This is a genomic window from Actinoplanes sp. NPDC049118 (assembly GCF_040648555.1).
Classification (GTDB): Bacteria; Actinomycetota; Actinomycetes; order Mycobacteriales; family Micromonosporaceae; genus Actinoplanes.
Genome location: NZ_JBEZDY010000021.1, coordinates 1 through 112,405, shown reverse-complemented (window position 1 = coordinate 112,405; position 112,405 = coordinate 1). Strand labels below are relative to the sequence as shown.

Genomic DNA, 112,405 nt, shown 5'->3' with positions numbered 1-112,405 from the left:
GGTCATGGAGCACTACACGATCGCCACCGTTGCCGAGAAGAGCCCGGACTTCCGCCGCGTGCTGTGGACGGGAAAGCACACCCAGCTCGTCGTCATGACGATCCCGCCCGGCGGCGAGATCGGCGAGGAGGTCCACGAGGTGGACCAGATTCTGACGTTCGTGAGCGGCGTCGGCGAGGCCAGGGTAAGCGGCGAGACCCGCAAGGTCGTCGCCGGTGACCTGGTCGTGGTCCCGGCCGGCCGCACGCACAACTTCACCAACGAAGGCCCGAACCCGCTCGTGCTGTACACGGTCTACGGCCCGCCCGAGCACGCGGACGGCGCGGTACACAAGACGAAAGACGAGGCCGACCGGCTCGAAGAGGCCGGCAAGGACGAGCCGCCGACGTCCTGACCCGGGCGCCTGACGACACAGCGCCGGGGTCGGCCGAGGCCCCCCAGCCAGCCGGCCCCGGCGCTGTATCGGGGTGGAAAGTCCGTGCGAACCCTACTCTTGAGGGTTCAAGGGCGTCGATCGACGTGCCCGATTGTTTGGCACCCGTTTCCCGAAGATTGTCGTTGTCGCATCGCCTGTGCAAGATCTGTCCACCCGGCCGCCGGGGCGTGCGGCCCGGGAAACTAACCTGCTGGCATGGGCGAGCCGCGGTGGTTGACCGACGATGAACAGCAGGCCTGGCGCCGCTTCGTCGAGGTGCTCGTCAGGCTACCGGCGGGGCTCGAGGGCCAGCTCCAGCGCGAGGCGGGCCTGACGCATATGGGCTACCAGGTGATGTCGACCCTCTCGGAGCGCGAGGACCGCCGGCTGCCGATGAGCAGCCTGGCGAAACAGGCGAGCGCCTCGCTGTCCCGGCTGTCCCACGTGGTGGCGCGCCTGCAGGCGCAGGGCTGGATCCGCCGCGAGCGCGACCCGGAGGACGGCCGGGTGCAGATCGCGGTCCTGACGGACGAGGGCCTCCGGAAGGTGGCCGACGCGGCGCCGGGGCACGTGGAGGCGGTGCGGCAGCTGGTGTTCGACCGGCTGAGCCCGTCGCAGGTCCGCCAGCTGGCCCGGCTCTGCGAGGCACTGCTCGAAGCGCCGTCACCCGAGACCGGCTCCACTTAGGCCGCCGAATCCGATGAACCTCGAGTCCGGTGGATACGCGCGCGTGGTCTCAGGTGAGAAGGTGTTGTCATGAGCGAGCCTGCGAGCGAATCATCAACTCCGTTCAGAACTCATGTCGTCGCCGGAGCGACAGCGGAGGCGATGGCATGAGTCAGCTTGTCAATGGAGTCATCGCCCGGGCCAAAGGTGCCCCTGTCGAGGTGGCCACCATCGTCGTGCCGGACCCCGGACCCGGCGAGGCGGTCGTCAAGATCCAGGCGTGCGGGGTCTGCCACACCGACCTGCACTATCGCGAAGGCGGCATCAACGACGACTTCCCGTTCCTGCTCGGCCACGAGGCCGCCGGGATCGTCGAGTCGGTCGGCGCCGGGGTCACCGACGTCGCGCCCGGCGACTTCGTGGTCCTGAACTGGCGTGCGGTCTGCGGCAACTGCCGGGCCTGCCGCAGGGGCAAGCCGTGGTACTGCTTCAGCACCCACAACGCGACGCAGAAGATGACGCTCGAGGACGGCACCGAGCTCTCACCGGCGCTGGGCATCGGCGCGTTCGTGGAGAAGACCCTGGTGCACGCGGGCCAGTGCACCAAGCTCGACCCGCGGGCCCGGCCCGCCGCCGTCGGCCTGCTCGGCTGCGGCGTGATGGCCGGCATCGGCGCGGCGATCAACACCGGCGGCGTCACCCGGGGCGACTCGGTGGCCGTGATCGGCTGCGGCGGGGTCGGCGACGGCGCGGTGGTCGGCGCCGCCCTGGCCGGCGCGACGACGATCATCGCGATCGACACCGACGACCAGAAGCTGGAGTGGGCGCGCGGCTTCGGCGCCACCCACACGATCAACGCGCGCGAGGCGGACGTGGTCGCCGCCGTACAGGAGCTCACCGGCGGGAACGGCGCCGACGTGGTGGTCGAGGCGGTGGGCCGGCCCGAGACGTACAAGCAGGCCTTCTACGCCCGTGACTTGGCCGGGACCGTGGTCCTGGTCGGGGTGCCGACCCCCGAGATGACCATCGAGCTGCCGCTGCTCGACGTCTTCGGCCGCGGCGGGGCGCTCAAGAGCAGCTGGTACGGCGACTGCCTGCCGTCCCGCGACTTCCCGATGCTGACCGAGCTCTACCTGCAGGGCCGGATCGACCTGGACGCGTTCGTCTCCGAGGAGATCCGCCTCGACCAGGTCGAGGAGGCGTTCGCGAAGATGCACACCGGCGGCGTCCTGCGTTCGGTGGTGCTCCTCTGATGCGGGTCGACCACGGCGTGACGCACGGAACGTTCTCGCTGGACGGCGAGACGTTCGACGTCGACAACAACGTCTGGGTGGTCGGTGACGACGACGAGTGCGTGGTGATCGACGCCCCGCACGACGTACGCGCGATCCTGGAGCTCGTGGGGTCGCGCCGGGTCGTCGCGATCGCGCTCACCCACGCGCACGACGACCACGTCCGGGTTGCCCCCGAGCTGGCGCGGCGCACCGGCGCGCCGCTGCTGCTGCACCCGGCGGACGAGGTGCTCTGGAAGCTGGTGCACGGAGGCGAGCCGATGCCGGCGCCGCTCGCCGACGGCCAGGAGATCACCGTGGCCGGCGGCGTGCTCCGGGTGCTGCACACCCCGGGACACAGCCCGGGCGCCGTCTGTCTGTACGCGCCCCTGCTGGACTGCGTCTTCACCGGCGACACCCTGTTTCAGGGCGGGCCGGGCGCGACGGGCCGTTCCTTCAGCGACCGCCCGACGATCGAGCGGTCGATCAAGGACCGGCTGCTCACCCTCCCACCCGACACGGTCGTGCACACCGGGCACGGCGCGGACACGACCGTGGGTGCGGAGATGTTCTGATCCTCAGGCGGCCCGTGCGTAGGCGGGCACGCTGCGGTCGGCGAGCAGGTCGAGGGAGAGGGCGGCGGTCCAGCTGAACGCCGGGGCGCCGATGCCCTCGCCGGTGACCGGGTGGAAGTACTCGAAGTGCCCGGACCGGTGCACCAGGCGGACCATGGCCGTCCGCAGGTCCTCGGCCTCGCCGCGGTAGCCGTGCACGAGCATGCCGCGGCGCAGCAGCCAGTTGACGTTGATCCAGATCGGCCCGCGCCAGTACCGCAGCGTGTCGAAGTCCGGGGCGGTCCGGTCGTAGCTCGGCACCGGCAGGCCGGTCCGATCCGGCAGGCCGAAGCGCGGCGACGCCGCCTCGGTCATGATCGCGGCCGCCTGCGCGGCGGGCAGTCCGGGCAGCAGCAGCGGCACCAGGCCGTTGACGCACCGGGCCGGGCTGAGCCTGCCGGTACGCACGTCGCGGGCCCGGAACGTCTGCGTGGAAGCGTCGAACAGGTGCTCGGAGATCGCCTTGGTGATCCGCGCGGCGCGCCGGCGGTGGATCTCCGGGTCCGCGCCGACGACCCCGGCGATGTGCACCAGGGCGTGCTCGGCCGCCGCGAGGATCGAGTTGAACGACGGGCACTCGACGACGAACGCGTGCCGGCTCGCCAGGTCGGCGTCCGCGTACCCGCCGCTGCGGTAGTCGAGGACCAGCCCCAGGTAGCGCGCGTAGTCGACGTCGGTCGGGCGGTGCGCCGCGTCCGCGTTCTCGATGTCCCGGCGGGTGAAACGGGTGAGCAGCTCCATGTCGGCGGGCACGGCCGACATCGCCGCGTCCCAGGAGGGGCTGTTGTCCAGCCCCGATTCCCACGGGTGCACGATGCTGGCGAGCCCGTCGCCGCCGGCGTCGCGGCGGGTGGTCAGGTACTCCTGCTGCGCGACGAGGCGCGGGTACAGCCAGGCCAGCTCGTCGCCGGCGGCGCGGGCGCACTCGGCGCCGTGCGAGGCGGCGCGGCGGTACACCTCCCACGCGGCGACCGCGTGCAGCGGCGGCTGCACCAGCCCGGTGCTGCCACGCGCGGGGCGCCCGGAGTACGCCGGGACGTCCCAGAAGCCCGGCCCCGGAAAGTAGTCGTTCTCGGCGGTGCCGGGGTCGAAGACGATGTGCGGCACCCGGCCGTCCGGCCATTGGGCCTCGAAGAGGCTGCGCAGGTCGCGCCAGGCGCGGGTGGGGTTCACGTAGGCGAGCCCGATGGCGATGAACGCGGCGTCCCAGCTCCACTGATGGGGGTAGAGGCGCCGGGAGGGGACCATGTGATCGTGTGACCAGTTGGAGTCGAGGACGTTAACGGCAGATTTCCAGAGATCAGCAGACATATCCGTGTTCACCGCGGCGTTCGGATCCGGCATCGGGCAGTGCATCATGTATAGCCCTTCCGCCGCTCGATCGGTAAACCATCTAGATCGGGTGACAAGGGCCGGGCTGAAGGATTCTTGAGGTTCTTCGTCGACCGTGCTAAGCCGCGTCGATCGAGCGCCAGAGCCGGCTGCGGCGGCCCGGCAGGTAGGGGGAGTCCAGGCGTTTCGCGACGATGCCGTGCAGGCCCTGCGCCTGGGCCGCCTCGAGCGCGAAGGCGCCGCCGCCGGGGAAGTAGGGCGGCGTCTGCCAGTTGCCGCCGGCCACCTCGAGCCCCTCCAGCAGTTCCCGCCGTTCGGCATAGCGGACCAGCTCCACCGTGGAGTGTCCCTCCAGCCAGAGCAGGTCGTAGGCCAGGAACTGCACCGGCGTGCGCTCGGCGGCCCGGCGCGCGGCCGCCGCGTCCCGCGGCGCCTTGCGGCGACTCAGCAGCTCAGGACTGACCCGCGCGCCGTCGAAGGCCACGATCTCGCCATCCAGTACGGCCTCGAGCGGCGCGAGCGCCTCACCCAGCGGCCGCAGCTCCGGGTACCACGAGGTGACGTCCGCGCCCTCGGCGTCGGCGATCCTGACCCGCCCGCCGGAGACGAACACACACGCGCGGCGCCCGGCCCAGCTCAGCTCGTACCCCCAGTCCTGATCGTCGGGCGGCAGAGCGGCGGCCGGGGCCGCGAGCATGGGCTCGACCGCCTCGGGCATGCTCTGCCAGCCCGGCTCGGGCGGGTCCATCCGGCGGACCATCCAGTCGTTGCCGCCGGTCCGGAAGAAGACGTACCGCCCGCCGGTGCGGTCGCCGTGGAAGGTGACGCCGATTTCGTCATCGCGCCATTTATCGGTCTCGAATGTCCCCCGATCGTGGATGATCATCTGGCCGCCGCCGTACTCGCCGGCCGGGATCTCGCCCGCGAAGTCCAGATATTCGAGCGGGTGGTCCTCGGTGTGGCGGGCCAGGTGGTTTCGGGCGCGGTCGCGGGGCAGCCCGCGCGGGACCGCGAACGAGACGAGCACGCCGTCGCGCTCCAGCCGGACGTCCCAGTGCAGGCTGCGGGCGTGGTGCTGCTGGATGACGAACCTGTTGCCGGTGGTTCTGCGGGGCCGGGCGCGCGGCACGGGCTCCGGTGTGCGCCGGGCGTCCCGCCGTCGCCGGTACTCGTCCAGCTGGTCGGTCATATCGCGATTGTCCGCCGGAACTACACCGTCGTCATTCGCAGATTGTCGTACCCCCGTGCCAGGGTCGGCCCATGTACGTCGAATGGGCCGCGAACCTGCCGCACGTCGTCGCCTGGCGCAGCACGATGCCGCCCGGCGCCGTCACGCGCGTGCTTCCCGACGGCTGCCTCGACCTGATCTGGCAGGACGGCTCGGTCTTCATCGCCGGCCCGGACACCGCGGCGCAGGTCGGCACGTCGCCGGCGCGCAGCAGGCTCTTCGCGTTGCGTTTCGCGGTCGGCACCGGCCCCGGTGTGCTCGGCATCCCCGCCGACGAGTTCACCGACCGGCAGGTCCCGATCGACCAGGTCGCGGCGCCGGCCGAGGTGAGGCCGCTGGCCGAGGCCGACGATCCGGTCGCGGCGCTGGAGGGGTTCGCTCGGCGCCGCTGGCGTGATCCGGACCGAGCCATGGTCGCCGTCGCCGCCGGGGCGCGGGCGGGCCGGCCGGTCGGCGCGATCGCCGACGAGTGCGGCCTGAGCGCACGGCAGCTGCAGCGCCGGTGCCGGACCGCCTTCGGCTACGGGCCGAAGACGCTCGCCCGGATCCTGCGGCTGCAGACGGCGGTGGGCCTGGCCCGGGCGGGGCGGCCGTTCGCCGACGTGTCCGCCGTCGCGGGCTACGCCGATCAGGCACACCTGTCCCGCGACGTGAGAGCGCTGGCCGGCGTGCCGCTCGGCGAGCTGGTCGGCTAGGCGGACGGCTGCTCGGGTGTCGGTGCGAAGAGGTCGACACCGTTGCCGTCCGGGTCGGACACGACGGCGTATCGCTGACCCCAGAAGGCGTCCCACGGCTCCTTTCGGGACCGGTACCCGGCGCCGACCAGGTCGGCGTGGGTGCTGTCCACTTCAGCCGGATCGGCACAACGGAAGGCGAGGGACGCGCTCCCGCTGCCCGGCGTGAAGCCGGGATCGAACGAGAGAATCGTCTCGTGCGTGTCGAGGAGCAGCCGGAGCCCGCCCGGCAGTTCGGACTCGGCGTGTGGTTCCCGCTCCGCCCCGGGCGGGAATACCAGCCCGAGCCGGCGATAGAACGCGAGTGACTTTTCCATGTCGGCCACCGCGAGGCCGATCGCATTGAAGGTAGGTGCCATGACGGTGACGCTACGACCATCTCGGACCGATCGTATTGAACAAATCGGACGCGGACATGATCGTGGGTTCCGTGCTCCGACGGCGGCGGGTAGTGTCTTGGCTCCGACGCGTATCGAACACCCCTCGGAGGCGTTGCTGCGATGACCTTGCGCATCCTCGTCGTGGGCGCCGGCATCAGCGGCCTCGCGACGGCCCGAGGGCTTCGCATAGCGGGTTTCCGTCCGGACGTCGTCGAGGAGCTTCCGGCCACGACGGTCCCCGGCGCCGGTATCTACCTGCCCGGCAACGCGTCCCGGGCGCTGCGGCTGCTCGGCCTCGACGCGCCGCTGCGGCCGCTCGGCCACCTGATCTTCCGACAGGTCTTCCAGGACGCCGGCGGCGGTGACCTGTTCGAGCTGGATGTCGCCGCGCTCTGGGCCGGCGTGGGGGAGAGCCGCGCGCTGTCCCGTGGTGACCTGCAGCAGGTGCTGCTGACCGGAGTCGGCGGCGAGGTGCGCTACGACACGGCCGTCCGGGACCTGGAGCTCATCGACGGCGGCGTCAAGGTCGAGTTCGACAGCGGCGCCGTCGCCGAGTACGACCTCGTCGTCGGCGCCGACGGCCGGCGCTCCACGATCCGGGCCAAGGCCGGGCTGGGCGGGCCGGCGACCCCGACGGGCCAGATCGTCTACCGCAGCGTGGTCACCGGCGGCCCGCCGGTCAGCGACTGGACGGCCCTGCTCGGGCTCCGGTCCCAGTTCGTCGTGATGCCGATGGGCGGGCGGCGGCTCTACTGCCACGCCGACGAGACGGCCGGGCCCGGTACGCCGAATCCGGCGGACCCGGTGGCCCGGGTTCGGGAGCTGTTCAAGGACTTCGGCGGTCCGGTGCCGGCGATCCTCGACGCACTGGAGAAGGTGCAGGTCGCGCGCACCGACGAGGTGGTGCTCGAGGGCTGGTCGAAGGGTTCGGTCCTGCTCGTCGGTGATGCCGCTCACGCGACCGCGCCGACGCTGGCGCAGGGCGCCGCCATGGCCTTCGAGGACGCCGTGGTGCTCGGCGAGGTGCTCAAGGCCGGTGCGGACGACGTGCCGGCGGCGCTGCGTGCGTACGAGAAAAGGCGTGCGGCGCGCTGTGACCAGGTCCGGGGGTGGACCCAGGAGCGCGACCGGACCCGAGATGTGTCCCCGGCGCAGCGCGACCCTATGCTGCGCAGGCGGGGCCAGACGATCTTCGCAGACCAGTTACGGGGACTCGTCGAACCGTTCTGAGATCTGGGTGAGCTTTGGTCACCCCGCGCCCGCCGGGGGTCGGCGGGGGACTATTCTGCCTGCGAGGTACGCCTTTCCACTCGGGTGTACGCAGTGGGACGAACGAGACACCGGAGGCTATCCGTGACGACCGTTGCGCCTAAGCCGATCGTGACCCGGCCCTGGCCGGTGCGACAGCAGGTGAAGGGCTCGGCCCTCGCGCGGATCCTGCGGACGACGGACGCGAAGCAGATCGGGATCATGTACATGATCACCGCCTTCGTGTTCTATATCCTGGGCGGATTCATGGCCCTGCTCATGCGCACCGAGCTGGCTCGGCCGGGCATGCAGGTCCTGTCGCCGGAGCAGTACAACCAGCTGTTCACGATGCACGGCACGATCATGCTGCTGTTCTTCGCGACGCCGATCGTGTTCGCGTTCGCGAACTTCGTGGTGCCGATCCAGATCGGCGCGCCCGACGTGTCGTTCCCGCGGCTCAACGCGTTCGCGTACTGGCTGTACCTGTTCGGCGGCACGATCGCCGTCGCCGGGTTCCTCACGCCGCAGGGCGCGGCCGACTTCGGCTGGTTCGCCTACACGCCGCTGAGCGACTCGCTGCACTCGCCGGGCGTCGGCGGCAACATGTGGGTCGTCGGCCTGGCGATCTCGGGTCTGGGCACCATCCTCGGTGGCGTCAACATGATCACGACGATCATCACGCTGCGCGCGCCCGGCATGACGATGTTCCGGATGCCGATCTTCACGTGGAACATCCTGGTCACCAGCCTCCTGGTGATCATGGTCTTCCCGTTCCTCGCCGCGGCGCTGTTCGCGCTGGCCGCCGACCGCGTCCTCGGCGCGCACGTCTTCGACGTGGAGACCGGCGGCCCGATGCTGTGGCAGCACCTCTTCTGGTTCTTCGGCCACCCCGAGGTCTACATCGTCGCGCTGCCCTTCTTCGGCATCATCACCGAGGTCATCCCGGTCTTCAGCCGCAAGCCGGTCTTCGGCTACAAGGGCCTGGTCGGCGCGACCCTGCTGATCGCGGCCCTGTCGATGAGCGTGTGGGCGCACCACATGTTCGTCACCGGTCAGGTGCTGCTGCCGTTCTTCAGCTTCCTGAGCTTCCTCATCGCGGTACCGACGGGCATGAAGTTCTTCGTCTGGATCGGCACGATGTGGCGCGGCCAGATCAGCTTCGAGACGCCGATGCTGTTCGCACTCGGCTTCCTCGTGACGTTCCTCTTCGGTGGCCTGTCCGGCGTGCTGCTCGCGGCCCCGCCGATCGACTTCCACGTCTCGGACTCGTACTTCGTCATCGCGCACTTCCACTACGTGCTCTTCGGCACGATCGTGTTCGCGGTGTTCTCGGGCATCTACTTCTGGTTCCCGAAGATGTTCGGCCGAATGCTCGACGACCGCCTCGGCAAGATTCACTTCTGGCTGACGTTCATCGGCTTCCACGCCACGTTCCTGGTCCAGCACTGGGTGGGCGCGGAGGGCATGCCCCGCCGCTACGCGGACTACCTGCCGAGCGACGGCTTCACGTTCCTCAACACGTTCTCGACGGTCGGCTCCTTCGTCCTCGGCGCGTCGACCCTGCCGTTCATCTACAACGTGTGGAAGTCCTACAAGGTCGGCCAGCTCGTCACGGTCGACGACCCGTGGGGCGCCGGCAACTCGCTGGAGTGGGCGACCAGCTCGCCGCCTCCGCTGCGCAACTTCGACAAGATGCCCCGCATCCGCTCGGAGCGCCCGGCCTTCGACGCGAAGTTCCCGGAGCTGGCGGCCGGCTCCCAGTCGGTCGCGGGCCCGCCGGAGGGCGGCGCCCGCCCGCTGACGGCCGAGTCGGACGGCGGCGCGACCTACGTGGAAGACCTGAGCGACCACGGTAAGCACTGACCCGCAGGCACTGAAGCGACAGCGGCCCGCCCCCGGACTCAGAACCTTGAGTCCGGGGGCGGGCCCGTTTGCCGCTGCGGCCGCGCCGGCTGAGCGCGACCAAGGTCACCCGGCCCCCGGCCTGGCGGGAGGGTGTGCGGCCCGGCGGGAGGGTGTGCGGCCCGGTGGAGAGGCTGCGGCCTGGCGGAGGGGTGCGCTCAACCACTGACATGCGTTCCGCGGTCCCGGTCCTCGCTGAGTGCGCGGCCGAGTCGGCGCGGGCGCGACCTGCCAGGCAGGCTCGGGCGACCCTGGCGGGCCCGGAAGCGACAACGGCCCACCCCGAACCTCCTAGAACACCAGGAGCCCGGAGCCGGGCTGTTCCCAGCAGCGGTTTCGAAAGGGTCGAGGTCAGACGGGGTCCGGGTTTCGCCGGGGCCCGACGCAGCCCGGTCATCCTTCGAAACAGCCGAGGCCCGGGCTGGCCCGTGCGAGGTCCGGGCTGGTCTGTGCGTGGCGTGGGCTGGTCTGCGGTGAGGTCCGGGCTGGTCTGTGCGTGGCGTGGGCTGGTCTGCGGTGAGGTCCGGGCTGGCCCGCCCGAGGCCCGGGTTGATCCGCCGCGAGACCGATGTGCTCTGGCTGAGTGCGGTCGGTGCCCGGGCCAGTGGCGTCAGGGTGCCAGGAACTCGGTCGCCGGACCGGGCGCGGCGGCTGCCAGCGTGGGATCTGCCTGCGGATCACCGGCAGCCCGCCCGATCTCGCCGCCCGGGTCCCCCGGTTCGTCGGGCGCGGAAGGGACGGCCGCAACGGCTGCGCCGTTGGCGGCTGAGCCGGCCGTCGCGGCGGAGCGGGCCGCGGGAATGGAACCGGCCGCGGTGTCGGAGCCGGGCGCGGGGGCGGCGGCCGCCGCACGGCGGCGCTGGAACTCGGCCGGCAGCGTCAGAGCCGCCACCAGCAGCCCCACGCCGCCGACGGCCGCGAACCCCCAGGCCGGCGACCAGGTGTCCATCACCACGCCCGCGAGCGGCGCGCCCAGCGCCACCCCGACGGTCAGCGACGAGTTGTGCAGCCCCATCGCCTCACCTCGGGCCGACGCCGGGGTCAGCCTGCTGACCGCGTCCGCCGTCGCCGTGATCGTCGGGGCGCACAGCGCCCCCGCCGGGATCAGCAGCAGGCCCAGCAGCCACCAGTGCCCGCCCGCCAGCCCCACGGGGATCGTCAGCAGCGCCATCGGCGCGAACAGGGTCAGCGGCGACAGCCCCTGCCGCACGGTTCCGTATGCGAACCCGCCGATCAGCGAGTAGGCCGCCCACATGCCCAGCACCGCCCCGGTCCACTCGACCTCGCCGGCGTTCTGCAGCACCGCGACCACGGCCACGTCCGTGCCGCTCAGCACCAGGGTCGCCGCGCTGCTGATCGCCAGGACGGCCACCAGCCTGGGGCGCAGCCAGGTGCTGCGGTGCACCCGCTCGCCCGCCGAGATCGGGGCCTCGTCCTTGCCGCGGACCGGCGGGTTCAGCAGGTAGAGACCCACTCCGGAGACGAGGATGCCCGCGCCGACCGCCAGCATCGCCACCCGGGCGCCCGCGGTCGTGCAGACCAGGACGCCCAGCGCCGGCCCGGCCATGAACGACAGCTCGGTGGTGATCGAGTCCAGGGCGAAGGCCGGCAGGCGGTGGGACTCGGGCGCCAGCGCCGCGATCGACTGGCGGGCCACCGCGAAGGCCGGCAGGGTCAGGAAGCCGCCGACCATCGCCGCGAGCAGCAGCGCCCAGTAGGGCATGGCCTGCGCCGTCGTCCAGAACGTGACCTCGGCCACGGTGGTGAGCAGCAGCACCGGGCGCAGGCCCTTGCGGTCGGTGATCCGGCCCATCACCGGCGCGCCGATCGAGTTGCCGATGGTGAAGGCAGCGCCGACCAGGCCGGCGGCCGCATAGCCCAGGTGCAGATCCTGGGTGACGTGCAGCGTCAGGGTGACCGTGCCCGCCGTGATCGGGATACGGGCCAGCGTCGCCACGATGAGCAGCGAGCGGATGCCGCGCAGCGCGAGCGTCTCCCGGTAAGGCGTGAGTGTCATAGCGGACCTAACCTCCGCGGGACAGTCTGCGCCAGGGGTACGACAACCCCAACCCGATTAGATGTTGGTCACGTCCCGATGACCACCGGCGTGCCGGTCGTACGCACCTCGGCCTGGGTGAACTGGGCCAGCGCGGCCGTCGTCGTCGCCGCGGCGACGCCCGCCGTCAGGTCGAGCAGGACGGTCGTGGCGAAGCCGGCCGCCGCCGCGTCCAGCGCCGTCGCCCGTACGCAGTGGTCCGTCGCGATGCCCACCACGTCGACCTCGGTCACCTCGCGGGACCGCAGCCAGTCCGCCAGGGTCTCGCCGTCGGCCGTGTGGCCCTCGAAGCCCGAGTACGCCGCCGCGTGCGCGCCCTTGTGGAACACCGCCTCGACCTTCTCCGTGCCCAGCGCCGGGTGGAAATCGGCGCCTCCCGTGCCCGCGACGCAGTGGGCCGGCCACGAGTCGACGAAGTCCGGGTGGGCGCTGAAGTGGGCGCCCGGGTCCACGTGGTAGTCCTTGGTCGCCACGACGTGGTCCCAGGTGCCGGTGGTCAGCGCCGACGTGATTCCCGCGGCCACGCCGGCCCCGCCGGGTACGGCCAGCGAGCCGCCTTCGCAGAAGTCGTTCTGAACGTCGACGATGATGAGCGCGCGCGACATGACATGCCTCTCAGGAGGTCGGGACCACGGTGACCGGGATCGCCGGGTCGCCGGCGGACAGTTTCAGGCCTTCCCAGGGGATCGAGATCAGGCACTGGCGCAGGTGGCCGCGGGACTCGGCGAGCGTCGGCGCCTCCATGATCTCGCCGGCCACCACGAACGAGCGCTGCAGGAGGCGGTCGTTGGCGACGTGGTCGGGCACGCCCTGCGACACCACGATCTCCTCGGTGGCCGTACCGGTCGGCTTGTGCCGCCGGATCGCGGTCTTGCGGCCGCCGACCGTCGCCTTGTTCTCCGAGCGCTTGACCACCGCGCGGCCCTCGACCTCGACCAGCTTGTAGACCAGCCCGGCCGTCGGCGCGCCGGAGCCCGTCACGACCGCGGTGCCGGCGCCGTACATGTCGACCGGCTCGGCGGCCAGGGTGGCGATCGAGTACTCGTCCATGTCGCCGGAGACGATGATCTTCGTCTCCGTGGCGCCGAGCGAGTCGAGCAGCTCGCGGGAGTGCTGGGCCAGCACCGACAGGTCGCCCGAGTCGATCCGGACCGCGCGCAGGTCGGGCCCGGCCACCGCGATCGCGTTGCGGATGCCCTGCGCGATGTCGTAGGTGTCGACCAGCAGCGTCGTGTTCTTGCCGAGGGCCGCCACCTGCGAGGCGAACGCCGCCGGCTCGTCGTCGTGCAGCAGCGTGAACGCGTGCGCCGACGTGCCGGTGGTCGGTATGCCGTAGCGGCCGCCGGCCGCCAGGTTGGACGTCGAGGCGAAACCCGCGAGATAGGCGGCGCGGGCCGCGGCCACGGCGGCCTCCTCGTGCGTACGCCGGGAGCCCATCTCGATGATCGGCCGTCCCCGGGCGGCGGTGACCATCCGGGCCGCGCCCGCCGCGATCGCGCAGTCGTGGTTGAGCACCGACAGGATGAGCGTCTCCAGCACCACGCACTCGGCGAAGCCGCCGGACACCGTCATGATCGGGGAGCCGGGGAAGAACAGCTCGCCCTCGGCGTACCCGTCGATGTCGCCGGTGAAGCGGTAGTCCGCGAGCCAAGCCGCGGTGGTCTCGTCGACGATCCCCGATCCGCGCAGGAACTCGATGTCGACGGCGGTGAAGCGGAAGTCCCGGATGAGCTCCATGAGGCGCCCCTGGCCCGCGACCACGCCGTAGCGGCGCCCGGTGGGCAGCCGCCGGGCGAACACCTCGAAGACGCTGCGGCGGTTCGCCGTGCCGTCTTTGAGGGCGGCGCTGACCATGGTCAGCTCGTACTGGTCGGTCAGCAGCGCGGGCGCGAAAGGGGTCACTGATCCACCTTAGGCGTGCCGCGCCGGCCCGTCTCACTGCGGGAACAGGCGAAGCGCGGGCGCCAGCTCGATCCGCCCGTTCACGCCCAGCTTGGTGTAGACCCGCTGCAAATGGTTCTCCACCGTGCGTGGCGACAGGTAGAGCCGGTCGGCGATCTCCCGGCTCCGAACGCCCTCGGCGGCGAGCTCGGCCACCTGGCGCTCGCGCACGGTCAGCGCCGGCTGGACCGCCAGCAGCGCGGGCGTGCGCATCGTGCCGCAGCGGCTCAGGACGTCGGCCATCAGCGTGCTCGCGGCCAGCGCCCGCGGGTCCCGGGCCTGGCGGAAGATCCGGACCGCGCCGGCCGCGGCCTCCGCCGCGAAGAGCTGGTGGCCGAGCACCGCGAACTCGCGGGCGACCGCGAACAGGTCCTCGGCGGCCTCGTCCGCGCAGGCCCGGGCGTGCCTGATCAGCAGCGGTGCCGCGCACCCGCCGACCGTCCCGGCGAGGGCGGTCATCCGGTCCGCGGCCAGGTCCGGGCGCCCGAGCCGGACCAGATCGTAGAGGGCGAGCAGCTCATGGCCGTGGAAGCCGTCGGCCCGCGCCCGGGTCGCGGAGCCGCGCAGCACCTGTACGGCCGCGGCGAGTTCCCCCTGGCACACCAGCGTCCACGCGCGGGCCTGCTCCCACCACGGGTAGTAGAGCCCGACCGCGCCGCCAGAGGCCGACTCTGCGACGGCCAGCGCGTCGACGGCCAGCGTGACCTGACCGAGCAGCGCCGCCACGTTGGCGCGGGCGAAGTGTGCGCTGCCGTCGTAGACGCGGGCCGGGGCGAGCGCCGCGCAGGCCTGCTCGGTGGCGCGTAGCGCCTCGTCGGTGCGCCCGCGCAGCAGCGCGGCCCGGGCCTGCAGCAGCGACACCCAGCCGGAGCCGAATCCGAAGCCGCCGGCCTGGGCGAGGTGTGCGAACTCCGCCGCCAGGATCCGGTCGATGCCCGGCAGGTCCAGCGACACGCTGACCAGGGTGCCCTCGGCCATCTGCAGCGCGTACTGCACCGCCGGGGTGTCGCGCCGCCAGGCCGCCGTGTCCGCGACGACCGCGGCGATCAGCTCGGCGCTGGCGCCGGGGTCGCCGCCGGCCGCCGCGAGGAACGCCAGCACGCAACGGGCGAGCGCCTTGGTCGCGACGCCGGCCGAGGGTTCGTCGAGCACGCCACGGGCCAGGGCGCGGGCCGGTTCCAGCTCGTCGAGCTGGAGCCGGATGAACGCCTCGAGCGCGTGCACCCGGGCGGCCTCGGCCGGCACGCTCAGCTTGGCCGCGGCCAGCGTGTCGGCGGCCTCGGCCCGGCCGAGCCCGAAGAACTCGACGGCGGCGCGGGAGGTGAGCCCGCGGGCGCTGTCGTCCGGGGTGGCGTCCAGGACGGCGAGGGCCTCCTCCGGGCTGTCGGCGAAGAGCAGCACGGTGGCGAGCAGCTCGGCGGCCGGGTAGCCGCCGCCGGCGTCGTGCGCCGCCCCGGCCAGGCGCAACGCCAGGCCGATGTCGAAGCGGCCGAACGCCTGCCGGGCGGCGTCGAGCAGCAGCGCGGCGTCCTGGGCCGTACCGGAGTCCAGCCGCCAGACGGCGACCCGCAGCAGGTCGTCGCGGCGCCGGGCGCCGGTGCCCTCGACCAGGTCGGCGAGGCCGGCAAGCAGCCGCCGGGACCGGGTGACCGGGCAGCGACGGCGGACCACCTCGCCGTAGAGCGGGTGCGCGAGCCGGACGTCGCGGCGGCGCTCGTCGGCGACCACCCGGATCAGGCCGCGCTCCTCGGCGGCCTCCACGTCCCGGGGCTCCGCGCCGCGCAGCAGCAGCGCCAGCCCGAGCGGCTCGCCGAACGAGACCAGCTCGAGCACGTCGCGGACGCCGGCCGTCAGCCCGCCGATCCGGGCGTCGACCAGGTCGGCGAGGCTCGGCGCCAGCGTCAGGCGGCCGGTCCAGCGCCAGAACCCGTACGTCCGGATCAGCTCGCCGCCGCCGACCGCCGCCAGCACCAGTTCGCGCAGCAGCAGCGGGTTGCCGCCGCCCAGGCGGGCGAGCCGCTGCGCCGATCCGGCCTCGACCGGCCCGCCGACCAGCGCGGTGAGCAGTTCCCGCGACTCCTCGTCGGTGAGCGGCGCCAGCTCGGCGTGGCTCAGCAGGCCCTCGGTCCACAGTGCGCTGATCGGCGTGGGCACGGGCTCGGCGATCCGCAGCGCGCCCAGCAGCGTGGCGCCCTCCCGAACCAGCAGGTGGGCGAGCGCGGCGGAGGGCGGGTCGAGCAGGTGGGCGTCGTCGATCGCCAGCACTATCGGCCGGTCGCCCGCCGTGGCGTGCAGGCCGTCGACCGCCCAGCGCAGCAGCCCGGCCGGGGAGAGCCCGGCGGGCACGTCGGGCGGCAGGATCTGGGCGAGGCCGCCGAACGGCAGCCCGGAACTGGCGATGTTGGCCGAGGCGCAGTGCACCGAATACTGCTCGGCCGGCAGTTCGGAGACGGCCTGGTGCAGCAGGCGGCTCTTGCCGATGCCGGCGGCCCCACTGAGGATCAGGCCGCGGTCCGAGCCGATCGTCGCGGCGCTCGTGAGACGGGCCAACTCGTCGGCGCGACCGACGAATTCCCAGTGCTCCACCGAGCCAGCATATCGAGATCCGTCATCTTCAGGTCACGCTCAGACTACGTTCCAAAATGAGTATCCAAGGTCGAAACGGTGAGTAATCAGACATCTGTCTGGGCCCCCGGCGGTCCCATACGGTTCGGCGGTGCCGGCGTGGCTGCCCGGGCTCAGCCTGGCGGGGCGGGCCCGGGCGCCCGCCGGTCTCCCCGCCCGCGGTCGCCTGCCCCGCGCGGTCCCCGGCGGGCGTGGCGCGGGCTCGGGGCCGCGCCATCTCCCGCCTTCGCGACGCGCATGGGTCCAGCGGTTCGACCCCTGGCCGAATCGGCGTGGCACGATGGGGGCATGGCGTTGCCTCAGGTCGCTCCCGTCGAGACGCCGCAGATCGAGGAGGTACCCGCCGATGACCGGCCGTGGGTAACGATCGTCTGGGACGATCCGGTCAATCTGATGTCGTACGTGACCTGGGTCTTCCAGAAGCTGTTCGGCTACAGCCACGACAGGGCCGAGCAACTGATGATGGACGTGCATAACAAGGGCAAGGCGGTCGTCTCCAGCGGCGCGCGCGAGCGCATGGAGATGGACGCTTCGCAACTCCACGGCTACGGTCTGTGGGCGACGGTTGACCGGGCGTGAGTTGGCAGGTGGACTGACAGATGTTCCGACGCAACGGCAGCCAGTGCGTTGCCATGTTCGCCGTCGACGAGGTGCGCGTGCTGCGCAAGGTCGCCGGCGAGGTCGTGGGGCTGCTCATGGACGGCTTCGACCACACCGATCCGGTGGTCGGCCGGCTCTTCCCGGACATCTACCCGGACCGGCCGGAGGACTCCGCCGAGTTCCGCCTCTACACCGAGGGTGACCTCAAGACGGGCAAGATCGACCAGGCCGGCGCCATCCTCGCCGCGCTGCCCGACGACGGGCCGGGCGAGGTGAGCCTGGACGGCGAGGAGGCCGAGGCCTGGCTGCGCGCGATCAACGACGCGCGCCTGGCAATGGGGACCCGGCTCGACATCCAGGGCGACACCGACCTGAACGACGAACTGGACGAGGCCGTCGTCCACGACCCCGCGTCGAGCCGGGTCTTCCAGCTCTCCGTCTACGCGTACCTGGGCTATCTGCAGGAATCGCTGCTGAACGCGCTGCCGGAGATCGACGAACGCTAGGCCGCGTCGAGCCGGGCCTGCTCGGCGCCGGTCAGGATCAGCTCCGGCGCCCGGGCCGAGTCGATGATCGACTCGGGCCGGCTGGCGCCCGGGATCGGGACGACGTGCGGGCTCTTGGCCAGCATCCACGCCAGCGCCACCCGTTGCGGGCTGACCCCGTGCGCGGCGGCGACCCCGGCGAATTCGCCGAACCGGTCGCCCAGCTCGCCCGCCCGGGCGATGCCGCCGAGCGGCGAATACGGCAGGAAGGCGATCCCCAGCTCGTCGCAGAGCCGCAGCTCGGGCTCCGAGGAGCGGAACGCGGGCGAGAACTGGTTCTGCACCGCGGCGAGCCGGCCGCCGAGGATCTGCCGCGCCTGCCGGATCTGCTCGACATTCGCGTTCGAGATGCCGGCCAGCCGGATCTTGCCCTCGTCGAGCAGGTCGCGGACGGCGCCGACCGACTCCGCGTACGGGATCCGGGGGTCCGGGCGGTGGAACTGGTAGAGGCCGATCGCGTCGACGCCGAGCCGCTTCAGCGAGCCCTCGACGGCCTCGCGCAGGTGCGCGGGGGAGCCGTCGACGGTCCACGAGCCGTCGCCGGGGCGCAGGTGCCCGCCCTTGGTGGCGACCAGCACGCCGGAGGTGTCGCCGCCCCAGCTCGCCAGCGCCTGGGCGATCAGCGTCTCGTTGTGCCCGACCTCGTCGGCGTGGACGTGGTAGGCATCGGCCGTGTCGAACAGGGTCACGCCGGCGTCGAGCGCGGCGTGCACGGTCCGGACCGAGCGGTCGATCTCGGGGCGCCCCTCGATGGACATCGGCATGCCACCGAGCCCGACGGCGCCCACCTGGACGTTTCCTATGATTCGCTGCTTCATTCCCCAGGCATACCCCGGTCGTCGATCGGTACGCGCGTGAGCACTGCCACGCCCGGTGCGCCGCGGGGTCACGGTAATGTGAACACCGTGCTGACCATCGACAGCGCGATCGTCGACGCGATCGTCGCCCACGCCCGCCGGGACCACCCCGACGAGGCCTGCGGCGTGGTCGCCGGAGCGATCGGCAGTGACCTGCCCACCCGGCACATCGCGATGGACAACGCGGCCCGGTCGATGACCTTCTACGAGTTCGACTCGATGGAGCAGTTGCGGATCTGGCGCGAGATGGACGACAACGACGAGGAGCCGGTGGTCATCTACCACTCGCACACCGCGACGGAGGCGTACCCGTCCCGCACCGACATCTCCTTCGCCGGCGAACCGGGTGCCCATTACGTACTGGTATCGACCCGCGAGCCGGACTCCGAGGAGATCCGCTCGTTCCGTATCGTGGACGGTGTGGTGACCGAGGAAGAGGTCAACATCGTGGATGCGACGGTGGACGCGTGAGTGGGAGTGCGGACGGCTACGCCGTCCAGTCGTACATGTTCGGGCAGAGCCCGGCCTCGGTCTACTACGAGTGTCGCTGACGCGACCTCTGCCGGCCTGCCCCCGAACTCTCTCGACTTCTCTCTTTCTAGGAGCATCACAACCATGGCTATCGAAGTTCGCGTCCCGACCATCCTGCGCAGCTACACCGGCGGTTCGAAGGTCGTCGAGGGCTCCGGTGCGACCCTGTCCGGCCTGATCGACGACCTCGACGCCAAGCACTCCGGCCTCAAGGGCCGGCTGCTCACGCCCGAGGGCGGCCTGCACCGTTTCGTCAACATCTACGTCAACGACGAGGACGTCCGCTTCCTGGGCGCCCTCGACGCGAAGCTGGCCGACGGCGACGCCGTGACGATCCTGCCGGCCGTCGCCGGCGGTGCCCTGGGCTTCGCCGCCGCCGCGGCCCTGCTCGGCAGCTCGTCCAACCGGAACGCCACGGCCCCTGAGCTGACCGAAGGCCGGTAAGCGATGGCTCGCTACGAGAGCCTGCTGGACGCCTGTGGGGGCACGCCGCTGGTCGGCCTGCCCCGCCTGTCGCCGACGGTGCCCGAGGGGGCACCGCCGGTCCGGCTCTGGGCCAAGCTCGAGGACCGCAACCCGACCGGCAGCATCAAGGACCGCCCGGCGCTGTTCATGGTGCGCGAGGCGGAGGAGTCCGGGCGGCTCCGTCCGGGCGACACGATCCTGGAGCCGACCAGCGGCAACACCGGCATCTCCCTGGCCATGGTCGCGAAACTGCGCGGCTACCGGCTGGTCTGCGTGATGCCGGAGAACGTCTCCTCGGAGCGCGTGCAGATCCTCCGGATGTACGGCGCGGAGATCATCTTCTCGCCGGCCGCGGGCGGGTCGAACCAGGCGGTCGCGGTGGCGAAGCAGATCGCGGCCGAGCACCCCGACTGGGTCATGCTCTTCCAGTACGGCAACCCGGGCAACGCCCGCGCCCACTACGAGACCACCGGGCCGGAGTTGCTGCACGACCTGCCGACGATCACCCACTTCGTGGCGGGCCTGGGCACCACCGGCACGCTGATGGGCACCGGCCGGTTCCTGCGGGAGAAGGTCGACGGCATCCAGATCGTCGCCGCCGAGCCGCGCTACGGCGAGCTGGTGTACGGCCTGCGCAACATCGACGAGGGCTACGTTCCCGAGCTCTACGACGAGACCGTCCTGACCCGGCGCTTCTCGGTCGGCACCCGCGACGCGGTGCTGCGGACCCGGCAGCTGGTCGAGGTCGAGGGCATCTTCGCCGGCTTCTCCAGCGGCGCGATCCTGCACGCGGCGCTGGCGGTCGCCCATGAGGCGGTCAAGGCGGGCACGCGGGCGGACGTGGCGTTCGTGGTCTGCGACGGCGGCTGGAAATACCTGTCGACGGGCGCCTACGGCGGCACCCTCGGCGAGGCGGAGGAGGCCCTGGAGGGCCAGCTCTGGGCCTGAGCGTTCGTGCGGCGCGGCCCGGGCCGCGCCGCACCGGCTCAGTAGGCCACGGCGAGCATGACGTCGGCCGCCAGCGGCACGGCCGCGCCGAGCAGCAGCATCCAGGGCAGCATCCGCCGGTGGATGGAGAGGAACGCGCCCACCGAGAACGCGACGCTCACCATGCCGAGGATGGCGAGCACGGGCACGTACCAGTCCGGCACGCCGCCGCCGATCTGCGACACCATCCCGCGGATTCCGACGCCGACGCCGCCGAGGCCGAGGAACGACGCGTAGACGGACATGGCCAGCAGTCGCCGGGCGCCCGGTGCGGGATCGTCGGCGGCCGGGAAGCGGAAGAACGCCTCTTCCTCGCCGGCCGTCTCCGGCCGGCCGGCCGGATCCCTCTCCCATCCGAACGGGACCACGTCCGGGGCGGGGGACTCCTGGACCGGAACCCGGGTCCGCCGCGGTTCTTCCACGCCCGTCGTCGCCACACTGCCTCCGATTTGACCGGTGTTGTTACTTCACCCTGTGCAACGGAATTGACTCACTTGGCGTAACGGACGAGAAAATGACCCAGCTCACGCCGGGTGTGACTTACGTTGTCGATTTAGCGACAAATCGACCAGACGTTTATGTGACGTGCTGGTCCCGGCGTAGGCTGCGCAGCGTGATTGACTGGTCTGCCGTCTCGACCGAGGGCCGATTCTTGGGGGCAAGCGTCTTTCAAGGAGCAGGGAACTTGGGCGAGTGGACGACCGAGCGTGAACCAGAGGTACCCATATGCGACTGACCGTTCTCGGCTGTGCCGGCAGTTTTCCCGGCCCCGAGGCGGCTTGTTCCGCCTACCTCGTCGAGGCCGAGGGCTTCCGGCTGCTGATCGACTTCGGCTCCGGGTCGCTTTCGGCGCTGCAGCGCTACGCGGGCATCGGGGCCGTCGACGCCATCCTGCTGACCCACCTGCACTGCGACCACATGCTGGACGCGTGCACCTACGTCGTCGTGCGCCGTTACGCACCGGGCGGCCCGATGCCCCCGCTGCCGGTCTACGCGCCGATGGGCGCCGCGGAGCGCATCTCGGCGGCGTACAGCACGGAGAACGAGCCGGTCGACGACGTGTACACGTTCTACGCCCTGCAGCCCGGCACCTTCCCGATCGGCCCGCTCACGGTCACCGTCGACCGGGTCAACCATCCCATCGAGACGTACGGCGTCCGAGTCGAGCACAACGGCGGGGTCCTGGCGTATTCGTCGGACACCGCGCCGTGCGAGTCGCTGCTGCGCCTGGCGCAGGGCGCGGACCTCTTCCTCTGCGAGGCCAGCTATCTCGACGGCGTTGACAACCCGCCTGACCTGCACCTGACCGGCGGTGAGGCGGGCGAGGCGGCCACCAAGGCCGACGTGCGCAAGCTTCTGCTGACCCATCTCGTTCCCGCCTGGGTCAGCGAGGCGTCTACTGTGGAGGCCGCTTCGGCGGCTTACGCGGGTCCGGTGGAGGTCGTCCGCCCGGGCGCCCGCTACGATCTCTGAGCCTGCCGAGGGGACGGCACGACGGACCACCGACAAGTGACTCTGGAGTGGGCTTGCATGAGCGGTCGATCGGTGGGTGAGCGCGGACTGCGCATCGTCCGACTGGCGAACTTCGTCTCACCTCGGTCGGGCGGGTTGCGCACCGCGCTGCGTAACCTCGGCGAGGGCTATCTGCGGGCGGGTCACGAGCCCATCCTGATCGTCCCCGGGCGCGAGCGCTCCGACGAGATGACCTCGCAGGGCCGCGTCATCACGCTGCCGGGCCACCGCCTGCCCCGGACGGGCGGCTACCGCGTGCTGGCCTCGCGCCGCGAGTTGACCCGGCTGCTCGACCACCTGGAGCCCGACCGGCTCGAGGTCTCCGACCGGGCGACGCTGCGCTGGACCGGTCGCTGGGCCCGCGACCGCGGGGTCGGCTCGATGATGGTGTCCCACGAGAGCCTGGCGGGCCTGCTCGGCGTCTGGGGCATGCCGGCGCGCGACTCGCTCGCCGACCGGCTCAACCGGCGCACCGCCGAGGCCTTCGACCAGATCGTCTGCACGACGGCGTTCGCCGCGGCCGAGTTCCGCCGCCTCGGCGTGCCGAACCTGGTGGAGGTGCCGCTCGGCGTCGACCTGCGCCAGTTCCACCCGAGCCGCGCCGACGCCGCGGTCCGTTCGCGGTACGCCCGCCCCGACGAGCTGCTCGTCGTCTACTGCAGCCGGCTCTCCGCGGACAAGCGCCCCGAGCTGGCGGTCGACACGGTCGCCGCGCTGCGGGCCGCCAAGGCCCCGGCCGTGCTGGTCATGGCCGGGGACGGCTCCCGCCGCGCCGCCCTGGCCTACCGGTCCGCCCGGCTGCCCGTGCGCTTCGCCGGGCACATCTCCGACCGCGACGACGTGGCCGCGCTGCTGGCCAGCGCCGACGTCGCCGTGGCGCCGGGACCGGTGGAGACGTTCGGGCTCGCCGCGCTCGAGGCCCTGGCCTGCGGCACGCCGGTGGTGGTCAACGCGGCCAGTGCCCTGCCCGAGGTCGTCGGCGAGGCGGGCATGGCGGTGCCGGGCACGCCGGAGGCCTTCGCCGAGGGCGTACGCAAGCTGATGGAACGACCGGAGGTCGAGCGGCGCGCCGCCGCCCGGGCCCGCGCCGAGCTGTTCGGCTGGCCGCAGGCCGTCGAGGGATTCCTGCGCGCGCACGATGCCGTGCCGTCGGACCGCAGCTCAGCCGTCGTGGCCCGGCAGCAGGCGCCCGCCGCGGCGTCCGAGAGGGCGCTGCGCCCGGCCGCGCCCGCGGTCGCGGCCGCCGCGTCCCGTCCCTGGGCGGCGGCACCCGGCGACGCGCTGTAGCGGCGATCCCCCTAGGCTCTTGGCCATGGCGCGACCTGACGGCCGAGAGCCCGGCCAACTCCGACCCGTGACCCTCACCCGCCGGTGGAGCATCCATCCGGAGGGATCGGTGCTCGTCGAGTTCGGCGACACCCGGGTCCTCTGCACCGCCAGCGTGACCGAGGGCGTTCCGCGCTGGCGCAAGGGTTCCGGCCTTGGCTGGGTCACCGCGGAGTACGCGATGCTCCCGCGCGCGACGAACACCCGCGGCGACCGGGAGAGCGTCAAGGGCCGGGTCGGCGGCCGCACCCAGGAGATCTCCCGGCTGATCGGCCGCAGCCTGCGGGCGTGCATCGACCTGAAGGCCCTGGGCGAGAACTCGATCGTGCTGGACTGCGACGTGCTGCAGGCCGACGGCGGCACCCGGACCGCGGCGATCACGGGTGCCTACGTGGCGCTGCACGACGCGGTGTCCTGGCTCGCCGAGCGCAAGTCGCTGGCCGGCAAGCCGGCCGCGGTCATGCACCGCTCGATCCAGGCCGTCAGCGTCGGCGTCGTCGACGGCGAGCCCCGCCTCGACCTGATGTACCTCGAGGACGTCGCCGCCGAGGTGGACATGAACGTGGTCTGCACCGGCGACGGCGACTTCGTCGAGGTGCAGGGCACCGGCGAGGCGAACGTCTTCCGCCGCGACCAGCTCGACGCGCTGCTCGACCTCGGTGTCCTCGGCTGCGCCGAGCTGGCCGCCGCTCAGCAGAAGGCCCTGGCCTCGTGACCGCTCGCCTCCTGCTGGCAACGGCGAACCCGAAGAAGCTGCTCGAGCTGCAGCGGATCCTCGACTCCGCGCTGGGATCCGGCGGCATCGAGCTGGTCGGGCTCGGCGACTTCCCGGGCTACCCGGACGTGCCGGAGACCGGGCTGACCTTCGGCGAGAACGCGCTGATCAAGGCCCGCGAGGGTGCCTCGCGGACCGGCCTGCCGACCGTCGCCGACGACTCCGGCCTGTCCGTCGACGCGCTCAACGGCATGCCCGGCGTCTTCAGCGCCCGCTGGTCCGGCGGGGGCGACGACAACGCCAACCTGGACCTGGTCCTGGCCCAGATCGGCGACGTGCCGGACGAGCACCGCGGCGGCGCCTTCGTCTGCGCGGCCGCGCTGGTGCTGCCCAACGGCCGCGAGCACCTGGTCGAGGGCCGGCAGCGTGGCCAGATCCTGCGGGCGCGGCGCGGCACCGGGGGCTTCGGCTACGACCCGGTCTTCCTCGGCGACTCGCAGAGCCGGACCAACGCGGAGCTGAGCCCGGCGGAGAAGGACGCGATCAGCCACCGCGGCCAGGCGTTCCGCGCGCTTTCCAAGGTCATTGCCAAGGAGCTTCCTCGGTAGGGTACCGATCCGGCCCGTCCGAGGTTCTGCCGCGCGCCGAGCGGCCGAGGCGGGGGACGCCGGGCCGCAGCGCCCGCGCGACCACCGCGGGACTGAACAGCTCCCGCGGCGGCCCGACGAGCTGCTGCACCCGGTAGAAGGCCCGGTTGAGCTCGGGCGCGGACTGCGAGGCCACCGCGAACCGCCTGGCGTACCAGTTGGTGACGCGGGTGCCGCGCGGGCGCGGGCCGGCGGTCTGCGGATATGCGAAGTCGGCACCGACCGAGAACCGCCACGGCACGGCGATCACCTCGGCGGCGGCCCGGTAGAAGTCGCCGGCGGCGGCCGCGCTGGCCGAGCCGTGCCGGTCCAGGGCCTCGCCGAGCGCGACCGCCTCCATCGCGGCGACCGTCATGCCCTGGCCGTAGATCGGATTGAAGCTGCACACGGCGTCGCCGAGCGCGACGTAACCGGCCGGGAGGGGGTCCAGCTCCTCGAAGAGCCGGCGCCGGCTGGACGGGTAGCGGAACCCCAGCGGGTCGCCGAGCGGCTCGGCGCGTTCCATCACGCCGGCCACGATCGGATCGGGCAGGCTTTTCGCGTACGCGGTGAAGGCCTCCACGCCCGGCACCGGATCGACGTGCCAGCCGCCGACGGACACCAGCCACCGGCCGTCCTCGATCGGCAGCACCAGCCCGGACCGGTTCTCGTGCGGCGGGTCCGGCAGCACCAGCGCGGCCCGCCAGCCCTCCAGATCACCCGGCCGGCGCCGGTAGACGCGGCTCGTGTACGAGACGCCGATCTTGACCTCGACCTGCCGTGGCGCCCGGAGGCCCAGGGCGGCGAGCCAGCGATCCGAGCGGCTGCCCTGCCCCGAGCAGTCGACGACCAGGTCGGCGGGCAGGGTCTCGCCCGTGTCGAGCACGAGCCCGGTCACCGCGTCCCCGGAGCCCGTCAGCGCGGTCGCCGCGACACCGTCGCGGATAGTCACGCCCGTTTCGCGGCCCACCCGGGCCCGGATCATCGCCTCGAGCTTCGGCCGGCTCAGCGAGGTCAGCTCCAGGCCGGTCGGCTCGGCCGGCCAGCGGCGGCCGTACCGGTAGGTGCACATGCCGGTGCCGAAGTCGAACCGGGTGGCGCCCGCCGCGAGCAGCTCGTCCTCGAGGTCGGGGAAGAGCCCGGCCAGCACGCGCAGCCCGGAGACCAGCAGGACGTGGGCGTGCGGGCCCTGCGGTACCCCGCGGCGTGGCTCCGCGCCCGCGGGCAGGGTGTCGCGGTCGACGACCGTGACGGCGGCGTATCGCCGGCTCAGCACCCGGGCGGCGGCGAGGCCACCCATGCCCGCGCCGATGACGACCGCGGTCCCCTCCATAGTGGAGAGCCTACGGCCGATGGTCCCCGCGGACGAGGTGAGCGAGGCAGGACCCGCTCGTCACCTGTTGCGGCTGGTACTTGTACCGCAGCTTGTGTGCGAACGAGCCGTCCAGCAGGCGGCCGAATTCCGCGGCGTCGTACGGCTGCAGCATCGCCTGCTGCAACGCGTGCGCCGGCCGGGTGCTGATCCGGTTGCCCTTGTCCCACTCCGCGGCGAAGTCGGCGTCGAGGTGGTAGAGCATCTCGAAGACATGGTGCGCGAGGAAGTAGTCGATCAGCTCGCCGCGCTTCTCCCACCACAGATACATCGCCGCGCGCCACAGGTGCGCCACGTAACTGCCGGGCCGGGCGGCGAGGAACCAGTTCGAAATGTACGGTCCGTGGTAATTGAAGGCGAAGAAGTGGCTGTCGCCGAGCGCCCTTTCCACCGGCTCGCTCAGCGCCACCGGTGCGTACACGGTCGCGTCGACCCAGATGCCGCCGAACTTCTCGAGCAGCGCCAGGCGGAGCAGGTCAGAGAAGTTGGTCTTGTTGTCGCCCAGCGCGTCGACCAGGTCGGGGGGCATGTCGACGTAGTAGGCCAGGTTCGCGTCGGACAACTCGTGCACCTGCGCCCGCGGGTTGTTCGCCCGCAGGGTCTCCGCGCAGCGCCGCACCAGCGCAGGCGCGGCCTCGAAGCCCTGCGCCCAGTAGATGAAGATCGGCATCTCGAGCGCGGTGGCGGCCGGGCGGTCCAGGCGGTGGCGGGCCTGCCTGCGGATCTGATCGAGGTGCTCGGCCAGGAACAGGCCGACCTCGCGGCGCGCGCCGAAGCACTTCACGTCCAGGTCCAGCACGGCCGGGCCATCGAACGGCAGGCCACCGTCGGCGGCGAGCCCCTGGCGGGCCGCCTTCTTGCTGTCGTCGCGGCGCTTGAGTTTGTCCAGCATGTAGGCCTGGCGGTAGAAGCGCTCGCCGTCGTCCGGCCGCTTGGCGGCCGCGTCCCGGTAGTGCCGCTCGGCGCCGGCCCAGTCGCGCTTCCTCTCGTGCAGGCGGCCGAGCTCGAGGGCGGCGTCCCCGGCCCCGTCGCCAACCTTGATCATCTTGCTCAGGGCGTGCCGGGCCGCGGCGTACTCACCGCGGTCCACCAGGCGGCGCGCGGCGGCGAGCCGGTACACCGGGTCCTTGCGGGCGGCCAGGCCGGCCACCAGCGCGTCGGCCTCGGCGGCCTCGCCGGCCCGCCCGAGGCGCGCGGCCTCGTCGGCGATCGCCTGGCGGCCGGTCCGGGCGAGGATCTCCCGGTACGGCCGCAGCGTGCGCCGCGACGGCGAGGCGCCGGGATCGCCGAGCCATTCGAAGGTGAAGAACCCGTCGTCGTGGGTGTCGCCGTCGAAGTACGCGACCGGCTGCTCACCCTCGGTAAGCGCGAACGAGTGCCAATACACCTCACCGTGGCCCTGCGACATCCCCGCGAGCAGGCGAACCCAGGCCGCGGTGGCGTTCCGCGGCAGGGTGAAGGTGACGCTGACGCGGTGGTCGCCGTACTCGTTGCGGGCCGGCGGCGACGCGGTCAGGTGGAAGTTCGCCGCGCCGCCCCGCACGCAGCCGGGGATGATCCGCAGCGCGTACGGGTTGAGCGCGCCCGTGAGCGGCCCGGGCAGGAAGACCGAGACGCTGGCCGTGTAGGTGCCACCGGCCCGCATGCCGAGCCGCAGGTCGCCGGCCTCGTCCCGGCCGCCCGGCGCGATGTGGCTGTCGTTGTTCGCGCCGGAGCCGGTCACCAGGGCGCCGGTGACACCCAGGCCGGGCACCGGCGCCGAGCGGGCCGTGCTGTGCGGGTGCACGTAGACGCCGTCCGCATCGAGCGGCCGATCGAACGCGCCGTCCGCGTGCCCCGACCGGAACGACGGGTTGGGCGCGAGATTGACGACCGGAGCCGGCGCCACGGCGGGCCGGGCGGGCAGCCGCAGGCTGCCGGTCGCCGCCTGGCCGGCCCTGGCCAGGCGGCGTCTCAGGCCTGTGGTGTTCGGACGCATCGTTGCAAGCTAGCCCCGGTTCGTTTCGGGCAACCACCCCACGGGGTCAACGTCACTTAACGCAAGGGGCCCACCGAGGTCTCGATCGCACCCCGCAGCGCGTGGCCCGCCACGACCCCGCGGGCCTGCTCCATCACCGGTGCGAGGAACACGTCCGGACCGGGCTCACCGGCGAACGCGGCCACCGCGGCGACGGCCTCCCGCCCGGCCGGGGAAGGCGTCAGCGGGGCCCGCAACTGGATGCCGCGCACCCCTGCGAGCAGTTCGACGGCGAGCACGCTTGTCAGGTTGTCCAGGATCGTCCGCAGCTTCTTCGCCGCGGCCCAGCCCATCGAGACGTGGTCCTCCTGCATGCCGCTGGTCGGCAGCGAGTCGACCGACGCCGGGCCGGCCAGCCGCCGGTTCTCCGCGACGATCCCGGCGGCCGTGTACTGGGCGATCATCAGGCCCGAGTTGACGCCCGCGTCCGGCGCCAGGAACGGCGGCAGCGACCGGGAGCGGGTCACGTCGAGCAGCCGGTCGACGCGGCGCTCGGCGATCGCACCGACCTCGGCGGCGGCGATGCCGAGGAAGTCCGCGGCGAAGCCCAGCGGCGCACCGTGGAAGTTTCCGGTGGACTCGACCCGGCCGTCGGCCAGCACGACCGGGTTGTCCACCACCGAGCGCAGCTCCCGCGCGGCCGTGGTCCGGACGAACTCCAGCGTGTCGCGGGCCGCGCCGGCCACCTGCGGCGCGCAGCGCATCGAGTACGCGTCCTGCACGGCGTGCGCAAGGTCGTGGCGGTGCGAGTCCATGATGGCCGAATCCTGCAGCAGCCGGTGGATGTTCGCCGCCGAGTCGGCCTGCCCGGGATGCGGCCGGATGGCGTGCAGTTCGGGCATGAAGGGCCGCTCCGAGCCGAGCATCGCCTCGATCGCCAGCGCCGCGGTCACGTCGGCCATCGCGAACAGGTGCGAGGCGTCCTCGATCGCCAACAGCAGCATGCCGAGCATGCCGTCGGTGCCGTTGATCAGCGCCAGGCCCTCCTTGGCGGCGAGCTCCAGCGGCTCCAGCCCGGCGCCGTGCAGGGCGTCGGCCCCAGACATCCGCGCGCCGTCCTTGCCCTGCACCCAGCCCTCGCCGAGCAGCACCAGTGCGCAGTGCGCGAGCGGCGCGAGGTCACCGGAGGCGCCCAGCGAGCCGTGCTCCGGCACCCACGGCGTGATGTCGTTGTTGAGCAGGTCGACCAGGCCCTGCGCGAGCACCGGCCGGACGCCGGAGAGGCCCATGGCGAGCGAGCGCACCCGCAGCAGCATCATCGCGCGGACCACCTCGCGCGGCATCGGCGCGCCGACGCCCGCCGCGTGCGAGCGGATCAGCGCGTGCTGCAGCTCGGCCCGGCGCTCCGGGGCGATGGACGTGTTGGCCAGGGCGCCGAAACCGGTTGATACGCCGTACACCGGGCGGCCGGAGGCCTCGATCGTCTCGACGATGTCGCGGCTGCGGGCCATCGCCTCGCACGCGGCCTCGGAAAGCTCGACCCGCGCGTCGTGGCGGGCGACCGCTACGACGTCGGCGGGCGTGACGCCGCTAGGTTCCACAAAAACGCTCATGCCGTCACCTCCGCTGGCGCTCCGGCGACGACCTGAGTCAGACACTGAATTGATGATTCGCTCGCAAGCTCGCTCATGCCATCCCCTCCGCTGGCGCTCCGGCGATGACATGAGTCAGACACTGAATGGATGATTCGCTCGCATAGCTCGCTCATTGGGGCACTCCGTCGTGCAGAACTGTCTGGATCAGGGGAACGCCCGGCCGGTAGGCCAGGTGCAGGTAGGAGGGGGCGTCGAGGACGACGAGGTCGGCGCGCGCGCCGGTGCGCACGACGCCGACGTCGTCGCGGCGCAGCGCCCGGGCGCCGCCCGCGGTCGCGGCCCAGAGGGCCTCCGCCGGCGTCATCCGCATCTCGCGGACGGCCAGCGCCAGGCAGAACGGCATCGAGGACGTGTACGACGAACCCGGGTTGCAGTCCGTCGCCAGCGCCACGGTCACCCCGGCATCGAGCAGCCGGCGGGCGTCCGGGTACGGCGAGCGGGTCGAGAACTCGGCGCCGGGCAGCAGCGTCGCGACGGTTTCGGAGCCGGCCAGGGCGGCCACGTCGGCGTCGCTCAGGTGGGTGCAGTGGTCGGCGCTGGCGGCGCCGAGCTCGACGGCGAGCCGCACGCCCGGCCCGGCGGCGAGCTGGTTGGCGTGCACCCGCAGCTGCAGCCCGGCCCGCGCGCCCGCGGTCAGCACCTCCCGGGCCTGGTCGCCGTCGAAGGCGCCCCGGTCGCAGAAGACGTCGATCCATTTCGTGTACGGCGTGACGGCCTCGAGCATCGGCCCGCTGACCAGCGCTACGTAGCCGTCGGGGTCGTCGGCGTACTCGGCCGGGACGACGTGCGCGCCCAGGAACGTGGTCTCGTCGGTGAGCTGCCGGGCGATCCGCAGGCTGCGGGCCTCGTCCTCGATGCTCAGGCCGTAGCCGCTCTTGATCTCGACCGTGGTGGTGCCCTGCCGCCGCGCCTCCAGCACGAGCCGCCGCGCCCCGGCCAGGAGTTCGTCGTCGCCGGCCGCACGGGTGGCGGCGACGGTCGTGCGGATGCCGCCGCCGGTGTACGGCTCGCCGTTCATCCGGGCCTCGAACTCGCCCGCCCGGTCGCCCGCGAAGACGAGGTGTGCGTGGCTGTCCACGAAGCCGGGGATGACCGCGGCGCCGCCGGCGTCGAGGCGCTCGTCGGCGTCGGGTGCGCCGCGCCGCGGCCCGACCCAGGCGATCCGGCCGCCGTCGACGACCACGGCCGCGTCGCGCAGCAACCCGGTCTCCGGATCGTTGGTGACCAGCTCACCGATGTCGGTGATCAGCAGGCTCATCGCGGTAGCGCCTTTCGGAGGGCGGCGGCCACGTCGAAGCCGGTGTGCCGGCCGCCGTCCACGATGAGGCGGCCGTCGGCGACCACGTGGGTGACGTCGGCGGCCGTCGCCGCGAAGACCGCGCCCGCCGGGTCCACCCCGGCCGTGCGGACGCTGTCCAGCGAGACCGCGACCAGGTCGGCCCGGTCGCCGACGGCGATGCGGCCGGCGTCGGCCCAGCCCAGCGAGCCGTGTGCGGTCGCCGCCGCCAGCAGCTCGGCCGGGGAGAAGTGGCCGCGCCGCTCGGTGGCGAGCCGCTCGTCCAGCTCGACGCCGCGGGCCTCCTCGAACAGGTCGATGACGGCCTGGCTGTCGCTGCCGAGGCTCAGCGCGACACCCGCGTCGGCGAGGTCCCGGCCGCGGCCGATCCCGTCGGCCAGGTCGCGCTCGGTGCTCGGGCACAGGCAGACGTTCGTGCCGCTGCCGCCGAGCGCCTTGACGTCGGCGTCGGTCAGATGGGTCGCGTGCACGGCGGTGGTGCCCGGGCCGAGGATGCCGTGCCGCAGCAGCAGCTCGGTGGGGGTGCAGCCGTGCACGGCCCGGCACTGGTCGTTCTCGGCGCGCTGCTCCGACAGGTGCACGTGCAGCGGTGCGCGTCCGGCCAGCCCGGTGAGGAACCGCGCGGGGACGGCCCGTACCGAGTGCACCGCGGTGCCGATCAGCGCGTGCGGGGCGGGCCGGAGCGCGGCGACCCGGTCCTCCCAGCCGTCGAGGCCCCGGTCGCCGAAGCGGCGCTGGACACCCTCGAGCGGCTTGCCGTCCACACTGGACGTCAGATAGAGCGTGTCCAGCAGCGTGATCCGAATGCCGGCCTCGCGGGCCGCCTCGATGAGCGCGCCGCCCATCGCGTTCGGGTCGTCGTACGGCGTGCCGTCCGGGCCGTGGTGCAGGTAGTGGAACTCGCCGACGCAGGTGATGCCCGCCAGGGCCATCTCGCCGTACACGGCCCGGGCCAGGTCGAAGTAGCTGTCCGGGTCGAGGCGCCCGGCGACGGAGTACATCAGCTCGCGCCACGTCCAGAAGCTGCCGCGGTCGCCGTGCGTGCGGCCGCGCAGCGCCCGGTGGAACGCGTGCGAGTGCGCGTTCGCCAGGCCGGGCAGCACCAGGCCGGGCAGCCGGGTGCCGCCGGGCGCGGAGTCCGGGGTCACCGCCGTGAACCGGCCGTCGCCCACCTCGATCCGCACGTTGCGCGCGACGGCCCCGCCGACCCACGCATGCTCCGCGAAATACGTCATGTCAGCTCCGCGAGGACTGTGGCCAGGGCCTCGACGCCGGCCCCGCAGTCCTCATCGGACGCGTGCTCGGCGGGGGCGTGCGAGACCCCGGTGGGGTTGCGGACGAAGAGCATCGCGGTCGGCACGTGCGCCGACAGCACGCCCGCGTCGTGACCCGCGCCGGTCGGCAGGATCGGCGCGTCGCCGAGCAGGGCGGACAGCCGCCCGGCCAGCGAGGTGTCGAACGCGACCTCCGGCGAGACCGACTCCGGCTCGACCGCGACCTGCGTGCCATCCTGGCCGGCCCGCTCGACCGCCTGCTTCACCACGGCCTCGACCAGGCGATCCAGGGTCGGCGTGTCCGCCGCGCGGGCGTCCAGCCAGCCGCGGACCAGCGACGGGATCGCGTTTGTGGCGTTCGGCTCGACCGAGACCCGGCCGATCGTGGCGTGCGCCCCGGCGAGCCGCGCCTCCCGGTCGGCGGCCAGCACCGTGTACGCGAACGTCAGCATCGGGTCGTGCCGGTCGATCATCCGGGTGGTGCCCGCGTGGTCGCCGTCGCCGGTGAAGTCCATCCGCCAGCGGCCGTGCGGCCAGATCGCGCTCGCGACCCCGACCGGCACCTGCAGGGCCCGGCCCTGCTCGATGTGCAGCTCGACCACCGCGCTCACCCGGGCGGGCAGCAGGGGCAGTGCCCCCGCCGGCCGGGCGCCGAGCGCCTCGCCGAACGTCACGCCGTCGCGGTCGACCAGGGCCGCCGCCCGGTCCGGGTCGATCGCGCCGGTCAGCAGCCGGGAGCCGAGGCAGGGCACGCCGAAGCGGCCACCCTCCTCCTCGACGAAGGCGGCCACGCCGATCGGCCGGGCGGGGGTGACACCCAGCTCCCGGAGCCGGTCGACGGCCAGGAACGCGCTGACGATGCCGAGCGGCCCGTCGTAGCCGCCGCCGTGCGGCACCGAGTCGAAGTGCGAGCCGGTCAGCACGGTGCCGGGCGCCCACGGCGTGCCCCACCAGGCGAACAGGTTGCCGTTGCCGTCGTCGGTCACCGTCATGTCCCGCCGGCCGGCCTGGTTGCGGAACCAGTCGCGCAGCATCAGCTCCGGCTCGCGCAATGCGTACCGGAGATAGCCGCCCTTGTCGTCGCGCCCGATCGGCGCGATCTCACCCCAGAGCCGCGAAAAGGCCGCGCTCACGCCCTCACCTCCGCTGGCGCTCCGGCGATGGCATGAGTCAGACACTGAGCCGATGATTCGCTCGCAAGCTCGCTCATGCGTCCCTCATCGGGATGTGCACGCCGGCAGCGGCCGCCGACTCGTAGCCCGCGTCGACGTGGCGGATCACGCCCATGCCGGGGTCGTTGGTGAGCACCCGCTCGATCTTCTGGCCGGCCAGCGCTGTGCCGTCGGCGACGCAGACCTGGCCGGCGTGGATCGAGCGGCCGATGCCGACGCCGCCGCCGTGGTGGATCGAGACCCAGCTGGCCCCGCTCGCGGTGTTGATCAGAGCGTTGAGCAGCGGCCAGTCGGCGATCGCGTCCGAGCCGTCCAGCATCGCCTCGGTTTCGCGGTACGGCGAGGCGACGGAGCCTGCGTCGAGGTGGTCGCGGCCGATGACCAGCGGGGCGGAGACCTCGCCGCGGGCGACCATGTCGTTGAAGCGCACCCCGGCCTTGTCGCGCTCGCCGTAGCCGAGCCAGCAGATCCGCGCCGGCAGCCCCTGGAACGCGACCCGCTCGCCGGCCATCCGGATCCACCGGGCCAGCGGCTCGTTCTCGGGGAAGAGGTCCAGCACCGCGCGGTCGGTGGCGGCGATGTCGGCCGGATCGCCGGAGAGGGCGGCCCAGCGGAACGGGCCCTTGCCCTCGGCGAACAGCGGCCGGATGTACGCGGGCACGAAGCCGGGGAAGGCGAACGCCCGCTCGTAGCCGCCGAGCTGGGCCTCGCCGCGGATCGAGTTGCCGTAGTCGAACACCTCGGCGCCGCCGTCCAGGAAGCCGACCATGGCCTCGACGTGCGCCGCCATGCTCGCCCGGGCCCGGTCGGTGAACTCCTCCGGCTTGGCCGCGGCGTAGTCGGCGACGTCGGCGACGTCGACGCCGATCGGCACGTAGCTCAGCGGGTCGTGCGCGCTGGTCTGGTCGGTGACGATGTCGATCGCCACGCCCCGGCGCAGCAGCTCGGGGAAGACCTCCGCGGCGTTGCCCACCACGCCGATGCTCCGCGCCACGCGGTCACGCCTGGCCGCCTCGGCCTGCGCGACGGCGTCGTCCAGGTCCGCGGCCACCGTGTCCAGGTAGCGGTCCTTGACCCGGCGGCGCAGCCGGGACTCGTCCACGTCCACGATCAGGCAGGCGCCGCCGTTCATCGTCACGGCGAGCGGCTGTGCGCCGCCCATCCCGCCGCAGCCGGCGGTCAGCGTGAGCGTCCCCGCCAGGTCGCCGCCGTAGCGCTTCGCCGCCACGGCCGCGAACGTCTCGTAGGTGCCCTGCAGGATGCCCTGCGTGCCGATGTAGATCCAGGAGCCGGCGGTCATCTGGCCGTACATGGTCAGGCCGAGCTTCTCCAGGCGGCGGAACTCCGGCCAGGTGGCCCAGTCGCCGACCAGGTTCGAGTTCGCCAGCAGCACCCGCGGCGCCCACTCGTGGGTGCGGAACACGCCGACCGGCCGGCCCGACTGCACCAGCAGCGTCTCGTCGTCGGCGAGCACGTCCAGCTCCCGCACGATCGCGTGGAACGACGGCCAGTCCCGGGCCGCGCGCCCGGTGCCGCCGTAGACCACCAGGTCGTCGGGGCGCTCGGCCACGTCGGGGTCGAGGTTGTTCATCAGCATCCGCTTGGCGGCCTCCTGCGGCCACCCCTTGGCGGTACGGGCGGTGCCGCGTGACGCTCGGATCGACATCGAATGCTCCTTCACGCTTCAAAGATGTGGCGGCGGGAGGCGGTCGCCTCGAACTCCTCCAGGCGGCCCTGGGTCTGCTCCGGTGCGGCGTCGCACATCGCCTGCAGCAGCACCATCGCCATCGCCATCGGGCCGGTGTGCAGGTCGAACACGAGCTGGGTTCCGACCGGCGCGGGCAGCACGACGTCGGCGTGCTCGGCGGCCGGGCTGACCGCCGAGTCGGTGAGCGCCACGACGGCGAGGCCGGTGGCGCGGGCCTCTCTGATCAGTTCAAGTGTCTCGCGCGGATAGCGGGGCAGCACGATCGCCAGCATCGCGGTCGCCCCGGCCGCCCGGGCCTGGTCCAGGCGGTCCAGCAGCATCGTGCCCCCGCCGTCGAGGACCCGGACGTCCGGAAGCACCTTTGCGGCGAAGTACCCGAAATACGCCGCGAGCGGGCCTGCCGCGCGCATGCCCAGCACCGGCAGCGGCCGGCTGGCCGCCAGCAGCCCGGCCGCCTTGCGCACCGCGTCGAGGCTGCTCAGCTGGTCGGCCATCTGTTCGAGGTGCCGCGTCTCGGCGCGCAGCGCCCGCTGCGTGGCGTTGTCGCCGTTGTCGGCGGGCGCGGCGCCGACGCCGACCAGGGCACGCAGCTCGCGCCGCAGTGCGGGGTATCCCGGGTAGCCCAGCGCCATGGCGAACCGGGTCACCGACGGCTGGCTCACCCCGGCCAGCTCCGCGACCTCGGCCGCGGAGAGGTACGCCGCGGAGGAGGCGTGCTGGACCAGGCTGTGCGCGATCCGCCGCTGCGTCGGGGTCAGCCGGGCGCCCTGGAAGAGATCCAGCACGCGTTCGGCCGTCCTGACAACACTGTCATTCACAAGTGCAGACTATGCATGAAAACTTTCACCGCGCTAGGGGGCCGCCCGTATCGGCTTGGAGCAGGCGCCCGCGATCCCCGTGATCGTGACCCCGCCGCCCGGCCGCCCGGCGGACCGCGGGTGCGTGCCCACCCCGCCTACCCTGGTCGGATGCGGATCAGCTCGCTGCACACGTACCCGGTCAAGGGTGGTCACCGCCTGGACCACGACGAGGCCCTGGTGGAACCGTGTGGCCTCGCCGGCGACCGGCGGTGGATGATCATCGACCCCGACGGGGTCGGCATCACGCAGCGGTCGGCGCCGGAGCTGACCCGGTTGCGGCCGGTGCCGCGCCCCGGTGGGCTGGAGCTGAACGGGTTCCGCGTCGACGAGCCGATAGATGGTCCGAAAGAGATAATTCGGGTGTTCAGCTCGAAACCCTCACTTGCCGCGCGTATCGCTTTGCCCGCCACGGACTTCGTCTCGGCCTTCCTCGGCCGTCCGGCCCGGCTGGCCTGGCTCGCCGACGCCACCGCCCGGCCGATCGCGGCGCACGCGCTGCCCAGCGACCGGGTCAGCTTCGCGGACGGCTACCCGCTGCTGCTCACCAACGCCGCCTCCCTCGACGCGGTCAACGACTGGCTGCTCGAATCCGGCGACGAACCCGTGCCGATGACCCGCTTCCGGCCCAACGTCGTCATCACCGGCGCCCGGCCCTGGGCCGAGGACGACTGGCTCGGCTCCCGCCTGCGGCTCGGCGACGTGACCTTCCGCGCGGCCGACGCGTGCCGGCGCTGCGTGGTGACGACCATCGATCAGGAGACCGGCGAGGTCGGGCGGCAGCCCCTGCGCGCGCTCGGCCGGCACCGCCGGTACGCCGACGGGCTGCGCTTCGGCATCAACCTCATCCCGGACCTCGCTCCGGGTGACACCGGGGTAATCCGGGCGGGGGAGACTTCCTTAGCTCTGTCTTAGGAAGGTTGCCCGCGGGTAGCGCCGCCGCGAAGGATGCGTCAGCGTGACCGCTCATCGCCTCCTCGCCCCCCGCTGGCTCGCCACGGGCGGCGCCGTGCTGCTCGCCGGTGCCCTCGGCGTCGCGCTGCTGCTGCAGAACGGCGGCTCCGCGTGCGCGGCCCCACCGAGCAGCGCCAAGCACAAGGGCAAGGCGACGTTCTACGACCTCGCCGGCACCCAGGGCAACTGCTCCACCAAGCCACCCGCCGACGACCTGTACGTCGCCCTCGGCCGGACCGAGTACTCGGGCGCGATGGCCTGCGGCTCCTACCTCGACGTGACCGGGCCCAAGGGCAAGGTCCGCGTCAAGGTCTTCGACTCCTGCCCGCCGTGCGCGGCCGGCCACATCGACCTGAGCCGCACGGCCTTCAACAGGATCGGCAAGGAGATCGACGGCATCATCCCGATCACGTACCGGGCCGTGCCGAACGCGCCGACGCCGGGCCCGCTGAGCGTCACCTTCGTCGAGGGCACCTCGCAGTACTACTGGGCCGTGACGATCGACAACCACTCCAATCCGATCAGGTCGGTGCAGGCCAAGGGGCCGGGCGGCAGCTGGAAGAAGGCGGCGCTCGAGGACTACAACGTCTGGATCATCGACGGGCGGATGGGCGGAGGCCCGTTCCAGGTCCGGATGACCGACATCTACGGCAAGACCATCACCGCGAACAACATCAGGCTGCTGCCGCAGAAGCGGCAGACGACCTCCGTGCGGTTCGCCACCGGCTCGTCCACCGAGGCGGCACCCGCCCCGGCGAAGAAGAAGGCCTCGCCGACGCCCTCGAAGGCCTCCTCGTCGCCCAGCCCCTCGGCGTCGGCCTCATCGCCGGCCGCGCCGCTGCTGGAATCGACCCAGGCGGCCCCGGCGCCGGACGAGGTGGCCCTGGCCGCGGCGGAGCCGGCCGCCAAGGCCTCCTGCGGCTGAGTCTCAGCGCAGGTCGAGCCACATGAGAACCTCGTCGCGGTCGTCGCCGGGCGCCACCCGCAGGGCGCCCGGCATCCGGCCGACCTCGGCGTACCCGAGGCCGCGGTAGAAGGCGTCCAGGCCGTGGCCGTCCCGCAGGGTGACCTGCAGGCCGGTCAGGCCCATCTTGCGACCCACCGCGGCGGCCTCCCGCATGAGCGCGACGCCGTAACCGCGGCCCTGGCTGCCCGGCGCGACCATGACCCGCTTGAGGACGCGCCAGTGCGCCTTGAGCTCGAACCTGTTGTCGACGACGAAGAGCAGCGCAACGAGCCGGCCGCCGTCCACCCCGACGAGCAGCCGGTCGACGCCGGCCTCGACCCCGGCGAAGGCCGCCTCGGCGACCGGCCGCACGTCGCCGGCGGTCACCGGCGCGACGAAACCGACCGCGCCGCCGGCGTTGGTGACCTCGGCCCAGAGCTCGACGATCTGCGTGCGCAGGGTGTCGGTCAACGGCGGATCAAGCACGAACGACAACGTCATGCCCGCCATCCTCGCGCTCGCCGCCCGCGGCCCGGCGACGGTATGGAGGATGGTGCGCGGCACCACAGGGGTGCGGAAGGCGGGACTCGAACCCGCACACTCTCTCGAGTACTAGGACCTAAACCTAGCGCGGCTGCCAATTACGCCACTTCCGCCGAAATTGCCTACTCGGCAATTCTTGGGCATGAGTCTAGACGGTGGCCCGGAATTTGACCTTCCCGGCCGCGTCCGCGCTCGGTACGCCGGTCACGAGTCCGGCCGCGACGGTGTGGCCCGTCGGTGCTCCAGGGCTTTCAGGGTGCTTTCGGACCAGTCGATGTTGGCCTGTTCGTACCGGCGGCCGGCCATCAGGGTCAGGTACGGGCCGATGCGGTCGTTCTCCCGCAGGTAGTCGTCCTCGGCGCGGCCGTCCAACAGCTTGTCGCGCATGCGGTCGTACCGCGCCAGCTTCTCGCGGGACCGGGCGAGCCTCGCGGCCACCGTGCCGCGCAGCGCTTCCGCGTCGCCCACGTCCGCGGCCTGCACCTTGACCATCAGCTCGTCCCGGATCGCGGGCGGCCGGGCCGGCTCCGCGGTGAACGCGTGCAGTTCCGCGAGCCCCGCGTTTGTCAGGGAGAAGACCCGCTTGTTCGGCCGCCGCCGCTGTTCGACCACGCGGGCGTTCACGAGGCCGTCCGCCTCGAGCCGGTCCAGGTCGCGGTAGAGCTGCTGCGGAGTGGCCGACCAGAACTCGGCGACCGAGACGTCGAAGCGCTTGGCCAGTTCGTAGCCGGAGGCCTCGCCTTCGAGCAGGGCCGCCAGGACGGCGTGGCGCAGTGACATCTGGACAGCCTCCGGTCCTAGGGTTAGCGTCATCCGCACCTATTCAATTTGTTGAGTATAAGGGAGTGGCCGTGCATCCGTTTCGCGCCGCAGTCGAAGCACGGGACATCGACGCCGCCGTCGCGCTTCTCGCCGACAAGGTCGTCTTCCACAGCCCGATCGCCTTCACTCCGTACGAGGGGCGTGCGGCCGTGGCCGTCGTCCTGCGCGCGGTGATCGAGGTCTTCGAGGACTTCACGTACGTGCGTGAGATCGGGGCGCCGGACGCGGCCGATCACGCGCTCGTGTTCCGGGCGAACATCGGCGAGCGGCAGGTCGAGGGCTGCGACTTCCTGCATCGCGGCGACGACGGCCTGATCGACGAGTTCACGGTGATGGTCCGGCCGCTGAACGGCGCGCTGGCCCTCGCCGAGGCGATGAAGGCGAAGCTCGCCGCCGGGCGTTGACCCACCGCACACGGCACGGCGGCCGCCTTGCGGATCAAGCCGCATGACGGCCGCCGTGGGTCGGCGGTCCCCGGAGGGATCAGTAGCGGAACATCGCCAGACTCTGTTGCAGTTCGTGGGCCACGCGGGCCAGTTCGTCGGCGGCCTCGGCCGTGTTCGCCGCCGCGTTGGTCGTCTCCGCCGCGGCCTCGGCGACCTCGGCCACGTTCGACGAGATCTGCTGGGAGCCGGACGCGACCTCGCCGACGTTGCGGCTCATCTCGTTGGTCGTCGCCGTCTGCTCCTCGACCGCGGCCGCGATCGCGGTCTGCGTCGCGTTGATCTTGTCGATGACCGCGCCGATCTCGGCGATCGCCGCGACCGCCGCGGACGAGTCGGTCTGGATCGCGCCGACCCGGGTCCGGATGTCCTCGGTCGCCCGGGCCGTCTCCTGTGCCAGCTCCTTGACCTCCCCGGCGACGACCGCGAAGCCCTTGCCCGCGTCGCCGGCGCGGGCGGCCTCGATTGTCGCGTTGAGGGCGAGCAGGTTCGTCTGCTCGGCGATGCCAGTGATGATCTTGATTACCGAGACGATCTCGGCGGAGGACTCGCCCAGCTTCTGCAGGATCGCGCCCGCGTCGCCGGAGATGCGCACGGCCTGACCGGCCACGTCGGCCGCGCTGGACGTGCTGAGCGCGATCTCGGTGATCGAACTGCCGATCTCCTCGGCGCCGGCGGACACCGTGCGGATGTTGTTGCTGATCTCCCCGGAGGCGGTGGAGACCGCCTGCGCCCGGCTGGCCGAGCGGGCCGCGGAGGAGTTCATCTGGCCGGCGACCGCGGTCAGCTCCTCGGACGAGGAGGCGAGCGTGGTGACGTTCGCGCCGATGTCGCTCAGCGCCGCGGTGAGCCGGTCGAGTGCCGTGTTCAGCGCCTCGGCCATGCGGCCGACCTCGTCGCGGCCCCGGACGGTGAGGCGCTGGTCCAGCCGGCCCTCGGCGAGCGCCTCCAGGACCTTCACGGTCTCACCGAGCGGGCGGGCGATCGCCCGGCTGACCACGATGGCGATGACCACGGCGAAGGCCAGCGCGACGCCCATCAGCGCCCCGGTGAGCAGTCGCGCCGACGTGGCGCTGCTGCGGGCGGCCGCCATCTGCTGCTGCGCGGCCTTGTCCTCGATGCCGGCGAGGTTGTTCAGCGCCACCGTGATCTTGCTGGTGAGCGGGTCGATGTAGTTGTTCTGCACGCCGAGGTAGGTGCTCAGGCTGTTGGTCTTGGCCGCCGGGACGAGCTGCTCGTCGCGGATCTTGCGGTACTGGGCCAGGGCGGCGGCGAAGGCGGCCATGTCGGACTTGGTGCCGTCCGAAGGGTTCTTCGAGTACGCCGCCCAGTTGTTGTCGATGCCGGTGTCCAGCCGCTTGATCGCCGTCTGCACGCTGCTGACGTCCGAGAGGGGCGAGCGCAGGATCAGCTTCGACGACAGCGAGGTGGCCTGCTGAACGTCGGCGCGGACCTGGCCGATCCGGGCGACGGACTGCAGGTTGTTGTCGTACATGTTCTCGAGCCGGCCGTTCGCGTTGCTCAGCGCGATGCCACCGGCCATGCCTATGGTGACGACCAGCAGGCTGAGTACGCCGAAGGACACGAACAACTTCTGCGACACGCGCAGGTTGCGCAGCAAGCCACCGCGCGCGCCCGCCTTGGCGGAGGGGTTCGCCTTGCGGGAGCGGCGGGGCAGCTTGACTTTCGGCATCGGCGTCTCCGTAGCGGGAACGGTGGTTGCCGCACTAATCGGCATCGCCCCTCAGGATCCGCGAAGTTTGCGGCGGTAGTCAGTCGATACCGAGATCCCGGCGCAGCTTGGCCACGTGACCCGTCGCCTTCACGTTGTACAGGGCCCGCTCGATCGCGCCGTTCTCGTCGATGACGAACGTCGAGCGGATCACCCCGGTGACCGTCTTGCCGTACAGCTGCTTCTCTCCGAAAGCGCCGTACGCGGTCAGCACGCTCTTGTCCTGGTCGCTGACCAGCGGGAAGGTGACCGCGTCGCGCTCGCGGAACTTGGCCAGCTTGGCCGGGGTGTCCGGGGAGATGCCGACGACCTCGTAGCCGGCCGCCTGCAGGGAGCCGAGCGAGTCGCGGAAGTCGCAGGCCTGCTTCGTGCAGCCCGGCGTCATCGCGGCCGGGTAGACGTACAGGATGACCTTGCGGCCGCGGAGATCCTTCAGCGTGAGGGTGTCGCCGGTGTCGGTGGTCAGGGTGAACTCGGGGGCCGGGTCACCCGGCGTGAGGCGCTCAGTCATGCGTCCGAAGATATCGGGGCCGAACGCAGCAGCAGCAAGCCCGTCGCCGCCATTCCCACCCCGGTGCCGATGGCGACCAGCACCGCGGTGCGGGCGAGCCAGGACGGGCCGGGGAACGAGACCACCGCCTGGGTGAAGACGCCGACGTCGGCGAGGCCGCCGAAGACCGCCAGCACGGCGCCGGCGAGGGCCAGCACGAAGGGCGCCCGCCCGAGCCAGGTCAGCACGCCCGCGATCAGGGCGAGCACCGCGGCCACGTACGCCGGTGCCTGCCCGCTCACGCCGACGCTGGTGCGCGCCGCCGCGTACCCGAGGGTGATCATGCCCGCGACCACCGCGACGGGGCCGATCCAGCGCGGGTGGCGCAGGCCGAGGGCGGTCAGGCCCGCGCCCAGGGCGAGCGCACCCAGCCACCACAGCCAGGCGGGCGGGGGCGGCTCCCAGGTCAGGGTCCCGCGGACCTCGAAGGTGCGCACCCCCTCGCGCAGCGGTACCACCCAGTCGCGCAGCTTGTGGCTGCGCGACTCGTCGGCCCGCGCCTGCGGCGGCGGGTCCTCGCCGAGCCACCGGGTGCGCTGGTCGTGCCAGCGCACGCTCGGTTCCGTGGAGACGCGGCGCCACTGCGGGGCCGCGGCCGGCGAGGCGCCCGGCGGCACCGGGGTGTCGCCGGCGAGGGTCTGGTTCCGGTACGTGGACGGCGAGTTCACGTTCTCGAACGCGCCGTCCGGCCGCACCTCGAGGTAGGGCTCACCGTCGTAGCCGAGCACCTCGACGGTCCGGCCGGTCCCGTTGACGAGTTCGAGCCGCGCGCCCGCCTCGACGGCCCGTACCGTCAGCCCGGGCTCGGCGGGGCTGATCCCGCTGACCTCCGTGCGGTACGACGTGGCGTCGGGGGCGTCCCCGCCGTGTGCGCGGGCCGGGCCGGCCGGCACGAGCAACGCGCCGGCCAGCACGGCGCCGAACAGGGCGGTACGCCTCACGCGCCGGCCGCCTCCACCGCCGCGCTCAGCCCCTGCGGCGTGCGGTTCTCCAGGTCCTTGCCGTCGACCAGCACGGTCGGCGTGCTGTTCACGCCCCGCGAGGCAGCCGTGTCGGTGACCTTCGTGGCCCAGGCTTCGTAGGTGCCGTCGTCGACCGCGTCGGCGAACGCGGCGTCGGTCAGGCCGACGGACCGGCCCAGCTCGATCAGCTTGGCGTTGTCGAGGCCCGCGCCGCCCTCCGGCGGCTGGTTGGCGAAGAGCACCCGGTGGTACTCGGCGAACTTGCCGCCCTGCGCGGCCGCGGCCGAGGCGGCGGCGGACCGGGTCGAGTACTCGGTGGTCGAGAGGTGGTCCAGGATCGCGATCGGGTGGTACAGCACCGTCACCTTGTTCTCGGCGACGAGCTGGTCGATCGTGGTCTGCGCCGCGGCCTCGAAGTCCCGGCAGGCCGGGCACAGGAAGTCCTCGTAGATGTCGATCTTCACGGGGCCGGTGCCGACCGCGAACGCCGTGCCCTCGTCCACCGCGACGCTCGGCGTCGTGAGGCCGGCGGTCTTCTCGCTCTCCTGGCTGGCGGCGAAGCCCCAGCCGATCAGGCCGGCGATGACCAGCACGGCGACGACGCCGAGGCTGGTCCAGAGCGTGACCCGCCGGCGGCGTTCGCGCGCCAGCTGCTCCTGGACGACCCGCTTGGCCTTGGTCCGGTCCCGATTGTCCTTGCCGCTCACTCTTCCCCCATCAAGACGCCGTCGATCGAGTAGCGGGTCCGCGGCCGCCACAGCAGGACCCCGGCGAGCACGAGGAAGACGACGTCACGGGCGATGTCGAGGGCGTACTTCGGGGTCTGACCCGCGCTCAGTGTCCCGCCCTGGCTGAAGCAGCCGCAGTCGATCTGCAGGCCTCGGGCCCACGCCCAGCTGATTCCCGCGATGAAGATCAGCAGCAGCGCGGCCGAGATGCCGGCGCTGAGCCGCACCGCGAGCCCCACCAGCAGCAGCAGGCCGAGCGTGATCTCCAGGAACGGCAGGGCCGCCCCGATGATCTTGGCAACCTCGTACGGGAAGATCTCATAGGCGTTCACCGAGCGCCCGGACCCGGCCAGGTCACCGACCTTCCGGAAGCCCGCGACCAGCCACACCGCGGCCAGGCCGAGGCGGGCCCCCGTCGAGATCCAGAGCCACACCGCCGTCGTACGGGCAGACTGCGTCGTCTCCATGCTCACGCCCCCTTAGTCGGCGCTCGCCGCACCTTGGTTCCGCGGAACGCCTGTGTATCGGCTGAGTGCGCCGATCAGCTTGCCTGCGCCGCGGCGACCGCGGTCACGAGCTCCTCGCGGGCGCGGGCCACCCGCGACCGGATCGTCCCCACCGGGACCTCCTCGACCTCGGCGGCCTCCGCGTAGGACATGCCGAGCACCTGGGTGAGCACGAACGCGGTGCGGCGCTCCTGGCCGAGGCGGCTCAGCAGGTCGGCGGCGCCGAGCCGGTGCGCGGGGTCGCTCTGCTGCGGGATGTCGGTCCAGGCCTGCGCGGCGAGCCGGGCGTCGAGGCGGCGCCGGCGCACGACGGCCCGCAGGTGGTCGGCGCAGGTGCGCCGGGCGATGCCGAGCAGCCAGGTGCGCACCGCCGCGCGGCCCTCGAAGCCGGGCAGCGCCTTGAAGGCGCGCAGGTAGGTCTCCTGGGTGAGGTCGTCGGCGGAGCCCGGGTCGACCAGCGCGGCGGTGAACCGCCACACCTCGGGCTGGGTGGCGCGCACGAACGCGACCTGCGCGCGTGCGTCGCCGGCCCGCGCCCGCAGGGCGAGCGAGTCGAGTGGATCAGGCGCCGTCACAACCGCAGATGTTACGCCCGGACAGAATTGTCCGAGCTTCTGGGAACTATCGTCACCAAGTCGACGACAATCTCTAGTCCTCACGTTCCGCCTCGCATGCGACCGCGCTGCGGGGCTCGGCGAGCCATCGGGGAGCATTGCGCGCATGAACGTTGATCTGCCCGGGGCCGCTGACCGACTCGCGCCGTACGCGGCCCCGCCCGCGGACGACCGTCGCCGGCCCGTCCCGGCGCGGGGCCGGCCGGGCGCCCGTCGGCTGTTCGCCGCCGCCCTCGGGCTGCTGGCCGGGCTGTTCTGCGTCCTGCTCGGGCCCGCCGCGCCGGCGGCCGCCCACGCCGCCCTGGTCGCCAGCGACCCGGCCGCCGAGACGATCGTCCCGGACGCGCCCAACAAGGTCACGCTGACCTTCAGCGAGTCGGTGCAGCTGATCTCCGGCAAGATCCAGGTGCTCGCCCCGGACGGCAGCCGCGCGGACCAGGGCGAGCCGCAGGCGACCGGCAACACGGTCGTCATCCCGCTGCGCTCGGGCGGCGGCCGCGGCACCTATCTGGTGAGCTACCGGGTCGTCTCGGCCGACAGCCACCCGGTCGCCGGCAGCCTGACCTTCTCCGTCGGCGCGGCCTCCACCCCGCCGACGGAGTCGGAGGGCGCCGACTCGGTCGACCCGGTCGTGCGCGGCCTGATCCCGGTCGGCAAGTACCTCGGGTACGTGGGCCTGGTGCTGCTCGTCGGCCCCGTCCTGGTGCTCGCACTGCTCTGGCCGCACCGGCTGCCGCGCCGCGGCCCGGCCCGGCTCGTGTGGACCGGTATCGCTCTGGTGCTCGGCAGCACGGTGCTGGCGCTCTGGCTGCAGGCGCCGTACACGACCGGATCCGGGCTGTTCGAGGTCAGCGGCGCGGACCTGCGGGACGTGCTCGGCAGCACGTTCGGCGCGGTCATGCTCGTCCGGCTCGGCGTGGTGGTCGCGGCGGCCTTCCTGTTGCGCCCGCTGCTGAACGGCGAGGGCGGCGGGTCGAAGGCCGACCTGGCGCTGCTCGGCGTGCTCGGGGTGGCGGCGCTGGCGACGTGGCCACTGACCGGGCACCCGACCGCGTCGCCGGTTGCCGGTGTCTCCGTCGTCGTCGACGCGATCCACCTGGGCGCCATGGCGGTCTGGCTGGGCGGGCTGGTCATGCTCGTCGGTTTCCTGCTGCGCCTGGCCGACGAGCGCGAGCTGGGCGCGATCCTGCCGATCTGGTCGCGCTGGGCGGCGACCGCGGTGGCCGCGCTGATCATCGCCGGTTCGGTGCAGGCGCTGATCGAGGTCGCGTCGCTCAAGGGCCTCGTGGACAGCACCTACGGCCGGCTCATCCTGGTGAAGATCGGGCTGGCCGGCGTGGTGATCGCGATGGCGGCCTTCTCGCGCAAGCTCGTCCGCAGCCGTCGCGCCGAGTCCGGGCCCGGACTGCTGCGCCGCGTGGTGATCGCCGAACTGGCCGTCACGGCGGTCGTGCTCGGCGTGACCGCCGCGCTGGTGCAGATCCCGCCACCGCGTACGGCCACCGCGGCCGAGAGCGCCGGTACGTCCACGACGATCTCGAAGACCATCGCGGACGATTCGGTGTCGCTACAGGTGGACGTGTTTCCGGCGACCGTCGGCAACAACTCGCTGCACCTGTACGCGTACACGCTGGACAACAAGCCGCTGCCGGTCGTGGAATGGACGGCCACCGCGGCGCTGCCGGCCAAGGGCATCGAGCCGATCGAGGTGCCGTTGTTGCGAATCACCGATTTCCACGCTATCGGGGACATCGCGCTGCCGGTTGCGGGGGAATGGACGCTCAAATTCACCGTGCGTACCAGCGACATCGACCAATCCACGCTGACGATGACGGTAAAGATCTCCTAGCTCGCGTACTCCCTGGTGGCCCGGTCTGCGGACGCAGACCGGGCCATCGTCATACCTCTCGGGGCCTAAGTAACGATTTATCCATTTTGGTGTTATTTCGGTCTGTATGGTCTGCGCAGTACCACCGAGAAGAGGGAGATCGAGATGCGGGTGTTCCGCACGATCCTCGGCATGCTGTTGCTGACCGTCGGACTACCGACGCTGCTGGCGGGCGCCGCATTCTGGGCCGCCATGCAGCACCGGGACCCGGACGGCGCCTTCACGGGCGACATGCAGCGCGTGGCCACGTCCGGCTATGCCGTCGTGGTGGACGACTTCGACGGCCTGCTCGAGAAGGACGCGCCGTTCGCCCGCCTCAGCGACACCCGTCTGCGACTGACCGCGGAATCCGGCGGCAAGCCGGTGTTCATCGGCATCGCCCCGGCGGCCGACGTGAGCCGTTACCTGGCCGACGTACCGCAGATCGCGGTCTCCTCGATCGACCTCGGCACGGGCGCGCTGCCGGTGACCAGTGAGCTGCGCCCCGGCACCGTCGCTCCGCAGCAGCTGCCGGGCCGCCAGTCCTTCTGGCTGAAGTCGGGCGAGGGCACCCTGGACTGGAAGCCGGCGGCGCTGCGCGACACCGACTACAGCCTGGTGCTGATGAACCCGGCGGCTCAGCCGGGCGTCCGCCTGGAGAGCACGGCGGCCATCCTGCCGGCGTGGCTGAACCAGGTGACCTGGGCCCTGCTGATCCTGGGCAGCCTCCTGGTGATGATCGGCATGATCGTCCTGGGCTGGCCGTCCCGGCGCCGCGAGGTGGTCTACGTCGTCGAGCCGAGCCAGGTCCCCGACCTGATGCAGGCGATCGGCGCGCCGCTGCCGCTGAGCCGCACGGGCGGCGGGCGGCACGCGGGCACGCACCGGCCGCGCACCCTCGCCGATTCGCAGCCGCGTTCCCGGCCGCCGACATGGCCGCCCTCCTCGTCCTCGCCGTCGTCCGGCCGCGGCGCGGTCATCCCGATGCCGTCCACGCCGGTCTCCGGTGCGGCGACCTCGGCCGGGACCGCGCCGGTCGCCGCGTCGTCCGCCACCTCGCCGGCCGCCGACCCCTCGGCCGCCGAATCCTCGGCCGAGGCGTCCCCGGCCGCCGCGTCTGCCACCACCGGGTCTTCGGCCGCCGCGGCGGCTCCGGCCGCCGTCTCGCCGGCGCCGGGCGAGCCCCTCAGCCTGATCGCTTCCGACTCGGCGCGGGAGTCCACGGGCGAGCCGGCGCTGCTGATCTCGCCGGCGGACCCGCTGTTCGGCCGGATGACCGACCGTCCGGGGCGGCGCCGCCCGGCGCCGCAGCCGACCGACCTGCCGATCTTCCAGGCGTCCGCGGTGGGTGCGTGGGTGGCGGAGACGGCGGCCGTCCGCGCCCGCGAAACCGAGGCCCGCGCCGAGGCGGCGCTCAGCGCCTCCCGCAAGCCGGCGACCACGGCGGCGCCGGCCGGCTCGACCGCGAAGACCGCCGGCCCGGACACGGCCGCCAAGTCCACGCCGGTGCCCGCCGGCCTCAGTGACCCCGCCGCCGAAGCCGGACCGGCGGGCCCTGCCCCGGCCGGAGCCGGGACCGCCGAGCGTCCGGGACCGGCCGCCGCGGCCGCGAAATCCGAAGAGCCGAACGTCATCGCCGCCGTGGCCTCGCGCCTGCAGCCGATTCCCGACGCCGCAACTCCGGCCGGCGGGCAGACCGCGCCCCGAATCGCCGCCACCTCGGCCGGGTCGCCGCCGCCCCCGTCGCCGTCGCCGTCGCCGTCGAGGGAGACTGCCAAGGCCGCGACGACCCTGCCGAAGGAGGCCGCCAAGGCCGGGCCTGCCGCGCCGAAGGAGGCCGCCAACGCTGGGCCTGCCGCGCCGAAGGAGGCCGCCAACGCTGGGCCGACCACGCCCAAAGAGGCCGCCAAGGCCGCGTCGAACGCACCCCGGACCACAGCCGAAGTCGGGACGGCCGCTTCTCAGGCTGCTGCCGGGGGCGCATCTTCAGCGCCCCGGGGTGGAGCCGACGGCGGTTCGGCCGCATCGCGGGCGGCTGCCGGTGGGGCTCCGGCCACAGTCGAGGACTCGGCCGCCCGCGCGGCGGCAGCCGGTGTAGCGGCGGCCCGCGCCGCAGCAAGCGCCGCATCCGCCAGTGCCGCCGCGAGCGCCGCATCCGCCAGTGCGGCATCCGCTCGCCCGGCCGCCGAGGCGGCCAAGCCGAAGGTGGCCCCCGCGTCCGGCGGCGACAGCGCTCCCGCGGTCTCCGGCGACGCGGCCGGCTCCGGATCCACCGCGGGAGCGAAGGCCGCCCGCCCCGCCGCCGCGACGCCGAGGAATGCCCTGTTCGGTGGTTCCTCCACGCCGGACTGGGCGGCCACGGGCCTGACCCGCGCGGACTCCGGTCGCGTGGGCCTGCCGAAGACCCCGGCGAAGGACCCCGCCCCAGCGGCCGGCACGCCCCGCGCCGACGACAAGCCGGTGACCCGCGCGGCCGCCCCCAAGCCGACCGGGACCTCGGTCCCGGCCCGGTCCGCTTCGGGGACCCGCCCACCGGTGCAGGCCTCCTCTCTGGCCACCGGTCCGGCTCAGGGCGCCGGTCCGGCTCTGGCCACTGGTCCGGCTCAGGGCGCCGGTCCGGCTCTGGCCACCGGTCCGGCTCAGGGCGCCGGCCCGGCCGCCGGCATGCCGCCCAGGACCGGCCGGCCCGGCGAGGAGCGGCCCTCGGCCGTTCCGGCGGAGCGGCAGGCGCCGAAGCCCGACCCGAGCCGATCGGCGCCGACCACGCCGCCCCGCACCGCGGCATCAAAGACGCCGCCGGTGGCGGGCGCCGCCGGAGCGACACCGGCGCCGGCGCAGTCGACCGGCCCGAGCCGGTCGGGCGGGCAGGCCAACCCGACCACCCCGCACCACGTCGCGCCGCCGACGTCCGGGTCGGCCGGCACCGGGACGGCCACCCCGGCTCCGGCCGGTACCAGGGCCGTCGTGCCGCCGGCCGGCGCGAAGGCGGCCACGCCGGCTCCGGCCGGTGCGAAGCCCGCCGCCGCGCCCCCGGCCGCCACCTCGGCTCCGGCCGGTGCGAAGGCGGCCACGCCGGCACGCACCACCGCGCGGAACACGGCGCCGACGCCGACCCGGCCGGCGCCGACCGAACCGAGCCCGACGCCGCCGACCAGCCCGCCCGTTCCCCGGCCCTCGGTGCCCGGCCCGTCCCGTCCGACGGATCCGGACCGTGAGCCGGCCCAGGCGGGCCGCGGGCCCGGCGTGATCCGCTCCTCGAGCCCGGCCGCCCCGCGGACCGGCCCGGCGGCCGAACAGCCGCGCGACGCCCAGCACCCGCCGGCCCGGCCGGTGAACCCGGTGGGCGCGGCCGCCGACGCCACCCGGTCCGCGTCCAAGGCGGACCCGCACATCGCCGAGCAGCGCGTCGCGGGCCTCCGCCCGATGGCCGAGCAGCCGAAGGCCGAGCAGCCGAAGGCCGAACAACCGAAGGCCGAGCAGCCGAAGGCCGCCGCCCAGCAGGGCGACCTGGCCGGGGCCGCCCGGGCGGCGAAGGCCAAGACGGACGCCGACGACAGGCCGGCGAAGCGCCGAGCCGAGACCTCCCTGTCCCGGCTGGTCGGTTACAAGGCGGAGGTCGCCGAACTGCTCGGCGGCGACGCCGCGGCCCGCCGGCGCCGGCGTACCACCACCGCCTCCGGCCTGCCGACGCCGGATCCCGCGACCCAGGAACCACCGATCAAGCTCACCCGCCCGGCCCGCAAGGGCGGCCCGCGCCAGCAGCAGACCGAGGAGTAGCCGGGGGAGAACCGGGGCGGTCGCCACCCGGCCGCGGCCGCCCACGAGAACAACCGAAAGGGCCCTCCGCGCTGCCGACGCGGAGGGCCCTTTACCGGGGGAACGGAGTAACCGAAAGGGGGTTTCGTCCGTTAAGAAGAGTTTAAACCCTGCTAGGCGGAACTGGGTAGCCCTATCCCGAATACGGGTTATCTAGGGTGAAACTGGCCCCGTGCGGGTGTTGCGCCCCGCGCGGATGGTGGAGGAGACGCCGGGACGCGCCAGACGGGCGACGCGTAGGCTGGCCCTGTGGCGGATCTTCTGGTGTGGATGGACTGTGAGATGACGGGTCTCGACCTGGGCAAGGACGCCCTGATCGAGGTGGCCGCGCTGGTGACCGGACCCGATCTCGAAATTCTCGGCGAGGGCGTCGACCTCGTCATTCACGCCGACGACGCGGCCCTCGACGCGATGCCCGAGGTGGTGCGCGAGATGCACGCCAAGTCGGGCCTCACCGACGAGGTGCGCAGGTCCACGGTCACCATGGCCGAGGCCGAGGACGCCGTCCTGACGTACATCAGGCAGTTCGTGCCGAACCCCCGCACCGCGCCCCTGTGCGGCAACTCGATCGCCACCGACCGGGGCTTCCTCGCCCGCGACATGCCGGCGCTTGACGACTTCCTGCACTACCGGATGATCGACGTCTCGTCGATCAAGGAACTGGCCCGCCGCTGGTACCCGCGGGTGTACTTCGGCCAGCCGCAGAAGGGCCTGGCACACCGGGCCCTCGCCGACATCCGCGAGAGCATCCGCGAGCTGGAGTATTACCGCCGCACGGTCTTCGTCCCGCTGCCGGGCCCGGACGTCGACCAGGCCCGCGCCATCGCCGCCGAGCTGTAGGGCGAAGCGTCGAGGAACGCCGCGCGGTAACCCGGTCGACGACCGGGCGGGTGTTGCCGCTATGCTTGTCCGGCACGCGCCGCGGGAGTCCTTCCACGGCAAGGCGGCATGGTGGTCGTAGCTCAGCTGGTAGAGCACCGGGTTGTGGTCCCGGGGGTCGCGGGTTCAAGTCCCGTCGGTCACCCCACGCGTCAAACGAAAAGGCCCGCTCCGATGAGCGGGCCTTTGTCGTTCCCCGTTACTGGTTCTCGCGGTCGCGGAAGGTCCAGGCCGCGCTGGTCGACGGCATGCGCTGGCCGTTCGCCCGCTGGGCCGGCACCTGCGCGGGCCCGCCCGGTGCCTGCGCGGTGGGCTCGTTCTTCTCCAGGCGCGAGGCCAGGTAGGCCGCGGCCGCCCGGTCCTCGTCGGTCGGGGCCGCCATCAGGGCGTAGGCCAGGCCGAGCACGCCGAAGACGACCGCGAGGCCGATCGGGATGAGCAGCGTGCCGGCGGTCGCGCCGGACGGTGTGCTGGTGCCGGTGTCCGGTCGCACGGACATGGCGGACATGCCGGTGAAGTGCATGCCGTTGACCGCGACGCCCATGACCAGCGCCGACGCCACAATGGCCGATGGGCGCTGCACGGTCATGGCGAGCCACAGCGCCACCGTCGCCGCCACCACCGCGATGATCACCGCGGCCACGACCCGGCTGGTCAGGTAGTCGATGGTGCCGTCCAGGCGCATCGCGTACATGCCGGTGAAGTGCATCGCGGCCACGCCCAGGCCGGCGAAGAGGCCGCCGACGACGAAGCGGACGCCGCCGGTCCTGTTGCCGCGGGCGACGATGAACAGGCCGGTGCCAACGGCCAGGATCGCGATGACCGCGCTCAGCGCGGTCACTCCCACGTCGTAGCGGATCGGCAGGCCGGTGACGCTGAAGCCGAGCATCGCGACGAAGTGCATGGTCCAGATGCCGGTGCCGCCGATCGCCACCGCGGCGAGCGTGAGCCACCAGGTACGCCAGCCGGCGCTGTGCGCCGTACGCACCCGCGAGGCGGAGATCAGCCCGAGCAGAGAGCCGAGCACGGACAGCGTGTAGCTCACCGCCGGGGTGACCCAGCCGTGTTCGAAATGATGGATCTCAGCCATCCCCGGTTAACCCCCTTGATCGGCGTATAGAGGCATCGTGCCTGGTCGCGGAGAATTCGGCAGAGGAATGTGAGAGAGCTTGCGCCCGATGGGCCGGTGTCCCATCGGCTGTTCGGCGTGGTATTCAGCAGGACGGTGGCTCTCCGAGCGACGTCAACGGTGGGCAGGGCATCGCGAGGCCGGCCACGTCCAGCCAACCGTCGATGTTCCCCGCGGCCGCGGCGATCTCCTCGCCGAGGACCCGGGTGCCGACGGTGTCGAGGACCGCGGGCTTGATCAGGTCGCACGCGACGCCCTTGGCCTCGTCGTAGAAGGCCTCCGACGCCTGCTGGGCCAGCTCCGCGACGCCCGGTTTGTCGAGGTTCTCGATCACGTGGGCGTACCGCAGCATCTGCGCGCTGATGGCCTTGGCGTAGGACGCGAACACGCCGATGGCGCCGAAGCCGAACGCCCCGCCGAGGATGCCCAGCAGCGACAGGACGGCCTTCTCCTCGAAGATCTTGCATTCGACGTCGTTCGTGGCGCCGCCGCCGCTGCCGTCGGCGAGCACTCCCAGCACCGAGCCGGTGTCGGGGTCGACGGCCCAGAACGCCACCGGGGTGCCGTCGGCGGGCAACAGGCGGTCGTAGTCCTTCCAGTCGTCGAGCAGCGCCCGCCACTGAGCCTGGGACGCCTCGGGCAGGGTGGCGAGCTGCGCGCTGCGTACCGGTCCCTTCGGGAGCACGGTCAGGCGCTTGCCCTTCAGCGCGCCCCACGTGCTGGTCCGGAAGGCGACGCTCTCGGCGACCGCGAGCGCGGCGGACCGCTCGAGCGTGCGGTCGAACGCACCCACCCGGTCGGTGCCCAGGGTCGACCATCGGGTGCACGGCAGCACGTCCGCGCGCCGTACCCGGCCGGTCCCGAACTGCGGCCGGTCCACGTGCAGGACCGCGCGCAGCCCGGTCTCGAACGTCAGGTCCCCCTCCGGGGACATCGGCGGATGTAGCGCGGGGACGATCGACGGCAAGCCGCGCCCGCGTCGCCCGGGACGGGCGGCCGCCGGTGTGGCTCGCACCGAGCCTGGCACCGGGTACGAGCGGGTTCGCGAACGTCTCCCGGCCGTCCACGACCACCTTGACCAGCGGTACCCGCCGGTTGCGCAGGCCTTCGGGCTCGGCCGCCCGCCGCGACGGCAGCGCCGCGGTCAGCTGCCGGGCCAGGTCCGCCCGGGCCTCGGCGTCATCGCGTACGGCGGCGGCGCGATCCTCGGCGGTCGACGTCGGCGCCGTACCGATGGCCTTGCGCCAGCGGTCGATCGCGCTCTTGTCGGCGGTCGGCGCGAAGGAGCGCCGCACCGGCCGGAAGAGGCTCGCGACGTCGACGTCGTCGGCCAGCGTGCCGACCACCACCTCGGCCTGGAAGCCCGCCCGCCGGTACAGCTCGGCCAGGGTCTCCACCTTGTCGCGGGCGGAGCCGGCACCGCCGCGCAGCGTGCCGCGCACGCCCCACCGCACCTCGTCGACCAGGTTGGACAGCCGGCCGGCGGCCGGGTACGCGACGATCTGGTCGCGGACGAATCCGAGGATCGCCTCTGGGTCCCGGCCGGCGACGACGCGCTCGGCGGCCGCCGACACGTGATCCGGGCTTGCGCGCACCGCGGTCCGCATCTGCTGCCACACGCCGAACGGCACGTCGGAGTCGGCCACGGGGCCTTCGTCCTCGTCGTCGAACAGCCCGCATCCGGTCGTTGCCAGTGCGGAGAAGAGGGTCGTGAGGACCAGGAACGACCGTCGGCTCAGCACGCCGGGTGCGGTGGGCGGCAGCGGATCGGCACCGTGTGGTCGGCGCATCGTGTGACGGCTCCTCGGGTCGGGCGCGCGGAACACCGGCGCGCCGGGGAGATGACGCACACACTGTGCCGGGCGCCCCTTGATCCGTTCAGACCGATCCGGGCGGTCAGGGGTGATCAGACCTCGAGGGTGCCCGAGCTCCCGGTGATCAGGAGTCGAAGCCGAGGCCGACCCGGTCGAGGGCGCGCAGCCAGACGTTGCGGCGGCCCTCGTGGCGGTCCGCCCGCGCGATCGACCACCGGGTCAGCTCGATCACGCCGGCGCGGACCGGCTCCGGCGGGAACGGGATCGGCTTGCGGCGCACCATCTTCAGCGCGGTCAGCTCGGTCGGCTGGTCCGCGAGCAGGTCCAGCATCACGTTCGCGCCGAAGCGGGTGGCTCCGACGCCGAGGCCCGTGTAGCCGGCCGCGTACGCCAGCCGCCCGCCGTACGCCGTACCGAAGAAGCTGCTGAACCGGCTGCAGGTGTCGATCACGCCGCCCCATTTGTGGGTGAATCGCACGTCCGCCAGCTGCGGGAAGGTCTGTACGAAATGGTCGGCGAGCACGGCGAAGGTGGCCTCGCGCTGATCACGTTCCGGGCGGATCCGCCCGCCCCGGTAGTAGATGGCGTCGTAGCCGCCCCAGAGGATCCGGTTGTCCGCGGTGAGCCGGTAGTAGTGGAACTGGTTGCCGCCGTCGCCGACGCCCTGCCGGTGCCGCCACCCGATCTCCGCGAGCTGCCCGGCGGTCAGCGGCTCGGTCATGAGCGCGTAGTCGTAGATCGGCACGACGTAGTGGTGCAGCCGGCGCAGCAGGCCGACGTGCGCCCCGGTGGCCAGCGCAACCCGCGCCGCGTCGACCCGGCCCCGCCAGGTGCGCAGGCGCAGCCCGCCCGGCACCGCGGCGATCCGCTCGACGGGTGAGTTCTCGTAGATGCGCACACCGAGGTCGAGGCAGACCCGGCGCAGGCCCCAGACCAGCCGGGCCGGGTCGATCATCGCGCAGCCCGTGCGGTCCCAGACCCCGCCGAGGTAGGTGGGGGAGCCGACCTCGGCCCGTGCCTGCTCCCGGTCCAGCAGCCGCACGTCCAGGCCGCGGGCCGCCGCCTCGTCGTGGTACGCGGTCAGCTCCCGCAGCTGCCATTCGGCCGTCGCCACCTGCAGTTCACCGGTACGGGCGAAGTCGCACTCGATCCCGTACCGCCGGACGGTCTCCTCGATCTCGTCGAGGTTGCCGCGCCCCAGCCGCTCCAGCGTGTCCATCTCGTCGGGGAACCGGCTCAGCCCGTTGTCGAACCCGTGGGTGAGGCTCGCCGAGCAGAAGCCGCCGTTGCGCCCGGACGCCGCCCAGCCGGCCGTGCCCGCCTCGATGATCACCACGTCGCGCCCGGGGTCGCGTTCCTTGGCGAGCAGCGCCGTCCACAGCCCGCTGTAGCCGGCGCCGACCACCGCCAGGTCCGCGGATTCCACGCTGTGCAGGGGCTCCGCGGCCGGTGGCGCGCCGGCCTGACCCAGCCAGTACGGCTCGGGTATCGCGTCGGCGAGCGACCGGTTCGTCATGGTCAGGGACGCTTCCCCGGCCGGGACCGGATGCTGGCCGCCACCGCGATGAGCACGCCCGCCATGAAGATCAGCGTGCCCATGACGTTGACCTGCGGCGGCAGGCCGACCCGGGTGGCGCCCCAGATCCACAGCGGGAACGTGGTGGTGGTGCCCGCGGTGAAGTTGGAGACCACGAAGTCGTCGATCGACAGGGCGAAGGCCAGCATCATGCCGGAGGCGACGGCGGGCAGGATGATCGGGAAGGTGATCCGCCAGAACGTCGTCCATGGGCTCGCGCCCAGGTCGGCGGCGGCCTCCTCGATCGAGCGGTCCAGGGTCAGCACCCGGGCCCGCACCACGACCGCGACGAACGAGATCGAGAACATGATGTGCGCGATCGTGATCGTCGTGACGCCGAGCCCGACGCCGAGCGACACGAAGAGGGTCAGCAGCGAGGCACCCATCACGAGTTCCGGCGACGACATCGTGGCGAACATGATCAGGTTGACCGAGCCCGAGCCGCGGAACCGGTGGCGGCCCAGGGCATACCCGATGCCGGTGCCGAGCGCGCCGGCGATCACCGCGGTCAGCAGCGCCACCACCAGGGAGATCACGAGCGCCTTGGTCAGCTCGTCCAGGGCGAAGACCCGGCCGTACCACTTGAGGGTGAAGCCCTCCCAGGTCTGGTTGTAGCGGCCGGGGGTGTCGTTGAAGCCGAACAAGATCATGATGAGCACGGGCAGCGTCAGCCACGCGATGATCACCCAGGTGTAGATGTGCAGCGCCCGGCCGCCGCTGATCCGCGGCCCGCGGGAAGCGAACGGGGTCATCGTGCCGCCACCTTCATGACGTCCTCCGTGCCGAGGGCCTTCGCGTAGGCGAAGACGCCGATCAGCAGCACCGCCATCAGCGTGAAGGACAGGGCGGAGGCCGTCGGGTAGTTGGAGCTGACCAGGTACTGCGACTGGATGACCTGCCCGATCATCGTGGTCGACGAACTGCCCAGCACCGCCGAGTTGACGTAGTCGGAACTGGCCGGCACGAAGGTCATCAGCACGCCGGCGAAGACGCCGGGCAGCGCCAGCGGGAAGATCACCTTGCGGAAGGCGGTGGCCGGGTCCGCGTACAGGTCCCGGGCGGCCTCGACGACCCGCGGGTCGATGCGCTCCAGCGCCACGTAGACCGGCAGCACCATGAACGGCAGGAAGTTGTACACCAGGCCGCCAATCACCGCTGCCGGCGTACCGAGGATGTTGAAACCGTCGGGAAGGACCCCGATCTGCTTGAGCGGGCCGAGCACGATGCCCTCGTCGGTGAGGATCTGCCGCCACGAGATGGTCCGCAGCACGAAGGAGACGAAGAACGGCAGCAGCAGCAGGAAGAGGTAGGTCGGCTTGCGCCGCCCGCCGTAGAAGGCGATCCAGTACGCGACCGGGAACGCCAGCACGATCAGCACGACCGTGGTGATCGCCCCGTAGATCAGCGAGCGCACCAGCTGGGTGCGGTAGTTGGAGATCGCGTCCACATAGGTCTGCCAGTGGCCGGTGAAGACGTACCCGGAGACGATGTCGCCCTGCTGCAACGACAGGGACAGCATCGTCACCATCGGCACTACGAAGAACAGCAGCAGCCAGAGGCCGCCGGGCAGGATCAGCAGGTAGGGCGCCAGCACGCGCCGGGTCCGGGACACGGCGTCAGGCCAGCACGATCGGTTCGAAGATGCTCTGGTACTCCTGCTGCTCGGCGACCGTCTTGAAGTCCCGGTAGTAGTGCAGCTTCGCGTAGTCGGCCGGCGCGGGGAAGACCAGCGGGCTGACGGCGACCGCCTCCATGGCCGCCTTGTCGTCGCCGGAGAGCTTGGCCGCGTCCTTCTTGATCTGCTCCTGCGCGGCCGGCACCGGGCAGACGTAGTTGATGTACTCGGCCAGCGTCGCCGCGTTCTCGACCTCGTAGAAGAAGTCCATCAGCTTGATCGCGTCGAGCGGGTTCTGCGCCGTCACCGGGATCGCGAAGTTGTCGGTCCAGATGGTGCCGCCTTCCTCCGGGATGACGAACTTGAAGTCCGTGCCGTCGGAGACGTTCTTCTGGAAGATGTCGCCCGACCAGGCCTGGGTGATCCAGACCTCGCCCTTGCCGAGCGCGTCGACGTAGCTCTGGTCGTAGTAGTTACGGACCATGCCGGAGCTCTTCTGCTCCTTGAGCTTGGCGGCGGCCTTGCGCCAGTCGTCCGGCGTCGACGTCGCGGGGTCGATGCCGAGCGCCATCATGCCGAAGTTGCCCAGTTCCTGGGTGTCGGAGTACATGCCGACCTTGCCCTTGAAGGCCGGGTCCCAGAGGTCGGCGAGCTTGGTGATCGGCCGGTTGACCTTCTTCGGGTCGTACGCGATGCCGGTCATGCCGGAAGTCCACGGGATGGTGTACACGTTGCCCTTGTCGAAGGCCTCGTTCGCGTACGCCTTGCCGGCGTTGGCCACGTAGTTCGGCAGCTTCGAGTGGTCCAGGGGCGCGAGGAAGCCCGAGTCCACGAACTGCTTGAACTGGATGCCGTTGGTGATGACCATCAGGTCGTAGCCGATGGACTGGCCGGCGGCGAGCTGCGGCTGGACCTTGGCGAACCAGGGGCCCATCTCCTGGATGACCTCCTGGTAGTTCACCTTGACCCCGGTCGCCGCCGTGAACTTCTTGAGCTCGGGCTGCTTGGGGTCCATGTAGAGCGGCCAGTTGGCGAAGTCGACCTTGCCGTTGCTGGTCTTGCCGGCCCAGTACTTGGCCACGGCGTCGGGCGCGGGGGCGCTCGGCTTCGCCGCACCGGTGCCCTTGACGCCGCAGGCGGACAGCGCCATGGCGAAGGCCGTCAGGCCGGAGACGCGCAGGGCGTCACGCCGGCCGAGCCGCCGCTGTGTCATCCCGCGGATCAGGGCGGGGTCGGGGGAGAACGGCTGACTCATCAGACTCCGATCGGGTACGAGTGCTGGGGGCTCCAGGTGAGGAACACCCGGTCGCCGGGGGCGGCCAGGTCCTCGGCGGAGAACGCGTTCTGGTCGAAGACCACGAGGTCGGGGCCGGCGGAGGTCTTCACGGTGTAGTTGGTCGAGGTGCCGTGGTAGACCACGTCGGTCACGACGCCGGTGAGCACGCTGCCGCCCGTACCGGTGGGTTCGGCCCGCGACAGGTCGATCTTCTCGGGGCGGACCGACACCTCGAGGTCGTCGCCCGCCTTCATCTCGCCGGACATCGGCACCAGCACCCGTTCGCCGTCGCCGTAGGTCAGCACGGCCACGCCGTCCGCGACGCTCTCGATGCTGCCGTCGAGCAGGTTCGACGTACCGATGAAGCCGGCGACGAACCGGGTGGCCGGCCTCTCGTAGATCTCCCGCGGCGAGCCGAGCTGGTCGATGCGCCCGGCGTCCATGACCGCGATCCGGTCGGACATCGTCAGCGCCTCGCCCTGGTCGTGTGTCACGTAGACGAATGTGATGCCCACCTCGCGCTGGATGCGCTTGAGCTCGACCTGCATCTGCTGGCGCAGCTTGAGGTCGAGCGCGCCGAGCGGCTCGTCGAGCAGCAGCGCCCGCGGCCGGTTGACCAGCGCCCGGGCCAGGGCGACCCGCTGCTGCTGCCCGCCGGACATCTCCCGCGGCGCCCGCTTCTCCATGCCGGTCAGCGAGACGATCTCCATGATCTCGCCGACCCGGCGGCGGATCTCGCCCTTGTCGACCTTCTTGCGCTCCAGACCGAAGGACACGTTCTGGTACGCGTTGAGGTGCGGGAAGAGGGCGTAGGACTGGAAGACCATGTTGACGTCGCGCTTGTTGGGGGAGACCCGGGTGACGTCCTTGCCGTCCAGGAACACCGTGCCGCCGGTGGGCTCCTCGAAGCCGGCGATCATCCGCATCGTCGTGGTCTTGCCGCAGCCGGAGGGTCCGAGCAGGGAGAAGAACTCGCCCGACCCGATGGTCAGGTCCAGGCGGCGCACGGCCTGCACCTTCTCGCCGTGCGACAGGTATTCCTTGTGCACGCCGGCCAGCTCGATCGCGGGCCGGGCGGCGTCGTCGCCGGGGTCTTCGTTCACGATGGACATTCGTACCTCTCAGCCCAGATGGCTCATCACGTGTTTGATCCGGGTGTATTCCTCGAAGCCGTACATCGAGAGGTCCTTGCCGTACCCCGAGTGGCCGAAGCCGCCGTGCGGCATCTCGGACACGAAGGGCAGATGGGTATTGATCCACACGGCGCCGAAGTCGAGCCGGCGCGAGACCCGCATGGCCCGGCCGTGGTCGCGCGTCCACACGCTGGCGCTGAGCCCGAAACGAACGTCGTTGGCCCACCGGACGGCGACTTCCTCGTCGGCGAACTCCTGGACGGTGATGACCGGCCCGAAGACCTCGTCCTGGATCATCTCGTCCCGCTGTCGCAGGCCGGCGACGACGGTCGGCTCGACGAAGTAGCCGCGGTCGCCGATCCGGGCGCCGCCGGTCACGACCCGGGCGTGGTCGGGGGTCCGGTCCAGGAAGCCGCGGACCCGGGCCAGCTGGGCGGCGTTGTTGACCGGCCCGAAGTACGCGTCCGGGTCGGTGGGGCCGCCGACCCGCGTCTGCCGGGCCGCCTCCGCCAGCGCCGCGGTGAAGTCGGCGGCGATCCGGCCGTGCACCAGGACCCGGGTGGCCGCGGTGCAGTCCTGCCCGGCGTTGAAGTACCCGGCGCCGGCGATGGCCGCGGCGGCCGCCTCGACGTCGACGTCGTCGAAGACGACCACGGGTGCCTTCCCGCCGAGCTCGAGGTGCACCTTCTTGAGGTCGGCGGCGGCGGCCACGGCGACCTCCATGCCGGCCCGGGTGGAGCCGGTGATGGACACGAGCTGCGGCGTCGGGTGCGCGACCAGGGCCCGCCCGGTGTCCCGGTCGCCGCAGACGACGTTGAGCACGCCCGGGGGCAGGAACTCGGCGGCGATCTCGGCGAGCAGCAGTGTGCTGACGGGGGTGGTGTCCGAGGGCTTGAGCACCACGGAGTTGCCGGCCGCGATGGCCGGCGCGAACTTCCACACGGCCATGACCATCGGATAGTTCCAGGGTGTGACCTGCGCGCACACGCCGATCGGCTCGCGCCGCACCCACGAGGTGTGTTCGCGCAGGTACTCGCCCGCGGATCTGCCCTCCAGCACCCGCGCGGCCCCGGCGAAGAACCGCAGTTCGTCCAGGAGCGGCGCCATCTCCTCGTTCCGCGTCGCCTCGACCGGTTTGCCGGTGTTGCGGCATTCGGCGGCGATGATCTCGTCCGCCCGGGCCTCGACGGCGTCGGCGATCCGCAGCAGGGCGCGCTGCCGCTCGGCCGGGGTGGTGTCGCGCCAGGCCTCGAAGCCGGCTTCGGCCGAGGTCATCGCGGCGGCGACGGTCTCGGCGCAGGAGACCGGGGCGTAGGCGTACGCCTCGCCGGTGCACGGGTCGACCACCGGCGAGGTCTCCCCGCCGACCGGGTCGACATGGGACCCGCCGACGAAGTTGCGGAGGACCGGTAGGTCGGTGCTCACGGAGATGGGCCTCCCGCCTCGGGGCTGTGACGGCCCCCACACGAAGAGGTGGACCTTGACATAGTCAAAGCCCTAAAAACAAGGGAATCCGAAGGATTTTGCAAAGATGAAACGGAATCAGATGTGATTGATCCCGCCGGCCACGCAATCCGACGTGGAGTGGCCGGGATCGCCCGGTTTCCGCACCCGATCCTCCGACCGCACGATCGGGGCCCGCGACGGCATCCGCCGCGGGCCCCGATCCTGACCTTTCCCGGACCTTACCGGTCCGTCAGCGCTGGTTGAACGTGTCGTGGGTCTCGAAGCGGCCGGTCGGCGGCGTGACCGTGGTGCGGTTCGCGCCGTCCTCCCAGACGATCGAGCCGTCCGGATTGCGGATCACGTACTTGAACTCCACCGCGGTGTTCGGCGGCAGGCCGGTCGCACCGGACCACACCGGGTAGCCGCCGGGGTCGAGCGCGAGGCCGCCGGCCGGATTCCAGCCGCCCAGCACCGGGAGGTTGCCGACGAGCAGGACCTGTTGACCCCAGGTGGTCGGCGTGGTCACGTGGAAGCGCGCCTCGATGGCGGGCGGCGGCCGGAAGGCGACGCCCCCGCCGTTCGTGACGGCGCCGGCGGCGTCCTGCGCATAGGCGAGCCCGTCCCGGCCGTCGGCGTTCTCGATGCCGATAGTGGCGCTCCGGCCGTCGGCGAGGACGCCGGCCAGCCCCCGGTACCGGTACGTGACCGAGCCGTCGGCGCGGAGCTCGGCGCTGAACGACACCCGTTGCGTCCGATCGGCGAAGAACGCGGCGTTGCGCCACTCCACGACGAACGTCTCCCCGGTGGTGGCCGTGTAGACGCCGGACTGGTCGTCGAGAAAGAGGTCGTCCCAGAAGGGGTACAGGGCGGCGTTCGGCGCGGCGGCGTCGGGCAGCGCCCGGTTGAGGAAGCCGGTGTCCGGTCCGGCGAAGCTCAGCACGCCGTTGCTGCTCACCCACGCCTGGCGGTAAGAGGTCCCGTAGTGATCGAAGGAGAAGGGCAGGGCGATCTCGGCCGCCGTGTCGTCGCCGGTCACCTCGACCCGCTGCGTGCCGGCGGGATAGGTGGAGTCGTCGGCGCCGCAGGAGTGCCCGGCGGCGTCCGTCCGCGGCCGCAGCACAACGTCGGCCCGGACCTCGCCGACCACGTCGACCTGCCGCTCCTCGCCGCCGAGGCACCCCCACGCCGGCCTGACGCGCAGCACGTAGTGCCCCTCGGGCGCCGTGAGCCGGTACTGCCCGGCCGCGTCCGTACGGGTGGAGGTCCCGGCGCCGACGAGCGAGACCGGCGCCGCGGCGATCGGGCCGCCGGGACCGCTCACCGTCCCGCCGATGGTCGCGCTCGGCGGCGGGTCGCCGGCCCGGGAGACCGCCGCGTACGCGTTCAGCCGGCCCTCGCCGTACACGTTGTTGTCCTCCGGGGAGCCGCCGCACGTGGTGTCGGCGGTGTCCGTGGCGGTGAGGTCCAGCAACTGCCGGGTGGCCGCGATGTTCCGGCGCAGGCCGGGCGCGGCCGACCAGAGCAGGGCGACCGTCCCGGCGGTGTGCGGCGAGGCCATCGACGTCCCGCTGAAGGAGGAGTATCCGCCGGGAACGCTGGAGCGCACGTCCACGCCGGGCGCCGCGATGTCGGGTTTGACCTCGCCGTCCACGCTGCCGCCACGGCTGGAGAACCCCGCGATGGTGTCGGCGCTGTCGAGCGCGCCGGACGAGTACGAGTCGGTGTAGTTGCCCGGCGTCCCGCCGCTGGCGCATCCGGGCCCGGCGTTGCCGGCGGAGAACGCCGGGAAGATCCCGGCCGCGACCCAGGCCGCGACGATCTGCTGGTACCAGGGATCGGAGCCGGAGCCGCCCCACGAGTTGTTGACGATGTCGGGCGCGAGATCGGGCCGCGGGTTGCGCCCGGCCCGGTCGGTGGGCGCGACGATCCACTGCCCGGCGGCCAGCAGGGCGCCGGCCGAGCAGCTGGAGGTCTCGCACCCCTTGGCGGCGATCCACTTCGCGCCGGGCGCGACGCCGATGTCCACGCCGACCATCGTGCCCATCGTGTGCGTGCCGTGGCCGTGGTTGTCGCAGGGTGCCGAGTCCGCGCACATCGCGCTCGGATCGAACCAGTTGTAGTCGTGGTTGACGCCGCCGTCCTCCGCTCGGCCGCGATAGCTCGCCGCCAGGGCGGGATGGTCGAACTGCACGCCGGTGTCGATGTTCGCGACGACTGTGCCGGTGCCCCGGCTGCCGAGCTCGGACCAGACCCGGGGCGCACCGATCCGGGCGATGTTCCACTCGACGTCCTGCACGCGCGCGCGTTCGGTGCCCGGTGCGGGCCGCGGCATCTCGATCACCCGATCGGCGAGCACGGCGCTCACCTCGGGCCGGGCGGCCACCTCGGCGGCGAGGCCGGCGTCGCCGGTGATCCGGATCGTGTCGACGATCCAATAGGGGGTGAACGGCGCTCGGCGCTCGCTGAGCAGCCGGCGCAACCCGGCCTGATGCCGGTCGACGGCCGCGGTCTTGGCGCGGTAGACCGCGGCGCTGCCGCGCGCGGCGGCCGGGCCGGGTGTGTCGCGCAGGACCGCCCAGAAGGTCGCGGGCCCGTCGGCGAGCTGCGCCCGGAGTCGTGGATCGAGTTTTCCGTCACTCGCCGAGGCAGATCGTGGGGTGCCGGCCAGGCCGGCCGCCAGCATGATCAGGCCGAGGGCGACAGCGATGAGTCTCTTTCCCATGCCGACCAATGGTGCTGACTAATCGTTGCCCATCGATGACATAGCGGAGTTGATTGCAAGACTATTCGTGGTCTTGCAGCAAGATCTGCATCATGTTGCCGGGATGCCGCGATCGGCCCGGACCGGGACGCTCGGTCCGGGCCGATCGCCGGCGCGGTCAGGCGGTCGAGCAGACGGTGCCGTTGAGGGTGAACGCGCCCGGCAGCACGTTCGGCCCGCTGTAGGCGCCGACGAAGCCGACGGTGGTGGTGCCGCCCCGGGCGGCGAGCACGCCGTCGCTGGTCACCCGGACCTTCCTGCCGGTCTGTTCCCAGGTGGCGCTCCATCCGCTGGACACGCTCTGCCAGCTGGTCGGCCAGGTGAAGGCCAGGGTCCAGCCGCTGACGGCGCCGGCCGAGTTGTTGGTGATGTCGATCGAGCCGACGAACCCGTTGCCCCAGTCGTTGGTGTCCCGCAGCCGTACCGTGCAGCCCGCCTCCGCCGGGCTGGTCGTGGTGAACGTCAGCGGGAGCGACGACCACGAGAGGCCGCCCGCGGTGTCGCGAGCCAGCACGTTCACCGTGTACCGGCGGCCCGGTTCCAGGTTGTGCACGGTGAACGACGTGCCGGCGGTCTCGCCGAGCTGCTCGCTGACGGCGCCGTTCTGCCGGTAGAGCTCGTACTTGGCGATCGGCCGGCCGCCGGCCGGTGCGGCGGGCCACGAGATCGTCGCGGTCCGGTCGGTGACCGCGCCGGCAGCCGGGCGACCCGGCGCGCGCGGCGCGGCCGCGTCCGTGCGGGCCGGGCGCAGGGTCAACAGCGTTAGCGAGTACGCCGGGAGCGTCTGGCCGGTGGCCGTGCCCGCCGGCGCGGAATGCACCGCGGCGGCGCCGTTGGCGTACGTCGCCACCGTGGGAACCTCGCCGGACGGCGTCCAGCCGTGGTAGCGGAGATCGACGCTGTGCGCGTTCTCCGGGTCCTTGTTGACCAGCAGGACGGCCAGATCGCCGTTGGGCCGGCGGGACGCGTGCGCGCTGACCAGCGGATCGTCCGTCGCCGCGCGGACCAGTTGGTCGCCCGCGCGGGCGAAGGAGCCCATCAGCCCCAGCGCGTGGTACGGCGCGAACGGCGTGTTCATCGGCGGCTCGCAGACCGAGCCGTCGGAGGTGCAGCCGCCGCTCGAGAGCAGGCCGAAGTCGCCGTAGTCCCGCTGCCCGGCGACGGTCGACACGGTGCCGATCCCGTTGTGCACGTTCCACCACTGCACGGTGAAGACGCCCTGCTCCAGCAGGCCGCTGTAGACGTCCGCGAGGAACAGCGCGCCCGGCTGCGTGTTCGGGCCGACGCCGACGTTGGTCTCGGTCATGCTGATGCCGATGCGGCCGGCGTTCGCGCCCGCGTACCCGTCGATCTGGCGCCGGAGCAGGTATATCGCGTCCTCGATGTGCTCGGTCCTGTTCAACGCCTCGGCGGCGGTGCCGCCGCCGGGATACCAGTGGACGTCCACGAAGTCGATCGACGCGCCGGCGCGGGTGAGCACCTCGGCGTTCCACGTACCCTGGTCGCCGCCGCCGACGATCCCGTCGGGCCAGTTCCCGGGCATCGTGAGGACCGCGCCGACCTTGATGTCCGGGTCGACGGCCTTCATGGCCGCCGCGTACGCGACCACGTTCGCGGCGTACTCCTTGGGGCTCTTGTCCAAGTGGTCGTCGGCCTCCCAGGCCGCGCCGTAGTGGCCGTTGCCGTAGTTCTCGTTGCCGATCGTCCAGTAGGTCACGCCGTAGCCCTTGGTGACGTTGGAATACCGCACCCAGTCGGCCGCCTCCTGCGCGGTGCCGGTCCCGTAGTTGGCGATGATCATCGGCTGGGCGCCGGTCCGCCTGGCCCCGGCCATGAAGGTGTCGAAGTCGGTGCCCGGCGCGACGTAGCCGCCGGGCGCGGTGTGGTCGCGCCAGTGGTAGATGTCGGCATAGGAGCCGCCCGGGTAGCGGAGCATCTGGACGCCGGCGTCCTTGAGCAGGCCGGAGACGGCGGTGGTGCCGAGCTCGGCGTCCCAGATGGCGTGGTTCACGCCGAGGGCGGTTCCGGGCACGGTGGCGAGGCCGGCCCGGACGTCGACGTCGACCGTTGTGTCGGCCGCGGCGGTGGCGGCCGCCGGTGCGGGAGCGGCGTGCGCGCCGGGCGGCGCGGCGGTAGCGGCGGTGACCACCGCGAGCAGGACGGTGCTCGCGAGGGCGCGCCGGAGGGCGGAGGGATGCACGGCTGTCTCCATGGGTGAGAGCGGGGATTTGGGAGCGCTCCCATAGTCGGCACTCAAAGAGACGTATGTCAATGACAGGTCGGCACCCCGCGGCTACGGGGCCAGGCGCTCACGCAGGAATTGCGGTCCGGATCGACCTGCGGCAGCGACCGGGCGGCGTCCACGGCCCGCATCGGGCGGTGGAACTGCGGTCTGTGCGGCTCAATGCTGAGCGGTATCGGGATCGCTCACGGTGAGCAGGGTCGCGAGCCGGCGCATCAGGCCCGGCCGGGCGCGGTAGTAGACCCAGCTGGCCCGACGCTCGGCATCGACCAGGCCGGCCTCCCGTAGCGCCTTGAGGTGGTGCGAGATCGTCGGGCCGCTCAGGTCGAACGCCGGTGTCAGGTCGCAGACGCACGCCTCCCCGCCCGGCGCCGAGGCGATCATCGACATCAGCTGCAGCCGGATCGGGTCACCCAGGGCCTTGAACGCCGGCGCGAGCACGGCGGCGGTCTCCGCGGGAATGCGGTTCTCGGCCAACGGCGGGCAGCAGGGCGCGTCCTGGTCGGGCTCGACGGTGGTGAGTGCCGCTGGTTTCGACATACGTCGAGATTGACAGATCTCGAAACCGTGTGCAAGTCTTGGTTTCGACAGTTATCGAAACCGAGCCCGTCAAAGGAGCACGACCATGAGTGACACCCAGACCGCCGGGGCCTGCTGCGGCAATCCGCCCAAGGCCACCTCCGCCCAGCCGGAACCCGCCCAGGCCGCCGCCGCGCCGTGTTGCGGCACCGCGACCGACGCCGCCGCGGAGGGCTCCTGCTGCGGCAGCACCGCCAAGGCCGACGCCGTCGCCTCCGGCCAGGGCTGCTGCGGATGAAACCTTCCGCGACCTGATCTTCATCGAACGCCGCAGCCCCCACGTCAACTGAGGAGTCACATCGTGAGTACCCCGCTGGACGGCCTGCCCGTCGTCGTCATCGGCGCCGGCCCGGTCGGTCTCGCCGCCGCCGCGCACCTCGCCGAGCGCGGCATCGAATACCTCGTCCTGGAAGCCGGCGAGACCCCGGCCACGGCCGTGCGCCAGTGGGGCCACGTCCGCGTCTTCTCCCCGTGGCGCTACAACATCGACGCCGCCGCCCGGCGGCTGCTCACCGACGCCGGTTGGATCGAACCCGACGCCGACATCCTGCCGACCGGCGCCCAACTCGCCGCCGACTACCTGCAGCCCCTCGCGGACCTGCCCGCCCTCAAGCCACACGTGCGCTATGGCGCCCGGGTGACGGCGGTGACCCGCCTCGGCCTCGACCGGCTGCGCACCGCCGGCCGCGATACCACCCCGTTCCTCATCCGCCTCGCCACCGGCGACGACATCCTCGCCCGCGCCGTCATCGACGCCTGCGGCACCTGGGACACCCCGAACGTGCTCGGCGCCTCCGGCATCCCCGCCCACGGCGAGACCGGCGCCGCCGACTTCCTCGAACACGCCCTGCCCGACGTCCTCGGCACCGACCGCGACCGGTTCGCCGGCAAACGCGTCCTGGTCATCGGCGCGGGCTACTCCGCCGCGAACACCCTGCTGCTGCTCGCCGACCTCGCCGAACAGGCACCCGGCACCCAGGTCACCTGGGCGATCCGGGCGGCGACGCCGGCCCGCACCTACGGCGGCGGGACCGCCGACGCGCTGCCCGCCCGCGGCGCCCTCGGCACGGTCCTGCGCGAACACGTCGAGGCCGGCCACATCGAACTCGTCACCGGCTTCGCCGTCGACACGCTCGCACCGCGGCCCGGCGGCGGCATCGAGATCTCCGACGGCACCCGCACGATCGTGGCCGACCGGATCGTGTCCGCGACCGGGTTCCGCCCCGACCACGGCATCGCCGCCGAGCTGCGCCTCGACCTCGACCCGATCATGGGCGCCAGCCGTACCCTCGCACCGCTCATCGACCCGAACGAGCACTCCTGCGGCACCGTGCCGCCGCACGGCGTCGACGAACTCGCCCACCCCGAACCCGGCTACTACGCCATCGGCGCGAAGTCTTACGGCCGGGCACCCACCTTCCTGCTCGCCACCGGCTACGAACAGGCCCGCTCGGTCGTCGCCGCCCTCGCCGGGGACTGGCAGGCGGCCCGCGACGTCCAGCTGAACCTGCCCGAAACCGGCGTCTGCAGCAGCAACGTGCCCGTGGACGCCGACCGGGTCGACGGCGACGGCGGCTGCTGCACCACCCCCGCCACCGGCACGGCCGGGCGGGGCCTGGCCACCGGCATCACCGGCGGGCTGCTCTCCGCGCCGCTGACCCTGCAACCCGTCGCCGCGCCGGCCCCGGAGCAGACCGACGGCTGCTGCGGCTGACCCGGTGACTCAGGCGACACGACCGGCGACGACCGCCGTCCTGCCGGCGCGCGCCTGGTGGATCGTCGCCGCGCTGGCGGTGACACAGACCGTCGGCTACGGCGTGCTCTACTACGCCTTCGCCGTGCTGCTGCACCCGATGGCCGCCGACCTGCACGCCTCCACCACGGCCGTCACCGGCGCGTTGACCGCGTCGGTGCTGGCCGGGGCGGTGATGGCGATGCCTGTCGGCCGCTGGCTGGACCGCAACGGCGGCCGGGCCCTGATGACCACCGGATCCGTCGCGGCCACCGTTCTGGTGGTCGCCTGGTCGCGGGTGCAAACCGTCGCCCAGCTCTACGCGGTGCTCATCGGCATCGGGATCTGCGCCGCCATGGTGCTCTACGAACCGGCCCTGGCCGTCGTGGTCTCCTGGTTCGACCCGCAACGACGCGCCCACGCCGTCCTCGCGGTCATCGTCGTGGCCGGCTTCGCCAGCACCGTCTTCATGCCGCTCACCGGCCTGCTCGCCGACCGGTACGGCTGGCGCACCGCGCTCCTGCTGCTGGCCGTGCTGTACGCCGCGGTCGCGATACCGCTGCACGCCGTCGCGGTCCGTAGACCACCACGACCCGCGACGCAGAAGCGGCCACCGACGCGACGCGACCGCGCCACGGTCGTGCGCGCGGCGGTCCGCGACCGCCGGTTCTGGTGGCTGGCGGCCGCGTTCGTCGCGCACGGCGCGGCGATGAGCGCCATGACCGTCCACCTCGTCGGGTTCCTCGTCCACGAAGGCCATCCGGCCACCTTCGCCGCCACCGTCGCCGGGCTCCTCGGCGTGCTGTCGGTCACCGGCCGGCTGCTACTCACCGGCGCCCAACGCCGCCTGCCACTACCGGCCGTGGTCGCGGCCGTCTTCACCATCCAGGCCGCCGCCGCGTTCAGCCTCCCGATCGTCGGCGCCGGCCGGACCGGCGCCGCACTCGCCGTGGTCGGGTTCGGTATCGGCTTCGGCGCGGCCAGCCTCGTCAAACCCGCCCTGCTCGCCGACCGGTACGGCACCACCGCCTACGGCAGCATCGCCGGCATCCTCGCCACACCCATCACCATCGCCAAAGCGGTCGCGCCCCTCGGCGCCGCCGGCCTGTACGCCGCGGTGGGCTACCCACCGGTGCTCCTCCTGATCGGCGTCGCGTGCCTGATCGCCGCCGCCGGGATCGTGGCCCGGGCCACCTCGCCAACCCCCGTACCGAAAGATCAGCTCACCGGCACGGACACCCCGCACCTCAGCGGGCCGTCGGCCGGCCGCCGCGCTGGTTCCCGATGAGAGTCAGCAGGGCGGCGTGCGTCCGCTCGTCGGCGGCCACGACCAGACCGCCGCCGCCGGCGTGGACCGGCCGGCCGTCCATCCCGGTGACCACGCAGCCGGCCGCCCGGCAGAGGGCGATACCGGCCGCGAAGTGGACGCTGTCGCCCAGGTGGCGATCGCCGTCGGTGACGTAGGCGGCGCGGCGGCCGGCGGCGACCCAGGCCACGGCCAAGGTGGTGGAGACGACGCGGGGGCGGAACCGCTGGATGAAGCCCTCGTCGGCGAGCATCCGGGCGGCCGAGAAGACCTCGCCGTGCGGGAACGGCGGATCGAGGTTGACGTCGACCAGCCCCGATTCGGCCGACGGGGCGAGCATGACGGCGGCGGCCACCCCGCTCGCCGCGCTCAGCGCCTTGATGACGGCGCTGTCGGCGCCGCCGAGGAGCCGAACCGCGTCGGCGTAGCCGAGAGGGCGAGAACGCATCTGCCGCACGGTAGTGCAACGGCTCCCGGTACGCCGCTGGTCGCCCGCTACGACCGGGTCAGGTACACCAGGTACTAACGGTTCCGGGCGCGCAGCGCCTGCTCGAACCTGGTCACGTCCCACGCCTCGGCCAGCGCCTGCCGAACGAGTTCGGCCTGGGTCTGCGGTGCCAGGCCGCCGATGGGCTGGTCCCGGTCGAGGTCGGTGGGGAACGCGTAGCCCTCCGCGGACGCGGCGATGACGTTGTCCACCGAGCCGGAGTAGGCGCGGAGCACCGGGTACAGCGCGGTCGTGATCGCGGCCCGGTCGACGGTCTCCATGGCGCGGCCGAAGGCGGAGGAGACCTGCAGCAGGTTCGCCATGCGCCGGATGCCGGCGGACCGGTTCGTGCCGGCACCGTGGAACACGGCCGGGTTGAAGAAGGCGGCGTCGCCCTTGGCCAGCGGCAGTTGCACGTGGCGGTCGTCGAAGTAGGCCGTGAACGCCGGCTGGTGGAAGGCGATGTAGCCGGCCGGGTACTTCTGTGAGTGCGGCAGGTAGAGCGTCGGGCCGCTCTCCACCGGCATGTCGACGTGCGCCACGGCCCCCTGCAGGGTCAGCGTCGGCGACAGCGCGTGGATGTGCGCCGGGTAGCGCATCGCCTGCTCCTGCGACATGAACCCGAGGTGGTAGTCGCGGTGGGCGACCTGCGCGACGCCGCCGGGGTTGACCACATTGACCTGCGAGGTCACCTGGTAGCCGGCGCCCAGCCATGCCTGGCAGATCAGCGCGAGCGTGTCGTTGTCGTAGTAGGCGGCGAACGCGGCCGGGTCACGCAGCGCGAACTTGTCCAGCGCGCCCCACACCCGGTCGTTGGCCCCGGCCTTGGCGAAATGGTCGCCGCCCGGCACTCCGGCGGCCTTCTGCTCGGCGATCAGGTCGGTGAACACCGCGGTGGCGCGGTCCACCACCGCGGGCGCGAACGCCCCGGTGAACACGACCACGCCGGGCCCGTCCATCAGCGCCCGGGCGAGTTCAGCCTGGAGCTCCGGGGTGTTCGCGACGCCGCCGGCATAGATGAGCACGTTGTCGACGACGTCGGCGGCGTGCGGGTAGTCGGTGAGTTCCGTCTTCTGCTCGCAGACCGCCCGGAATTCCTCCAGGCGGCAGTCCGCGGGTGTGAGCCAGGTCGTCATGCCAGCCAGGCTAGGTCCGGCAGCGACCTCAAAAGCCCTTGAGAAGCCCTCAAAAACCCATCACCGTGTACGGGGTGAAGCACCCGTACCGGATCCGCGAGATCGCCGCCCAGTCCGGCCTCAGCGAAGCCACGGTCGACCGGGTGCTGCACGGGCGCGGCGGGGTCCGGGAGAGCACGATCCGCGAGGTCAGGCAGGCGATCTCCGATCTGGACCGGCAGCGGTCCCAGGTGCGGCTCGGCGGCCGCACCTTCATGGTCGACGTGATCGTGCAGGCACCTCCGCGTTTCTCCGCGGCGATCCGCGCGGCGCTCGAGGCGGAGCTGCCGGGACTGCGGCCGGCGGTGATCCGCGCACGCTTCCACCTGCTGGACCATCCGTCGGCGACCGAGGTGGTGTCGGTGCTCGAACGGGTGGGCCGCGGCAGGTCACACGGCGTGATTCTGAAGGCACCGGACGTACCCGAGATCGTCGCGGCCGTGCGTCGCGGGAACGTCCCCCTGGTCACCCTGGTGACGGATCTGCCCACCAGCCCGCGCATCGCCTACGCCGGGATCGACAACCGCGCGGCCGGCGCCACCGCGGCCTACCTGATCCAGCAGTGGCTGGCCGACCGCGCCGGCGACGTCCTGGTGGTGCGCGGGCGCGGCGCGTTCCGCGGCGAGGACGAGCGGGAGACGGGCTTCCGCGCCGAGCTGCGCGGCCAGGACGTACGCCGCCGCCTGATCGAGGTCGTCGACGCCGAGGACCGCGCCGACGCGGTGCGGGCCGGCATCCGGGAGGCGCTGGCCGCCAACCCGTCGGTGCGCGCGATCTACTCGTTGTACGCCGGCGCCGGGGGCAACGCGGCGGTCGTGGCGGCGTTCGCCGCGCAGCGCCGGCGCTACGACGTCTTCGTGGCGCACGACCTGGACGAGGAGAACACCGCGCTGCTGCGCGAGCGGAAGCTGTCCGCGGTGCTGCACCACGACCTGCGCACCGACCTCCGGCGGGCCTGCCACGCGATCATGCAGGCGCAGGGTGCCCTCCCCGGCCCGATACGCACCAACCCGTCGGCCGTCCAGGTGATCACGCCGCACAACGCGCCGCCGGCGGAGTTCTGACGCCGGTGCCGTTTGACCGCGCAGAGGGCGGGCATTAGCGTTGATTGTGACTGTTGACCCGATTCTTGTTTCGTCCCAAGAGCGCCGGGTCTGCCGGAGGGAACCGTCATGACGACCATCGACGCCCCACAGCGCACCCTGCCCATGTTCCTGGCCTGGCTGGAGCAGGCCCGCGCGCGCGGCCAGGTGCACTACGACGACAAGCAGCAGACCTGGCAGGTGCTCGGCCATCCCGAGGCCGGCGCCATCCTGTCCGACCCGGCGACGTTCTCCTCGGACCTCACGAAGATCATGCCGGCGCAGGGCGACTACGAAGAGTTCCAGAAGGGCAACTTCGTCCGGATGGACCCGCCCCGCCACCGCAAGCTGCGCGGCCTGGTCAGCCAGGCTTTCACGCCCCGGATGGTGGCAGGGCTGGAACCGCGGATCGCCGAGGTCACCACCGAGCTGCTCGACGCGACCGGCGGCAGCGACCGGCTGGACCTGATCGATGCGCTCGCCTACCCCCTGCCGGTCATCGTGATCGCCGAACTGCTCGGCATCCCGGCCACCGACCGGCCCATCTTCCGGCGCTGGGCCGACGTGCTCTTCGACCAGACCGACATCGACCCGGAGCAGTCGCTGCAGAAGACCGGCGAGCAGGCGATGGCCAAGGCGGCGCCGACGATGCGGGAGATGAACAGCTACCTGCTCGACCACATCCGCGCCCGCCGGGCCGCCCCGGGCGCGGACCTGACGAGCAGACTGCTGCAGGCCGAGGTGGACGGCGAACGCCTCGACGACCACGAGATCGTCGGCTTCGTCGGGCTGCTGCTGCTCGCCGGCCACATCACCACCACCGCGACCCTGGGCAACACCGTCGTCAGCTTCGACGAGCACCCGGCCGCGGCCGCCGCGGTCCGCGCCGACCCGAGCCTGCTGCCCGGCGCGATCGAGGAGAGCATCCGCTACCGGACCCCGTTCCCGCGACTGGCCCGCCTCACCACCACGGCCGCACGCGTCGGCGACGCGGAGATACCGCCCGACGCGGTCGTCCAACTCTGGATCACGGCCGCGAACCGGGACGCCCGCGTCTTCGCCGACCCGAACGGCTTCGACATTCGCCGCAACCCCAACCCGCACCTCAGCTTCGGGCACGGAATCCACTTCTGCCTGGGCGCGCCGCTGGCCCGGCTCGAGGCCAGGGTGGCGCTGCGCATCCTGCTGGAGCGCTACCGCGACATCGCCGTCGCGACCGACGCGCCGGTCGAGCACCGCAACCCCTGGCTGATGGTGAGCGTCAACAAGCTACCGCTGGACGTACGACCCGCCTGAGCCGCCGCGCCCCCCGCACCCGCAGCCGGCGGGCGTACCGCCCTGGTCGGTCAGCTGAGATCGTCGAGGACGTCGGCGGCGAGGCCGCGCATGGTGTCCCGGTGCTGCGCCAGGGCGCTTTCCCAGGTGGACTCGTCCAGCTCCGGAACCTGGTGGAAGACCGTCACGCGGGCGTTGCTGGACAGCACCCACAGCTCGATCGTGGCCCGGTCCTTGTGAATTCCGAGGTAGGCCCGATCCTCGAGGCCCGGCTCGGGCCTCTCGTGCCGGATCGAGCCGTCCGTGACCGCCTTGTCGAAGGAGCGCTGGAACTCCTGCGCCGTCGTCTCCGCCGCCGGCAGTGGCCCGTCGCTGCGGTTGAGGTAAAGGGACACGCCGACCGATCCCTCACCCTCACCCCAGGTGCAGTTGATGTTCTGCGCCACCGGGGTGTCCGCGTCTGCCGGGCCGGGCTTGCCGGAGCCCGTCCTGCCAAGCGACGTGGCGACCGTGCCGGTCAGCGTCGGGCAGGCGCCGTCGAGCCCGGTCCACTTCCCGGTGAATGCGTCCGCCGATGCGGAGGGTGTGGCCGGCGTCGCCGGCCGGGCGGGTCCGCCGCAGGCCGCTGCCGGCAGCGCCAGCGTCACGGCCGCCAGCGACGTCAGCGCGAGCCGACGGAACCGGGCGAGTGTGCCGGGCATGGGTCTCCTCTCCAGTTCCCTGACCATTGGACCCGCCATCACGAGGCGACCGCCGCGGGCCACCTGCCGTCCGGGGTCAGCCCGGTGAGGTCCGACTTCTCCGTCTCCAGCGCGAGGATCTGGTTGAGCACGTCGGCGATCCGGGCGCCCAGCGCGGTGATGTAGCCGACGACCTGGTTGACCACTGTGCCGATCACCTCGGAGAAGTGTGCCAACGCGTCCATGACCTGGGTTATGGCGCCCGCTCCGGCGGCGGCCAGGTCGATGCAGGTCGTTGTGACCGCCCCGTACACCTCGCCCATCCGCGCGCCGAGGTCCGCCATGTAGGTCATGTTCGCGGTGGCGGCATCGCCCAGGTACGTGGCCAGGGCCTCGACCTTGTCGGAGGCGTTGGCGATCGCCTGCTGCTGGTCGGCCACCCGCTTCTCGTACGTGAGCCGCGCCGGGCCGCGCCAGGAGTCGATCTCGCCGGACCCGGTCATGTCGCCGTACATGCCCGTCAGGGGGCGGTTGACCCGGTCGCCAAGGTCGAACGCGCGGGAGAACAGCGAGGCGACGGGAATGGAGCCTGCGACGGACTTCTCGGCCTTCTCCAGCAGCTCGCCGATCTTGCGCTTGGCGAGCTCCAGGAGCTGCTGTATCTTGCTCAGCCCATCGCTGATGTCCTCCGTGAACCACTCGAAGAACGAGTCGATCCAGCTGTCCTCGAGTTCCTGCTGCACGTTGCGGATGAAGGCGTTGATCCGCTCGATCAGGTTGTCGAGCTCGGTCCGGGTCTTCGCGATGAGCCGTTCGACGAGTTGGACCGCGCCGTCGAACGCCTGAACCGAGATGGGGGTGTATGCGGAACCGTTTCCGGGGGACGTCACACCAGGACCCTTTCTGCGAGGTGCGGTAGCCGTCAGGAATTCGCGATCTTGTCGAAACTGTCCGCGCTCTCGCCGTCAGTTCGGTCGTATTCGTCCGCGTTCTTCTTCAGCGCGTCGCCCATCTCGTTGAACTTCGTCGACGCGTCCCGGAACAGCTCCGTCAGCCAGGTCTGTGTCGTGCTGTACGCCCCGTGCTGGTCCGCCATCGTCATGGCGGCCGACGCGTCGATGACCGCGAAGGCTGTCGGCTGCAACGTCATGCCCGCCATGGCCTGCGTGATGCTCTCCATCGTGTCGGAGAAGCCGTACCACTTCTTCGCCTCGGCACGGATGCCGTCGGTCGCGACCTCGATGCTGGCCTGGCTGTGCCAGGGATAGTCCGTCATCGCCGCGTCCCCTCCCCGGAGAGCCAGTACGCCGGGTCCTGCTCACGGGTGGCCTGCCGGAGGGCTTCCCGGGCGTCGTCGGCCAGCCGATCGGTGTCCGAGGGCGACAGCCCGTGCGGGTTGACCTCGCTATGGGTGACGCTGAACCCGACCAGCGTCAGACGGAACAGCCCGCGCGGCCCGGCGATCGTTCGCGGCTGCGGCGAGTCACGGAACTCGATGACCCGGTCCGCCCGCCGCATGAGGGTGTAGCCCCGCTCCACCTTCGCTTGCGCGGCGACCCACTCCGCCGCGATGTCCGCCGGCGGATCGGGCTGGGCCTCGCCGAAGCCGAACGGGTCACCCTGCATCGACGACGGGATCGTCCTGCCTTGGCGGCGCATCAGCGCCGCCGCCAGCATCGCCCGCTCCTGGGCGGCGCGCACGGCGTCGAGGATGGCGGATGCGATGCCGGCGGGGCCGACCGTGTGCCACCAGTCGCCGCCGATGCTCAGGTCCACGAACTCGCCCCGCACGTCCACCACGCAGGTGACCGTTGCCGTCCGGTCCGCCGCCGAGATGCGGTCGAGGCCCACCACCGGCGAGCCATTCGGCGTGTGCGCCAGGGTCTCCTCGAGCTCACGCACGAAGTGCCGGGCCTGGTCGGCCCGTAGGGCGTCGCGGCCCGCCGCGCGTCCGGTATGCAGCATGTTTCCCCCGTACCGGCGACGTCCCATCATTGGGACCGGCGAATGTCGGCAAGATCGAATCGTAGCCGCCGGGGCCACCATCGACTGCCCCGCCCGCGTGCCGTACCGCGGAGTACGGTGTGCCGCATGTCCTCGTTCCAGTCCGCCCAGCAGATAGCTCAGACCCGCGAGGTCAGTGCGGCCGCCCTGATCAACGGCCAGTGTGACCTGCGCGGATACCCGTTCCGCCATCTCGGGGTCGTGGCCGACAGCAGCCTGCCGATGCCCCGGACGACCGGCATCCTGATCGCTGCCGAAATCCTCGGCCAGTGGGGCTGGGAACTGGTCAGCGTCACCAAGCCGTTCGAGTCGGTCGACAAGCTGGTGGCCTTCCTCCGCCTCCGCAGCTAGCCCGGCCCGCATTCTTCGTGCGCACCCACCCGCCGGCGAGCCGCAATGAGCGCGACGCCCGCGGCCGGGCACGACCTGTCGTGCTCGCCTACGGGGACGGCCTTGTGTTGCCGGACTTCGGGGTTGTTCAGGTCGAATGGGTTCCCGGTGAGGGAGCGGCGCTGCGAGAATGTCGGAATGGAGGATGTGCGAACCACCTCAGAGGACGACATCCAAGCCGGCGGCGGGATGAGCCGGCGACTCTTCTTCGGCCGGGCGGTCGGGCTCGCCGGCGCCGCCGGCGTGCTGCTGACGCTGACCGGCTGCCCGGGCGGCGACGGAGACGACGACGACGGCGACGACGAGGACGACGACTAGACACGTTTCGTCGGCCTTCGGCGCCCTGACCGGCGGGCGGCCGAAGGAGCGTGTCCCCGCGCACGTGTGACGCAATTGCTTCAGCCCGCCGCCGCGGGAGCCGATCGGGACGGCAAGCGGCGGGAGGCGGACCGGTGGACGACAGCGTGATGGGTGCTGAGGAGTTGTCGGCTGCGCTCCTGGCGCTCGAGGACCAGATCGTCCTGAACATCGAGGACTGCCACGCCTCCGCGGTCGCGCTGGAACAGCGGGCCACGGCCCTCGGCGACGAGGGTCTGATCGTTCGTGCCCGGCTCTGCGCCGCCGGCATGCTCCTGCGTACCGGTGACGTCGCCCCGGCCGCCCGGCAGATCTACGCCATTCACGAGTGGGCCGCCGAGCACGGCGACCGCCGGCTGCAGTCCCGTGCCCACATGGCCTGTGGGAACGTCCAGCGGCTGGCCGGCGACGCGGCCAAGATGCTGGAGCACGCGCTGAGCGCGGTCGAGCTGCTGGACGGGACCGCCACCGCGTACATGCAGGTGGCGCACCGCCTCAGGCTGGCGGAGGCGTTGGCGCTCAACGGGCCGATCGATGCGGCCCGGCCGCGCTTCGGCCAGGCCGAGCAGCTGGCCCGGGAGCTGCGCCAGTGGGAGCTGCTCACGGTGGTGCTCAACAACTGGGCATACATCGAGTACGCCTCGGGCGAGTTCCCCCGCGCCGAGCAGGTGGCCAACCGGCTCATGGAGCACGCGGCAGCGCACGGCTTCGAGCTCGACCCGACGGCACTGGACACGATCGGCGCGATCCAGATCGAGAACGGCCAGTACGAACAGGCCGAAAGGAGCATGCGGCGGTGCATCGCGCGGTATCACGCCGGGTTCAGCGACGACGCCGACGACATGGCGGAGTATCTGCTGACCCTGGCCCGGGCCCTGCGTGGCCTGGGCGACACGGACCGGGCCCAGGCGAGCCTGGACTCCTCCCGTGCGCTGTGCGCCGAGCGGGAGCTGCACGAGGTCATGGTCCGGGTGCACCAGGAACAGGCCGAGCTGCACGCCGCCATGGGTGACCACGCTGCGGCGTTCGCCGAGCAGAAGGTGTTCTTCGCCGCACACGAGAGCCTGCGCTCGCGGGAACGCGAGGCGCGGGTGCAGACGCGGCAGGTGATGTTCGAGACCGCCGAGGCCCGCGAGGAGGCCGAACGGTTCCGGGAACAGGCCCGCCGCGACCCCTTGACCGGTCTTCGCAACCGCCGTTACGTCGACGAGGAACTGCCGGCCCTGATCACCGCGGACCCGGACCTGGCCGTGGCGATCGCCGACCTTGATCATTTCAAGCGGATCAACGACGAACTGTCACACGACACCGGCGACCGGGTCCTCGTGCGGGTCGCCGAACTGCTGGAGACCGAGCTGGCCGCCGTGGCACCGGACGGGTTCGTGGCCCGCCTCGGCGGCGAGGAGTTCCTGCTGGTGCTGCCCGCCACCCCGGTCGCCGCGGCGACCGCGAAGCTCGACCGCATCCGGCGGGCGGTCGGCGACCACGACTGGCAGGGGACCACCGGGAGGCTGCCGGTGACGGTCAGCATCGGTGTGGCGGCAGGGAACGAGAGCACGCCGCGCAGCCAGTCCGCCGCGCTGTCCGCCGCCGACCGCAACCTGTACGCGGCCAAGCGTGCGGGCCGCAACCGCGTCGTCGCGGGAACGCCGCGGGAGAAGCGCAGCCGCGCCTACCGCGACCGCGGCGCGCACTGAGCGGAGGAACTCCGCCTGCCCCGCTTCAGTGTCGGGTCGCGTGGCCGATGTAGGTGCTCGTGCAGGTGGCCGAACTGCTGGAGGCGGGCCTTGCCGCGGTCGCACCGCAGGGGTTCGTCGCCCGCCTCGGTACGGTCTCGGTTTGCTTGATCGACGTGCCCGGAGTGTCAAGAAAACAGCCGATCTGGGGTCTATGGGGTATTCGGTGCTCCGCGACCGGGCCGCCGGGACTCCGTGTATCGCGGGCGTATCTAAAACCGCATACGCCACCGCAACGGCCCCCCGGCTTCAATGGGCCCATGAACCACAGCCCATCCCTGTCGGTACCGCCCAGCCGCACCCGCCGGATCGTGCTCCTGAGCCTGGCGCTTCTCGGCCTGGCGAGCGCGGTGTACGCCGTGCGCCGGCCGCTCATGATGTCGGCTCCGAGGTGCCTGGCCGGGCGGTGGCACGGCTGCCTCGACACGGAGAACGGCGTCCTGCTCACGATGCTGGTCGGTCTGCCGTTGGCCGTACTGGTGGCGTGGGTTCTGGCGCGCCGTCGGCGCGCCGCCGGCATCACCTGGGCGTGGCGGATGTCGCTGGCCGAGGTGGGCATGCTCTACGGGACGGTGCCGTTCCTATGGGTGACCATGATGCCGGGCCCGGGGGCCGGCATCGTCTCCGGCCGGGTGAGCCTGGTCCCGCTGCGGGACCTGGCGACGATGGGGCCGGTCGGGATCGTCGGCAACCTGCTGATCTTCGCGGCGCTCGGGTTCTTCGCTCCGATGCGGTTCGCGGCGCTGGCGTCCGTGCCGCGGATCCTGGCGCTCGGTGCGGGCTGCTCGGTCCTGGTCGAGACCGCACAGTACGTCCTGCGGCTGGACCGGGTGTCCTCCGTGGATGACGTCCTGGTCAACGCCGCCGGCGCCGCGCTGGCCGCGCTGGCGTCACGCCCCTGGTGGCGCACCGCCGCGTGTCCGGTACGCGTACCCGATGATGTTTTGATCGAATCGTAGGCTGCAGGCATGCGCGTACTGATCGTGGAGGACGAGCCTCACCTGGCTGAGGCCGTCCGTGACGGTCTGCGGCTGGAGGCGATCGCCGCCGACATCGCCGGCGACGGCGACTCGGCCCTGGAGCTGCTCAGCGTCAACTCCTACGACCTCGCGGTCCTCGACCGCGACATCCCCGGCCCCTCCGGGGACGAGGTCGCCCGGCGCATCGTCGCGTCCGGCAGCGGCATTCCGATCCTCATGCTCACCGCCGCCGACCGGATCGACGACAAGGCCTCCGGGTTCGAGCTCGGCGCCGACGACTACCTCACCAAACCGTTCGAACTGCGGGAGCTCGTCCTGCGGCTGAGGGCGCTCGACCGCAGACGCGCGTACGCCCGGCCTCCGGTCCGCGAGATCGCGGGCCTGCGGCTCGACCCCTTCCGCCGGGAGGTCTTCCGCGACGAACGCTACGTCGCGCTCACCCGCAAGCAGTTCGCCGTGCTGGAGGTACTCGTCGCAGCCGAGGGCGGGATCGTCAGCGCGGAGGAGCTGCTGGCGCGGGCCTGGGACGAGAACGCCGACCCCCTCACCAACGCCGTGCGCATCACCGTCTCCGCGCTGCGCAAACGGCTCGGCGAGCCGTGGATCATCGCCACGGTGCCCGGCGTCGGCTACCGCATCGACACGGCACCCGGCCGGACGTGAGGGAGGGGACCGTGGACAGGGCGCCCGGTTTCAGCGTTCGCCTCAGACTCACCCTCAGCTACGCGGGGTTCCTCATGCTTGCGGGCGCCCTGCTGCTCGCCGTGGTGTGGGTGTTCCTGCTGCGTTACGTGCCCGAGGTGATCCAGCCGGGTCCCGGCCGAGGCTCGCCGGGCTACGTTCCCCAGAGTTTCGTGCCCAACCGGTCCGACCTGCTGCGCGCCTTCGCGCCGAAGGCGGCGGCAGTGCTGGCCTTTCTGCTGATGTTCGGCCTCCTGGGTGGATGGATTCTGGCCGGCAGCATGCTCGCGCCCCTGATCCGCATCACGCAGGCCACCCGCCTGGCCGCGGACGGGTCGCTCTCCCACCGGATCCGGTTGGAGGGCCGCAAGGATGAGTTCCGCGAGCTCGCCGACGCCTTCGACACCATGCTCGCCCGGCTCGAGGCGCACGTCGCCGAACAGCAGAGATTCGCGGCCAACGCCTCACACGAACTGCGCACCCCGCTGGCGATCTCGCGGACGCTCCTCGACGTCGCCCGCAAGGACCCCACGCGGGACTTCGACGAGCTCGTCGAACGCCTGCACGCCGCCAATACCCGGGCGATCGACCTCACCGAGGCCCTCCTGGTGCTCAGCCGTGGCGACCGCGGAGACTTCACCCGCGTGAGCGTCGACCTCTCCCTGGTCGCCGAGGAGGCCGCCGAATCGCTGCTTCCCCTCGCCGAGCAGCGCCGGATCACGCTGGAGGTCACCGGCGGGGCGGCCCGTACCAGCGGCTCCGCCGAGCTGCTCCTGCGGATGGTGACGAACCTCGTCCAGAACGCGATCGTCCACAACCTCCCCGCGGGCGGCACGGTGACGGTGCACACCGAGGCGCACGGCGACACGAGCGTGCTGCAGGTCGAGAACACGGGCCGGCGGCTCCCGCCGGAACTGGTACCGACCCTCACCGAACCCTTCCAGCGCGGAACGGAACGCGTACGCACCGACGAGCACGTCGGCGTCGGCCTCGGCCTGGCCATCGTGCACAGCATCGTCCGCGCCCACGACGGGACCCTCGACCTCGTACCCCGTACCGCCGGCGGGCTCCTCGTCACGGTCCGGCTTCCCGGCACGCCGTAGGGGCCACGACGCACCGGGCTGTCGAAGGTGTCAGTGCCAGACCTTGAACCGGACCTTCTGGATCTCCGGCTCGATGTAGTCGACGTCGTACAGCACCAGGTATCTGGCGTTGTCGGGGACGTTGCGGGCCAGCACCGTACGGCTCGTGCCGCACGCGGTCACCGGCTCGGTGTAGGTGAGGGAGCCGTCGACCAGCGGCCAGAAACCGACGAGGAAGGTCTGGCACCGGTCCTCGGGGTTCGCCGGATCCGCGACGTGCGAGGCGCTCACCGTCGAACAGCGGGAGTTCGGCGTGCGCAGTTCCCCGGTGGCGACGCGGCCACCCTCGTAGTGGCCGGCGGGAGGCCGGATCGCGACACATCCGCGGGTGGCGGGGGAGGGCGGTGCGGCGGTGACTGTACGGGCCGCCTTGTCGACGACGGTCTTCCACGCCGCGTAACGGGTCTCGCCCGGCTCGGCGGCGGTGTGCACCGAGATCAGGCTGTGCCCGAGACGCAGGACGTACCCGTACCTTCGGGTGCCGGCCCGGTCCATGCCCGCGCCGGTGCTGGAGGTCTCGAACCGGACGGCGCTCCGCCCGGAGATTGTGGTCCGCTGCCACCGCAGCGTGCGCTCGAACTCGGTGCTGGTCCGGCTCGGCAGCGCCGTCACCCGCCTGACGTTGAGGGCGGTCAGCGGGTACTCGCTGTCGGGCGCGATGGTGAACCGGGTCGGGTGGAACTGGGCGCAGACCTCCCGCGGGCGGATCTGGGTGGTGTGCCAGCCGCGCGGGTATTCGACGGAGTAGTTCTCGGGGGAGTTGACGCAGCGCCGCCACGCCTGCGGCGCCGGTGTCCTCGCCGCCGAGGCGGCCTGGTTGACGGCAACGGCAGCGTCCGGCACGGCGGCCGGTGGCGCCGCCGCGGCCTTGACGGGCGTGGCGGGCTGACCGCAGGCGCCGATGCCGAGCGCACTGACGGCGAGCACGGCGGCGAGCACCAGCCGGGTTCCTGGCCTGCCGAAACGATGTCTTCGCATCGCATGTCTCCTTCACTGGTAGAGAACCATCACCCGGTTAGTCACCGCGGCAGCAGCGATGGTTCGCACGCCGCCATGCCGGATTTCGAAGTCATACAGAAAATGTTCTGCATGAAAGTCTCTGCATGCGCTATCGTCGGCCCATGACCGACCCTCAGCAGGACCGCCAGGTCACCGATCCCGCCGATCTCAAGGCCGTGGCCCACCCGCTGCGGGTCCGCATGCTCGCCCTGCTGCGCCGGCACGGTCCGGCGACCGCCACCGAGCTGGCGCAGCGGCTCGACACCGAGACCGGCTCGACCAGCTACCACCTGCGCATCCTGGCCAAGCACGGGTTCATCGCCGAGGCGGCGGCCGGCCCGCAGGGGCGCCGGCATCCCCGGGAGCGCCGCTGGGAGGCCGTGCACCGCACCACCGGCTGGAGTAACACGCAGCTGGCGGCGACGGAGGCCGGCCGGGAGGCGGCGGCCATGATGCGCCGCCGCCAGGTCGAGGTCCTCATCGGTGACGTCGAACGCTTCGAGACCGAGCAGGACGAGCTGGAGCCGGCCTGGGTCGAGGCCGCCGGCATCGGCGATCTCCAGGTGCGGCTGACCCTGGCCGGCCTCGCCGAGCTGTGGGACCGCTTCTACACCCACCTCGACGAGTTGCGGGCACGCGACTCCGATGACCCGGCGGCCGCCGTCGTCTCCGTCGTGGTGGCCGGGTTCCCCCGCGCCTCGGACCGATGACCGGCGTGGCGGCCGCGCGCCGCTACGCGCTGCTGAACTTCCTGCTGTGGCTGCCGGCCGGCCTCTACCTCGTGCCGCTCGTCCTGCTGATGCTCGAACGCGGCCTGCCGGTGTCCACGATCGCCGCGGTCGGCATCGTCTACGGGCTCACCACGGCGGTGCTCGAGCTGCCGACCGGCGGACTCGCCGACGTGCTCGGGCGGCGGCCGGTCCTGATCGCCTCGGCCGTGGCCGGCGCCGCCGGGCTGCTGTTGCTGGGCCTCGCCGGCTCCGTCGCGCTCCTCCTGGCCTCCGCCGTCCTGCGTGGTGCGGCCCGAGCCCTGTCCACCGGCCCGCTCGAGGCCTGGTACGTCGATACCGTGCACGCCGAACTGGGCCGCGACGCCGACCTGACCGGCGGCCTGGCCCGCGGCGAGGTGGCCGCCTCCCTGGCGCTGGGCGCCGGCACCCTGGTCGGCGGGCTGCTGCCGCTGGCGCTGGGGGACACCGGCCCGCTGCCGGCGCTGGCCGTACCGGTGCTGATGGCCTCCGGCGTGGAGGTCCTGCGCGCACTGGTCACCACCAGGCTGCCCGAGCCGCCTCATCCGCGCCCCGCGGCGGGAGCCGTCCTGCGCGGCGTGCCCGCTACCGTCGCGGCCGGGCTGCGGGTGGCCGGTCGCGACCGCACCCTGACCCGGTTGCTGCTGGCCGCCGGTGGGGCGGGCATCGCGCTGGGCACGATCGAGCTGCTCACTCCCGCCTGGCTGGCCGGGCTCTCCTCGGGTACCCGGGCCGCCGCCACCTACGGGGTGGTCGCGGCGGCCGGGTTCGGCGCGGACGCGATCGGCGGCCTGCTCGCCGCCGCGACGGTGCGCCGCTTCGGCTCGCACGCCCGGGCCGCGGCGGCCGGCTGGACCGTGTCGGCGCTGGCCCTGGCCGGGCTGGCCGGCTGCGCGCTGCTCTCCGGGGCGGTGTCCATGGTCCTCGCCGGGTTCGCCTACTGCGTGCTCTTCATCGGACTCGGTGCCGCCTTCCCGGCGCAGGCGCACCTGCTGCACGAACGGGTCGAGCCGGGGGAGCGGGCCACGGTCCTGTCCGTACAGTCGCTGCTGATGCAGGCCGTCGGCGCGGTGGGCATCGCGCTGATCGGCTGGCAGGCGACCCGGAACGGTGTCGCGGCGGGCTACGCCATCAGCGCGGTGGTCCTGCTCGCTTCGGCCGGGCTCTTCCTGCGCGTGCGCCGGGCCAAGATTTCGGTGCGAGCCCGGGCATGTCCGACACGCGGCGGTCCCGAGTTGTTGAAAGATGGCCTCCGTGGGGTTTGCGAAGAGTAGTCGTCCCGTCACGGTAGATGAGCTCAGCGACTGGAACGCACGGGAACTGGCGCGTGAACGAGTCAGCCGCCGCTCCGTACTGAAGGCCGTCATGGCGGGCGCCGGCGGATACGCGTTCGCGCAGTTCCAGCTCGCCGAGGCCGCCTTCGCCGCCGGCGGGGGCAAGGCGGGCCAGGCCGGGGTGGTGGTGTCCGGCCGCCACCTGTCGTTCGTACCCGGCGCCGACGGCGTGCTGCGACCCGCGATGGGCGTGACGGCGCAACTGGTGAGCAAGACCGGCAACCTGCCACCCAAGCTGCGGGCCTTCGTCGACGTCGGCGAGGCCCCGGGGCAGTACGGCACCCGGGTCGAGGCGGGCATCAACCACCTGGTCGGCCAGTACGCGATCCCCGGCGGGCCGATCGGTAGCCAGTTCTACCTCAAGGCGACCGTCGGCGGACTGCGCCCGGGCATGGTGTACCACTACCGCATCCGGCTCTCCGACGGCACCGTCAGCGGCGACGCGCACTTCACCACCGAGCCCGCGCGCGGCTCCGTGGTGCCGGCCCCGTTCACCTTCACCGCCTTCGCCGACGTCGGCACCAACACCGCACCCACCGATCCCCGGTACGCCTGGGGCCAGGACCCCTCATCCGTCATCGCCGCGGGTGGCACCTGGCCGGCGGGCGTCTTCGACGACAACTCGTACCTGCCGGACGATCCGGTCGCCGGGCCGCAGGGCACCGACAAGCGTCCCGCGCTGACTCAGACCCTGCTCATGGCCACGCAACGGCCCGTCTTCACGTTGCTGGCCGGCGACATCTGTTACGCCAACCCGTCCGGCTCGGGCCTGCCCGCGGATGACACGACGGCGCTCACCCGGATCGCGCCGAAGGGCAAGAACCTCTACAACCCGTACGTCTGGGACGTCTTCCTCAACCAGATCGAGCCGCTGGCCGCCTACACGCCGTGGATGTTCGCCACCGGCAACCACGACATGGAACCGCTCTACGGCAACACCAAGTTCCTCGGCGACAGCCCCACCCACGGGTACGGAGGCCTCGTCGAACGCCTGGACTTCCCGGCCAACGGCCCGAAGACCTGCCCGTCTGTGTACCGGTTCGTCTACGCCAACGTGGGCATGATCTCCATCGACGCCAACGATCTGTCCGCCGAAATGCAGACCAACACCGGCTACTCCGGCGGCGCACAGCTGAGCTGGGTCAAGCGCACGCTGCGGGAATGGCGTACCGAGCGGGCCAAGGACATCGACTTCATCGTCGTGTTCCAGCACCACTGCGCGTACTCGACGACGAACAACCACGCCTCCGACGGCGGGGTACGCGACGCGCTCGACCCCCTGTTCAGCGAGTACCAGGTCGACCTGGTCATCCAGGGCCACAACCACCTGCTGGAACGCACCGATCCGATCCGGTACGGCAAGCGGACGCGGTCCGCACCCGACGGCTCGACCCTCCACCCGGTCGAGGACGGCGTCACGTACATCTGCGTCGGGTCCGGCGGCCGCCCCCGGTACCCGTTCCGGCAGGCGCCGGGCCCCGCCGCGCCGCCTCCACCCGGTGTCACGCCGACCGGACCGCAGCTGCTCGCCTCGGGTCAGCGCTACCGCGGCTACCAGCCGCCCGGCGGTTCCAACACCGGCGAGAACAACACCGAGAGCATCGTCAACAGCTACTTCTGGTCGAAGGAGAACACCAAGGTCAAGGCGGCCGGCTTTCCGGGGGGCAGCCGGGTACCGGAGGTGGTCGATTGGTCGCAGGTCCGCTACGACGACTATGCGTTCATCGCCGTCGACGTCGTGCCCGCCGCCCGCGGGGCACGCACCACCCTCACGGTGCGCAGCCTCGCCGACGCGCTGCCGGGCAGCAAGGACCCCTACACCGAGATCGACCGGATCACCCTGGCGCGCACCGCCGGCCGCGCCGCGATCACGCAGACGGGCTGATGGAGGTCAGCCCAGCGCGGCGGCCTTGCGCAGCAGCACTGAGCGTTCGCGCTGGTTGGCACAGAGCCGGGCGGCCAGCTCCAGCTCGGCGCGCGCCTCCGGTCGCCGTCCGAGCCGGGCCAGCAGCTCGCCGCGTACGGTCGGAACCAGATGCGAACCGGGTAGCCGGTCCGCGGCGATCAGTTCGTCCACGATGGCCAGGGCCGGTGCCGGACCCGAGGCCATGGCCACCGCGACGGCCCGGTTGAGCTCGACGACCGGCGAGGGCGCGACCCGGCCGAGCGCCTCGTAGAGCACCACGATCCGGTCCCAGTCGGTCGCCTCTACGGAGGGTGCCGACGCGTGGGCGGCGGCGATCGCGGCCTGCAGGCCGTAGGGGCCGAGTCCGCGAGGCGACGCCTTGGCCAGCGCGGCCAGCCCGCGGCGGATCGCCGAGAAGTCCCACCGCCGCCGGTCCTGGTCCTCGAGCAGGACCGGCGAACCGTCCGGGCCGGTCCGGGCCGGGAAGCGCGCGGCGGTCAGCTCGCAGAGCGCGAGCAGGCCGTGCACCTCCGGCTCGGCCGGCTGCAGCGCGGCCAGCGTGCGAGCCAGCCGGATCGCCTCGTACGCGACGTCGGGGCGCAGCAGCCGGTCGCCGGACGTGGCCGTCGACCCCTCGGTGAAGATCACGTAGATGACGCTGAGCACGCCGCCCAGCCGCTCCCGGCGCTCGGCGGCCGGCGGCAGCTCGAACGGCACCCCGGCCGCCGCGATCGTCTTCTTGGCCCGGGTGATGCGGGCCTGCACGGTCGGCACGGGCACGAGGAACGCGCGGGCGATCTCCTCGCTGGACAGGCCGCCGACCACGCGCAGGGTCAGCGCCACCCGGGCCTCCGGGGAGAGCACCGGATGGCAGCTGATGAACATCAGCGCCAGGACGCCGTCGTCGATCCCGTCGGGATCGATCTCCTCGTCGACCGAAGGGCCGGCACCCGGGTCGGCCGACAGCAGGGCGTATCGCTCCTGCAGGGCGGTCCGGCGGCGGATCGCGTCGATCGCACGACGCCGGGCCGTGGCCATCAGCCAGCCGGCCGGATTCGCCGGGGAGGCGAGCGGCCACGACACCAGCGCCTCGGCCACCGCCTCCTGGGCCGCGTCCTCGGCCAGCCCGAAATCGCCGGTGAACCGGGTCAGCGCGGCGACGATCCGCGCCGACTCGATCCGCCAGACGGCCTCGACGTCGGTCGTGCCCATCAGGGCTGGACGGTGCTGTCCTGCGGGACCTCGTCCTCCTCGGGCACCCGCCGGACCTCGATCTTGGACCCGGGGGTCGCCGGGACCCGCTTCGCCCACTCGATCGCCTCCTGTTTCGAGGCGACATCAAGCAGGAAGAAGCCCCCGAACAGCTCCTTGGTCTCCCCGTACGGCCCGTCCGTGACCACCGGGACCTCGCCGCTGAAGTCGACGACGGCGCCCTTGCCCGGATCGTCCAGCCCCTCGGCGCCGAGGAGAACGCCGGCCTTCATCATCTCCTCGATGAAGACGCGGGTCCTGGCGATCCCCTCCTCGATCGAGGCCATCATGGCGGCGTTGGACTCATCGGTTCCCCGCATGATCAGCATGTACTTCGGCATCGCGTTCTCCTCATCCGGCGGGGCCGCCTCTCGGCCCTCGCACCCACACGTCGAACGAGCGTCCCGCGGATCGACACGGCGCAGCCGAATCCGTCCGCCCAGTCTGCACGCCGGGTCCGGGTACCCGGTGGAAGCGGTGCGGCCCCACGGCCGGACGCGCCGAGGGCATGATGGTGCGGTGACCTATCCACCTCCGCTGTACCACGGGGACGAGGGCGAGATCAGCGCCGGCTACCGGCCGGACGGCACCGCGCCGGAGCTCGTCTACCCGAACGGCACCCGCGTGCACTACCTGTCGACCGGCGCTTCGACCGGCGGGCTCTTCGGCCTCTACCGGTGGGAGTGCGGGCCGGACGTGACCGGTCCGGACCCCCACTTCCACCGCTCGATCACGGAGTCGTTCTACATCCTGTCCGGCACCATGCGGATCTACGACGGTCGCCGCTGGATCGACGCCGAGCCCGGGGACTACGTGCATGTCCCGGCCGGCGGCATCCACGGGTTCAAGAATGAGTCCGGGCAACCGGCCTCGATGCTGCTGCACTTCTCGCCGGGTGCGCCGCGCGAGGGGTACTTCGAGGGCCTGGTCCGGGTGGCGCAGATGACCGAGGAGGAACGCGCCGCGTTCTACCTGGAACACGACAACATCTGGCTGCCCTGACGGGTGCCTGCCGACGACGTCGAAGGGATGCGGCCACCGCAAATGAAGATCACCGCAGCGCAAGCCGACGAGTTGCTCGCCCGCGCCTGGTTCGAGGGCTACACGAGCGAGGTCGAACTGCACGAGGAGCCGGTAACGGTCGCCGAGTTCGACGTGGAGGCTCGCTCGGAAGAAAAGGGCGACACCGATCTTCGGCTGATTCCGGACGCCGACCTGCACGCCGGTGGCCGGTCCATTTCGGACCGGCCACCGGCGGGGCATGACGCCTACGTCTGGTAGGTGGAGACCAGCTGCTGCAACTCCGTCGCCATCGCCGCCAGGCTGTTCGCCGTCGCCTGCGTCTCCGACGCACCCGACGCCGCCGAATCCGCCGCCGACGCCACGCCCGCGATGTTCCCGGCGATCTCCCCGGTACCCGTCGCCGCCTGCGCCACGTTCCGCACCATCTCACTGGTCGTCGCGGTCTGCTCCTCGACCGCCGCCGCAATCGTCGACGCATAGTCGTTGATGCGGCCCGTCACGACCGCGATCTCCCCGATCGCCGAGATCGCCTGCGTCGTCTCATCCTGGATCGCCGAGATCCGCGCCCCGATTTCCCCGGTGGCCCGCGCCGTCTCCTGCGCCAGGTCCTTAACCTCGGTCGCCACCACCGCGAAACCCTTGCCGTGCTCGCCCGCACGCGCCGCCTCGATCGTCGCGTTCAGCGCCAGCAGGTTCGTCTGCTCCGCGATCGACGTGATCAGCTGCACCACGCCGGAGATCTGCGCCGACGACTGCCCCAGCTGCGCCACGATCTCATTCGTACGCATGGCGGCCTCCGCCGCCTCGGTGGCGACCTTCGCCGCCTCACCCGCGTTGCCCGCGATCTCACCGATGGACGCCGACATCTGCTCCGCGCCGGCGGCAACCGTCTGCACGTTCCCCGACACCTGCTCCGCGGCCGCCGCGGCCGTCCCCGCCTGCGCCGACGTCTCCTCCGACACCGCCGACAGCTGCGTCGACACCGCCGACAGCTCCTCCGCGGCCGCCGCCACCTGCGTGGCGTTCTCGGTCACCTCATGCACCATCGCCGCCGTCGACCCCGTCGACGCGTCCAGCGCCACGGCCAGCTGCGCCACCTCGTCGCGGCCGGTGAGCCCGGTCCGCTGGGTCAGATCCCCGCCCTGTACCCGCGTGAGCACGGACACGCATCGCGACAGCGGGCCGGTGATCCCGCGGGCGATCAGCCAGCTCGCGGCGCCGGCCAGCACCACACCGAGGACGACGAACCCGATCACCATGGTCCGGGCGCTGTCGTAGGTGGCGCGCGACTCGTCGTTGCGGGCGAGCGCGGCGGCGGTCTCGATCTCGATGAGGTCCTCCATCCCGCCGTTGAGGGCGGTGAGTACCGGCTGGGCCTCCCTGTCGCGCACGCGAGCGAACTCCTGCCGGTCGTCCTTCTCCGCGGCCGGGGCGAGCTTGGCGTCGCGCAGCTGCCGCACGGCGGTGACGGCCTGCTCGACCTGGGCGACCGCCTTCTCCCGTCCGGTCATGTCCGTGCTGGTGTAGGCCGCGAACGCCTCGTCGAAGGCGGCGTCCTGTGCCTTGCTGTCCTGCAGGAACTTGCGCACCTGGGCGACGTCGGTGGACACCGCGGCGTTGAGCAGGCTGCTCTGCATGTGCTCCGCCGCGTGCTGCATGCGCGCGAGGTCGGTGATCGGCACCAGCGTCTGGCCGTACATGTAGTCGGACTGGCTCTGCATCGCGCTCATGTTGGTCAGCGCGGCGGCGGCCACCCCGCCGGCCGCCAGCGCCATCGCGCCGACCGCCATCCCGATCTTGGTGCCGACCTTGCGATCGGTGACCAGCCGCATCCACGACCTGCTCATGACGCCCCCCACGTTCGTCGCCGGCCACCGGCCGGATGTGGCGTGCGCCACGTTGTGACACAGATCGGCCGGGTGGCGGGGGCGCTGAACACTTCGATGCCGAAATGTTCGCCGAGGTTCAGTCGGGTCGAACGCGACCGATAGAACGGTGTGCCCCCCACGATCAGCGCATGGCTACCCGACGAACCGGACGAGCGCGCCACGTACCTGGCGAATCTCGGCGGCCCGCACCTGCTGGCCCTGGCCGGTTCGCTGATCGCCACCCAGTTCGCGGAGGCGTTGCGCCCGCTGGACCTGCAGATCAGCGACTGGCTGCTGCTGGACCGCCTGTACCCGCACCACGAGGCGCTCTCGGCGGGCGAGCTGGCCACGAGGGCCGGGATTCCGGCGTCGACCGTCTCGACCGCGCTGGCCCGGCTCGGCCGGCGGGGCCTGGTGACCCGGCGGCGGCCGGACGACAACCAGCGCACGGTGCACGTTCACCTCACCGAGGCCGGGCGGAGTTTCTACGCGTCTGCCCGGCCCGGGCTCGGCGCCGCGCTGAACGCGAGTTACGGGGCCCTGACCCCGGAGGCGGACGCGACGTTGCGCACGCTGCTGACCACCATCCTGAACGGGTCGCCGGCCGCGTACGAGGGGTCAAGCCGACGCGGGTGACGCCCGGCGAGCGTCGTCCGGCGGCGCGTCCTGGAGCGCGCGCCGGCGGACGCCGTGGACCAGCAGGTAGCCGACCATCCAGAACTCGCCTATGTGCGCGGGCACTGCGACAAGTTCGGCGACGACCCGTGCCTCGGGAGCGAGGTACACGATGAACGCGCCGAGTAGGTAGCCGGCGCCGCCTCCGATGAGCATCCAGCCCAGCGGCCGGGGCATCCACCCCGAGCGGAGCACGCAGTAGCCCATGGGGATGAGCCACAGGCCGAAGAAGATCCCGCCCACGCCCCACAGGTTGCCACTCACCAGGTACAGCAGCTGAACGGTTGCCGGCGCGTCGCCGATCGGATCGAGCGCGACCTCGACCGCCGTGGCCAGCAACGCCGCGCTGCCGAGGCCCACGATCGCGTTGACCAGGCCGAACGCGGCGATGCTGCCGGCGGCGAAGGCGTCCACGGTGCGGAACAGGCGGTAGAACCACACGGCGGTGAGCGTCTGGGTGAGGACCATGAGCATCTCCAGGGCGACCCCGGCGCGCGCGAGCGGCTCGTTCCCGACCAGGTTCGCCAGCGTCGCACCGGGATCGTCGGCCGCGAAGAGCCGCGACCGGATGACCAGGAATCCGAGCATGGCCACGACGGCCATGCCGAGGTAGAACAGCCCGGTCGTACGGGCGGTGCGGACCAGCTCGGCCGCGCCGGCTCGCGAAGGTTCCATGATCATTTGAGGGCTCTTCCTTGTTTTGGGTGTGAAGGAGTAGGGCCGCGGGGCGGTGTCCTCGCGTGCCGGTGGTAGTGGTGTGGGTCAGTCCTCGGTGTCGGGGTAGCCGAAGGCGTCGTCGAGCGGCACCCGGAACACCCGGGCGATCTGGAAGGCCATCTCCAGCGACGGCGAGTAGCGGCCCTGCTCGATGGCGATGACGGTCTGGCGGGTCACGCCGATGCGGTCGGCCAGCTCCGCCTGCGTCATCTCCCCGTTGGCGAACCGCAGGGCCCGGATCGTGTTGGTGACCCTGGTGGGCTTGCCCATGGTCAGAAACCCCGCCGGTACGCGACGATCTTCACGACCGACGAGGCGAGGGCGGCCAGGACGAACGCCAGGTAGAGCGTGTTGGCGATCCAGAACTGGTCGATCCTCGCCATCGCCAGGCCGAGCGGGACGATCGCGGCGACGCTCATGACGTAGAACCCGGCGTACTCACCCAGCCGGTTGATCTCCTTGTCGCGCACGTCGGTCTTGCCCGCCTCCCTCGGCGAGATGATCGCGGCGACGATGTTCAGGCCGATGTTCGCGCCGATCCCGACACCGATCGCGGTGAGCATCGGCCACACGTAGCCGATCGTCGCCACGTCCGTGCCCGGCACCTTGGACAGGACGGTCGCGAAGTAGACGACGGCTATGCCGACCGCGACCACGACGTAGATCCACGTGCGCTTCTCTTCGGAGGACATGCCCGCTCCCATGTATAAAAAACTTGACATGGCAAAGGTAAAGCAGCGCGGACATGGTGTCAACAAAACTTTACTCCGCCGCCCGGCGGCGGGCCGGCTTCGTCTACGGCGGCAAGGGCTCCGCGGGCCGAGGCCCGGCGGCGGGCGGTCTTCCTGATCAACGTGCCGATCGGCCTGTTGCTCGCCGACACGTTCGCCGCGCCGCGCCGCGGGTTCATCACCGCCGGTGCGCCCTGAGCCGGTGTCAGTACCGTTCGGCCCGACCGTCAAGCGGCAGGCAAAAGGCTCATTAGGTGGCGTTCTTCACGGCGATGTCGATAGCCCGGTGCAGATCTGATCTCCGGATGGTGATCATTTCGTCGGCGTCGCCGGTCAGGTAGTCCTCAACGATCTCCCGGATCAGCTCGTTGGGGCTGATCCGGCGCTGTTGCGCCAGAACGAACAGGCGCTCCGTCATCTCATACGACATGCGCACCGCTTGGACCACCCCCACGGCCCGCTGGCGATTGTCCGGCTGCGCCGTGGTCCAATCCCGGTTGTTCATGGAGGCGGCATGTTCATCGGATCCATTCATGCGGGCTCCCCCTTGATCTGGGCGATTGCATCGATCTCCACGTCGTCGAGGCGGCGGGCCGAAGCGACGGTATAAGCGTCATCACCGTCCTCGATCAAGGCCACGACAAGCCAGGTTCCGCTGCGATCCCGGCCGGCGATCTGCATGGCCGGCCCGATGTGACGGCGTACCACGCCGTGAGCATGTATTACCTCGATGACCGACAACGGGCTTACCTCGGCGGCGACCAGGTTGTCGTACGTCTCGTCCGTAAAAACATAAACCTCGTAAGGTATCCCGTCAGCATCATCGAACAGTTGCGACACCTCCATATCGGCCGTGACGACGTTCGGACACTAAGGCGCCAACCATAGGCATTCCGTGTTACAGCGAGTGCAGGGAATATGACAATGCCTCGCACATCGGGTGTCACGGACTCCCGCCGCCTCTCGCGGACATCACCCCGAGTGCCGCGCAAATCCGGTTATTCTGGTGCCAAACCATCGGGAGTACGACGCTGGCCACCTGGCCGGTAAGCAGGCTCATCGACCGTGACAGAGACACGCACCGAGCACGCCGCACCGCGACACCGGAGACCGGACGGACCCGCCGCCGCGGCGCCCGCGCCCGGGCGGCACCGGCGCGACATCGAGGGGCTGCGCGCGGTCGCGGTGCTCCTCGTGGTCGCGTACCACTGCGGACTGCCGTACCTGACCGGCGGCTACGTCGGCGTCGACGTCTTCTTCGTCATCTCCGGGTTCCTCATCACCGGCCTGCTGCTCCGCGAGGCCGGACGTACCGGCACGGTCTCGATCCCGCGCTTCTACGCCCGCCGCGCGCTGCGACTGCTACCTGCCGCCACCCTGGTGGTCGTGGCGACGGTCGCCGCGTCGGCGCTGTGGCTGCCGCCGCTGCGGCTGACCGGGATCCTCTCCGACGCACTGCACACCACGATCTACGCGATGAACTGGCGGCTGGCCGCCATCGGCACCGACTACCTGAACGCCGAGGCGGAGCCCTCGCCGCTGCTGCACTTCTGGTCGCTGGCGGTCGAGGAGCAGTTCTACCTGCTCTGGCCGCTGCTGCTGCTGCTGTTCATCCGCTGCCGCGCCGGCCGCGGGCTCGGTGCCGCCCTTGCGGTGCTGACCGCTGCGTCGCTGCTGGCCTCGGCCTGGCAGACGCAGCAGAACGTCGGCTGGGCGTACTTCGGGGCGCACACCCGGGCCTGGGAACTGGGTACCGGCGCACTGCTCGCGGTCGGTGCCGGACGGCTGCGCCACCTCGGCCCGCGGACCGCCCGGGCGCTCATCGGCGGCGGGCTCGCGGCCATCGGACTCGCCGCGCTCGCCTACAACACCGCCACGCCGTTCCCCGGGTACGCGGCCCTGCTGCCTGTCCTGGGTACCGCCGCCGTCATCGCGGGCGGCTGCGCCCGGCCCGCCGGCCTGCTCGCCCTGCCGGTGCTGCAGGTCATCGGCCTGCTCTCCTACTCCTGGTACCTGTGGCACTGGCCGGCGCTGCTCATCGCCCCGTACGCGTTCGGTCACGAGCTCGCCACCTGGGAGAACGTGGCCGTCGCGCTGGGCGCGCTGCTGCTCGCCGGGCTCACATACGCGCTGGTGGAGAACCCGGCGCGGCACCTGGTCGCGCTGCGCGCCCGGCCCTGGCGCGGGATCGGCTCCGGCGCCCTGCTCTCGCTGACCTCCGTCGGGCTCTGCCTGCTCATCGCCGGCACCGCCCCGCGGGTGGCCGAGACCAGCACCTACCGGGCCGCGCCGCTGACCGACGTGGACCTGTTGCAGCAGAGCCTCGCCAGGGCCGCGGCCCTTCCGTCCGTGCCGCGCAATCTCACCCCGACGCTGGAGAAGGCGATCCGGGACAGGCCACGGATCTACCCGGACAAGTGCTCGGCCGCCTTCGACGATCCCGAGGTGCAGACCCCGTGCGCGTACGGCGACCTGAGCTCGACGGAGACGGTCGTGCTCTTCGGCGACTCGCACGCGGGGCACTGGTTCCCGGCCCTGGAGACGATCGCGCGCCAGCGGAGCTGGAAACTGGTCGTGGTGATCAAGAGCGCCTGCTCCGCGGCCGACACCCTGATCTACCAGACCACGCTCAAGCGCGAGTTCACCGAGTGCGTGCAGTGGCGGCGGGCCGCCTGGCAACACATCCGCTCGCTCGCGCCGAGCGCCGTGGTGATGGCCTCGACCGTGCCCAGCGCCGAGGCGCTGCGCGTCACCGGCACGCAGGACCAGGCCTGGACCGACGGCTGGAGGCGCTCCGTGGAAGCGGTCTCCCGGCCGGGCACGAGGGTCTACTTCGTCAACGACACGCCCTGGCAGAGCGGTCCCGTGCCGGACTGCCTCTCCGCGAACCCCGACGATCCGCAGGCCTGCGCCCGCAACCGCGCGACCGCGGTGCACCTGGCCGAACGGCGCGAGCAGGTCATGGCGGCCGTACGGGCCGAGGGCGCGACGGTGATCGACCCGCTGCCGTGGTTCTGCACCCCGGCCCGGTGCCCGGTGATCGTCGGCAACCTGCTGGTCTACAAGGACCAGCACCACATCACCACCGCGTACAGCCGGTTCCTGGCTCCGCTGCTGGCCAGGCAGCTGGCGCCGTGCGGTCAGCGGTGCAGCAGCACGAATCCGTCCGCGCCGGCGATCATGCGGTAGCCGGCGGCGCGCAGCGTGGTCACCTCGGCGGCGACCACGTCCGCCGGGTACGGCCAGTCGTCGACCGCCGTGTCCGCGACCACCCATTCCGCCGTCGACACGGTGTCCGGCGGCGGGAACATGCGTACCCGGGCCCGGCCGGTGAGCTGAGGCACCAGCCGATTGGTCGCCGCCACCTCGGCGTCGTCCGGGATCCGGTCGAGGACGGCCCGAGCCGCCGCCACCCTCGGATCCCGCCTCCAGAAGTCCGGGTCGACCAGCCTCTGCAGTGGCCGTCCAGGCGAGTGGAGCGCGCACGCCACCAGGCATCCGGCCGCCAGCAGGACCCCGAGTCGCCGGTCGAGCAGGCGTGCCGCATCGAGGAAGGCCGCGAACACGATCACCATCAGCACCGCGTTGTAGTGGAAGTCGGTGCCCCAGTAACTCGGGTTGTCCGCCAGGAAGCGCCAGCCGAGGGTCGGTACCGCAAGCAACGACAGAGGCGAGCGCACGGCGACGAACGCGCCGAGGCTGAGCAGCGCAGCGACCGTGCCGGCCTGTGTCGCGAGGCGGTCGGGCAGCGGGGTCCCGGCACCTGCCTGCATCGAGTACGCGTAGTGATGCGCGGGATTGAAGGCGGGCAGTGCCACGAGCAGAACGACGGCCGCGGCCCCGACCCCGAAGGCGATCGTCCATGCGCCGAGGCGCCGCTGCCGTTGTAGCAGCAGGTACACCCCGAGTGCCGCAACCGTCAGGGGCAGATCCTCCTTGACCAGTACCAGCGGCAGCGCCCAGGCGACCGCCGCCGGCCACTGCCGCAGCAGCAGCCGCTCCACGCTGAACGCCAGCAGCGGCACGGCGAACGCGACCTCGTGGAAGTCGAACCCGATCAGCTCCTGCAGGCCCCAGGACAGGCCGTACGCCACGGCGACGCAGTTCCCGCCGACCGGGCCAAGGACGCGTACCGCCGTACGCCCGATGGGCACGATGGAGACCGCGACCAGCGCGGCCTGCGCAACCAGCAGGGTCTCCGGTGCCGGGACCAGCCGGTACAGCGGGGCGAGCAGCATGAGTATCGGGTGGAAGTGGTCGCCGAGCAGGTTGAACCCGGGGCCCTTCAGCTCCACGAGCGGGGGCCGCCCGTGGGCGTACGCCCGCACCGCCTGCTCGAAGATGCCCAGGTCGTAACCGGTCGTGCGCACCGACCGGTGCTGACGCAGAGCGAACGCCACATATGCGGCGAAGCACAGGGCGGCGATCAGGTGCGGCCACACGGTGACCGGGCGGCGACCCTCGGCACGAGGGCGCGCAACGGTAGGTGTCGGGTAAGCGAGTGTCACGGCGAGGAGGCTGGCAACCGGCCGTTGAACAGGCCCTGAAGCGCCTGAAGATCGTCTTCAGGGTCCCGCGGCGGTGTGTCACGCTGGGCGGCATGCGCATCCTGGTGGTGGAGGACGAGCGGCCCATGGCCGGGGCGATCTGCCGCGGTCTGGAGGCGCACGGCTTCGCCGTCGACCTGGTGCAGGACGGCCGGGCCGCGCTCGACTACGCGGCGCAGGCGCGTTATGCGGCGATCGTGCTTGATCTGATGCTGCCCGGCCTCAACGGCTACCGCGTCTGCGCCGAACTGCGCCGCCGCGGCGACACCACCCCGGTGCTCGTGCTCACGGCGAAGGACGGCGAGTACGACGAGGCCGAGGCGCTCGACACGGGCGCCGACGATTACCTACGCAAACCCTTCTCGTACGTGGTGCTGGTGGCGCGGCTGCGGGCGCTGCTGCGGCGCAAGGGCGGGGCGCCGCCGGAGTTGCGCGTCGGCGACCTGGTCGTCGACCCCGCGGCGCGTACCTGCCAGCGCGCGGGGCGGGCCGTGGAGCTGACACCGCGCGAGTTCGGCGTGCTGGAGACCCTGATCCGCCGCCCCGGCGAGGTGGTCGGCAAGACCGAGATCCTCGATCAGGTCTGGGACCTGCAACACGACGGCGACGTCAACATCGTCGAGGTGTACGTGAGCGCCCTCCGGCGCAAGATCGACATGCCGTTCGGGGTACGGACGATCCACACCGTCCGCGGCGTCGGCTACCGGCTCGAGGACCTCGGTGCGTGACCTGCGGGTCCGGGCGGCCGTGGCCGCCGGCGTCGCGGCCAGCCTGCTGCTGCTCGGCGCCGGCCTGTGGCTCCGGCATGTCGTGTACGCCGAACGGATCCGCGCCGCCCAGCAGGAGGCACGTACGACGGTGCTGAGCCTGCAGGACGCCATCGTCGGCAACCCCACGCTGAACAAGGACGACCTCAACGTGTTCGTCACGTTCAGCCTGGGCGACGCCTCGGTGCCGGAGTCGGACACGGTCGCCTACCTGCTGGTCTCCTCGGACGGCAAGGTGCGCGACGGCAGCGACGAGCTGGAGCCGTACGTCGCGGACCGAGGGCTGCTGCCCGCGCCGCCGGCCGGCCGGGTGACGGACTACCGACCGCAGCGCGGCTCGGTGCGGCTCGGCGCACCGCCACCGGGCGCACGGGCCAGAATGGCAAACCGCACCTACCGGACGCTGCACGCCGACACCGACCTCGACACCCCCTGGGACGTGAGTCAACTCGGGCTGCGCGCCCAGCCGCTCTACACCCCGCCGATCCGGCTCTACGTCCTCGTCCTGCCCTTCGAGGCCGAGCGCGCGGTGGCGCGGGTCGACCGCCTGCTCATCCCCGGCATACCGCTGGCGGTGGTACTCGTCGCCCTGGTGGCGTGGCTGGCAACCGACCGGGCGCTGCGTCCGGTCGAGCGGATGCGGGCGCAGACGGCACAGTTCAGCGCGCAGGGGCTCGACCAGCGGCTGTCGGTGCCGGACTCCGACGACCGCCTCGCCCGCCTCGCCGATACCTTCAACGACACCCTGGACCGGCTCGCGGCGGCCGCCGACCGCCAGCGCCGTTTCATCGCCGACGCCGCGCACGAGCTGCGCACGCCCATCGGCAGCGTGCGGGCCATCCTCGAGGTGGCGGCCAACCACCCGGACCGCGCGGACCACGCCGCCGTGATCCGGGAGGCGGCCGGCGAGACGCGGCGGCTGCACCGCCTCGCCGACGACCTGCTGTTACTGGCCCGGCTGGAGGCCGCCGCCGCGGTGCCACGCGAGCCGATCGACCTGGCGATCCTCGCCCGTGACCAGATCGCCGACCGCGGGCGCACCGGCCCGGTCCGGGTCGGCTGCGACGTGACCGGCCCCGCCGTCGTGGCCGGCGACCGGGCGCAGCTCACCCGGCTCCTGCGCAATCTGCTGGACAACGCCGAACGTCACGCCCGAGGCGCCGTCACGGTCACGGTCGGACCCGACCCCGCCGCCGGCTGGGTACGCCTCCTCGTGGTCGACGACGGGCCGGGCATCGCCCCGGCCGACCGGGAGAAGGTGCTCCTGCCGTTCACCCGCCTCGACGACGCCCGCGCCCGCGACTCGGGCGGATCCGGGCTGGGACTGGCCATCGCCCGCGACATCTGCGCCGGCCACGGCGGCACCCTCGCCGTGGTGGACGGCGACCTGGGCGGCGCGGCTCTGCTCGTACGGTTGCCGCAGTAAGGCCGGGCCGGAACCGATCCGGACCGGGTCACCTCGACGAGGTCGGGTTGCTTTCGCCTCGTCGGAGCGCGGCACGGACGGCCTCGGGTGATCGGGCGATGGATGCCGTCTCGTCCGCCGTGATGATCGGACGTTGGATGAGGACCGGGTGCGCGGCGAGGGCGGCGATCCACCGGTCCCGGTCGGCTGCCTCCCGCGGCCAGGTGGCGATGCCGAGCTGCCCGGCGAGCGGTTCGCCCAGCCGCGCGATGTCCCAGGGTTCCAGCTCGAGGTGCGCAAGGACGTCGTTGAGTTCCTCGACGGTCGGCGGCTGCTCCAGGTAGTACCGGACGGTGTAGTCCGCCTGTTCGGCCTCGAGGATCGTCAGGGCGCTCTGGCACTTCGAGCACTCGGGGTTGATCCAGATCTCCATCGGGCCTCCGCTTCCAGGCACTGTCATGTCACCGGCAGATCCTCGCACCACCGCGCCGACGAGCAGCCGTCCGGACCTGCCGCAGTGCACGCTGGCCCTGCTCTGGATGACGCCGACGCGCCGGGCGTCGGCTGCGCCGAGGCCACTGAGGTCTCCGCCAAAGCCCCAACTGCCTGGTCTTGGCCAACGCTTCGATGATCTCTCGGCGCTCGCCCGGCTTGGCACCGTGGATTGCGATGAAGCTGCTCAATGCCGCCCCTGGCCCGGGTAGGGCGACGCTCGTGGCTGCCGGCACTTGGCATTTCTGGGTCAGGTGACCTAATCTCTGGTCCATGCTGACTTTCGAACCGCATGGGCCGGTGCTGCTCGCCGGTGGATACGGCGTGGTGGGCCGCGAACTCACCGCGCTGCTGCGCCGCCACCACGGCGAGTGGCCTCTCGTCCTGGCTGGGCGCCACCCCGAACGCGTCGGGTTCGCCGAGCCCGGCGTCACCGTCCTGCGGTGGGATCTGGACTCGGCAGTGGTGCCCGACGCCGCCGTGCGGGCGGTCGTGACCGTGGCAAACGACGACATCGACACGGCGATGCGCGCATGCCTGACCGCCGCTGTCCCGTACGTCGACGTGACGCGATGGACAGCCCGGCTGCAGCGGGCGCTCGCGGTGGCCGCCGCCCAGCCGGGCGGCGCCCCCGTGATGCTCTCCTCCGGCTGGATGGGCGGGTTGGTTCCCCGCCTCGCCGGGCATCTCGGCGGACTCGTCGGTGGCGCCGTCGACGTCGACGTCGCGGTGCGTTACGACACCGCCGACCGCTCCGGTGCCGACTCGGTGGACTTCATGGACCGCCTCGGCCTCGACTTCGAGGCCGGCGCCGCTGGTGCCGAGCGCACCGTGACACCCCTGACCGATGTGCGCCGTGTGACGATCGGCGCCGACCTGGTCAAGGTCGCCCGTATCGACACTCCGGAACAGTTCACCCTGCCGCTGACCCTCGGCGTTCGGCAGGCGGTCACGAGGCTCGGATTCAGCGACGGCTCGGCGACGGCCGGACTGCTCGCGCTGCGCCGGCTCGGCTTCTTCCGGATCGCGACCGGCGAGCGCCTCCGCGGGCTGCGCCGCTCGCTGCTGCACCGCCCCGGCTCCGGCGGTGAGGCGCGACTGCGCGTCGCGGTCGCCGGCCGTGAAGGCGCGGTCGCCGCCATGATCCGGGATCCCGCGGGTCAGGCGCACCTCACCGCGGTCGGCGCGCTGCTGTCGCTACGCGACGCCCTGAACCCGGATACCAGCGCCGGTGTCGCCTTCCCAGAACTGGCCGCCACGCCGGACCTGGCCGCAGACCTGCGGAGGCTGGGTGTCGACGTGGACGTGGAGTTCGCCGCCGACGTCACCGAGCGGGCGGCATGAGCCAGCGCCGTCCCGGCACGCCGGGCACCCCTAAGGGCCTGGCCCGGCGCCACGCTCTCCTCGACCACGCCGCCCGGATCCTGGTCGAGCACGGCCATGCCGCCCTCACCGTGCGGTCGGTCGCCACCGCCGCCGGCATCAGCCTGGGCAACCTGCAGTACTACTTCCGCACCCGCGCCGACCTGGTCGCCGCCCTGCTCGACCGGCATCTCAGTGCCGCGTCCGACCGGATCAGCGCTCCGCTGTCCCCGCCCGCGGACCCACACGCGGCCATCGACATGCTGCTCGCCGAGCAGTGCGACCGGGACATCGCCACGTTGTTCTACGAACTCTGGGCGATGGCCGCGCACGACCCGGCCGTGGCCCAGGCCGTGCGGGGGTTCTACGACCGCTACCTCACCGCGGTCGCCGAGCTGATCAGCACCGTCGTGCCGAACGTGCCCGCCAGCACCGCGCACGCACAGGCGCGGGTATTCGTCGGACTGCTGGAGGGAGTGTCACTGCTGCGCTCCGGCCTGATCGCAGACGCCGACGATCGCAGCGACGCACTGGTCCGCCGTCTGGCGGGTGCACTGCTGACCGAGGACAGCCGCCGCCACGACGGCGGGATCTGACGTCCGCGCCAGGCCGGCAGGCTGGTAGGACTCGTTCTTCTCGCGTATTGATCATGTGATCTAGGCTCTGCCGGTGAGCTACTGGGGCACGGTTGTGGTCGCTCGGTCGCATGGCCTGCTGGTCGATCAGGACGGCGTCGCCGGGTTCGGGTACAGGCACCGCTGGTTGCGGCAACTAAGTGACGACTGGCAGTTGCTGGAGACCGGCGGGTCCGACGATCCGCCCGATCTGCGGGGCTCCTGCGAGGCAGTTGCGGCTTCGACCGGCTGTCCTGTGCTGGCCGCGTACATCAGTGACGACTCCTGCGCGGCGATGTGCGCGGCGAGCCCCGGGCAGGTGGGGCCGCTTACTCGCCTGTGGCCTGTGAGCCGGACCTGCGGGACGTACCGACATCAGCCGCGGGGGATGGCCGAGCCGGCCGGGCGCGGTATCGAGGAGGTTGCCGCCGAGTTGACCGCCTGGTCGGACGCGGCTGGGTTCCGGGCGGACGCGGACAGGCTGCGGCTGGCCATCGGTCGCGACGCCGACCGGGCCCGTGGCCAGGTCGTCGATCTAGTGTTCGAGGTGGTCAAAGCGCTGGGCCTGTCGCGGATCGGCCGTACCTTTCCGTGGTCGTTGCCGGCCTTCGACTGGCCCTTCTCCGGTGTGATGTTCAGTCTCGGCCCGACAGACCAGGCACGCCAGAACGCCAGGTATCGGGCGGCCGGCGTGGCATGGATCCCGCCGGTACAACCCTGGGAGACTGCGGCGCTGGCCCTGGAGGCGGAACTGTGGACCGCCCTGCATCGGCCCGGCGTCGACGTGGCCGACCTCGCGCGCCGCGCCGCGCACCTGCTCGCGACCTACCAGGCAACTCCGATACCGCAGGAGAGCACCACGCTGCCGGCAGCCGCCGGCCCGCCGGTCCCCGACGAGGCGTCGCTGCGCCTGCTGGCAGAACTCGAATCACGGCTGACAAGCGGAACCATGCCGCCTTGGTCAGACGAGACCGAGGAACGTCGGTACGCAGACTCGCTCGCGACGGAACCGGACCCGAACTCCGGCACCCCGTTCTGAAACCCTTACGGCGAACGCCGCTCAAGTATCCGGATCTGCCGCGCAGAGGGTGCCCGCTCGAATGAACATCAGGCTCCGTACTGCTCCCGCTGGCCTGGCTCGCGCCGGGCATCTCGTGGCCGATGAGCGTGCATGAGCATCAGAGTCAGTCCCTCAGATCCGAGGCCCTTCTATGTACAACGACGCTGACGTCGAGACCTATGCTGCACGACTTCGCTCGGCAGACAGCGCAGCCCGCGCTCTGGCCGCGGACGAAGCCACCGACGGAGTCTCCGAGCGCAACGGAATCGCCCGTTCATGGCCCGCAGTAGGCTTCGCGATATGGCCCTGCGACCGGACGAGTTCTATGACCGAGCAGTCGCCGCCGCCGACGTAGAGCTCCGTCTCCCGTTGGCGCGGATGACGGGATGGGAGATCAGTCCGTTCGAGCCGGACGGATTGCGCGTCGCGCCGTTGCGGCCGCCGGTGCTGCCTGAGCCCGCACGGCATGGCGAGGACCCGGCGGACTGCGGCGCCTGCCGCGAGCGGGACGAAGGGATCTGGTTCAACGATCGCTGGCGACTGGCCCGGATTCCGCGGGTCGGCGTGCCGCTGGTGCTCATGCTGTATCCGCGGGATCACCACGACATGGCGGACCTACCTGATGAGCTGGCCGCCGAGCTGGGACTCCTGAGCACCCGCATCGTCCGCCACATGCAGGACCTGCCGCACATCTCGCGGGCCCACCTCTACCGCATCGGTGACGGGGGAGCGCACCTGCACGTCTGGTTCTTCGCCCGGCCGGAGGGGCAAGCGCAGCTATATGGATCGTGGCTGGTCGTCTGGGACGACCTCCTGCCGGAATACCCGGCGGACGTCGCAGAGGCGGACGCCGCGATCGTGGCAGACGCCTTGGTCGCATCCCACGGAGGCCTCCGGTCACCTGCCGGCGAATCGCCCGCCTCATCGGCCTGATCCACTATCCGCTCGGCCTGGCATCCAATGTGAGCCTCGCAGCGGGCCGGTAATCGATCCACCGACGGGCGGCTGCGGCGAGCGGGGCGGGGTGTCGTGGGGAGCCCGGGTCAGGACGGCGGCCAGCAGAACGACATCAACGTCTTCTGTGGCGCTGAGCCCATGGCGTCGCCGGTCGCCGGGACCTGGCCCGCGGCCCTGCTCCGAAGCTCATCGGCGTAGGCCGAGAAGGCGTCGCTCAACTTCGGATCGGTGGCCTCGGTGGCGAGCGCGCGTGGCACCGTCTCCTGCGCACTCCAGTAGGCGCGCTGAATCTCGATCAGCTCGGCCTTCGGGTGCTGCTTTCCGACGTACTGATCCTGAATCGCCTTGTTGTAGGCCTGCGCCTCGGGAGCGAGATTCTCCGAACCCACGAAGGCCCGCGTCGAGTCCTTCCATCTTGTGCACAGCGCCACGGTGTTGTCGGCGTTCTTCCGTGGCTCGTCGGTGGCGGCGCCACACCCGCTCACGCTCAGCGTCGCCGCCAGGACGATCATGCCCGGACGTGCTCGCACGCCTGTACCCCCGTCAAGATCGCTGTCGATGCGGCAGAACCATAACCCAGGCTCGATTCGAGACGATCTTGCTGCCCTCGTGGCAGCCCTCCACCGGGTCAGCACTCTGCACGCCGGATCCGGATAGAAGCCGACGAACGCACTGCACTATTGGGAGGTGACCGATGCAGGGGACGACTGGGGCCAGGCGGCATGCTGGTATCCGGACATCGTTGAGGTAGGCGACGCGCGTCGGGCCTGGCAGGCCGAGTTCGACCGGCAGGGAACGCCCCATCGGGTGCGGCAGCGGGAAGGCGTAAACCCGCGTCGCACTGCGACGGCGGAGAACGGAGATCTGCGTGCGGACCTGCTGCTGAGCCCGCGGCAGCGGCGGTTTTACCTGGCGCTTCGCACCGGCAAGACCACCATGCTGCAGGGCTATGCCGTGGATCTCGCGATGGCGGCCGGTGCAGCGCGGCTGTGGTTGTCCGGGGAGCGTCCTGGACAGATCGCGGCGGCGTGGCCGTTTCTGGGATCGGTGGCTCTGGCCCAGGCGCGAGAGCGCGGCGATCGTCAGGAGGCGAGCTGGTTATGGCTGCACGAGAACCATTGCGGGGACCCGGTTGGGGTCCGGCTGGCAGCCTTTGTCGCCTTGGCCATCCGCGAGCCGCGACTGCGAGCGCTGCGGCCATACACCAGCCACTTCACCTTGAGTTTCAGTAGCACGCCGCAGTGGCCGTACAGCAAGGCTCATCCCCTGATCGAACCGGCAGGGGGCGCCGGCCGATATGTGGTGCGCACTCGGGGTGGCCGGGTCTATGACGAAACCGACGCTGCTGGTGCGCTCCGTCTCGTGCTGGCCGAGCTGCCGGACTGATCACAAGAACAACGCGGCGCATCAACGGCCGGCGGTGGCGGTGTGGACGACCGGGCCTTCACTGCCCGAGATCGGCTGACCGCGACGTGGTGCTCTAGGGATCGCCGTGGGCAACGATCGCCATTACGGCGGGGCCGCAAACGCGTCACCTGGTCCAAGCGAACGCCGACCCTCGATGTTGCGACCCACTGCAAGCAGCGGGGTGGTCAAAGCCGGGAACGAGGGGCGGCGCCGCGGTCGGCGGTGTGCCAGTACAGCAGAGGGCCGTCCGGGGTACCGTCCGCGGCCAGCGCACGCAGGGCTGCCGCCGCTTTGGCGGTATAGACCGGCTCGGCCACTAGACCGGTGTGCTCGGCCAGCCAGGCGGCTGCGGACGCCGAGTCGGCGGTGGCCACCCCATAGCCCGGGCCGAGCCAGTCGCGGCGCACGGTCAGCGGCGCCAGCGGCGTACCGTCGGGCAGGGCCGCACCGGCCCGGCGCAGCAGCCTTGCCGCAGCGGTGGCGAGCCGCCGGACCTGCGTCTGCCCCATCGGGGTGCGGTCGTTGACCAGCACGCCCACCACCTCCGTTGGCAGCCCCGCCAGGGCGAGCCCGAGGGCGAGCCCGGCCGCCGTGCCGCCCGAGCCGACCGGCAGCAGCACCCGCCGGGGTACCGGTAGCTCATCCTCGGCCACCTGGGCCGCCAACTCGAACGCCGCCTCGACGTAGCCGAGGCAGCCGCGGGGGCTGGAGCCGCCGATCGGGAGCAGGGCCGGCCGCTGACCTTTCACCGCCGCCTCGGCCAGGAGGCTGGCCGCGGCGACGTACCCGCCTGGGACCGTGCGGACTCGACGTACCCGGGCGCCGGCCGCGAGCACCGCGGCGAGCTGGCCGGCGACATGGTCGTCGTACGGCTGCTCGAGGGCGACGATGGACACCCGCAGGTCGGCCGCGGTGGCGTACCGGGCCACGGCGACCGCGTGGTGGCTGCCGGTCCCGCCGGCGGTGACAACGGTGCGCCGGCCGCGTTCGAGCAGGTCCGCGAGGGTCCACTCCAGCTTGCGGACCTTGTTGCCGCCGTAGATCGTGCCGTACCCGCTGTCGTCCTTGACCCACACCTGCGGTGAGCCCGCGAGCCGGCGTACCGGAGTGGGGCCGGAGCCCAGTTGCCGAAACGGCAGCCGGGCGGCCGCGGTCGGGTACCGGACGTGCAGGTACGGCGGCGTCATCGGATCAGGGTACGGCCGCGGGCGCCGACGACGACCCCGTCCGGCCCGCACCGCCCGCCATGTCCGGGCGTCTGCGCGTTCGCCCACCCGTACCGAATGGGAGCCGGCGTCGCCCGCCCGCCGCCGTGCCGTACGGCCCTGTCCGGATAACCCCGCCGAGCCTTCCGGAACGAGCCGAGGGGCCGGATTGTCTTCGGCAGACGTCCGGCACCGAACGCCGACAACAGTTTCGACGACCGCGAGGTCGCCACAACGCGCTTTCCGAGAGGACATGGATATGACCATTGCCAATCCTGATCACCGCAGCCGTAGCTGGCGCGGCCTTCTGCGCACGTTCAGCATCGTCGCGGCAACGGCCGCCAGCCTGACCGGCATCGCGGCGGTGCACGCCTCCGTTGCCACCGGTGCCGGCACGACGGTCGAGGCGGGCAGGACCGGCCCCGGGGGATGGCTGGACCAGTGGTGCACCGAACACGGTGGAGGCATGTCATCCAACCCGGACGGGACCGAGACCTGCAATTTGTAGCTTGACCCGTTTGCCGTGACGTCGGGGGCAGCCTCACCTGGTGCCCCCGACGTTCTGCTTGTCCGGTGCCCGTCTCGGACGGCGCGGTGACGGTGGCCGGCTAGATCTTTCGGAGAGGCCCGGAGCCGTACCGACACGGCGCCGGCGAAACAGAAGGCAGGAGCATGAGGAGAATCACCGGCATCGCAGTGACCGCCTTGGTCGCGACGATGGTGACTGCAACGACACCGGGTATGGCACTGGCCGCGGACGCGATCGTCCCGACGGCCGTGGACCTCGCGGTGGACGGCGGACGGCCGAACGACCGAACCCTGGACGGGGGTTCCCTGTCCGGCGACGGGCGGTACGTGGCCTTCAGCTCGTTCGCATCCAACCTGGTCAGCGACGACCGGAACGGCAGGCTGGACGTCTTCGTCCGGAACACCGCCACCGGCGGCACGACGCTCGTCAGCGTGGGCTCGACCGGAGAGCAGGCCAACGAGCCGAGCTCGGAGCCGTCGATCTCGGCGGACGGGCGCTACGTCGCCTTCTGGTCCGCCGCGTCCAACCTGGTGCCGGGGGACACCAACGAGGCCGACGACGTGTTCGTGCGGGATCTGCAGGCCGGCACGACCACCCGGGTCAGCGTCACCGCGGGCGGCGCGGCCGGTGGCTGGCACGACGACAGCCGTTTCCCGTCGATCTCCGGCGACGGCCGGTACATCGCGTTCGAGACCGAGAGCCGCCTGGTGCCCACGGACACCGACTGGTGGACCGACGTGTACGTGTACGACCGCGTGACCGGCACACCGGAGCGGGTGACCGTCACCCCCTCCGGCCGGCCCGCCGACCGGCACACGTACTGGGCGGGTACCCGCATCTCGGGCGACGGCCGTTTCGTCGTGTTCGCGTCCGAGGCCGCGAACCTGGTCGCCGGCGACACCAACGGGAAGAAGGACGTGTTCGTGAGGGACCGGCAGGAGGACGTGACCCGGCTGATCAGCGTCACCGCGGCCGGTGTGCAGGGCAACGGGACCAGCGAGGAGCCGGCCATCTCGGTGGACGGCCGGCTGGCAGCCTTCCGGAGCTCGGCAACGAATCTCGGCGAGGGTGCGGACGGCGGCCAGATCACGGCGAAGGTCTACGTCAAGGACCTGCGCACCGGCGAGCTGACCCGCGAGGACCGCAACACGGCCGGTGCCTTCGTGGGTGCCCAGGAGCCCCAGCTCTCCGGCGACGGCCGCTACCTGGCCGTGACCGCGTCCTCGGGTGCGATGGAGGGCGACTGGTCCGGCGGCCGGAACGTCTACGTGCGGGACCGGCAGACCGGCGCGGTGACGCCGGCCAGCCACGGCATCACCGGCAAGCCCGCGGTCCGGGCCTGCCTGGACCTCGCGCTGTCCGCCGACGGCCGGCGGGTGACCTTCGTATCGGATGACGGAACGCTGGTCGCCGGCGACACCGACCGCCGGGACAACCTGTTCCTCACCACCGTGCCGAACTGATATCCGGGCCGGCGGTGGCGGCGTGGACCACTGAGCAGACGGCCATCTTCCTGTGATGTGGTGGCTGATTTTGGCGTTAAAGTCTTCTCAACCATGCTGTTCAGGAAAATTCAGGTGAAAGCGGCAAGGTTTGACTGTTCTTGTGGTGGCCGAAGACGACGATGACATCCGTGCGATCACCGCTCGGATCCTGCGCCGGGCGGGGTACACGGTGATCGAGGCCGCCGACGGCGCGGCGGGTTTGCAGGCGGTGCTCGACCATCAGCCCGCCGCGGTGGTCAGTGACATCGACATGCCGATCATGTCGGGTGTGGATCTGTGTCGGGCGTTGCGTGCCGACCCCGCTACGAAGAGCCTGCCGGTCATCTTCATCAGCGGCGCTCTGGTCCCGGGCGATTCCCGGCCCGTGGACGCGCAGGCCACCGCGGTTCTGCGTAAACCGTTCCTCGGGCAGGAGCTGTTGGCCTGTCTGGAGAGGGCGTTGCAAAGCGGTCATCAGGACGGCCAGGACCCGGTCGTCTGCGCGTAGGACTCGCGACGGCCGCTGTGGTGGCGGTGCAGCCACCCCGAGCGGGTGTGCGGATTCGGCAATCTCCTGTCTCTCGCCGCTGCACGGTGACGACAGGTTGCGGCGCAGGCACAGCTGGGTGCCGGTCAGGGTTGATCGACGGGTAGGCGGACGCTGATGTGGGTGCCGGGCTGTTCGCGGGGGATCAGGCGGATGCTGCCGTGGTGGCGTTCGCCCGCGGTGGAAGGCCCCGTGGTCGCGGCCACCACGCGTTAGCCGCCGAATTGGGGGTGGTGCGGGCCGCCCAGTTTGACGGAGATGGCGTCCACGAGCTTGCGGTAGGGGGTGCTGTCCGGCGCTGTCGGGTCGTCCTCGTCGGTTTCGGCGGCGACCTCGTCCGCGATGAAGGCCGATTCGGTCAGCTGGAGCAAGAGGTCCGTCCAGCGAGGGCCGGTCAGCGTCATCCGGGTATGGGTCCGGCCGACGTTCGTGCCCGCGCGTAGCAGGCGCTGCTGACGGCCGGTCAGCGTGATTGTGTAGGTGCGGTCGGGACGCAGGCCGAGCTCGTTCAATGCCTCCAGGCGGACGTCGCCGAGCCCGCGATAGTCGATGGCGTCCGCGGCCACGGTGAACTCGCACCAGGGCGACCAGCCCTGCTCGTCGTCCGGGACGCCGAAGGAGATGGGGTCGCGGGCCTGTTCCTCGGTGTCGTCGACCCGCGCACGCCAGCGGTAGCTCCCGCCTGGTGTCAGGTAGCCCGGTTCGAACGACAGGGTCTCCGTTTCGGAGGAAACGTTGATGGGTTCGCCGCCGTCGAGCTGCTGGTACTGGTAGATGATGGCTTCGCCCGGCCCGGCTGTCGCCAACACGCTGGTCAGGGTCGTGTCGACTACCGGCCGCCCGGGGCCGGTGACACAACCGGCCGGGTCTGCGGTGATCGGCGGGGTCGGCGCCGGCCGGTTCTGCGCGGCCGGCCACCACAGCTTCGGGTCCGCGATCGTGCCGTCCGGCCGGGTGCACGCAAGGGAGAATCCGGCGTTCTCGACTTGGCGGTACTGCTCGGTCAGGTCCTGCACGGCCTTGCGGCACTGCGCGTACAAGGCCTCGTCGTCGCCCGGCCCGGCCTGCGCGGGCGCCGACCCGGCTGCGGCGAGCACGATCACGAGAGCGGCGAGCCCCGCCGGCCAGCGCAGCACCGTGCGCGTACGCCCCGCACTCACCACCGAGACCTCCCACGCACCCGACGCCTGCCACCCCATCGACTGCCCGACGCCGGACTCAAGGAGTCTCACCCGGACATGGGGGAGCTTAAGACCTTCGACGGCCACGGTCGTAGGTGCGCCTCGTCGCGATCAACGCACGCAAAGCCGCCTCCAGTTCCAGCGTCGCCGCTACGTGCCGCCGATCCCATGCGGGCAGATCCTGAGTACTGCTCGCCGCCGCGACGTACTCGGTCCGGGCGCGCTTGTCGTACACATGTTCTATCCACAGCCTGTGGGCGAGCGACGGGCGTCTTGGGCGGCGGGTCATCCGCCGAAGCCTGCGAGTTGACCCCCGTGGCGGTGGGCCAGTGATGACAGTTGGGCAACTCGGGCGTGGTGGCTCGGGTCCGGCGGCAGGTCGGGGAACGCCGCTGCGATCTGCCAGCCGTTCGACCGGGTCGCGTCTTCGATCCTGTGCCGGCTGACCTCGCCGCCCAGGTCAGCCAATTCCGCCATGCAGGCGTCGACTTCCTCGTCCGGGACGTCGAGATAGTAGGTGGTTCGGCGTGGCATCGGCTCGGGATAGTCCCCGTAGTCCTCCGACATCGCCCAATGCAGGCGCTGGCAGAGGTCGGCCAGCAGGGCGTTCAGCTCGCCCGCCGAAGCGCCGTCGGGCAGCGGCCCGTGACGGGCAAGCCGGCTGGCCAATCTTCGTACCAAATCCGGCGGGAGCTCGTCGGCCAGTAGGTGGCCATGCACGACGGCGAGTACGCCGAATATCGCCTCAAGATCGGACACCGGCATCGCCCGGGGCTGTGGTTCCGCCCGCGCCACACTATTGGCCACCGGCCGGCGGCGGCCCCGGGTAGCCTTTAAGCGAGAATTTGTGATGGTTTGGGGGTCTATGGCCGTGAACCCGGGTAGCGCTGCGGGACGGCCGGAAGAGGCCCCGGTACGCCGGGGTCTGTGGTTGTACGCGGTCACCGTGATCGCGGCCGCCCTGATCGTTGTCCCGATCGCCGGCTACCACCTGGGTGTTCACCCGAACCTGGTAGTCGCGTTCTTCGTCCTCATGACGGCGGCCGATCTGCTGACCGCGCACCTGCTGGTGCAGCAGTTCATGGCCGGTGGCCGACTGGCGACGCTGGGCCTTTCGTCGGCCTACCTCTATTCCAGCCTGATGATGGTGCCCTACGCCGTCGTCTTCACCCGAAGCCAGCGCCTGGGTGCCAGCTCGACCTGGGCCGAGGTCTGCGCACCGTGGCTCTTCTTTCTACTACTCGCCGGGTTTCCGGTGCTGGTAGCGGTGCAACAGCGGGTCGTCGCGGCGCTGCCGGCCCGGCTGAGCGAGCAGGCCCGGAACCGGCGGCGGACCGTCGCCGCGGCCGCGGCCGCAGCGGTGCTCGCGCTGGTGCTCGCGGTGACGGGCGTCGTCGTCGGTGCCGCGGACTGGCTGCCCCCGCTCCAACAAGGCGGTGCGCAGACCACGGCCGGCCGATACGTGTTGGTTGCGGCACTGGTGGCCGCCGCCGTCAGCCTGCTGGCGGTGATCGGGGATCTGCGCCGCCGGCCGCCGGTGGAACGCTGGGTGGTGGTGGCGATCAGCGCGTCCCTGGCCACCGCCATCCTGCGCCTGGCCGCTGCGCACCGTTACACGCTCGGCTGGTATGCGGCGCGGGTGACTCTGCTGATCTCCGCCGGGGTGGTGCTGCTGGCCCTGCTCGCCGAGACCGCCAGTCTCTACCGCCGGCTCTCGGCGGCGCACGAGGATCTCGACCGCGCGCACCGCGAACTGAGCCGCCGCGC

At 71.9% G+C, this 112,405-nt stretch carries 107 protein-coding genes, 2 tRNA genes and 2 pseudogenes; 53 read left to right on the top strand and 58 right to left on the bottom strand.

Annotation, left to right across the window (positions count from 1 at the left end; genetic code table 11):
* Nucleotides 1-4: 4 nt before the first annotated feature.
* The 4 genes from AB0B58_RS29735 to AB0B58_RS29720 all read left to right on the top strand — a co-directional run bounded on the left by AB0B58_RS29735 (nt 5) and on the right by AB0B58_RS29720 (nt 2,927).
* Nucleotides 5-394, top strand: a complete 390-nt coding sequence (locus AB0B58_RS29735) for a cupin domain-containing protein (RefSeq protein ID WP_360230233.1) — start codon at nt 5-7, stop codon at nt 392-394.
* Between the two features lie 237 nt (nt 395-631).
* A complete protein-coding gene (locus tag AB0B58_RS29730) occupies nt 632-1,102 on the top strand; it encodes a MarR family transcriptional regulator (protein ID WP_360230231.1) in 471 nt (156 codons plus the stop codon).
* Nucleotides 1,103-1,248: 146 nt separating this feature from the next.
* The gene (locus tag AB0B58_RS29725) at nt 1,249-2,334 is read left to right on the top strand and encodes an S-(hydroxymethyl)mycothiol dehydrogenase (protein ID WP_360230229.1); all 1,086 of its coding nucleotides are present in this window, start codon (nt 1,249-1,251) and stop codon (nt 2,332-2,334) included.
* Nucleotides 2,334-2,927 (top strand): MBL fold metallo-hydrolase, encoded by a 594-nt coding sequence (locus AB0B58_RS29720; RefSeq protein WP_360230227.1) that lies wholly within the window; start codon nt 2,334-2,336, stop codon nt 2,925-2,927. The genes AB0B58_RS29725 and AB0B58_RS29720 overlap by 1 nt, the downstream gene beginning before the upstream one ends.
* A gap of 3 nt (nt 2,928-2,930) precedes the next feature.
* Here AB0B58_RS29720 and AB0B58_RS29715 read toward each other — a convergent pair whose 3' ends face one another.
* Nucleotides 2,931-4,214, bottom strand: a complete 1,284-nt coding sequence (locus AB0B58_RS29715) for an MGH1-like glycoside hydrolase domain-containing protein (RefSeq protein ID WP_360230225.1) — start codon at nt 4,212-4,214, stop codon at nt 2,931-2,933.
* 202 nt (nt 4,215-4,416) lie between these two features.
* On the bottom strand, nt 4,417-5,487 hold the full coding sequence (locus tag AB0B58_RS29710; RefSeq protein WP_360230222.1) for a DNA polymerase ligase N-terminal domain-containing protein: 1,071 nt from the start codon (nt 5,485-5,487) through the stop codon (nt 4,417-4,419).
* Nucleotides 5,488-5,558: 71 nt separating this feature from the next.
* On the opposite strand from AB0B58_RS29710, the gene AB0B58_RS29705 reads away from it, so the two are divergent.
* On the top strand, nt 5,559-6,221 hold the full coding sequence (locus AB0B58_RS29705) for a helix-turn-helix transcriptional regulator (protein WP_360230220.1): 663 nt from the start codon (nt 5,559-5,561) through the stop codon (nt 6,219-6,221).
* Here AB0B58_RS29705 and AB0B58_RS29700 read toward each other — a convergent pair.
* On the bottom strand, nt 6,218-6,619 hold the full coding sequence (locus tag AB0B58_RS29700) for a VOC family protein (protein WP_360230218.1): 402 nt from the start codon (nt 6,617-6,619) through the stop codon (nt 6,218-6,220). The genes AB0B58_RS29705 and AB0B58_RS29700 overlap by 4 nt on opposite strands.
* A gap of 141 nt (nt 6,620-6,760) precedes the next feature.
* Here AB0B58_RS29700 and AB0B58_RS29695 point away from each other — a divergent pair, with 141 nt between their 5' ends.
* Together AB0B58_RS29695 and ctaD are read left to right on the top strand one after the other, a co-directional pair.
* On the top strand, nt 6,761-7,870 hold the full coding sequence (locus AB0B58_RS29695; RefSeq protein WP_360230216.1) for an FAD-dependent monooxygenase: 1,110 nt from the start codon (nt 6,761-6,763) through the stop codon (nt 7,868-7,870).
* Nucleotides 7,871-7,993: 123 nt separating this feature from the next.
* Nucleotides 7,994-9,751 (top strand): cytochrome c oxidase subunit I, encoded by a 1,758-nt coding sequence (gene ctaD / locus AB0B58_RS29690; protein ID WP_360230214.1) that lies wholly within the window; start codon nt 7,994-7,996, stop codon nt 9,749-9,751.
* A gap of 649 nt (nt 9,752-10,400) precedes the next feature.
* Here ctaD and AB0B58_RS29685 read toward each other — a convergent pair.
* The 4 genes from AB0B58_RS29685 to AB0B58_RS29670 form a co-directional block, all read right to left on the bottom strand.
* Complete coding sequence (locus AB0B58_RS29685) at nt 10,401-11,807, bottom strand: MFS transporter (protein ID WP_360230212.1); 1,407 nt, start codon at nt 11,805-11,807, stop codon at nt 10,401-10,403.
* 68 nt (nt 11,808-11,875) lie between these two features.
* Entirely contained in the window at nt 11,876-12,451 is a 576-nt protein-coding gene (locus tag AB0B58_RS29680; protein ID WP_360230210.1) for an isochorismatase family protein, read from the bottom strand.
* A gap of 10 nt (nt 12,452-12,461) precedes the next feature.
* Entirely contained in the window at nt 12,462-13,748 is a 1,287-nt protein-coding gene (locus AB0B58_RS29675) for a nicotinate phosphoribosyltransferase (protein WP_360230208.1), read from the bottom strand.
* Nucleotides 13,749-13,781: 33 nt separating this feature from the next.
* Nucleotides 13,782-16,373 (bottom strand): LuxR C-terminal-related transcriptional regulator, encoded by a 2,592-nt coding sequence (locus AB0B58_RS29670; RefSeq protein WP_360230206.1) that lies wholly within the window; start codon nt 16,371-16,373, stop codon nt 13,782-13,784.
* A 327-nt stretch (nt 16,374-16,700) separates the two neighbouring features.
* Here AB0B58_RS29670 and clpS point away from each other — a divergent pair, with 327 nt between their 5' ends.
* Entirely contained in the window at nt 16,701-16,991 is a 291-nt protein-coding gene (clpS, locus tag AB0B58_RS29665; protein ID WP_360230204.1) for an ATP-dependent Clp protease adapter ClpS, read from the top strand.
* A 20-nt stretch (nt 16,992-17,011) separates the two neighbouring features.
* Nucleotides 17,012-17,518 (top strand): DUF2017 domain-containing protein, encoded by a 507-nt coding sequence (locus AB0B58_RS29660; protein WP_360230202.1) that lies wholly within the window; start codon nt 17,012-17,014, stop codon nt 17,516-17,518.
* Here the strand turns inward: AB0B58_RS29660 and AB0B58_RS29655 are convergent.
* Nucleotides 17,515-18,375, bottom strand: coding sequence for an aldo/keto reductase (locus AB0B58_RS29655; RefSeq protein WP_360230200.1), 861 nt, complete (start codon nt 18,373-18,375; stop codon nt 17,515-17,517). The genes AB0B58_RS29660 and AB0B58_RS29655 overlap by 4 nt on opposite strands.
* 87 nt (nt 18,376-18,462) lie before the next feature.
* Between AB0B58_RS29655 and AB0B58_RS29650 the strand changes: the two are divergent.
* From AB0B58_RS29650 to AB0B58_RS29640, 3 genes and pseudogenes are all read left to right on the top strand, one after another.
* Nucleotides 18,463-18,965: pseudogene (locus AB0B58_RS29650) on the top strand (M67 family metallopeptidase).
* Nucleotides 18,966-19,029: 64 nt separating this feature from the next.
* On the top strand, nt 19,030-19,389 hold the full coding sequence (locus AB0B58_RS29645; RefSeq protein ID WP_360230198.1) for a MoaD/ThiS family protein: 360 nt from the start codon (nt 19,030-19,032) through the stop codon (nt 19,387-19,389).
* A 3-nt stretch (nt 19,390-19,392) separates the two neighbouring features.
* Entirely contained in the window at nt 19,393-20,358 is a 966-nt protein-coding gene (locus tag AB0B58_RS29640) for a cysteine synthase (RefSeq protein ID WP_360230196.1), read from the top strand.
* Between the two features lie 38 nt (nt 20,359-20,396).
* Here the strand turns inward: AB0B58_RS29640 and AB0B58_RS29635 are convergent, their stop codons facing one another.
* The gene (locus tag AB0B58_RS29635; RefSeq protein WP_360230194.1) at nt 20,397-20,834 is read right to left on the bottom strand and encodes a hypothetical protein; all 438 of its coding nucleotides are present in this window, start codon (nt 20,832-20,834) and stop codon (nt 20,397-20,399) included.
* A gap of 289 nt (nt 20,835-21,123) precedes the next feature.
* Between AB0B58_RS29635 and AB0B58_RS29630 the strand changes: the two genes are divergently transcribed.
* Genes AB0B58_RS29630 through rdgB form a run of 4 tightly spaced genes read left to right on the top strand, consistent with a single transcriptional unit; the run spans nt 21,124 to nt 24,558 of the window.
* On the top strand, nt 21,124-21,870 hold the full coding sequence (locus tag AB0B58_RS29630) for an MBL fold metallo-hydrolase (protein ID WP_360230192.1): 747 nt from the start codon (nt 21,124-21,126) through the stop codon (nt 21,868-21,870).
* 57 nt (nt 21,871-21,927) lie between these two features.
* Complete coding sequence (locus AB0B58_RS29625) at nt 21,928-23,196, top strand: glycosyltransferase (protein ID WP_360230190.1); 1,269 nt, start codon at nt 21,928-21,930, stop codon at nt 23,194-23,196.
* 25 nt (nt 23,197-23,221) lie between these two features.
* On the top strand, nt 23,222-23,950 hold the full coding sequence (rph, locus tag AB0B58_RS29620; RefSeq protein WP_360230188.1) for a ribonuclease PH: 729 nt from the start codon (nt 23,222-23,224) through the stop codon (nt 23,948-23,950).
* A complete protein-coding gene (rdgB, locus tag AB0B58_RS29615) occupies nt 23,947-24,558 on the top strand; it encodes an RdgB/HAM1 family non-canonical purine NTP pyrophosphatase (protein WP_360230186.1) in 612 nt (203 codons plus the stop codon). The genes rph and rdgB overlap by 4 nt, the downstream gene beginning before the upstream one ends.
* On the opposite strand, the gene AB0B58_RS29610 is transcribed toward rdgB, so the two are convergent.
* The 8 genes from AB0B58_RS29610 to AB0B58_RS29575 form a co-directional block, all read right to left on the bottom strand.
* Nucleotides 24,533-25,909: a tryptophan 7-halogenase gene (locus AB0B58_RS29610; protein WP_360230184.1), complete on the bottom strand. Its 1,377-nt coding sequence runs from the start codon at nt 25,907-25,909 to the stop codon at nt 24,533-24,535. The genes rdgB and AB0B58_RS29610 overlap by 26 nt on opposite strands.
* A gap of 10 nt (nt 25,910-25,919) precedes the next feature.
* Nucleotides 25,920-27,926, bottom strand: coding sequence for a capsular polysaccharide synthesis protein (locus tag AB0B58_RS29605; protein WP_360230182.1), 2,007 nt, complete (start codon nt 27,924-27,926; stop codon nt 25,920-25,922).
* A gap of 56 nt (nt 27,927-27,982) precedes the next feature.
* Complete coding sequence (hutH, locus tag AB0B58_RS29600) at nt 27,983-29,518, bottom strand: histidine ammonia-lyase (protein ID WP_360230180.1); 1,536 nt, start codon at nt 29,516-29,518, stop codon at nt 27,983-27,985.
* 151 nt (nt 29,519-29,669) lie between these two features.
* Nucleotides 29,670-30,818: an imidazolonepropionase gene (gene hutI, locus AB0B58_RS29595; protein ID WP_360230178.1), complete on the bottom strand. Its 1,149-nt coding sequence runs from the start codon at nt 30,816-30,818 to the stop codon at nt 29,670-29,672.
* Nucleotides 30,815-32,092: a formimidoylglutamate deiminase gene (locus tag AB0B58_RS29590; RefSeq protein WP_360230176.1), complete on the bottom strand. Its 1,278-nt coding sequence runs from the start codon at nt 32,090-32,092 to the stop codon at nt 30,815-30,817. The genes hutI and AB0B58_RS29590 overlap by 4 nt, the downstream gene beginning before the upstream one ends.
* Nucleotides 32,089-33,264, bottom strand: a complete 1,176-nt coding sequence (locus AB0B58_RS29585) for an allantoate amidohydrolase (protein WP_360230174.1) — start codon at nt 33,262-33,264, stop codon at nt 32,089-32,091. The genes AB0B58_RS29590 and AB0B58_RS29585 overlap by 4 nt, the downstream gene beginning before the upstream one ends.
* A gap of 73 nt (nt 33,265-33,337) precedes the next feature.
* The gene (gene hutU / locus AB0B58_RS29580) at nt 33,338-34,969 is read right to left on the bottom strand and encodes a urocanate hydratase (RefSeq protein ID WP_360230172.1); all 1,632 of its coding nucleotides are present in this window, start codon (nt 34,967-34,969) and stop codon (nt 33,338-33,340) included.
* 11 nt (nt 34,970-34,980) lie between these two features.
* The gene (locus tag AB0B58_RS29575; protein ID WP_360230170.1) at nt 34,981-35,829 is read right to left on the bottom strand and encodes a MurR/RpiR family transcriptional regulator; all 849 of its coding nucleotides are present in this window, start codon (nt 35,827-35,829) and stop codon (nt 34,981-34,983) included.
* Nucleotides 35,830-35,979: 150 nt separating this feature from the next.
* On the opposite strand from AB0B58_RS29575, the gene AB0B58_RS29570 reads away from it, so the two are divergent.
* Both AB0B58_RS29570 and AB0B58_RS29565 read left to right on the top strand, forming a co-directional pair.
* Entirely contained in the window at nt 35,980-36,783 is an 804-nt protein-coding gene (locus tag AB0B58_RS29570; RefSeq protein WP_360230168.1) for an MOSC domain-containing protein, read from the top strand.
* Nucleotides 36,784-36,826: 43 nt separating this feature from the next.
* On the top strand, nt 36,827-37,747 hold the full coding sequence (locus AB0B58_RS29565) for an expansin EXLX1 family cellulose-binding protein (protein WP_360230166.1): 921 nt from the start codon (nt 36,827-36,829) through the stop codon (nt 37,745-37,747).
* 3 nt (nt 37,748-37,750) lie between these two features.
* Here the strand turns inward: AB0B58_RS29565 and AB0B58_RS29560 are convergent, their stop codons facing one another.
* The 3 genes from AB0B58_RS29560 to AB0B58_RS29550 form a co-directional block, all read right to left on the bottom strand.
* The gene (locus AB0B58_RS29560; protein ID WP_360230164.1) at nt 37,751-38,269 is read right to left on the bottom strand and encodes a GNAT family N-acetyltransferase; all 519 of its coding nucleotides are present in this window, start codon (nt 38,267-38,269) and stop codon (nt 37,751-37,753) included.
* 71 nt (nt 38,270-38,340) lie between these two features.
* Nucleotides 38,341-38,424: transfer RNA gene (locus tag AB0B58_RS29555), tRNA-Leu, on the bottom strand.
* Nucleotides 38,425-38,515: 91 nt separating this feature from the next.
* Nucleotides 38,516-39,091, bottom strand: coding sequence for a PadR family transcriptional regulator (locus tag AB0B58_RS29550; RefSeq protein ID WP_360230162.1), 576 nt, complete (start codon nt 39,089-39,091; stop codon nt 38,516-38,518).
* A 71-nt stretch (nt 39,092-39,162) separates the two neighbouring features.
* Between AB0B58_RS29550 and AB0B58_RS29545 the strand changes: the two genes are divergently transcribed.
* Nucleotides 39,163-39,537, top strand: coding sequence for a nuclear transport factor 2 family protein (locus tag AB0B58_RS29545; RefSeq protein WP_360230160.1), 375 nt, complete (start codon nt 39,163-39,165; stop codon nt 39,535-39,537).
* A gap of 79 nt (nt 39,538-39,616) precedes the next feature.
* Here the strand turns inward: AB0B58_RS29545 and AB0B58_RS29540 are convergent, their stop codons facing one another.
* From AB0B58_RS29540 to AB0B58_RS29515, 6 genes are all read right to left on the bottom strand, one after another.
* The gene (locus AB0B58_RS29540) at nt 39,617-41,269 is read right to left on the bottom strand and encodes a methyl-accepting chemotaxis protein (RefSeq protein WP_360230158.1); all 1,653 of its coding nucleotides are present in this window, start codon (nt 41,267-41,269) and stop codon (nt 39,617-39,619) included.
* A gap of 79 nt (nt 41,270-41,348) precedes the next feature.
* Nucleotides 41,349-41,819 carry a thioredoxin-dependent thiol peroxidase gene (gene bcp, locus AB0B58_RS29535; protein ID WP_360230156.1) on the bottom strand — a complete coding sequence of 157 codons (471 nt, stop codon included), beginning with the start codon at nt 41,817-41,819 and terminating at the stop codon, nt 41,349-41,351.
* Nucleotides 41,816-42,799: a hypothetical protein gene (locus AB0B58_RS29530; RefSeq protein WP_360230154.1), complete on the bottom strand. Its 984-nt coding sequence runs from the start codon at nt 42,797-42,799 to the stop codon at nt 41,816-41,818. Before AB0B58_RS29530 ends, bcp begins: the two co-directional genes overlap by 4 nt.
* Nucleotides 42,796-43,527, bottom strand: coding sequence for a thioredoxin domain-containing protein (locus AB0B58_RS29525; RefSeq protein WP_360230152.1), 732 nt, complete (start codon nt 43,525-43,527; stop codon nt 42,796-42,798). The genes AB0B58_RS29530 and AB0B58_RS29525 overlap by 4 nt, the downstream gene beginning before the upstream one ends.
* Nucleotides 43,524-44,015 (bottom strand): MauE/DoxX family redox-associated membrane protein, encoded by a 492-nt coding sequence (locus AB0B58_RS29520; RefSeq protein ID WP_360230150.1) that lies wholly within the window; start codon nt 44,013-44,015, stop codon nt 43,524-43,526. Before AB0B58_RS29520 ends, AB0B58_RS29525 begins: the two co-directional genes overlap by 4 nt.
* A gap of 74 nt (nt 44,016-44,089) precedes the next feature.
* Nucleotides 44,090-44,629, bottom strand: coding sequence for a sigma-70 family RNA polymerase sigma factor (locus AB0B58_RS29515; protein ID WP_360230148.1), 540 nt, complete (start codon nt 44,627-44,629; stop codon nt 44,090-44,092).
* Nucleotides 44,630-44,774: 145 nt separating this feature from the next.
* Here AB0B58_RS29515 and AB0B58_RS29510 point away from each other — a divergent pair, with 145 nt between their 5' ends.
* The 4 genes from AB0B58_RS29510 to AB0B58_RS29495 all read left to right on the top strand — a co-directional run bounded on the left by AB0B58_RS29510 (nt 44,775) and on the right by AB0B58_RS29495 (nt 51,378).
* The gene (locus AB0B58_RS29510) at nt 44,775-46,517 is read left to right on the top strand and encodes a copper resistance protein CopC (RefSeq protein ID WP_360230146.1); all 1,743 of its coding nucleotides are present in this window, start codon (nt 44,775-44,777) and stop codon (nt 46,515-46,517) included.
* Between the two features lie 144 nt (nt 46,518-46,661).
* Entirely contained in the window at nt 46,662-50,312 is a 3,651-nt protein-coding gene (locus AB0B58_RS29505) for a hypothetical protein (protein ID WP_360230144.1), read from the top strand.
* Between the two features lie 288 nt (nt 50,313-50,600).
* The gene (orn, locus tag AB0B58_RS29500; RefSeq protein WP_360230142.1) at nt 50,601-51,191 is read left to right on the top strand and encodes an oligoribonuclease; all 591 of its coding nucleotides are present in this window, start codon (nt 50,601-50,603) and stop codon (nt 51,189-51,191) included.
* Between the two features lie 111 nt (nt 51,192-51,302).
* Nucleotides 51,303-51,378, top strand: a tRNA-His gene (locus AB0B58_RS29495).
* A gap of 51 nt (nt 51,379-51,429) precedes the next feature.
* Here AB0B58_RS29495 and AB0B58_RS29490 read toward each other — a convergent pair.
* Together AB0B58_RS29490 and AB0B58_RS29485 are read right to left on the bottom strand one after the other, a co-directional pair.
* A complete protein-coding gene (locus tag AB0B58_RS29490) occupies nt 51,430-52,320 on the bottom strand; it encodes an MHYT domain-containing protein (RefSeq protein WP_360230140.1) in 891 nt (296 codons plus the stop codon).
* Nucleotides 52,321-52,444: 124 nt separating this feature from the next.
* Complete coding sequence (locus tag AB0B58_RS29485) at nt 52,445-53,293, bottom strand: hypothetical protein (RefSeq protein WP_360230138.1); 849 nt, start codon at nt 53,291-53,293, stop codon at nt 52,445-52,447.
* Nucleotides 53,294-53,361: 68 nt separating this feature from the next.
* On the opposite strand from AB0B58_RS29485, the gene AB0B58_RS29480 reads away from it, so the two are divergent.
* Complete coding sequence (locus tag AB0B58_RS29480) at nt 53,362-53,937, top strand: hypothetical protein (RefSeq protein ID WP_360230136.1); 576 nt, start codon at nt 53,362-53,364, stop codon at nt 53,935-53,937.
* Between the two features lie 360 nt (nt 53,938-54,297).
* Here the strand turns inward: AB0B58_RS29480 and AB0B58_RS29475 are convergent, their stop codons facing one another.
* The 9 genes from AB0B58_RS29475 to AB0B58_RS29435 form a co-directional block, all read right to left on the bottom strand.
* Nucleotides 54,298-55,689, bottom strand: coding sequence for an FAD-dependent oxidoreductase (locus AB0B58_RS29475; protein ID WP_360230133.1), 1,392 nt, complete (start codon nt 55,687-55,689; stop codon nt 54,298-54,300).
* 2 nt (nt 55,690-55,691) lie between these two features.
* Nucleotides 55,692-56,501, bottom strand: a complete 810-nt coding sequence (locus tag AB0B58_RS29470) for an ABC transporter permease (RefSeq protein ID WP_360230131.1) — start codon at nt 56,499-56,501, stop codon at nt 55,692-55,694.
* Nucleotides 56,498-57,361, bottom strand: coding sequence for an ABC transporter permease (locus AB0B58_RS29465; RefSeq protein WP_360230129.1), 864 nt, complete (start codon nt 57,359-57,361; stop codon nt 56,498-56,500). The genes AB0B58_RS29470 and AB0B58_RS29465 overlap by 4 nt, the downstream gene beginning before the upstream one ends.
* 4 nt (nt 57,362-57,365) lie before the next feature.
* On the bottom strand, nt 57,366-58,619 hold the full coding sequence (locus tag AB0B58_RS29460; RefSeq protein ID WP_360230126.1) for a spermidine/putrescine ABC transporter substrate-binding protein: 1,254 nt from the start codon (nt 58,617-58,619) through the stop codon (nt 57,366-57,368).
* Entirely contained in the window at nt 58,619-59,743 is a 1,125-nt protein-coding gene (locus tag AB0B58_RS29455) for an ABC transporter ATP-binding protein (protein ID WP_360230124.1), read from the bottom strand. The genes AB0B58_RS29460 and AB0B58_RS29455 overlap by 1 nt, the downstream gene beginning before the upstream one ends.
* Nucleotides 59,744-59,761: 18 nt before the next feature.
* Nucleotides 59,762-61,198, bottom strand: a complete 1,437-nt coding sequence (locus AB0B58_RS29450) for a gamma-aminobutyraldehyde dehydrogenase (RefSeq protein WP_360230122.1) — start codon at nt 61,196-61,198, stop codon at nt 59,762-59,764.
* Between the two features lie 271 nt (nt 61,199-61,469).
* Nucleotides 61,470-63,941, bottom strand: a complete 2,472-nt coding sequence (locus tag AB0B58_RS29445; protein WP_360230120.1) for a S8 family serine peptidase — start codon at nt 63,939-63,941, stop codon at nt 61,470-61,472.
* Between the two features lie 157 nt (nt 63,942-64,098).
* Entirely contained in the window at nt 64,099-66,180 is a 2,082-nt protein-coding gene (locus AB0B58_RS29440) for a cellulose binding domain-containing protein (RefSeq protein ID WP_360230118.1), read from the bottom strand.
* 201 nt (nt 66,181-66,381) lie between these two features.
* Nucleotides 66,382-66,762, bottom strand: a complete 381-nt coding sequence (locus AB0B58_RS29435; RefSeq protein ID WP_360230116.1) for a metalloregulator ArsR/SmtB family transcription factor — start codon at nt 66,760-66,762, stop codon at nt 66,382-66,384.
* Between the two features lie 85 nt (nt 66,763-66,847).
* On the opposite strand from AB0B58_RS29435, the gene AB0B58_RS29430 reads away from it, so the two are divergent.
* The 3 genes from AB0B58_RS29430 to AB0B58_RS29420 all read left to right on the top strand — a co-directional run bounded on the left by AB0B58_RS29430 (nt 66,848) and on the right by AB0B58_RS29420 (nt 69,821).
* Nucleotides 66,848-67,039: a hypothetical protein gene (locus tag AB0B58_RS29430; protein WP_360230114.1), complete on the top strand. Its 192-nt coding sequence runs from the start codon at nt 66,848-66,850 to the stop codon at nt 67,037-67,039.
* A 63-nt stretch (nt 67,040-67,102) separates the two neighbouring features.
* Entirely contained in the window at nt 67,103-68,515 is a 1,413-nt protein-coding gene (locus AB0B58_RS29425) for an FAD-dependent oxidoreductase (protein ID WP_360230112.1), read from the top strand.
* A gap of 4 nt (nt 68,516-68,519) precedes the next feature.
* A complete protein-coding gene (locus tag AB0B58_RS29420; protein ID WP_360230110.1) occupies nt 68,520-69,821 on the top strand; it encodes an MFS transporter in 1,302 nt (433 codons plus the stop codon).
* Here AB0B58_RS29420 and AB0B58_RS29415 read toward each other — a convergent pair.
* Together AB0B58_RS29415 and AB0B58_RS29410 are read right to left on the bottom strand one after the other, a co-directional pair.
* A pseudogene (locus tag AB0B58_RS29415) lies at nt 69,781-70,176 on the bottom strand (inositol monophosphatase family protein); the annotation flags it as partial. The gene AB0B58_RS29420 and the pseudogene AB0B58_RS29415 sit on opposite strands and share 41 nt — an antisense overlap.
* 185 nt (nt 70,177-70,361) lie before the next feature.
* Nucleotides 70,362-71,462, bottom strand: a complete 1,101-nt coding sequence (locus AB0B58_RS29410) for a phytanoyl-CoA dioxygenase family protein (protein ID WP_360230108.1) — start codon at nt 71,460-71,462, stop codon at nt 70,362-70,364.
* Between the two features lie 74 nt (nt 71,463-71,536).
* On the opposite strand from AB0B58_RS29410, the gene AB0B58_RS29405 reads away from it, so the two are divergent.
* Together AB0B58_RS29405 and AB0B58_RS29400 are read left to right on the top strand one after the other, a co-directional pair.
* Nucleotides 71,537-72,565, top strand: coding sequence for a LacI family DNA-binding transcriptional regulator (locus AB0B58_RS29405; RefSeq protein WP_360230106.1), 1,029 nt, complete (start codon nt 71,537-71,539; stop codon nt 72,563-72,565).
* Between the two features lie 108 nt (nt 72,566-72,673).
* Entirely contained in the window at nt 72,674-73,879 is a 1,206-nt protein-coding gene (locus AB0B58_RS29400; protein WP_360230104.1) for a cytochrome P450, read from the top strand.
* Nucleotides 73,880-73,929: 50 nt separating this feature from the next.
* On the opposite strand, the gene AB0B58_RS29395 is transcribed toward AB0B58_RS29400, so the two are convergent.
* The 4 genes from AB0B58_RS29395 to AB0B58_RS29380 are packed head-to-tail and all read right to left on the bottom strand — an operon-like array spanning nt 73,930 to nt 76,503.
* Nucleotides 73,930-74,559, bottom strand: coding sequence for a hypothetical protein (locus AB0B58_RS29395; RefSeq protein WP_360230102.1), 630 nt, complete (start codon nt 74,557-74,559; stop codon nt 73,930-73,932).
* 38 nt (nt 74,560-74,597) lie between these two features.
* Nucleotides 74,598-75,428 carry a hypothetical protein gene (locus AB0B58_RS29390; RefSeq protein WP_360230100.1) on the bottom strand — a complete coding sequence of 277 codons (831 nt, stop codon included), beginning with the start codon at nt 75,426-75,428 and terminating at the stop codon, nt 74,598-74,600.
* A gap of 32 nt (nt 75,429-75,460) precedes the next feature.
* Complete coding sequence (locus AB0B58_RS29385; protein WP_360230098.1) at nt 75,461-75,814, bottom strand: type VII secretion target; 354 nt, start codon at nt 75,812-75,814, stop codon at nt 75,461-75,463.
* A complete protein-coding gene (locus AB0B58_RS29380) occupies nt 75,811-76,503 on the bottom strand; it encodes a hypothetical protein (RefSeq protein WP_360230096.1) in 693 nt (230 codons plus the stop codon). Before AB0B58_RS29380 ends, AB0B58_RS29385 begins: the two co-directional genes overlap by 4 nt.
* A gap of 126 nt (nt 76,504-76,629) precedes the next feature.
* Here AB0B58_RS29380 and AB0B58_RS29375 point away from each other — a divergent pair, with 126 nt between their 5' ends.
* The 6 genes from AB0B58_RS29375 to AB0B58_RS29350 all read left to right on the top strand — a co-directional run bounded on the left by AB0B58_RS29375 (nt 76,630) and on the right by AB0B58_RS29350 (nt 81,789).
* A complete protein-coding gene (locus AB0B58_RS29375) occupies nt 76,630-76,893 on the top strand; it encodes a transcriptional regulator (protein ID WP_360230094.1) in 264 nt (87 codons plus the stop codon).
* A gap of 177 nt (nt 76,894-77,070) precedes the next feature.
* Complete coding sequence (locus tag AB0B58_RS29370; RefSeq protein WP_360230092.1) at nt 77,071-77,250, top strand: hypothetical protein; 180 nt, start codon at nt 77,071-77,073, stop codon at nt 77,248-77,250.
* Nucleotides 77,251-77,384: 134 nt separating this feature from the next.
* Nucleotides 77,385-78,986, top strand: a complete 1,602-nt coding sequence (locus AB0B58_RS29365) for a diguanylate cyclase (RefSeq protein ID WP_360230090.1) — start codon at nt 77,385-77,387, stop codon at nt 78,984-78,986.
* A 299-nt stretch (nt 78,987-79,285) separates the two neighbouring features.
* Nucleotides 79,286-79,984 carry a VanZ family protein gene (locus tag AB0B58_RS29360; RefSeq protein WP_360230088.1) on the top strand — a complete coding sequence of 233 codons (699 nt, stop codon included), beginning with the start codon at nt 79,286-79,288 and terminating at the stop codon, nt 79,982-79,984.
* Between the two features lie 9 nt (nt 79,985-79,993).
* A complete protein-coding gene (locus tag AB0B58_RS29355; RefSeq protein ID WP_360230086.1) occupies nt 79,994-80,668 on the top strand; it encodes a response regulator transcription factor in 675 nt (224 codons plus the stop codon).
* Between the two features lie 11 nt (nt 80,669-80,679).
* The gene (locus AB0B58_RS29350) at nt 80,680-81,789 is read left to right on the top strand and encodes a HAMP domain-containing sensor histidine kinase (protein ID WP_360230084.1); all 1,110 of its coding nucleotides are present in this window, start codon (nt 80,680-80,682) and stop codon (nt 81,787-81,789) included.
* Between the two features lie 30 nt (nt 81,790-81,819).
* Here the strand turns inward: AB0B58_RS29350 and AB0B58_RS29345 are convergent, their stop codons facing one another.
* On the bottom strand, nt 81,820-82,806 hold the full coding sequence (locus AB0B58_RS29345) for a hypothetical protein (protein ID WP_360230082.1): 987 nt from the start codon (nt 82,804-82,806) through the stop codon (nt 81,820-81,822).
* A 143-nt stretch (nt 82,807-82,949) separates the two neighbouring features.
* Between AB0B58_RS29345 and AB0B58_RS29340 the strand changes: the two genes are divergently transcribed.
* The 3 genes from AB0B58_RS29340 to AB0B58_RS29330 are packed head-to-tail and all read left to right on the top strand — an operon-like array spanning nt 82,950 to nt 86,795.
* A complete protein-coding gene (locus AB0B58_RS29340; RefSeq protein WP_360230080.1) occupies nt 82,950-83,537 on the top strand; it encodes a helix-turn-helix domain-containing protein in 588 nt (195 codons plus the stop codon).
* Nucleotides 83,534-84,850: an MFS transporter gene (locus tag AB0B58_RS29335; protein ID WP_360230078.1), complete on the top strand. Its 1,317-nt coding sequence runs from the start codon at nt 83,534-83,536 to the stop codon at nt 84,848-84,850. The genes AB0B58_RS29340 and AB0B58_RS29335 overlap by 4 nt, the downstream gene beginning before the upstream one ends.
* Entirely contained in the window at nt 84,822-86,795 is a 1,974-nt protein-coding gene (locus tag AB0B58_RS29330) for a metallophosphoesterase family protein (protein ID WP_360230076.1), read from the top strand. Before AB0B58_RS29335 ends, AB0B58_RS29330 begins: the two co-directional genes overlap by 29 nt.
* Before the next feature lie 6 nt (nt 86,796-86,801).
* On the opposite strand, the gene AB0B58_RS29325 is transcribed toward AB0B58_RS29330, so the two are convergent.
* A complete protein-coding gene (locus tag AB0B58_RS29325) occupies nt 86,802-88,028 on the bottom strand; it encodes a DUF6596 domain-containing protein (RefSeq protein WP_360230074.1) in 1,227 nt (408 codons plus the stop codon).
* On the bottom strand, nt 88,028-88,408 hold the full coding sequence (locus tag AB0B58_RS29320) for a YciI family protein (RefSeq protein ID WP_360230072.1): 381 nt from the start codon (nt 88,406-88,408) through the stop codon (nt 88,028-88,030). The genes AB0B58_RS29325 and AB0B58_RS29320 overlap by 1 nt, the downstream gene beginning before the upstream one ends.
* Nucleotides 88,409-88,586: 178 nt before the next feature.
* Between AB0B58_RS29320 and AB0B58_RS29315 the strand changes: the two genes are divergently transcribed.
* A complete protein-coding gene (locus AB0B58_RS29315; protein ID WP_360230070.1) occupies nt 88,587-89,069 on the top strand; it encodes a cupin domain-containing protein in 483 nt (160 codons plus the stop codon).
* 3 nt (nt 89,070-89,072) lie between these two features.
* Nucleotides 89,073-89,348: a hypothetical protein gene (locus AB0B58_RS29310; RefSeq protein WP_360230068.1), complete on the top strand. Its 276-nt coding sequence runs from the start codon at nt 89,073-89,075 to the stop codon at nt 89,346-89,348.
* Here AB0B58_RS29310 and AB0B58_RS29305 read toward each other — a convergent pair.
* Nucleotides 89,336-90,937: a methyl-accepting chemotaxis protein gene (locus AB0B58_RS29305; protein ID WP_360230066.1), complete on the bottom strand. Its 1,602-nt coding sequence runs from the start codon at nt 90,935-90,937 to the stop codon at nt 89,336-89,338. The genes AB0B58_RS29310 and AB0B58_RS29305 overlap by 13 nt on opposite strands.
* 150 nt (nt 90,938-91,087) lie before the next feature.
* Between AB0B58_RS29305 and AB0B58_RS29300 the strand changes: the two genes are divergently transcribed.
* Nucleotides 91,088-91,594: a MarR family transcriptional regulator gene (locus tag AB0B58_RS29300; protein ID WP_360230064.1), complete on the top strand. Its 507-nt coding sequence runs from the start codon at nt 91,088-91,090 to the stop codon at nt 91,592-91,594.
* Here AB0B58_RS29300 and AB0B58_RS29295 read toward each other — a convergent pair.
* From AB0B58_RS29295 to AB0B58_RS29275, 5 genes are all read right to left on the bottom strand, one after another.
* Nucleotides 91,577-92,308, bottom strand: coding sequence for a DUF4386 domain-containing protein (locus AB0B58_RS29295; RefSeq protein WP_360230062.1), 732 nt, complete (start codon nt 92,306-92,308; stop codon nt 91,577-91,579). The two genes, AB0B58_RS29300 and AB0B58_RS29295, sit on opposite strands and share 18 nt — an antisense overlap.
* A gap of 87 nt (nt 92,309-92,395) precedes the next feature.
* Nucleotides 92,396-92,620 carry a helix-turn-helix transcriptional regulator gene (locus AB0B58_RS29290; RefSeq protein ID WP_360230060.1) on the bottom strand — a complete coding sequence of 75 codons (225 nt, stop codon included), beginning with the start codon at nt 92,618-92,620 and terminating at the stop codon, nt 92,396-92,398.
* 2 nt (nt 92,621-92,622) lie between these two features.
* Entirely contained in the window at nt 92,623-93,042 is a 420-nt protein-coding gene (locus tag AB0B58_RS29285) for a hypothetical protein (RefSeq protein WP_360230058.1), read from the bottom strand.
* A 289-nt stretch (nt 93,043-93,331) separates the two neighbouring features.
* Nucleotides 93,332-93,616, bottom strand: a complete 285-nt coding sequence (locus AB0B58_RS29280; RefSeq protein ID WP_360230056.1) for a CopG family transcriptional regulator — start codon at nt 93,614-93,616, stop codon at nt 93,332-93,334.
* On the bottom strand, nt 93,613-93,921 hold the full coding sequence (locus tag AB0B58_RS29275) for a hypothetical protein (RefSeq protein ID WP_360230054.1): 309 nt from the start codon (nt 93,919-93,921) through the stop codon (nt 93,613-93,615). The genes AB0B58_RS29280 and AB0B58_RS29275 overlap by 4 nt, the downstream gene beginning before the upstream one ends.
* A gap of 225 nt (nt 93,922-94,146) precedes the next feature.
* Between AB0B58_RS29275 and AB0B58_RS29270 the strand changes: the two genes are divergently transcribed.
* On the top strand, nt 94,147-96,270 hold the full coding sequence (locus AB0B58_RS29270; protein WP_360230052.1) for an acyltransferase family protein: 2,124 nt from the start codon (nt 94,147-94,149) through the stop codon (nt 96,268-96,270).
* On the opposite strand, the gene AB0B58_RS29265 is transcribed toward AB0B58_RS29270, so the two are convergent.
* Nucleotides 96,222-97,589 (bottom strand): DUF2079 domain-containing protein, encoded by a 1,368-nt coding sequence (locus AB0B58_RS29265; RefSeq protein ID WP_360230050.1) that lies wholly within the window; start codon nt 97,587-97,589, stop codon nt 96,222-96,224. The genes AB0B58_RS29270 and AB0B58_RS29265 overlap by 49 nt on opposite strands.
* Nucleotides 97,590-97,681: 92 nt before the next feature.
* On the opposite strand from AB0B58_RS29265, the gene AB0B58_RS29260 reads away from it, so the two are divergent.
* Nucleotides 97,682-98,356: a response regulator transcription factor gene (locus AB0B58_RS29260; RefSeq protein WP_360230048.1), complete on the top strand. Its 675-nt coding sequence runs from the start codon at nt 97,682-97,684 to the stop codon at nt 98,354-98,356.
* Nucleotides 98,349-99,821: a HAMP domain-containing sensor histidine kinase gene (locus tag AB0B58_RS29255; protein WP_360230046.1), complete on the top strand. Its 1,473-nt coding sequence runs from the start codon at nt 98,349-98,351 to the stop codon at nt 99,819-99,821. Before AB0B58_RS29260 ends, AB0B58_RS29255 begins: the two co-directional genes overlap by 8 nt.
* Nucleotides 99,822-99,849: 28 nt before the next feature.
* Here the strand turns inward: AB0B58_RS29255 and AB0B58_RS29250 are convergent, their stop codons facing one another.
* Nucleotides 99,850-100,233 carry an ArsC/Spx/MgsR family protein gene (locus tag AB0B58_RS29250; RefSeq protein WP_360230044.1) on the bottom strand — a complete coding sequence of 128 codons (384 nt, stop codon included), beginning with the start codon at nt 100,231-100,233 and terminating at the stop codon, nt 99,850-99,852.
* Nucleotides 100,234-100,565: 332 nt separating this feature from the next.
* On the opposite strand from AB0B58_RS29250, the gene AB0B58_RS29245 reads away from it, so the two are divergent.
* The 4 genes from AB0B58_RS29245 to AB0B58_RS29230 all read left to right on the top strand — a co-directional run bounded on the left by AB0B58_RS29245 (nt 100,566) and on the right by AB0B58_RS29230 (nt 104,261).
* Nucleotides 100,566-101,636 carry a hypothetical protein gene (locus AB0B58_RS29245; RefSeq protein ID WP_360230042.1) on the top strand — a complete coding sequence of 357 codons (1,071 nt, stop codon included), beginning with the start codon at nt 100,566-100,568 and terminating at the stop codon, nt 101,634-101,636.
* Nucleotides 101,633-102,250, top strand: a complete 618-nt coding sequence (locus AB0B58_RS29240; protein ID WP_360230040.1) for a TetR/AcrR family transcriptional regulator — start codon at nt 101,633-101,635, stop codon at nt 102,248-102,250. The genes AB0B58_RS29245 and AB0B58_RS29240 overlap by 4 nt, the downstream gene beginning before the upstream one ends.
* A 73-nt stretch (nt 102,251-102,323) precedes the next feature.
* Entirely contained in the window at nt 102,324-103,307 is a 984-nt protein-coding gene (locus AB0B58_RS29235) for a hypothetical protein (RefSeq protein ID WP_360230038.1), read from the top strand.
* A gap of 321 nt (nt 103,308-103,628) precedes the next feature.
* Nucleotides 103,629-104,261: a hypothetical protein gene (locus AB0B58_RS29230; protein ID WP_360230036.1), complete on the top strand. Its 633-nt coding sequence runs from the start codon at nt 103,629-103,631 to the stop codon at nt 104,259-104,261.
* Nucleotides 104,262-104,371: 110 nt separating this feature from the next.
* Here the strand turns inward: AB0B58_RS29230 and AB0B58_RS29225 are convergent, their stop codons facing one another.
* Nucleotides 104,372-104,797 (bottom strand): hypothetical protein, encoded by a 426-nt coding sequence (locus AB0B58_RS29225; protein WP_360230034.1) that lies wholly within the window; start codon nt 104,795-104,797, stop codon nt 104,372-104,374.
* Nucleotides 104,798-104,972: 175 nt separating this feature from the next.
* Between AB0B58_RS29225 and AB0B58_RS29220 the strand changes: the two genes are divergently transcribed.
* Nucleotides 104,973-105,671 (top strand): DUF6193 family natural product biosynthesis protein, encoded by a 699-nt coding sequence (locus tag AB0B58_RS29220; RefSeq protein ID WP_360230032.1) that lies wholly within the window; start codon nt 104,973-104,975, stop codon nt 105,669-105,671.
* A 206-nt stretch (nt 105,672-105,877) separates the two neighbouring features.
* Here AB0B58_RS29220 and AB0B58_RS29215 read toward each other — a convergent pair whose 3' ends face one another.
* Nucleotides 105,878-106,879, bottom strand: a complete 1,002-nt coding sequence (locus AB0B58_RS29215) for a pyridoxal-phosphate dependent enzyme (protein WP_360230030.1) — start codon at nt 106,877-106,879, stop codon at nt 105,878-105,880.
* A gap of 277 nt (nt 106,880-107,156) precedes the next feature.
* Here AB0B58_RS29215 and AB0B58_RS29210 point away from each other — a divergent pair, with 277 nt between their 5' ends.
* The 3 genes from AB0B58_RS29210 (at nt 107,157) to AB0B58_RS29200 (ending at nt 109,418) form a co-directional block, all read left to right on the top strand.
* Nucleotides 107,157-107,405: a hypothetical protein gene (locus tag AB0B58_RS29210; protein WP_360230028.1), complete on the top strand. Its 249-nt coding sequence runs from the start codon at nt 107,157-107,159 to the stop codon at nt 107,403-107,405.
* A 164-nt stretch (nt 107,406-107,569) separates the two neighbouring features.
* On the top strand, nt 107,570-108,889 hold the full coding sequence (locus tag AB0B58_RS29205) for a hypothetical protein (RefSeq protein ID WP_360230026.1): 1,320 nt from the start codon (nt 107,570-107,572) through the stop codon (nt 108,887-108,889).
* 145 nt (nt 108,890-109,034) lie between these two features.
* A complete protein-coding gene (locus tag AB0B58_RS29200) occupies nt 109,035-109,418 on the top strand; it encodes a response regulator (protein WP_360230024.1) in 384 nt (127 codons plus the stop codon).
* A 251-nt stretch (nt 109,419-109,669) separates the two neighbouring features.
* Here the strand turns inward: AB0B58_RS29200 and AB0B58_RS29195 are convergent, their stop codons facing one another.
* Together AB0B58_RS29195 and AB0B58_RS29190 are read right to left on the bottom strand one after the other, a co-directional pair.
* Nucleotides 109,670-110,689: a hypothetical protein gene (locus AB0B58_RS29195; RefSeq protein WP_360230022.1), complete on the bottom strand. Its 1,020-nt coding sequence runs from the start codon at nt 110,687-110,689 to the stop codon at nt 109,670-109,672.
* A 234-nt stretch (nt 110,690-110,923) separates the two neighbouring features.
* Complete coding sequence (locus AB0B58_RS29190; RefSeq protein ID WP_360230020.1) at nt 110,924-111,397, bottom strand: hypothetical protein; 474 nt, start codon at nt 111,395-111,397, stop codon at nt 110,924-110,926.
* Between the two features lie 172 nt (nt 111,398-111,569).
* Here AB0B58_RS29190 and AB0B58_RS29185 point away from each other — a divergent pair.
* The coding region (locus tag AB0B58_RS29185; RefSeq protein WP_360230018.1) for an MASE4 domain-containing protein at nt 111,570-112,405 on the top strand (836 nt) is incomplete at its 3' end.

Bases quoted from the DNA above. Each gene is read 5' to 3' on its own strand.
- AB0B58_RS29490 (WP_360230140.1), bottom strand. From the start codon at position 52,320: ATGGCTGAGATCCATCATTTCGAACACGGCTGGGTCACCCCGGCGGTG.
- AB0B58_RS29210 (WP_360230028.1), top strand. From the start codon at position 107,157: ATGACCATTGCCAATCCTGATCACCGCAGCCGTAGCTGGCGCGGCCTT.
- hutH (WP_360230180.1), bottom strand. From the start codon at position 29,518: ATGAGCGTTTTTGTGGAACCTAGCGGCGTCACGCCCGCCGACGTCGTA.
- AB0B58_RS29400 (WP_360230104.1), top strand. From the start codon at position 72,674: ATGACGACCATCGACGCCCCACAGCGCACCCTGCCCATGTTCCTGGCC.
- AB0B58_RS29610 (WP_360230184.1), bottom strand. From the start codon at position 25,909: ATGGAGGGGACCGCGGTCGTCATCGGCGCGGGCATGGGTGGCCTCGCC.
- AB0B58_RS29520 (WP_360230150.1), bottom strand. From the start codon at position 44,015: ATGGAGACGACGCAGTCTGCCCGTACGACGGCGGTGTGGCTCTGGATC.
- AB0B58_RS29295 (WP_360230062.1), bottom strand. From the start codon at position 92,308: ATGGAACCTTCGCGAGCCGGCGCGGCCGAGCTGGTCCGCACCGCCCGT.
- AB0B58_RS29280 (WP_360230056.1), bottom strand. From the start codon at position 93,616: ATGAATGGATCCGATGAACATGCCGCCTCCATGAACAACCGGGATTGG.
- AB0B58_RS29215 (WP_360230030.1), bottom strand. From the start codon at position 106,879: ATGACGCCGCCGTACCTGCACGTCCGGTACCCGACCGCGGCCGCCCGG.
- AB0B58_RS29375 (WP_360230094.1), top strand. From the start codon at position 76,630: ATGTCCTCGTTCCAGTCCGCCCAGCAGATAGCTCAGACCCGCGAGGTC.
- AB0B58_RS29630 (WP_360230192.1), top strand. From the start codon at position 21,124: ATGCGACTGACCGTTCTCGGCTGTGCCGGCAGTTTTCCCGGCCCCGAG.
- AB0B58_RS29385 (WP_360230098.1), bottom strand. From the start codon at position 75,814: ATGACGGACTATCCCTGGCACAGCCAGGCCAGCATCGAGGTCGCGACC.
- AB0B58_RS29205 (WP_360230026.1), top strand. From the start codon at position 107,570: ATGAGGAGAATCACCGGCATCGCAGTGACCGCCTTGGTCGCGACGATG.
- AB0B58_RS29445 (WP_360230120.1), bottom strand. From the start codon at position 63,941: ATGGGAAAGAGACTCATCGCTGTCGCCCTCGGCCTGATCATGCTGGCG.
- AB0B58_RS29590 (WP_360230176.1), bottom strand. From the start codon at position 32,092: ATGACGTATTTCGCGGAGCATGCGTGGGTCGGCGGGGCCGTCGCGCGC.
- AB0B58_RS29345 (WP_360230082.1), bottom strand. From the start codon at position 82,806: ATGCGAAGACATCGTTTCGGCAGGCCAGGAACCCGGCTGGTGCTCGCC.
- AB0B58_RS29715 (WP_360230225.1), bottom strand. From the start codon at position 4,214: ATGGTCCCCTCCCGGCGCCTCTACCCCCATCAGTGGAGCTGGGACGCC.
- AB0B58_RS29735 (WP_360230233.1), top strand. From the start codon at position 5: ATGGAGCACTACACGATCGCCACCGTTGCCGAGAAGAGCCCGGACTTC.
- AB0B58_RS29720 (WP_360230227.1), top strand. From the start codon at position 2,334: ATGCGGGTCGACCACGGCGTGACGCACGGAACGTTCTCGCTGGACGGC.
- AB0B58_RS29380 (WP_360230096.1), bottom strand. From the start codon at position 76,503: ATGCTGCATACCGGACGCGCGGCGGGCCGCGACGCCCTACGGGCCGAC.
- AB0B58_RS29250 (WP_360230044.1), bottom strand. From the start codon at position 100,233: ATGGAGATCTGGATCAACCCCGAGTGCTCGAAGTGCCAGAGCGCCCTG.
- AB0B58_RS29695 (WP_360230216.1), top strand. From the start codon at position 6,761: ATGACCTTGCGCATCCTCGTCGTGGGCGCCGGCATCAGCGGCCTCGCG.
- AB0B58_RS29570 (WP_360230168.1), top strand. From the start codon at position 35,980: ATGCGGATCAGCTCGCTGCACACGTACCCGGTCAAGGGTGGTCACCGC.
- AB0B58_RS29290 (WP_360230060.1), bottom strand. From the start codon at position 92,620: ATGGGCAAGCCCACCAGGGTCACCAACACGATCCGGGCCCTGCGGTTC.
- AB0B58_RS29225 (WP_360230034.1), bottom strand. From the start codon at position 104,797: ATGATCGTCCTGGCGGCGACGCTGAGCGTGAGCGGGTGTGGCGCCGCC.
- hutI (WP_360230178.1), bottom strand. From the start codon at position 30,818: ATGAGCCTGCTGATCACCGACATCGGTGAGCTGGTCACCAACGATCCG.
- AB0B58_RS29475 (WP_360230133.1), bottom strand. From the start codon at position 55,689: ATGACGAACCGGTCGCTCGCCGACGCGATACCCGAGCCGTACTGGCTG.
- AB0B58_RS29605 (WP_360230182.1), bottom strand. From the start codon at position 27,926: ATGCGTCCGAACACCACAGGCCTGAGACGCCGCCTGGCCAGGGCCGGC.
- AB0B58_RS29550 (WP_360230162.1), bottom strand. From the start codon at position 39,091: ATGTCACTGCGCCACGCCGTCCTGGCGGCCCTGCTCGAAGGCGAGGCC.
- AB0B58_RS29645 (WP_360230198.1), top strand. From the start codon at position 19,030: ATGGCTATCGAAGTTCGCGTCCCGACCATCCTGCGCAGCTACACCGGC.
- AB0B58_RS29230 (WP_360230036.1), top strand. From the start codon at position 103,629: ATGGCCCTGCGACCGGACGAGTTCTATGACCGAGCAGTCGCCGCCGCC.
- AB0B58_RS29305 (WP_360230066.1), bottom strand. From the start codon at position 90,937: ATGAGCAGGTCGTGGATGCGGCTGGTCACCGATCGCAAGGTCGGCACC.
- AB0B58_RS29685 (WP_360230212.1), bottom strand. From the start codon at position 11,807: ATGACACTCACGCCTTACCGGGAGACGCTCGCGCTGCGCGGCATCCGC.
- AB0B58_RS29460 (WP_360230126.1), bottom strand. From the start codon at position 58,619: ATGAGTCAGCCGTTCTCCCCCGACCCCGCCCTGATCCGCGGGATGACA.
- AB0B58_RS29355 (WP_360230086.1), top strand. From the start codon at position 79,994: ATGCGCGTACTGATCGTGGAGGACGAGCCTCACCTGGCTGAGGCCGTC.
- AB0B58_RS29335 (WP_360230078.1), top strand. From the start codon at position 83,534: ATGACCGGCGTGGCGGCCGCGCGCCGCTACGCGCTGCTGAACTTCCTG.
- AB0B58_RS29700 (WP_360230218.1), bottom strand. From the start codon at position 6,619: ATGGCACCTACCTTCAATGCGATCGGCCTCGCGGTGGCCGACATGGAA.
- AB0B58_RS29340 (WP_360230080.1), top strand. From the start codon at position 82,950: ATGACCGACCCTCAGCAGGACCGCCAGGTCACCGATCCCGCCGATCTC.
- AB0B58_RS29285 (WP_360230058.1), bottom strand. From the start codon at position 93,042: ATGTCCTCCGAAGAGAAGCGCACGTGGATCTACGTCGTGGTCGCGGTC.
- AB0B58_RS29430 (WP_360230114.1), top strand. From the start codon at position 66,848: ATGAGTGACACCCAGACCGCCGGGGCCTGCTGCGGCAATCCGCCCAAG.
- bcp (WP_360230156.1), bottom strand. From the start codon at position 41,819: ATGACTGAGCGCCTCACGCCGGGTGACCCGGCCCCCGAGTTCACCCTG.
- AB0B58_RS29660 (WP_360230202.1), top strand. From the start codon at position 17,012: ATGTTCCGACGCAACGGCAGCCAGTGCGTTGCCATGTTCGCCGTCGAC.
- rph (WP_360230188.1), top strand. From the start codon at position 23,222: ATGGCGCGACCTGACGGCCGAGAGCCCGGCCAACTCCGACCCGTGACC.
- AB0B58_RS29625 (WP_360230190.1), top strand. From the start codon at position 21,928: ATGAGCGGTCGATCGGTGGGTGAGCGCGGACTGCGCATCGTCCGACTG.
- clpS (WP_360230204.1), top strand. From the start codon at position 16,701: ATGGCGTTGCCTCAGGTCGCTCCCGTCGAGACGCCGCAGATCGAGGAG.
- AB0B58_RS29470 (WP_360230131.1), bottom strand. From the start codon at position 56,501: ATGACCCCGTTCGCTTCCCGCGGGCCGCGGATCAGCGGCGGCCGGGCG.
- AB0B58_RS29730 (WP_360230231.1), top strand. From the start codon at position 632: ATGGGCGAGCCGCGGTGGTTGACCGACGATGAACAGCAGGCCTGGCGC.
- AB0B58_RS29435 (WP_360230116.1), bottom strand. From the start codon at position 66,762: ATGTCGAAACCAGCGGCACTCACCACCGTCGAGCCCGACCAGGACGCG.
- AB0B58_RS29260 (WP_360230048.1), top strand. From the start codon at position 97,682: ATGCGCATCCTGGTGGTGGAGGACGAGCGGCCCATGGCCGGGGCGATC.
- hutU (WP_360230172.1), bottom strand. From the start codon at position 34,969: ATGTCGATCCGAGCGTCACGCGGCACCGCCCGTACCGCCAAGGGGTGG.
- AB0B58_RS29320 (WP_360230072.1), bottom strand. From the start codon at position 88,408: ATGCCGAAGTACATGCTGATCATGCGGGGAACCGATGAGTCCAACGCC.
- AB0B58_RS29640 (WP_360230196.1), top strand. From the start codon at position 19,393: ATGGCTCGCTACGAGAGCCTGCTGGACGCCTGTGGGGGCACGCCGCTG.
- AB0B58_RS29360 (WP_360230088.1), top strand. From the start codon at position 79,286: ATGAACCACAGCCCATCCCTGTCGGTACCGCCCAGCCGCACCCGCCGG.
- AB0B58_RS29330 (WP_360230076.1), top strand. From the start codon at position 84,822: ATGGCCTCCGTGGGGTTTGCGAAGAGTAGTCGTCCCGTCACGGTAGAT.
- AB0B58_RS29680 (WP_360230210.1), bottom strand. From the start codon at position 12,451: ATGTCGCGCGCGCTCATCATCGTCGACGTTCAGAACGACTTCTGCGAA.
- AB0B58_RS29705 (WP_360230220.1), top strand. From the start codon at position 5,559: ATGTACGTCGAATGGGCCGCGAACCTGCCGCACGTCGTCGCCTGGCGC.
- AB0B58_RS29725 (WP_360230229.1), top strand. From the start codon at position 1,249: ATGAGTCAGCTTGTCAATGGAGTCATCGCCCGGGCCAAAGGTGCCCCT.
- AB0B58_RS29540 (WP_360230158.1), bottom strand. From the start codon at position 41,269: ATGCCGAAAGTCAAGCTGCCCCGCCGCTCCCGCAAGGCGAACCCCTCC.
- AB0B58_RS29245 (WP_360230042.1), top strand. From the start codon at position 100,566: ATGCTGACTTTCGAACCGCATGGGCCGGTGCTGCTCGCCGGTGGATAC.
- AB0B58_RS29485 (WP_360230138.1), bottom strand. From the start codon at position 53,293: ATGTCCCCGGAGGGGGACCTGACGTTCGAGACCGGGCTGCGCGCGGTC.
- AB0B58_RS29560 (WP_360230164.1), bottom strand. From the start codon at position 38,269: ATGACGTTGTCGTTCGTGCTTGATCCGCCGTTGACCGACACCCTGCGC.
- AB0B58_RS29655 (WP_360230200.1), bottom strand. From the start codon at position 18,375: ATGAAGCAGCGAATCATAGGAAACGTCCAGGTGGGCGCCGTCGGGCTC.
- AB0B58_RS29510 (WP_360230146.1), top strand. From the start codon at position 44,775: ATGAACGTTGATCTGCCCGGGGCCGCTGACCGACTCGCGCCGTACGCG.
- AB0B58_RS29710 (WP_360230222.1), bottom strand. From the start codon at position 5,487: ATGACCGACCAGCTGGACGAGTACCGGCGACGGCGGGACGCCCGGCGC.
- AB0B58_RS29395 (WP_360230102.1), bottom strand. From the start codon at position 74,559: ATGCCCGGCACACTCGCCCGGTTCCGTCGGCTCGCGCTGACGTCGCTG.
- AB0B58_RS29240 (WP_360230040.1), top strand. From the start codon at position 101,633: ATGAGCCAGCGCCGTCCCGGCACGCCGGGCACCCCTAAGGGCCTGGCC.
- AB0B58_RS29505 (WP_360230144.1), top strand. From the start codon at position 46,662: ATGCGGGTGTTCCGCACGATCCTCGGCATGCTGTTGCTGACCGTCGGA.
- AB0B58_RS29325 (WP_360230074.1), bottom strand. From the start codon at position 88,028: ATGGGCACGACCGACGTCGAGGCCGTCTGGCGGATCGAGTCGGCGCGG.
- AB0B58_RS29370 (WP_360230092.1), top strand. From the start codon at position 77,071: ATGGAGGATGTGCGAACCACCTCAGAGGACGACATCCAAGCCGGCGGC.
- AB0B58_RS29410 (WP_360230108.1), bottom strand. From the start codon at position 71,462: ATGACGACCTGGCTCACACCCGCGGACTGCCGCCTGGAGGAATTCCGG.